Genomic DNA, 115343 nt, shown 5'->3' on the forward strand with positions numbered 1-115343 from the left:
TTCTGCCGGCGCAAAGCCGCGATTTTCGACAACGCGGGCGAAATAGTAGAGATCGTTCAGGTCATCCATGGCGTTCCTTGCTGGCAGGTCATTGTTCTGTTTATAGAACACTGAGGGCCAATTTTGCCGTCTTCCCGTACTTTCGTCTCACGCCTAAAGTGACATCACGCACTACGAACCACCCGCAAGGAGACGAACATGAAGCGAGTTCAAGGCATTTACAGCGCACCCCGCGGCCATTGGGTCGGTGACGGCTTCCCGGTGCGTTCGCTGTTCGAATACCGCAGCCAGGGCAAGGCGCTCAGCCCCTTCCTGCTGCTCGACCACGCCGGCCCGGCGCATTTCGACGCCACCGAGACGCGTCATGGCGTGGGCCAGCATCCGCACCGCGGCTTCGAGACGGTGACCATCGTGTATGCCGGCGAAGTGGCCCACCGCGATTCCACCGGTCAGGGCGGCTTGATCGGCCCCGGCGACGTGCAGTGGATGACCGCGGGTGCGGGCATCCTGCACGAGGAATTCCACGGAGAAGGCTTTGCCCGCAAGGGCGGCGAGCTGGAGATGGTGCAGTTGTGGGTGAACCTGCCGGCGCGCGACAAGATGACCGCGCCGGGCTATCAGGCGATCCGCTCGGCCGACATTCCGGTGGTGACGCTGCCGGATGGCGCCGGCACGGCCCGCGTCATTGCCGGTGAGCTTGCCGGCAAGCGTGGTCCGGCCAGCACCTTCACGCCGATCAACGTGTGGGATCTGCGCCTGGGTGCCGGCGGGGCGGCGGATTTGCCATTGCCCGATGGCTGGACCACCGGCGTGGTGGTGCTGCGCGGCACGGTGCTGATCAACGGCCAGACGGTGGCGCGCGACGACCAGGTGGTGGTGCTCGACCGTGAAGGCACGGGCGTCACCATCGAGGCCAACAATGAAGCGGTCGTGCTGTTGCTGGCCGGCGAGCCGATCAACGAACCCATCGTCGGCTACGGCCCCTTCGTGATGAACAGCGATGCCGAGATCCGTCAGGCCATCGACGACTTCAACAGCGGGCGCTTCGGCGACATCCCCCGTGCCGAGTCCGCAGAAGTCGTGAGTTGAATCCGCTACCCGGCCCGCAAGGGTCGGGGGCATCCCCCGCCGCAGTGACGGCACCCCAAGCCCGAAGAGCATAGAGAGAAAGGAGAGCCACCATGAGCAAACCCTACGTGAAACTCGACAAGAACAACGCCGCCGTGTTGCTGGTGGATCACCAGGCCGGACTGCTGTCGCTGGTGCGTGACATCGAGCCCGACAAGTTCAACAACAACGTGCTGGCGCTGGCCGATGCCGCCAAGTATTTCGGCCTGCCGACCATTCTCACCACCAGCTTCGAAGACGGCCCCAACGGCCCGCTGATGCCCGAGCTCAAAGAGCTCTTCCCGGATGCGCCGTACATCGCCCGCCCCGGCCAGATCAACGCGTGGGACAACGAAGACTTCGTGAAAGCCGTGAAGGCTACCGGCAAGAAGCAGCTCATCATCGCTGGGGTGGTAACCGAGGTGTGCGTGGCCTTCCCCGCGCTGTCGGCCATCGAAGAGGGCTTCGAGGTCTTCGTGGTCACTGACGCATCGGGCACCTTCAATGCGCTCACGCGTGATTCGGCGCTGGATCGCGTGTCGGCCGCCGGCGCGCAGCTGATGACGTGGTTCGGCGTGGCCTGCGAGCTGCATCGCGACTGGCGCAACGACGTGGAAGGCCTCGGCACGCTGTTTGCCAACCACATCCCCGACTACAAGAACCTGATGACCAGCTACTTCACGCTCAAAGGCGGCAAGTAATCCGCATGGCGGGCGCCGAGCTTGATTGGCCGGCGCCCCGTGCCAGAATGCCCGGTCCCATCCAGGAGTGTTTCCGCATGAGCCTCAATACATCGGCCGACTCGCTCAATGACGAAACCGTCACCGGCATCATCGTGCATCACCCACGCGCCGACGCGCGCGAGGAGTACGAGCGCTGGCTGCTGGAGATTCGCGAAGTGTGCAGCGGCTTTCCCGGCTACCTCGCCACCGACGTGATCCGTCCGGCGGGCGGGCACTCGAGCTACACCGTGATCATTCGCTTCGCCGGTGTTGAAGCGCTCAAGACCTGGATGGAGTCGGACGCGCGGCGTGAGCAGTTGCAGCGCATCGAGCACGCCCTGGAGAAAGGCGACCGCTATGAAATCCGCACCGGGCTCGATTTCTGGTTCTCGCCTCCGGCCGTCAAACCGCCCAGGCGCTGGAAGCAGTTTCTGCTGACCTTGTCGGCCATCTTTCCGCTCACCGTGGTGGTGCCATGGGCAATGCTGCCGTGGTTGAACGGTGTGCCGATGCTGCTGACCAAACTGCTGATCGCGGCCGTCATCGTGGCGCTGATGGTGTACGCCATCATGCCGCGCTACACCCGCCTCGTTTCCAAATGGCTTTATCGTTGAACCGCTGCAGAACCGAAGGGAGCACCCCATGAGTACATTCACCCGAGATTTCGATGACGATTGCCCGACGGCTTCCGGCTGTGGCGCCATCACCCAGGTGCTGCAGCCACGCGTGAAGGACCTCGGCGGCTTCTCGGTGCGCCGCCTGTTTCCCACCGCCAGGCTCAAGATGGTCGGCCCGTGGATTTTCTTCGACCACATGGGCCCGGCGGACTTTCCGGCGGGCGAGGGCATCAACGTGCGCCCGCATCCGCACATCAACCTCGCCACCGTCACCTACCTGTTCGAAGGTGAAATCCTGCATCGTGATTCGCTCGGCAGTCTGCAGGCGATCCGCCCCGGCGACATCAACCTGATGGTCGCCGGCCGCGGCATCGTGCATTCAGAGCGCGAGCGTCCCGAAGTCACTGCCGTGCCGCATCGCCTGCACGGCTTGCAGCTGTGGTTCGCGCTGCCCGAAGAGGATGAAGAGGTGGCGCCGGCCTTCCATCACTACCCGTCGGCCGACATCCCGCGCGTAGACGTCGATGGCGTGTCGGTGCGCGTCATGATGGGCTCGGCCTATGGCGCGACCTCGCCGGTGCGCACCTTTTCCGAGACGGTCTATATCGAGGCGGATCTCAAGGCCGGCCAGAAGCTGATGTTGCCGGATACGCCGGAGCGCGGGTTGTATGTCGCGCTCGGCAAACTGCGGGCACGGGACGTCACTGTGGAACAGCACTCGATGGCGGTGCTGGACGGCACGCCGGGTGTAGAAGTGGTCGCGCTCGAGGATTCGCGCATTGCCCTCATCGGCGGCGCGCCGCTGGGGCAACGCTTCATCGACTGGAACTTCGTATCGAGCCGCAAGGAGCGCATCGAACAGGCCCGCGCCGACTGGCGCGAAGGGCATTTTCCGAAGGTGCCGGGCGACGAGGACGAATTCATCCCGCTGCCGGGCTGAGTCACTTCGGGGGGCGCCTACCGGGCGTGTGAATTCCAGGCAGTTGCGTTTGTGCAACGCCACCGCAAAGGGCCTGCTCATCGAGCAGGCCCTTTGCATTGCTGGGGAGGGAAGTGCACTGGCTCGCCGGTCTCATGCCAGCGGCACGTAGCGTGATTTTTTTAACGGTTATTTATGTTTGCAGCCATGAGTAATCAAATGTTACTTTTGGTGCCCGTTTGTAAGCCTAGGCGAGTCCGATGAATAAAACCGATTCCGGTAAGGAATGCCTGATCGTTGGCGAAGGCGTGGAGATCACGGGCAAGGTCAACGTACCCGGGTCGCTGGAGGTGCACGGAAAGATCGTCGGAGAGGTGCGTGCCGGCAAGATCGAGGTGGGGCCCACGGGGCGCATCGAAGGTCGCATGGAGGCCGAAGAGCTTGAACTGCACGGTTATGCCTCGGATTTCCTGAACGTCTCGCGCCGCTTGGCGGTGCGTTCCACCGCTACGGTGGTCGGCACGATTTCCTATCGCAACATCGAGATCGAGAGCGGCGCCAGCATTCGCGGCAAGCTTGAGCAGCAGGGCGCTGATGGCGAGCCGGTAGCGGCGAAGCCTGCACCTGCCGACGGGGCGGGCGGAGGCGACAAGCCGGGTGACGCCCCGCACGTGATCGACCCCGAGCTGAAGTAAGCCGGAGGGTGCGGCCGTGAAGCAACTATTCGGTGTGCCGGCGTGGGTCGAGGAGCTGCGTGCGAAGTTGCCGCACGACGACGATGCCACCCTCATCGTGGCCGGCCAGCGTGGTTCGCAGTATCTGCGCCTGCATCCGTCGGAGGTGCAACAGCATATCGCCACGGCTCATCGCCACCGCAAGTTGGCGTTCTCGGTCATCGGGGCGCTGCTGATGATCATCGTGCTGGCCGCCTGTGCCCATGTGTGGAGCACCGCCAGCCTGCGCGCCGAAGTCGAGCGCGCAGAGCTGTTCGCGCAGAGTCAGGCAGAGGAAGTCACGCGTCTGCACAAAGCGCTCGACGTCATCGCCGAAGCCGTGCCGCAGAGCGTGGCATTTGCGGTGGGCAGCGACGGCATCACGCAGGACGAAAAGATCGAAGCCGTCGTCGAGTTCCTGCAGCGCAAGGATTCGGTCTTCCGCTCGTACGTGGCGGCCACCGGCGAGATCATGAAAGACAAGGTCGGCAGCATGATGTCCGATCTGGTGGCCGCCGGTTTCGACCGTCGCCAGTTGCGTACCCTGATGGCTGCTGCGGGCGGTGCCGGCGGCCTGCCGATGGCCCCCGATGTGGCCGACCTCTTCAGCTACTACGTGGATGACAGTGCATTGACGCTGTATGACGAGCTGCAGAGCCTGGGCAACTTGATGACCTTCCTGCCCGCCGCCGACCCGATGCGCGGCGCCCGTCAGACCTCCGGCTTCGGAGTACGTCGCCACCCCATCACGCGCCGCCCCGACATGCATGCCGGCGTGGATTTCGTCTCCTACGCTGACACGCGCATCTACGCCTCCGGGCCCGGCGTGGTGAAGGTCGCGGGCGAAAACGGCGGCTACGGCAATATGGTTTCCATCGATCACGGTCACGGCATCGAAACGCTCTACGCTCACATGTCGCGCATCGACGTGAAGCCGGGGCAGCGCATGCGTTCAGGCGCCGTGCTCGGCAGGATGGGCAACACCGGTTTGTCCACCGGCCCGCACCTGCATTTCGAGGTCCGTTTCAACGGCCGTAACGTCAACCCCCTGAAGATGTTCGAGGTCGCAAGAAATGTTCAACATCAAGAAAACTGACCGCGCCGGCGCGAGCGACAACCTTGCCGATGCATCGCCTGCCGAAGCCGTCGCGCAAGCGGTCGCTCCGAGAGGGGCGGTGAGCAGCGACCCCGCGCCGGTCCGCGTGGACCCGCCTGCGCCGTCGGTGCTGGCTCCGGGGGCCGTGCTGCAAGGCTCCATCCGCGCTCCCGGGCCGCTGCATCTGCAGGGCACGGTCGAGGGCGATGTGCAGGCGCCCCATGTTTCGCTGGGGGAGCAGGGCACGCTGCGTGGGCGGCTCAAATGTGGCCACTTCGTGCTCGATGGGCAGATGGATGGTGAAGTGCTGTGTCGCGAATTCTCTGCCGGCCAAACCGCGCGCATCTCCGGCGTGGTACGTTGCAACGTACTGAATCTTAAGCTCGGAGCTTCGATCAACGCCGACGTGATGATCGGCGAGGAGCCCAAGTAAGGGCTTCGCCTTGCGGCCCGCGCAATGCGGGCCGTGTAGCGCCGGCCGCCGTGCGCAAGCGCGGCTCCCGCCCCCCAAGCGGTGCTTGGGGCCAGTGTGCTGCGAGGCTGGCGGTTCGGCCCCGGAGGCCTGTGTTCTCAAGCACATTCCCGCTTTTTCGATGTTGTCGTCATTCGATCCCATCTAATTGTTGTAAAAGACGTTTTTTGGTTTGCAGTGCCGCCGGGCATGGTGTTATTTTTGGGCGCCCCCAGAAACCCGAAGTGCTCGATGAACGTGTTTTTTGCGACTTTTCCTGATCTGTCTGCCGCGTGCGCGGATGTGCCTCTCCGCGTCCGCCGCCTGTTCCGGGGGGCGCACGGGTGAAGCGGTTTTTCAGCGTTCCGGCCTGGATCGAAGAGCTGCGCGCAAACCTGCCGCAGGACGATGACGCCACCCTGATCGTCGCCGCCGCGCAGGGCTCGCGCTTCCTGCGTCTGGACGCTGCCGAGATCGAACGCCACATCGCCGAGTCCCGCCGCCAGCGCATGATCGCGTTGTCGCTGATCGGCGGGCTGTTTGCAGTGGTCGCGCTGGTGGGCGCCATGTATTACCAGAGCACGGTCGGCTTGCGCGCTGCCGTGGCCGACGCGGTGGCTACGGCCGAGGGGCATGCCGCCGAGGTCGAGCGCCTCACCAGGGCGCTGGACGTGATCGTTGAAGCGGTGCCGCTTACGGCCACCATGGCTGAGTCGTCGGACGACGCCAGCAACGAGGAAAAGGTCGAGAAGGTCGTTGAATTCCTGCAGTACAAAGACCGCGTGTTCCGTTCATACGTCGCCGCCACCGGCCTGGTCATGAAGGGCAAGGTGGACAGTCTGGTGTCCGATCTCACCGCGGCGGGCTTCGACCGCCGTCAGGTACGCAGCTTGATGAACACCGCGCCGCCGGCCGGCGGCCTGCCCACCGATCCGACCACCAGCGATCTGTTCAGCCACTATGTGGATGACACCACCCTGTCGCGCTACGAAGAGCTGCAGCGCCTGGGCAACTTCGTGGCCGTGCTGCCGTCGGTTCAGCCGATGCGCGATGCGCGCACGACTTCGGGCTTCGGCGTGCGCCGCCACCCGATCACGCGCCGTGCCGACATGCACGCCGGAGTGGATTACGTTTCCTATGACGACACGCGCATCTTCTCGTCCGGTGCCGGCGTGGTGAGTTTCGCCGGTTACAACGGCGGCTACGGCAACATGGTCACCATCGATCACGGCAACGGCATCGAAACGCTGTATGCCCACATGTCGCGCGTGGACGTGAAAGTCGGCCAGCGCATCCGCGCCAACACCATGCTGGGGCGCATGGGCAATACCGGCTTCTCCACCGGCCCGCACCTGCATTTCGAGGTGCGCTTCAATGGCCGCCACATCAATCCGGCGAAAATGTTCGAAATTGCCGCCGAGGTTCAGAAGCAGTAAGCAAGACCGCCCGCCCAGGGCGGTTTTTCATGTTGAGGGCATGCGTGGTGCTGCACGGCCGTGCTGCGCCCGGCAGGCGCAAATCGGCCATGGGCAAGGCCTTGCGAGACGCAATTTGTTGCGTTCTGATTCGGGCGCGGCGTAGTAGTCTTCGCGGTATCCCGGATCTGAGGTCCTCATGTTGATTCCATTTGGTAGCCTTCGTTTCCGGCTGACCGTGTTCTTCGGTGCCTTGGTCCCGGCCGTAGCCCTGTGCGTCAGCCTGCTGGTCGGGCATTTCGCATCCGGCTACATGACCAACACCAGCGGCGAGGGGTTGCGCACCATCGGCAACTCCATCGTCAGCACCCTCAAGAGCAGTCTGGAAGAGCGCACCCGCGAAATCGAACTGCTGGCCGGCTCCCCGTTGCTGGTGTCCGGCGATTGGCAGGATCCGGCGCTGCGCCAGACCATGAACGAAATCACCCGTACCTACCGGCCTTACGCCTGGTTGGGGCTGGCCGATCTGAAGGGGACGGTCGAAGTGGCGGCAGAGGGCATGCGCGAAGGGGCGGATGTTTCGAGCCGCTCGTGGTTCATCACCGGGCGCGAGCGCGTGTTCATCGGTGACGTTCATGAAGACGTGGAGCTCGCCACCTTGCTGCAGCCCGACAGCGAGGAACCCATGCGCTTCGTCGATTTCGCCGCGCCGGTGCGCAACCGTGACGGGCAGTTGCGTGGCGTCGTGGCAACCCACCTGCATTGGAGCTGGATCAACAGCGTCGTGACGGCTGCCTTGCCTGAAGCGGCGCGCGAGCGCGGGGTGCAGGTGTTCGTGCGCGACCCCGACGGCAATGTGCTGTATCCCTACAACCGCGTCGGTGAGCTGCTCATCGGCAACGAATTGCTGCCCGAGCCGGGCACCACGGCACTGATGCGCTGGCCCGACGAGGTGATGTGGCTCACCACCGCAGTGCCGGTCGTTTCGCCCACGCCCGGTGATCTGGCATGGCAGGTGGTGCTGCGTCAGCCGGTCGAGTCGGCGCTGGCGGCGGTCAACGAATTGCAGCGCATCCTGTTGTGGCTGGCGGTACCGGTGACGCTGCTGAGCATGTTGCTGGCTGCGGTGCTGGCAGGGCGTTTCAGTCAGCCGGTGCGCGAACTGGCGGCTGTGGCCCGGCGCATCGACGAGGGCGACGAAACCGCTGACTTTCCCGACCGCAGCGATATCGACGAGGTGCGCCGCCTGGCCACCTCATTGCGTGGCATGACGTCCACGCTGATGCGCCGCCGTACCGAGCTGGTCAAGACCAACCTGTGGCTCGAGCAGAAGGTGGTGGCCCGCACCGCCGAACTGCAGGAGGCCAATCGCCAGCTTGAGGCGCTCGCGGTTACCGACCCGCTCACCGGCCTGGCCAACCGCCGACGCTTCGACGACACCTTGCACGCCGAATGGGCGCGCGAGGGGCGTGCCGGCAGCTCGCTGGCCATCCTGTTGCTCGATATCGATTACTTCAAGCAGTACAACGACACCCTCGGGCATCAGGCCGGCGATGAATGCTTGCGCCAGGTGGCCGCCGTGCTGCAGGCCAAGGTGCGCAGGGCGGGCGAACTGGTGGCGCGCTATGGCGGGGAGGAGTTCGTCGTGGTGGCGGGCGAGACCAACCTGGAGCAGGCGCGCATGCTGGCGGAAATCATTCGCGCCGGCATCGAGGAGGAAGCCATTCCGCACCCGGGCAACCCGGTGGGGGTGGTCACCGTCAGCGTCGGCGTGGCCGCCGGCGTGCCGTCGCGCACCGGCCAGGGCGAAGACTTCGTGGCGAAGGCCGACGAGGCGCTCTACCGAGCCAAGCAGGCCGGCCGCAACTGCGTCATCGAAACGGCCTGCTGAGCCGGCCCGCTGGCACAATGGCGGCCTGTGCCCGCCGTGAAGTGCCGATGCCCCGCGTTGTTCCGTTCCCCTTTCTTGCCTGCCCGCTCGATGGCGCCGCCTTGCAGCGCGAGGGCGGCAGTTGGCGTTGCCCTGCCGGCCACGCCTTCGACGTTGCTGCGCAGGGCTACACGCATCTGCTGCCGGTGCAGCACAAGCGCTCGCTCGACCCCGGCGACAGCAAGGACATGGTCGCGGCGCGTCGGCGCTTCCTCGAATCCGGCGCTTATGCGCCGATTGCCGACGCCGTGAATCGCGCGCTGCTGGTGCAGGCCCCGTCGGGCGGATCGCTGGCCTGTCTGGATGCCGGCTGTGGTGAGGGTTATTACCTGCGCAGCCTCGCCGCGGCAGCCGGTGGTCGTGAGCTGGATTTGCTCGGGCTGGATATCTCGAAATGGGCGGTGCAGGCCGCCGCCAAGCGAGAGCGCAACGCCGCCTGGGTGGTCGGCAGCAATGCGCGCCTGCCGGTGTTGCCGGCCACGCTCGACCGCGTGCTGTGCATGTTCGGCTTCCCGGTGTATGCGGAATTCGCGCGCGTGCTCAAGCCGGGGGGCGAGTTGCTGCAGGTCGATGCGGGGCCGCTGCATCTGCGTGAGTTGCGCGAGGTGATCTACCCGGTGCTCAAGCCCGAACGCGCGGCCGAGCCCGCCGTGCCCGAAGGCTTCGCCCACATCGCCACCGACACGCTGGGCTTCACGCTGCACATCGAGGGTGCCGAGCGCATTGCCGATTTGCTGGCGATGACTCCGCATCTATACCGCGCCAGCGCCGAGGGCCGCGCACGTGCCGCCGCGCTGACCGCCATCACGCTCACCGTCGACGTGCGCCTCGCGCGCTTCGCGCGCAACGCCCCCGCATGAGACAGTGCACGCCATGAACAGCCAGCCCAACAACCCCCTCCACGGTCTCACGCTGGAGAAGATACTCACCGAACTCGTGGCCCGCCACGGCTGGGACGGGCTCGCCCGGCGCGTCTCCATCCGCTGCTTCATCAACGAGCCCAGCATCCCGTCGAGCCTCAAGTTCCTGCGCCGCACGCCGTGGGCGCGCGAGCAGGTGGAGGCGCTGTACGTGGCGGATCTGGCCGCGCGCAAATGAGCCGCGGGCCCCACTTCACGGTTCCGCCCGAAGAGGTCGAGATCACCGCCATCCGTGCGCAAGGCGCGGGCGGGCAGAACGTCAACAAGGTGTCGAACGCCGTGCATCTGCGCTTCGACATCCGCGCCTCGTCATTGCCCGAAGAGGTGCGCGAGCGCTTGTTGGCGCATGAGGACCGGCGCATCAGCCGCGACGGCGTGGTGGTCATCAAGGCGCAGAAATTCCGCAGCCTCGAAAAGAACCGTGCCGAGGCGCTGCGCCGGCTCGAAGAGCTGATCCGCGCCGCCGCTTTCGTGGCGCGCACGCGTGTGCCCACACGCCCGACACGTGCTTCGGTGAAGCGCCGCCTCGAATCGAAAACCCGTCGTGCCAGCGTCAAGGCCGGGCGGCGCAGTGGTGGTGACGAAGGCTGATGACATGCCTCGCGGGGCCTACATGCGCAGGCTGAGACTCACGCCCACCAGACGCGGCTCACCAATCAGTGCGCCGTAGTCGCCACCGCCGTTGAGGGCGTAGGTGGCCGTTGCGTAGTCCCGGTCCGTCAGGTTGCGCACCCACAGCGTCACCTCCCAATGCCGGTCGCCCAGCCCCACGTGGGCGTCGACCAGCCCGCGCGGGGCGACGTAGCTGCCCCGGCCCCGTTCGGTGGCGCCGTAGTAGCCGCTGCGCCATTGATAGCCCACGCCGGCGCGAAACACCTGACCGCCGGCAAGGCCATGTTCGTGCTGCAATCCTGCGAAGGCTGTCCAGCGCGGCGCGTGCGCCATCTGCAGGCCACTGAAGTCGCAATACAAGGTGCCCGAGCCGGGAGGGCAGGGCGCGTTGTCGAAGTCGCTGTAGCGCGCGTCGTTGTAGCCTGCGCCCGCAGAAAGCCGCAGCGTGTTCGACAGTGCGATCTCGGTCTCGAGCTCCACGCCGCGTGAGCGCACGCGCTTGACGTTGATGAGGTTGTTCATCAGCGGGATCAGCGGCGACGACTCCGGGTCGTACGACAGGGTCTGATAGTCGCGGATGGTCGTCTGATAGACGCCCACACGCAGATGGCCGTCGTGCGGCAAATCCAGTGTGACGCCGACTTCCAGACTGACGCTGCGCTCGGAGGCGAAGCGCGGGGACACGGCGCGGCCCACCGGGTCGGAGTTGATGCCGCCAGGTTTGTAGCCGGTGCTCAGGCCGAACGCCCATTGCATGCCGTCACGCGGGCGCAGGCGCGCCAGCAGTGCGCCATCCAGGCTGTTGTCGCGGCGCGAGAAACGCCCTGAGCTTTCCGTCCCGATCAGCGCCTGCCGAAGCTGCGCGGCGACGGCCGCCTGGACGGGGTCGAGCGGCAAGGGGCGCAAGCCGCTGATGCGGCGCGCGTTGTCGGCGTCTTTCCGGTCGAGGCTGTAGCGTGCGCTGGCGGTCAGGTCGAGGTCGGGGCGCACGGCCCAGTCGAGTTGCCCGAAGAGCGCACGGGTGGTGGCTGTCTGGCTGCCCGGCAGACGAACGGTGCCGCCGTCCAGCATGTCGGCGAGAACGTCCGGCGGAATCGGAGGAAGCGCCATGCCCACGCTGAACCAGCGCGCGGCATCCGGCCCGTAGCGCAGGCTGCCGTTGCGTGTATGCGTCTGATGCAGGTAATAGGCGCCCACGCGGTAGCCCAGCGTGTCACTCATGGCGCCTTCGAGCTGGAGCTCCTGGCTCCATTGGCGGTGGTCCATGTTCCATCGCCCCTGCGGCGCGATGGCCAGGGCAATGCTGTCGAGGTCGTAGCGCGTGTCGTAGCGCCATGAGCGCCAGCCGGTGATGCTCGTCAGGCGTTGGCCGCCCGGCAGGTCGAAATCGAGATGCAGCGTGGCGGCGTCCTGTGCCATTTGTGCTCGATTGCGACCGTCCTGCGCGATGGCGCGCTGGCGCAGCTCGGCGGGCGGGAGCGTGTAGCCGAGCGCAGCGGCGCGCCCCAGCGTGGCGGCGCTGTAGTGGGTGGCGACGTAGGCACAGCAGTTCTCGTCCAGGCGACTGCGTTCGACGATCAGGCGCGCACGCAAGGCCTTGCCTGGCTGCCACAACAACTGGCCGCGCAGGCCGTCGTGGTGTTCGTCGTTCAGCCCCTGACCGGTCGCCAGATTGCGCACCTGCCCTGCGCGGCGCTGGGAGTAGCCGGAAAACCGTGCCGCCAGCGTGCCGTCGATGAGCGCGCCGCCCACAACTGCCTCGTGGCTCTCGAAACCGTCGCTGCCGCGACTCGTGCGGAGTTCGGCCTCGTCGTGCCACTGCGGGGCGCGCGTGCGCATGTGGATTGCGCCGACGCTGGTGGCCGGGCCGGGGCCGGTCAGCACAGGGGTGCGCTGGATGTCGAAGCTTTCGACGTCGAATGGTCGCTTCACGAACATGCCCTGACGGCCCAGCGCGACGCCGTCCGTGGTCGCTCCGACGCTACCCGACAGGCCGTCGTTGTACGAGGTGCTGCCCAGCCCGCGCACGAACAGCCCGGTGTTGCGGTTGTCCGGCCGCGTGAGCTGCAGCGAGACGGCCCGTGCAGCGAGGTCCGCGCCGGAGGGGGCTCCCTGCGGCAGTTTGTCGGCGGCAATGCGCGTGGTGAAGGCGGGCGGGCGCGGCTCTTCTTCGGACGTGTGCGCGGTGACGGGCGACAGGGTGACCTCTTCGATGGGCTCCGGGTTGGCGTGTGCCGGCGCCCCTGAAATCAGGCTCATCATGCACATTGCCGAGGCCGTGAATCTCATGCGCCGTGATCGCTTCGCTTGAGGGGCAGAGTCAGGCAGAACGTCGATCCGCCTCCTTCACGCGGGGCTTTGAGCCACACGTCGCCGCCGTGGCGGCGCGCAATTTCGCGGCTGAGGTACAGGCCCAGGCCGGTGCCGTCCTGCTGCGCCTCGGCGTCGACGCGAAAGTAGCGCTCGAACAGTTGTCCGCGTGCAGCTTCCGGAATGCCGGGGCCGCGGTCGCTGACCTCGATGGTGGCCGTGTCGCCGGCGCTGATCAGCCGCACATCCACCGCGTGGTCGGGCGGCGAGTACTTGAGGGCGTTGCCCACGAGGTTGGAGAGGGCGATGTCGATCAACTCCGGGTCGATCACCACCGGCACCGGGGAGCCGGGCACATCGGTGCGCACGCGATGCGCTTCGCTCGGTGCGAAGCGGTCAAGCAGGGTTGCGCGCAGATCGTGTGCCTTCAGATGCAGGCGCGACGGCGCCGAAAGCCGGTCGCTGGTGAGCATGTTGTGCGCCAGACCGCTCAGGCGCGAAACGCTGCGCCGGATGCGTTCGATACGTTTGACGAACATCGGCGGTGCATCGGGCGTGCTGTTGGCCAGCGATTGCGCCGCGGTGTCGATGATGGTCAGCGGTGTGCGCAGCTCATGCGACAGCATGGCCAGCAACTGACGTTCGCGGTGCGCGATGCGGCGCTCGCTCTCCAGCGTCTCGCGCAGCCGCTGTTGGGCGGCAGTGCGCTCGTCGATCTCGTGCATCAACTGCAGATTGGCACTGCGCAGTTCCAGCGTGCGGTCTTCTATGCGTGCTTGCAGTTCGCGTTCGGACGCCTGCGATGCCCGCAGCGCGGCGGCCTGCGCACGTTGGCGCATGCGCTCGTTGCGCTGGGCGCGCCGCGCCAGCCCGATGTTCAGCAACACCAGATGCACCAGCGCGCCGATGTTGGGCAGCAGATCAATCACGAGCGGCGACAGCGCTTGCTGCCGGTGCGCGAAGGACGAAGCCGCCAACCCAGCCAGCAGGGGCAGCATGGCAATGGCGATCATGCGCACGCTGCGGTGGCGTACCAGAGCGTGCAGCGTCATGGCGCAGCCCAGCAAGGCGCATAGCAGTGACACGCGCAGTGCGATGATGTACGGATCAAAGCCGACATCGAGCGGTATGAGCGCACCCAGCCCCAGCGCGGCGAAGACTCCCGCCGCGAGCCGCCCGAGTTGATACAGCTTCGGGTAATACAGGCGCATGCGGAATGCATCGAGCAGGAACAGCGTGAGCAAGGCGCCACTGGCCGAAAAGGTCACTGCCGTGAGCGTTGCATGCGCCGACGCACCCAGCCCCGGCCACCACTGCGGCAGATAACCGCCGATGCACATGCTGTATGCCCCGACTGCCACCAATGCGCTGGCGTAACGCAGGTTGATGCGCTCGCGCTGATGCAGCCAGAACAGCAGATTCACCATGGCGGCCAGCAACAGCATGCCCAGATAAAGGCCGAACAAGCCGTAATCGCGCGCGATGAAGCGCGACCACTCTGACAGTTCCAGCAGCCGTATCTCAGGGGTAAGGGTGCGCGTGCTGTGTAATTCGACAAACCACTGCGCTGGCCGCGCATTGTCGGCGGACAGCAGATAGGCCGCCGTGCGGAAATTCAGATCGCTCGCCCCGTCTGCCCCGTAGCGCAGGCGGGCGCGCGATTCGAAGCCGTCGGGCCCGACGGCGTGCAATACACTGCGATGCAGGTAGGGTGGCAGCACGGTAAGTACATGGTCCGCGGCGCCTGCCGGCAAACAAACACGTAACCATACCGGCTGCTCCGCCGAGATGCGTAATCGCCGGGTTGCCAGCGGCACAAACGCCTCGGAGGGTAGGGCGGCCACCTCGCTGATCTGGTGCGCCTGAGGGTGCCCAGCGAGCACGAATACCCCGAACAGGGGCAAGTGTTCGGAGTCGGGTCCGGACAGACATGTCGCCCCCTGACTGGATGCCGGAAGGGCAAACAGAGCAAGCCACAGCGCAAGCAAAAAAAAAGTGGCATGTATCGTGCGAAGAGCGCGCCAGCGCGTTTTGCCGCCGTCGTTGTGGCTGTACTGAGTCATGTGGGCTGGAGCACGGATGGGCGGTTCCGGAATGGTACTGCATGGCACTCCATTGACCGCCTACAGCAGGCTTTCGGCGGTATTCTGCTGCTCCACGAAATCGCGCACGGTGAATGATCCGCTGCCGGGTGCGCGGTGGGCGGCGAATTCGCAGGCTTCCGGGTCGCCGAGGTGGCAGCCTGTCATCAGCGGGCAGTTGCCGAAAAGCTCGCTCACCCAATCCACGAACACCCGCACCTTGGGCGACAAGTGGCGGCTTTGCAGATACACCACCGACATGGGCATGGGCACTGGTTTCCACTGAGGCAGCACCTCTATCAATGCGCCGGATTTGAGGTGTTCCTGCACCATGAAGCTCGGCGCCTGCAGCATGCCGAAGCCCTGCAGCGCACACTCGAGGTAGGCATCGCTGTCATTCACCGCGACCGCGCCGGGCACTTTGACCGGCGTGCATTCGCCGTCAATGACGAAATCCCAGTCGAACACCTGCCCGTTGCGCGAGGCGAAGTACAGCACCGCTTTGTGATTGGCGAGATCTTCGATGGATTTCGGCGTGCCGTGACGCGCGATGTAATGCGGGGCGGCGCAGGTCACGAATTGCAGCGTGCCGATGCGCTTTGCCACCATGTTCGGGTCGCGCAGTTCGCCCACGCGGATCACGCAATCGACGGCTTCTTGCACCATGTCCACCGGCCGGTCGCTCATGCCGATCACCAGATCGATGCCCGGATAACGTGTGTGGAAGTCGCACAGCATCGGCACCAGGATCAGCCGCCCGATGGAGGTGGGCACGTCGATGCGCAAGCGTCCGCTCGGGCCGCCCGCCGCTTCGACGAAACTCGTTTCAGCCTCGTCCACGTCGGCCAGGATGCGTGTGCAGCGCTCGTAGTACGCCGCGCCATCCGGGGTGAGGCTGATCTTGCGCGTCGTGCGGTTGAGCAAGCGCGTTTTCAGGCGTTTTTCAAGAGACTGAATGGTGGTGGTGACAGTGGCGCGCGGCATGCCCAGCATGTCGGCCGCCTGCGTGAAGCTGTTGGCCTCGACGACGCGTGTGAACACCTGCATTGCCTGAAAGCGGTCCATGGTCGGGACTCCGAAGACTGTTCCGAATAGACGAACGGATCATTCAAGGACTCTGATTCCATTCGATAAATTGACGTCGTGCGGATCGTTCTGCGCGAGCGTGCAGACCGCATTCTGCGCTAATTGTTCGCTTATTGCGAACAGTGTTACCGAATTATCGATATTTATTTAGTCGACTAAAAGAGTCAGGATTCGCCTCGACCCCGCCGTCATGAGCGGCGTGTATCCATTCAAATCGTTCGAGGACCCATCGAAATGTCATTCTCTCGCAAGCGCCTTGTCGTCGCGCTCGCGGCGGCCAGCATTGTGGCCGTTGCGGCGATCGGCACCTTCAGTGTCCATGCCGAAGCCGAGCCTGCAGCCGCAGCCGCGCCGCAGGCCACACCCGTGGATGTGGCCACCGTCGTGCATCGCGGCATCGTCGATTGGCAGAGCTACTCGGGCCGGCTCGAAGCCATCGACCACATCGAGATCCGCCCCCAGGTGTCGGGCACCATTACCGAAGTGCATTTCCGCGACGGCGCACTGGTCGAGGCCGGTGCGCCGCTGTTCACCATCGACCCACGCCCGTATCAGGCCGCCGTGGAGCGAGCCGAAGCACGCGTGGCCTCGGCCGAGGCGCGCGCCGCCTACACCGCCGCCGAGCTGGAGCGCAGCAAGCGCCTGATGGCCGACAACGCCATTGCCAAGCGTGATCATGATCAGCGTGACAACGCTGCCCGCGAGGCCGCCGCCGAGCTGCAGGCCGCGCGGGCCGAGCGCACCAGCGCCCGCCTTGATCTGTCGCACACGCGCATCACCGCGCCGGTGGCGGGGCGTGTGTCGCGCGCCGAAATCACGGTCGGCAACCTGGTGTCGGCCGGCACCGCTTCGCGCCCGCTTACCACGCTTGTGTCGGTGGCCAGCCTGTACGCCTCGTTCGAGGTGGACGAGCGCAGCTATCTGCGCCACATCCAGGGCGCGCAGGTGCGCGGCCAGAAGATTCCCGTGCTGCTTGGGCTGGCCGGTGAAGACGGCTACCCGCGTGTCGGCATCGTCGATTCCGTGGATAACCGCCTCGACCCAGCCTCGGGCACCATCCGAGTGCGCGCCGTGTTCGACAACGCCGACGGCGGGCTGCTGCCCGGCCTGTACGCTCGCGTGCGGCTGGGCGGGGCGGAAGAGCGCATGGCCACGCTGATCGACGAGCGCGCCATCGGCACCGACCAGAACAAGCGCTTCGTGCTGGTGCTCGACGAGGCCGGCCGCGTGCAATACCGCGAAGTGCAGCCCGGCCCGTCCATCGACGGCCTGCGCGTCATCGAGCAGGGACTGCAAGAGGGCGATCGCATCGTCGTCAATGGCCTGCACCGCGTGCGGCCGGGTGACATGGTCACGCCGCTGGATGTGCCGATGGGTGGCACCGCTGCCGCACCCGCGCCCGGCAAGGCCGTCGCCGCGCCGACTATCCCCGTGGCGGGCTCCGGTGAGGAGCGTATCCGCACATGAACATCTCCAAATTCTTCATCGACCGCCCGATCTTCGCGGGCGTGCTGTCGGTGCTGATCGTGCTCGCAGGCGCGATCTCGATGTTCCAGTTGCCGATTTCGGAGTACCCCGAAGTCGTGCCGCCGTCGGTCGTGGTGCGCGCCCAGTTCCCCGGCGCCAACCCGCACGTGATCGCCGAAACCGTGGCCGCGCCGCTGGAGGAATCCATCAACGGCGTCGAAAACATGCTGTACATGCAGTCGCAGGCCAACAGCGACGGCAACCTCACCATCACCGTGCACTTCAACCTCGGCATGGATGCCGACAAGGCCCAGCAGCTGGTGCAGAACCGCGTCTCGCAGGCCATGCCGCGCCTGCCTGAAGACGTGCAGCGATTGGGTGTGACCACGCTGAAAAGCTCGCCCACCATGACCATGGTGGTGCACCTCACGTCGCCCGACGACCGCTACGACATGACCTACCTGCGCAACTACGCGGTGATCAACGTCAAAGACCGCCTTGCGCGACTCGAAGGCGTCGGCGAAGTGGCGCTGTTCGGCTCGGGCAACTACGCCATGCGCGTGTGGCTCGACCCGCAGAAGGTCGCGCAGCGCGAGATGACCGCCAGCGAAGTGGTGGCCGCCATCCGCGAGCAGAACGTGCAGGTGGCGGCCGGCGTCATCGGCGCCTCGCCCACCGGGCCGGACGTGCCGCTGCAGTTGTCGGTGAACGCCCGCGGGCGTCTGCAGACCGAGCAGGAATTCGCCGACATCATCCTCAAGACCTCGCCCACCGGCGCCGTCACGCGGCTTGCCGACGTGGCGCGCATCGAGCTGGCCGCCTCGGAATACGGCCTGCGCTCGCTGCTCGACAACAAGCCCGCCGTGGCCATGCCGATCTTCCAGACGCCGGACGCCAACGCGCTGGCGGTGTCGGACCGCGTGCGCGCCACCATGGCCGAGCTGGCGGAGGATTTCCCCGGCTCCATCGAATACCGCATCGTTTACGACCCCACGCAGTTCGTGCGCGCCAGCATCAAGGCCGTGGTGCTGACGCTGCTCGAGGCGGTGGCGCTGGTGGTGCTGGTGGTGATCATCTTCCTGCAGACCTGGCGCGCGTCGATCATTCCGCTGCTGGCCGTGCCGGTGTCGATCATCGGCACCTTCTCACTGATGCACATGTTCGGCTACTCGATCAACGCGCTGTCGCTGTTCGGCATGGTGCTGGCCATCGGCATCGTGGTGGATGACGCCATCGTCGTGGTCGAGAACGTCGAGCGCAATATCGAGGCCGGGCTGAGTCCGCGCGACGCCACCTATCGCGCCATGCGCGAGGTCAGCGGGCCGATCATCGCGATCAGCCTGACGTTGGTGGCGGTGTTCGTGCCGCTGGCCTTCATGACCGGCCTGTCGGGCCAGTTCTACAAGCAGTTCGCCATGACCATCGCCATCTCGACGGTGATCTCGGCGTTCAACTCGCTGACCTTGTCACCCGCGCTGTCGGCGCTTCTGCTGCGCGGCCACGACGCGCCGCCCGATGCCCTCACGCGTGGCATGAACCGTGTGTTCGGCGGCTTCTTCGCGCGCTTCAACCGCTTCTTTGCCCGCGCCTCCGACGGCTACGGCCGTGGTGTCACGCGCGTCATTGCTCACAAGGGCCGCAGCATGCTGGTGTATGTGGTGCTGCTGGCGGCCACTGCCGGTTTTGCCTACATCCTGCCGGGTGGCTTCGTGCCGGCGCAGGACAAGCAATACCTGATCGGCTTCGCGCAGCTGCCGCCGGGCGCCTCGCTCGACCGTACCGAAGAAGTCATCCGCCACATGGGCGACATCACGCTGGAGCATCCGGGCGTTGAAAGCGCCGTGGCCTTCCCCGGCCTGTCGATCAACGGCTTCACCAACAGCTCCAGCGCGGGCATCGTGTTCGCCACGCTCAAGCCGTTCTCCGAGCGCAAAGGCGAGGGCATGTCGGCCAACGAGATTGCCGCCGCGCTCAACGCGCAGTACGCCAGCATCCAGGAGGCGTTCATCGCCGTGTTCCCGCCGCCGCCGGTGATGGGGTTGGGCACCATGGGCGGCTTCAAGCTGCAGATTCAGGATCGCAGCGCGCTCGGCTACGCCGAACTCGAAGCGGCCACCAAGGCCTTCCTGGCGGCGGCGCAGCAAGCTCCGGAACTGGGCCCGATGTTCACCAACTATCAGGTGAACGTGCCGCAGCTCGATGTCGATCTGGATCGCGTCAAGGCGCGTCAGCTCGGCGTGCCGGTGACCGAGGTGTTCGACACCATGCAGATCTACCTCGGCTCGCTGTACGTGAACGACTTCAACCGCTTCGGCCGCGTGTATCAGGTGCGTGCGCAGGCGGACGCCGAGTTCCGCGACCGTCCCGAGGCCATCGGCCAGCTCAAGACGCGCAACGTCCATGGCGACATGGTGCCGCTGTCGTCGCTGGTCGAGGTGCGCCAGAGCTTCGGGCCGGAGATGGTGGTGCGCTACAACGGTTACACCTCGGCCGACATCAACGGCGGGCCGGCGCCGGGCTATTCGTCCAGCCAGGCCGAAGCCGCGGTCGAGCGCATTGCCAACGAGACGCTGCCGCGTGGCATCCGTTTTGAATGGACCGACCTCACGTACCAGAAGATTCTGGCCGGCAATGCGGGCATCTGGATCTTCCCGCTGTCGGTGCTGCTGGTGTTCCTGGTGCTCGCCGCGCAGTACGAGAGCATGCGCCTGCCGCTGGCGGTGATCCTGATCGTGCCGATGGGCATCCTCTCGGCGCTGGCCGGGGTGTGGGCCACGGGTGGCGACAACAACCTGTTCACCCAGATCGGCTTGATGGTGCTGGTGGGGCTGGCGTGCAAGAACGCCATCCTGATTGTCGAGTTCGCCCGCGAGCTGGAGCTGCAGGGCATGAAGCCGGTGCCCGCCGCGATCGAGGCCAGCCGCCTGCGTCTGCGTCCGATCCTGATGACCTCCATCGCCTTCATCATGGGCGTGGTGCCGCTGGTGCTGTCGTCCGGCGCCGGCTCCGAGATGCGTCAGGCCATGGGCATCGCGGTGTTCTTCGGCATGATCGGCGTGACCTTCTTCGGCCTGTTCCTCACGCCGGTGTTCTACGCCTTGCTGCGCACGCTCGCCGGTGCCCGTCCGCTGCATTCGGCGGCGGTGCATGAGGCTCCGCTGATTGCGCACGACGCTGTGCCGCCGGCCGCGCCGCACTCTGCGAACTGATAGGAATCCGAATCATGATGTTTGAATCCAGGCTTCCCGTTCTGCTTGCCAGCGCCCTGGTGCTGGCCGGCTGCTCGCTGGCGCCGAAATACGAAGTGCCCGACGTGGCCACGCCCACTGCCTTCCGCCACGCCGAGCCGCTTCCGGCCGGCGAGGCCGGCTCGTGGAAAACCGCCGAGCCCGCCGAAGCCGCCATGCGCGGCGAATGGTGGAAGGTCTTCAACGACTCCGTGCTCAACGACCTGCAGGCCGCCGCGCTCGACGCCAACCAGGATCTGCGCGCCGCGGCTGCCCGCCTGCAGCAATCGCGCGCGGTGCAGCGTACGGCCCGTGCCGACCGCTTCCCCACGGTGGATGCAGGCGTCGGCCCCACGCGCCAGCGCCCGTCAGCGGCTTCGCTCGGTCTGCCCGAGAATGCCGACGTTGACCCCACCACGTTGTGGCGTGCGCAGCTTGGCCTGTCGTACGAGGTCGATCTGTTCGGCCGCGTGGCCAACAACGTGTCGGCCGCCACGGCCAGCCTGCAGCGTGACGAGGCGCTGTTCCGTTCGGTGTTGCTGGCCTTGCAGGCCGACGTGGCGCACACCTACTTCCTGCTGCGCGAGCTTGATGCCGAACAGGCCATCTTCACCAACACGGTGGAGCTGCGTGCCGAAGGCCTGCGCCTGATGGAGCGCCGCTTTGCCGAGGGCTTCATCGGCGAGCTGGATGTGGCGCGCAGCCGCACCGAACTGGCCACCGCGCAGTCGGAGTCGCTTGGCGTACAGCGCCAGCGTGCCGCGGCTGAGCACGCATTGGCACTGCTGCTGGGCCGCACACCGGCGGATTTCCGCTTCTCGCCGCTGCCGCTGCAACGCATTGAGGTGAGCGTGCCGGCCGGTCTGCCGTCGGACCTTCTTGAACGCCGCCCCGACATAGCGGCTGCCGAGCGCGCCATGGCTGCGGCCAACGCGCGCATCGGCGTGGCGCGTGCCGCCTTCTTCCCCAGCCTCACGCTGACCGGCGCGGCCGGCTTCGAGTCGGGCGAATTGGGCGACCTGTTCCAGTGGAGCAGCCGTACCTTCCTGCTCGGGCCGGTGGCCGGCACCATTCTGTCGATGCCGATCTTCGACGGGGGCCGCCGCCGTGCCGATGTGGATCGCGCGCTGGCGGTGTGGGAAGAAGACGTCGCCACCTATCGCCAGACCGTGCTCAACGCCTTCCGCGAAGTCGAAGACGGTCTGGCCGGCCTGCGTATCCTCGCCGAGCAGACACGCGCGCAAGACACCGCCGTGACGGCTGCCGAGCGCGCCGTGCAACTGTCGCGCGTGCAATACCGCGAAGGCGCGGTGAGCTACCTCGACGTCATCGAGGCCGACCGCAGCGCGCTCACCCAGCAGCGCGCCCGCGTGCGCATCGATGCCGAGCGGGCTCGCACCGTGGTGTCCCTCATCCGCGCCCTGGGCGGCGGCTGGGACGCCCCGACCGCCAACCCCATCGCGCTCAACGCGGCCGAACGCACGGCGCACTGAGCATCGGCCGGAAAAGCTCCGGCACAACGAAAAACGGCGGCAACCCGGTCTCCCGGATTGCCGCCGTTTTTCGTGAGGTCGCGGGCGGGGCCGCTTACACGGCGTCGGCGAGTGCCTTCATCTGTTTGCCGATGAGGCTGATCAGCTTCTCGTCGGTGAGCTTGCCGTCGTCATCGAAGGCGCCGGCAAAGGCGTTGGCGAACACCTCGGGCTTGTTCAGCGGGCGCAGATCGACGAACACGCACACCTGACGCAGGTGGTACTGCGAGCGCGACGTGCCCATGCCGCCGCCCGCGCCCATCAACGCCACCGGCTTGCCGGCGAGCAGGGCGTTGTCCTTCTCGCGCGAGGCCCAGTCGATGATGTTCTTCAGCGCCGGCGCCATCGAGTAGTTGTATTCGGTGCAGGCGAAGACCAGTGCATCGGCCTCCTTGATCTGCTTCAACACGCGATTCACCGAGGCCGGCCATTCGGCGATGTCCTGGCTGTAGAAGGGGATGTCGCCCAACTCGGCGATCTCCATGCTCACGCCGTCGGGCAGGTTCGCTGCGGCTGCGCGCAGCATGCCCTTGTTGGTGGATTTCTGACGGAGACTGCCTGCAATGCCGAGAAACTTCATGTGCCTGGTCCTCCAGAGATGTGGGTCGTACCAACCGGGCGGCGACGCGTGATGCTGCGGGCGCCAGCCCATGCGAACCCGCATTCTGCGCCTGTTGGCAGCCAAGTGTATTTACGGGTTGTTGCGGCGTCGCCTTCCCCCGCAGGTGAAGGCGAGGTGTCGGCTCCGCCGAGCCGCATTCGCACTTCAAGCCCGCTTGAGATACTATTCAAATTTCTATTCAAATAGTTATTCATAAAGCTATTCAAATTCATGTCTGCACACGCTGACACCCTTCGTCTCGCCCTTGGTCGGGAGCCGCTGACGGCACGCCAACTCGTCGACAGGCTGGGTCTCAGCCAGCCGACGGTGTCACGCGCCCTGTCCGCGCTGGGCGACGACATCGTGCGCATTGCCTGTGGGCGCAGCGTGCGTTATGCCCTGCGCGATGCAGGGCGGGGCGTGGGCGATATTCCGGTGTATCGCGTGCGCGCCGACGGCACGCTACGCCGCTTGGGAAGGCTGCTTGCGGTACGCCCGCACGGTTTCGTCATGCGTCAGGAAGACGGTGAAACGCTGCACAGCGACGGCCTGCCGTGGTGGCTGTGCGACATGCGCCCCCAAGGTTTTCTCGGTCGTGCCTATGCGGAACATCATGCCGATCGGCTCGGCTTGCCTGCGCGTTTGAACGAGTGGTCGGATACGCATGTGCTGCGCGCATTGGTGGCCCATGGGCACGATGTGGTGGGCAACATCTTGCTCGGCGATACCGCGCGTGAGCTATTCATCGAAGCCCCCGCACCCACGGTCGTGGATGAAAGTCGTTACCCTGATCTTGCCGCAGCGGCAGAGCGGGGCGATGTGTCGGGCTCGTCGGCGGGGGGCGAGCAGCCCAAGTTCGTGGCGTATGCCGGGCGTCATGTGCTGGTGAAGTTCTCGGCGGCGGCGGGCAACCCCGTTGCGGCTCGCTGGCGTGATCTGCTCGCTGCCGAGCATCTTGCGGCCGAAGTGCTGCGGGATGCCGGAATCGAAGCCGTCGTGTCGCGCGTGCTGGATCGTGACGGCCGGCGTTTTCTCGAGGTCGAGCGCTTCGACCGGGTGGGCGAGCGGGGGCGGCGCGCCCTGCATTCGCTCACCGCCGTCGAAGCCGAGTTCGTCGGAGGCGTCAACGCGCCGTGGCCGGTGCTGACCAATCGGCTCGCGGAGCAGGGCGTGATTACCCCCGAGGCCGCTGCCGGGGCTGCGCTGCTGTATGCATTCGGCACGCTGATCGGCAATACCGACATGCACAACGGCAACCTCTCGTTTGTGGCCGAGCATGGCCGGCCCTACGCGCTGGCGCCAGCTTACGACATGCTGCCGATGGCACTTTCGCCGCGCAGCGGTGGGGTCTTGCCGGATTACGTGCCGCCAGCGCGCTTGATCCCCGAGGTGCCCGCCGATGTCTGGCAGCAGGCCTGCGTGCTGGCGGATGCATGGATTGCAGCAATGCGCATGGATGAACGCTTCTCAGACGACTGGCGCACGCACTGCGTGCCGGCTCTGGCTCGCCATCTGGGCGAGGCGCGTGCGAAGATTGCGCGCTTGGCGTAAGCGTGCTTCCCAGCCGGCACGCGCGGCCTCACAATCCCGTTGTATTGAATCGCATGCCCGCCTGCGTTGCGGGCATGCCTCTCCCAACCCTCGGAGTTCCCAATGAAGAGTGCTTTGCGCGTTATCGCCGCCATCGTCGTGCTGGCCATGGCGTATCTGATTGCCACGTTCGCGGTCGGGCGGGTGATGGTGAGCGAGACCAAGCGCTTTGCCGAAGAGCTGGCGCAGCGTGACGGCGTAGTGGTGCATCGCCTCGACTACGAGGCCGGCCTGTTCGACGGCATGTTGCGCTACGACCTCGAATACCTCGTGCCGCCGGGCAGCCTGTTGGCCGAGGTGGCGACTGAAGTGCCGCGCATCAACGGCGAGATGAAGATGCGTCACGGTCCGTGGGTGGGCGATGGCTTTGCGTTGGCAGCCGGTGACGGCGCGGTGGCCGTACCCGAATACCTGCGCGGCATGCTGCCCGAGCTCGCGCCCAGCGCAGTTTTGCTGGATACGCGTCTGCGTGCCGGGTTTGATCGCACTTCGCGCTTCGAATTCGAAGGCATGGACTACGCCGGCAAGGTGGTGTCGCCGGGCGAGCCTGACGGCACCTTGAAACTCGCCGGCACCAAGGGTTGGGTCGAGTTCGACGCCGAGCTGAGCGTGCTGCGCTTCGACGTGAATATCGACGAATGGCGTCTGTCGGCTCCCGAGCCCGATCCGGTGGCCATCGTCGTGGATGGACTCACCGCGCGTGCCGACCTTGAGCGTGTCGGCAACGACTGGGTGGGCGACATGGAAACGGGCTTCCGTGAAATCGCCACCGGCGACGGCGAGGCCGACGCGCGCTTCGGCGAATTCGCCCTGCGCGCCGACGCGGCGATGCGCCCGAGCGCGGCCTCGGGGCAGCGCGTGGGCCTGCGCATGGAGTTCGATCTGGCTTCCGCCACCGTCCAGGGCCGTGGCGACTGGAACGGCAAGCTCAGCACTGGCGCGCTGAGTGGCGAGGCCGATATCGTCGAGGAGTGGCCGCAGGTGTGGACGGGCCGCTCCGAAATGACGCTGAGCGACGTGCACTTCGGCGAGCCCGATGCGCTGATCGGCGTGGCCAGCATCCGCATCGATGCCGACGGCACGCGCAAGGGCGAGGTGTATGACCAGACCTCGACGCTCACGCTCGGCCCCATGAGCTTCAAGCAGACCAAACTCAGTGGTGGCGAAGTGGTGCTGACGCTGCAGGGCATCAACGGTCAGGCGCTCAGTGATGTCACGCTGCTGCAGGGTGCGGATGACCCGCACGCCATGGCCATGCTCGAACAAGCGGCCCGCGCCATCCTGGCTGGCCAGCCGCGCATCGCCATCGACCGCGCAGGCCTCAACGTGCTCAAGGACAACGACGTCAGCGCACACGCCGCCTTCTCGTTCAACGGCGAACCGGGTGTCGACCCGACCGACGCCAACGCCTGGATCGAACGCAGCGCCCTCAAGGCCGGCCTCACCGCGCGTCTCGATGCTGTGCAGGAGCTGGTCCGTCTCGTCACGGAGGCTGAAGCCGTGGCGCAGTCGCCCGAGGGCGTAACGCCCGATGCAGACGAGATCTCGCGTCAGGCCAACGCACGTTACTTCGACTTCGTCAGCGCACTGCGCCAGTCGCCCTACGTCGTGCTCACCGCCGATGCCCTGCAGACCGAAGTTGCCTACGCGGCGGGCAAGCTCACCATCAACGGTGTCGAGTCCGATCCGCTGGCGCTGTTCGGCCTGGCCGCCAGCATCGCGCTGCCGTCGCTCGGCGGCGAAGACGATGAAGGCGCCTCGCTGGTGCCCGACATCAGCGCACCGGCGCAATTCGCGCGTCTGTCGCTGACCTCCGGCTTCACGCCGGCTCCGCGCACCATCGACCTCGTGGCCGGCGGCGGCGACTTGGCCGACGGCATGCTCGGACCCGACTGCATCGGCTACATCGACGCCACCCGCCCCGACGTGATGTTCGACTACGCCGGCGGCGAAGCCGGGCTCGCCCTGTCGGCCACCTCCGAAGGCGACCTCGCGCTCATCGTGCACGGCCCCGACGGCACTTGGCAGTGCAACGACGACCGCGACATGGACACCCTCGACCCCGAGGTGAGCTTCCCCGCCCCGGCCGCCGGCACCTACCGCATCTGGGTTGCCAACCTCGACCCGGAGCAGGTCGAGGCAGAGTTGAGCATTGAGGAAGTGCGCTGAGGGTGTGACGCTCTGACCACGACGCAATGCAAAAGGGGCGGACTTCCCGGTGGAGTCCGCCCCTTTTCTTGGCAGCCGCCCGATCGACGGCTCTTGCTCCGTTCTTCAGGCAGCCGCAGCCAGATGCATGTCGACGTGAATGTCTGCAAACGGGCAGAGCAGGGCGCCGGCTGCGTTGCGCTCGATCATCCCCAATTCGACCAGCGTGGCGGCATCTTCATGCACACGTTTGACGTCACGTCCCAGACGGCGCGCCAACTCGCGTACGCCGACCACTCCGCCGTCCTGTTGCAGCGCATGCACCAGCGCCCAGCGCCGCTCTGTCAGCCGGCCAAAGAACGCGGCCGGGGTTTCGAAGTTGAGCGTCTCGCCCTGATATTCGCCCGCAGTGGCGCGCTTGCCGGCTTTGCGCAGGGCGCTGCGCCAATCGGCGCCCAGTGTGATGGTCAGTGTTCGTTGGTTCATGGCGCCCTCCGTTTATCGACCTCTGCAATGAAGTCTTCGATCAATTGATCCACCCCGGAAAACCGGTAGGGGTGTTCGCGTCCATCCAGATGGCAATGGTCGCCTTTGCCCCGTTCGTTGTCGAAGCCCACCACCCGCAGCCCGTCCACCACGTACACCAAGCGGTACTTGAAGCCGTGATCGGTTGGCGGTACGGGCTGCGGGACTTGCCAGATCACCATCTGGATCAAGCTGCCGTCTTCGGCAACGCTCTTGAAGTCAGTGATCAGGGCGGCTTTCATGTTGGCAATTTTGACATCACGGTGAGGTGAGGTGTCAACTTTGATATCACACGCACGCCACAAAAAAGGCGCGAACTTCATCACGAAGTCCGCGCCTTTCGCTTCAGGCCGTCAAGGCCGTAGCGTTGTCAGTCCAGCAGCTTCAGCAGATCCGCATGGAAGCGCTCGGGGTCTTGCACCTGCGGGGAGTGCGCCAGCTCGGGGTAGAGGTGCAGCGTCACGTCGGGAATGCGGTCGGCCACGTCGCGCGCCATGGCGCGGTAGTCGCCCACCTTGTCTTGCTGCGCCTTGGGCAGCAGGTGTTTGCCGATGGCGGTGTTGTCGTGCTCGCCGATGATCAGCACGGTGGGCACCTTGAGCATGTGGAATTCGTGGAACACCGGCTGCGTCACGATCATGTCGAAGGTCAGTGCCGAGTGCCACGCCACCGTCTCCTTGCCCGGCCCGTTGAACATGCCCGCCGACATGTCCACCCAGCGGTCGAACTCCGGCCGCCACTCGCCGTTGTAGTAGGTGGTGAGCTGGTAGTTCTTGATGCCCTCGCGTGTGGTCTTGAGCTGGCCCTTGTACCACTCGTTCACGGTGATGTACGGCACGCCCTTGGCCAGCCAGTCTTCCAGCCCGATGGGGTTCACCATCACCAGCCGATCCACGCGGTTGGGGTAGAGCAGCGCATAGCGTGTGGCCAGCATGCCGCCCATCGAATGGCCCATCACCACGTGTTCCTGCACGCCCAGATGGTCGAGCAGCGCAGCGGTGTTGGAGGCGAGCTGATGGAAGCTGTATTGATAGCCGTCCGGCTTGGTCGACTTGCAGAAGCCGATCTGGTCCGGCGCCACCACGCGGTAGCCGGCCTTGGTCAGCGCCTCGATGCTGCCCTCCCAGCTTGCGCCGCAGAAGTTCTTGCCGTGCATCAGTACCACGGTGCGGCCATTCGGCGTGCCGGTGGGTTTGACGTCCATGTAAGCCATCTCCACCGGCTTGCGCTGTGAGATGAACTTGAAGGTGCCCACCTCGTGCGGGTAGTCGAACCCTTCCAGGTTGGGGCCGTAGCTCGGGGTGTTGGCCAGTGCCACGGCCGGGGCGCAGAGCAGCGCCGGGAGAATGCCTTTAAGCCATCGTTGCATGGGTGAGTCTCCGTCTTGTTATGTGTGCGCCGCGCCACTACACGCGGCGGGTCTGAGGCAGCGCGCTGGCGGGTTTGTTCCCGTGGGTGACTACTCTCGACCGGGCAGAAGAATACCTGCCCGCGCGTCACACACATTGGCCGCTGAATCCGGCTGCATGGCGTTCAAGCATGTTTCAGCCTGCAGGGCGCACGCCTCACCACAATGCTTCACACGCGCGCCACCCCGGCGCCGCAATGGCGGGCTTCACATGAAGACATTGATTCTGGGTGCCGGTGGCATCGGCGGGTATTTCGGCGTGCGTTTGTTGCAGGCCGGTGCAGAGGTGGATTTTCTCGTGCGCCCCGCGCGTGCCGAGCGGCTGCGCAGTCACGGGCTGGTGCTTAAGAGCCCGCTGGGCGACGCGCGCTGCACCGTCAATGCCATCACGGAAGTCAGCGACACGCCCGGCGCCTACGGTCTGGTGCTGCTCTCGTGCAAGGCCTACGACCTGGACGCCGCCATGGATGCCATCGCCCCCGCCGTGGCCGGTGGCGCCATGGTGCTGCCGCTGCTCAACGGCTTCGCGCACCTCGCGCGGCTCGATGCCCGCTTCGGTCGAGCGGCCGTGCTCGGCGGCGTGGCGCACGTCTCCACCACGCTCACGCCCGAAGGCGAAATCCACCACCTCAACACCTTTCATCGCATCTTCGCCGGCCCGCGTGATGCGGCCACCGCCGCCCAGGCGCACGAGCGCCTGCAGGTGCTCGCCCACGGCGGCGTGGGTTTCATCGAGTCCGACGACATCGAAGCCCGCATGTGGGACAAATGGATCTTCCTCGCCAGCCTGGCCGCCGCTACCTGCACCGTGCGCGCCAGCATCGGCACCATTCTCGAAACGCGGCACGGCAAGCGCACGGTGCTCGCCCTGCTGGACGAGTGCCTCGCCGTGGCCGCGAGCACCGGCCACCGCCCCGACGACGCCCAGCTCACCACCTACCGCAACACCCTTACCGAAGCCGGCTCCACCCTCAAAGCCTCGATGCTGCGCGACCTCGAAAGCGGCAATCGCACCGAGGGCGAGCATGTCATCGGCGAGTTGGTGAATCGTGCGGAAGAGGGCGGCGTGGAGGTACCCCTGCTGCGCCTCGCGCAGGCACATCTGCAGGCCTATGCCCTGCAGCGCCGAGCGTGACGCGGGCGTTTGAGCGGCTCTGACCTGGGCGTTGGTCCGCCCCCGCAATGACAGGCGATGCGGCCCCCGTGTGTCGTGATGAGCGCAGCGAATTGCGACAGCAGCGCCGGACACAACCGCCCACGTCGCATTTCGCCTTCGGCTCAACGGCGACCTACCCCTCCAGTGGCGTTCGTGCAGGGTGATGTTGCAGGTCGTGATGAGCGTGGCGAATTGCGACCGCAGCGCCTGCACATGCGCGGCTGTAGCCGCTGTGAGATTGCTTCGTTGCTGCGCGCCTTGCACTGACAGTTTCCGGTGTCGATGCGGGCACCCACGCAACGGCGCAGCACTTCCCCGAAAAAGGCGGCGGATGGATTCCGGCTGTGCCACCACCACCGGCACGACCCCAGTTTCCGCCATTGCGAGCGCAGCGCGGCAATCTGCTGAGTTATCCGCAGGCACGTGTCACACAAACGTCCGCGGCCCCGACACGAGCTCCCGGCGTTCCAGTTCGCCAAATGAAAGCGCATGTGTAGCCACACCTAAACGTTCCAGCAGCATGCCGCTGCGCCCGTGCGCCAAGCTGTACCGCCTGAGCATTTGGCGTGCCCGTGGAGGCGACTGGGCCTCTGGCGGCGCTTGAAAAAATGACCGGATTCGCCCTGCATACGCTCACCCCGAATCTTCGCCGCCTCGCATCTGAAGCTTTGTTTCATCTCCTAATACCCCTCTTACCGGAGTTGCTGCGCCGCCGTGATTGAATGAATCCCGGCGCTCAAGCATTGGTCGGCCGGCAACGGCAAACCATGCTGAGCGAGCCGAAGAGCAATCGAATCGAAAGATTGGTCGGCGGTCGGGAATCCAGATCGGATACCCGAGCGTCAGCAGCCGGGCTTGGCCACGCTGCGGCGCAGTCCGCCATATCCATCCACCAGAAGGAGAAGCTCAATGGACGCGAAAGACACCATCAAGGTACTCAACGACCTGATCGAAACCAGCAAGGACGGCGAAGCCGGCTTTGCCCAGTGCGGCAAGGACGCCAACAGCCCCGCGCTGAAAACGCTCATGGCCGACCGCTCGCGTGAATGCGCCGCCGCCGCTGCCGAGCTGCAGCACCTGGTTTCCGCCATGGGTGGCCAGCCCGAGACGGACACCAGTGTGGGCGGTGATCTGCACCGCCGCTGGATCGGCTTGAAAGAGCTGGTCACCGGCAAGGACGACACCACCATCCTCAACGAGTGCGAGCGCGGCGAAGACGTCGCCAAGAAGAAGTACAAGGAAGCGCTCGAAAAAGACCTGGCGCCGAACATCCGTTCGGTGGTCGAGAAGCAGTACCAGGGCGTGCTGCGCAACCATGATCAGGTCAAGGCCCTGCGCGACGCCGCGCGCGCCATGAACTGAGACCCACGCTTTCCCTCGCGCGCCGCATGGCGCATTGAGGGGCACACGTAAAAGGGGCGGGCTTCGTGAAGAAGCCTGCCCCTTTTTTATTCGTGGCCTGAAAACGCACCTCCGCCAAACATCCGTCAGTGCGAGCGCAGCGCGGCAATCAGCGGACTGTGCAGTCTGCACCCGCTGCGAGATTGCCGCGTCGCTGCGCTCCTCGCAATGACAGACGTTTGGGCGCCTCGCTCTGGCAGATGCCACGCTCGAAAATGGAACCGTGCCAAAAGAAAAAGGCCGGCTGACCCGCCAGCCTTCCCGAATCAGCACCTCCGCCAAAAAACCGTCATTGCGAGCGCAGCGCGGCAATCTACTGACTATCTAGTCAGCACCGCTGCGAGATTATTTCGTCGCTTTCACCGAGTCGCCCGCCCCGAGGCCGGGCACGTCATCGGAGATATGGTGAGGCCGACAGAGTCGGGCGGGGTGCTGCTGCGGTGCTTTGCGCTTACGTATCTGCAGGCGTATGAACTGCAGTGGGAGCAGGGCCGACGCCGCGCCGTGCTCAACGGGCAGGGGGGCTGTGGTTTTGCTCGCGCAGTTCCCGCGTGATCCAGTCGATGAAGGCACGCGTGCGCGCCGGCAACAGGCGCGCATGCGGATACACCACATGCACCGGCAGCGGCGGCTGCTCGAAGTCTTCGAGCAGCACGCGCAGTTCGCCACGCGCAAGCGCATCCGCCACCTGATACGAGATGAACATGCCCGGCCCGTGGCCGGCCACGCAGGCGTCCACCGCCGGGGCGATCTGGTTGAACTCCAGGCGCCCGGACACCGGCACCGAAAAGGGCTCGCCGCCCTCGGTGAAATACCACCACGACGCCTTGCTGCGCGTGAAGCACACGCAGGAATGCTCGAGCAGATCGCGCGGATGGGTGGGCGTGCCGTGGCGCTGCAGCCAGTCGGGCGAGGCCACCACCGTGCGGCGCAGGCTGCCGACCTCGCGCGCGACGAGTGACTGGTCTTCCAGCGTGCCGATGCGCACGCCCACGTCGATGTGCTCGTCGAGCAGGTTCACCACCCGGTCGTGCAATTGCAGGCTGACCCGCATTTTCTCGAACTGCTGCACGAAGCGCGTGACCGCCGGTGCAACGTGCAGCGTGCCGAACATCACCGGCGCCGTCACGGTGATCGAGCCGCTCGGCTCGACCGCGCCGCTCACCAGCAGGGTTTCGACATCGGCGATGTCGGCCAGGATGCGCCGGCCGTTCTCCACGTATTGCCGGCCCTCGTCGGTCATCCACAGGCGGCGCGTCGTGCGGTTGAACAGGCGCACGCCCAGCTGCGCTTCCAGTGCGGCCAGCGTGCGCACCACCGCCGGCAGCGACAGATTCAGGCGTTCGGCCGCTGCGGTGAGGCTGCCGCCGTCGGCAATCGCCACTGCAATCTGCATGGCTTTGAGCTTGTCCACGTGCCGGCCCTCGCGATTAATCCACTAATAGCAATAGTTTAGTGATTTGAAGTCATTTATTTGCATGCGTAGATCGAAAAGAATGGGTCACCTCAACCAGGGAGCACCCCATGACCGCCTCGACCTCCAACCCCGATCACCCCGCTTCGGCCCTTACGCTGCACGGTTTTGCGCTGTCCGGCCACGCCCACCGCGTGGAGCTGTTCCTGTCGCTGCTCGGCCTGCCGTATGAACGGGTGGATGTCGACCTTCGCGGCGGCGCCCAGAAGCGGCCGGAGTTCCTCGCGATGAATGCCTTCGGACAGGTGCCGGTGCTGCAGGACGGCCCGCTCGTCATTGCCGACGCAAATGCCATCCTCGTCTATCTCGCCCGCAAGTACGGCGCCGGCCAGGCCATCGACTGGCTGCCCGAGGCGCCGCAAGCCATGGCCGAGGTGCAACGCTGGCTGTCGGTTGCGGCAGGCTTGCTCGCCTTCGGTCCGGCGCGTGCGCGCCTCAAGGTGGTGTTCAACGCTGATGTCGATGCCGACGACGCCCGCAAGCGTGCCGACCAATTGCTGACGGTGATGGACAGCGAACTGGCCCGCCGCCCGTGGCTCGTGGGCGACACGCCGACGCTCGCCGACATCGCCAACTACAGCTATGTCGCCCATGCGCCGGACGGACACGTGTCGCTGAAGCCCTATCCCAACGTGCGCGCTTGGCTGGCACGCATCGAAGCGCTGCCCGGCTTCGTGCCGATGCGCAGCAAGGCCTGAGGAGAACCGCGATGAGCTCGACACCCGACACTTCCACCTCTGCCGGCATCGCACGCGGCTTTCATGCCGGCGAAGTCGCGGTGCAAGCCCGCGCAGGCGCGGCCGAGCGGATGGCCGAACTGGGCTCGCGCCTGATCCGCGACCACATGCCCGACCAGCACCGGGAGCTCTTTGCGCAACTGCCCTACATGCTGGCGGGCGGGCTGGATGCAGCCCGTCAGCCCTGGGCCACGCTGCTGGCCGGCCCGCCCGGTTTCGTCGACACGCCGGACGCGCAGACCCTGCGCATCGCCGCGCAACCCGGCCCGCACGATGCGCTGGCCGCTGCCTTCACGCCCGGCGCGCCGGTCGGCCTGCTTGGCCTGCAGGCGCACACCCGCCGCCGCAACCGGGTGAACGGCGTGGTAACGCAGGCTGGTGAGTCGGGCCTCGAAATCGGGGTGCTGGAGAGCTTCGGCAACTGCCCCAAGTACATCCAGGCACGTGAAGCGCAGCACGTTGCGCAAGCGCAGCCGCAGGGCAGCGTCGTCGAGTCCGCGCGGCTTGATGCCGATGCCCGCCGCATCGTGGCCGGCGCGGATACCTTCTTCATCGCCACCGCCCACCCCGACGCCGGCACCGACACCTCCATCGCCTACGGCGTGGACGTCTCGCACCGTGGCGGCAAACCCGGCTTCGTCCGCATCTCGCTGGATTCCGAGGCCGATCTGCTGACCGTTCCGGATTTCACCGGCAACACCTTCTTCAACACGTTGGGCAACATCCAGCTCAACCCACGCGTGGGTTTGCTGTTCGTGGATTTCGAGGGTGGGGGGCTGCTGCAGATCGCCGGTACCGCGACCATCGACCACGACAGCCCGGAGCTTGCGCACTACGCCGGGGCCTTGCGCCTGTTGCGTATCCGCATCCATGCCGTGCGCCGGATCATTGGCGCAATGCCGCTGCGCTGGAGTGCGCAGGCCGAGCAATCGCCGCATCTGGCAGCAACGGGGGAATGGCCGGTTTGATGCCGGATAGGTGATAGGCCCGGTGGCTGTGGTGCCACTTCAGCGCGACGCACGGTGACCGCCACAGATGCTTGTCATTGCAATCGCAGTGCGGCAACCCGGTGACTGTGCAGCTTGCATTCGCTGCGAGATTGCCGCGTCGCTGCGCTCCTCGCAATGACAGACTTTTGGGCGCCTCGCGCGGGCTCATGCAAGGCGCACTAAGGGGCCGTGCCAAAGGAAAAAGGCCGGCTGATCCGCCGGCCTCCCCGAAGCAGCACCTCCGCCAAACCCCCGTCATTGCGAGCGTAGCGCGGCAATCTGCTGACTGTGCAGCCTGCACCGCTGCGAGATTGCTTCGTCGCTACGCTTCTCGCAATGACAGGCCCTTGCGGCGCCCTGGGCGAGGCGCCACTGTCCAACTCACGCAAGGTCCCCATAGGGCGCAGCGAATTGCGACAGTGGCGCCTATACCCCAGCCGCCTTGGCCCGCGCAGCATGCAGCTTCTTGTAGCTGTCGATGCGGCGCTGGTGGCGGTCCAGGCCTTCGAGCTTCATGCTGGTTGGCGTGAGGCCGAAGAAGCGCACGCTGCCGTCCACCGAGCCGATGGCGGCGTCCATCTTCTCGTTGCCGAACATGCGGCGGAAGTTGGGCTCGAAATCGGCCAGCTCCAGTTCGTCGTCCAGCACCACTTCCAGCACCACGTTAAGCGCCTGGTAAAACAGCCCGCGTTCCAGCGTGTTCTCGTTGTACTGCAGGTAGGCTTCCACCAGATACTTGGCGTCTTCAAGCTGCCCCAGCGCGAGGTGAATGAGCAGCTTCAGCTCCAGAATGGTCAGCTGGCCCCACACCGTGTTCTCGTCAAAGTCGATGCCGATGAGCGTGATGATGTCGGTGTAATCGTCCAGCTCGGCCTCTTCCAGCCGCGCCAGCAGCGCGGCCAGCGCGTCGTCATCCAGGCGGTGCAGGTTGAGGATGTCTTCGCGGAAGGCCAGCGCCTTGTTGGTGTTGTCCCAGATCAGGTCTTCCACTGGATACACCTCGGAGTAGCCCGGCACCAGAATGCGGCAGGCCGTGGCGCCCAGCGTGTCGTACACCGCCATGTACACCTCGTGGCCCAGCGCTTCGAGAATGCCCAGCAGCGTGGCGGCTTCCTGCGCGTTGCTTTCCTCGCCGTGCCCGGAGAAATCCCACTCCACAAACTCGTAATCGGCCCGCGCGCTGAAAAAGCGCCACGACACCACGCCGCTGGAATCAATGAAGTGCTCGACGAAGTTGTTGGGCTCGGTCACCGCGTTGCTCTCGAAGGTCGGGCGCGGCAGATCGTTCAGGCCCTCGAAGCTGCGGCCCTGCAGCAGTTCGGTGAGGCTGCGTTCCAGCGCCACCTGCAGGCTCGGGTGCGCGCCGAAGGACGCAAACACGCCGCCCGTGCGCGGGTTCATCAGCGTCACGCACATCACCGGGTATTGCCCGCCCAGCGACGCGTCCTTCACCAGCACCGGAAAGCCTTGCTCTTCCAGCCCGCGAATGCCCGCCACGATGCCGGGGTACTTGGCCAGCACCTCGTTCGGCACGTCCGGCAGCGCAATCTCCCCCTCCAGAATCTCGCGCTTCACCGCCCGCTCGAAAATCTCCGACAGGCACTGCACCTGCGCCTCGGCCAGCGTGTTGCCGGCGCTCATGCCGTTGCTCAGGTAGAGGTTGTCGATCAGGTTGGTGGGGAAGTACACCACCTCGCCGTCGCTCTGGCGCACATACGGCAGCGCGCAGATGCCGCGCGCCGTGTTGCCGGAGTTGGTGTCGTACAGGTGCGAGCCGCGCAGCTCGCCGTCGGGGTCGAACTCGCTCAGGCTGTGTTCGTCCAGCAAGCCCTCGGGGAGAGCGTCGTCCGCGCCGGGCTTGAACCAGCGCTCCTCCGGGTAATGCACGAAGGCTGCGTTGGCAATTTCCTCGCCCCAGTACTGGTCGTTGTAGAAGTGGTTGCAGTTGGCACGCTCGATGAACTCGCCCAGGGCGGATGCCAGCGCGCTCTCCTTGGTGGCGCCCTTGCCGTTGGTGAAGCACATCGGCGAGTGCGCATCGCGAATGTGCAGCGACCACACGTTGGGCACGATGTTGCGCCACGACGCAATCTCGATCTTCATGCCCAGCGCCGCCAGGTTGGCCGACATGTTGGCAATGGTCTGCTCCAGCGGCAGATCCTTGCCCTCGATCCAGGTGCTGGCATCCGTATCCGGCGTGAGCGTGAGCAGCGCCTGGGCATCGGCGTCGAGGTTTTCCACCTCTTCGATGATGAAGTCCGGCCCCACCTGCACCGCCCGCTTCACCGTGCAACGATCGATGGATCGCAGGATGCCCTGGCGATCCTTCTCCGACACATCCGCCGGCAGCTCCACCTGAATCTTGATGGTCTGCTTGTAGCGGTTCTCGGGGTCGACGATGTTGTTCTGCGACAGGCGGATGTGCTCGGTCGGGATGTCGCGCGCGTCGCAATACAGCTTCACGAAGTAGGCCGCGCACAAGGCCGACGACGCCAGAAAGTAGTCGAACGGCCCCGGCGCCGAGCCATCGCCCTTGTAGCGGATGGGTTGGTCGGCGATTACGGTGAAGTCGTCGAACCTGGCTTCGAGGCGAAGCTTGTCGAGGAAGTTGACCTTGATTTCCATGCGGGGAGTCCGGAGAGGCGGGTGGGGCGAAGAGGGCCATTATCCGGGTTTTCGTGGCTCCGCCTGCGCCTCCCTGAAAACCGCCGTGCCTGCTGGCCTGCGTTTGCGGCCCGGATAAGCGGAAAGGATTGCGCCGGATGATCCAGCGAAGCCCGAGTGCTTCGCTGCGAAATCGGACGAATATCGAGTGGCGCAGAGTGGTTTGGTCATGCGCCTTGGATGCGGCGAAATGCGCATTGCTTGCTGCGCTCAGCGCGGGTTATAACCCTCACACATAACGCAACCGCGTAACGCATCAATCCCCGGCCTCGCCAGCGGAATCGGATGGAGCGCTTATGACCGCACAAGGAGATTGCGCCGTGAAATGCCCAGACAAAGCCTCCCCGCTGCGCCACCCGCTGATTCTGTCGGCCGCGATTGCCGTCTGCATCTGGGGGGCAGACAGCACCCGAGCACTTCATGCGCAATCCGTGACCTTCACGGGTGACGTCACCCCACCACCGCCTCCTGGTGCCGACTGGGTCGTGGGTGGCGATCTTGTCGTGGGAGATGGAGCTCCCGGAACCTTGCTGATCGACGCTGGTGGAAGCGTCAGTGGCACCGTAGATGCCTACGTCGGCAACTTCGACAGCGGCACGGTGACCGTCCAGGGGGCGGACGGTGCAGGCAATGCGTCCACCTGGACGATAGACGGTGAGACCTATATCGGCGTCGAGACGGGTAGCACTGGCCGGCTGGACATCCTCAATGGCGGCGTGGTGAATAGCTCGGACAGCGTTGCTGTCGGCCGAGAGGACGGCAGCACCGGCAACGTCACGGTCTCGGGGGCTGGCTCCTTGTGGAACGCCAGATCGGTCACGAATCCCAGCCCGGGTTTTCAGGTCGGTTCCGGTGGCGTGGGCACGCTGGATATCAACGATGGTGGCGTGGTGCGCAGCGGGCAAGGGTTGATAGGTTTCAGTGCCGGTAGCGATGGCCGTGTCACCGTCAACGGCCCTGGGTCGAGCTGGGCTCCGCTCGACAACATCTATGTCGGTTTCGGGGGCACGGGCCTGCTGCAGGTCGAGGACGGTGCCGCAGTCAGTACCGAACAGGGCGGTGGTGGCGCCGCAACCGTCTACATCGGCTATGGCGCAGGCAGTGACGGCGCGGTCACCGTATCGAGCACCACCGGCGACGTCTCGACCTTGAGCATGACCGATGACTTGCGGGTGGGCGTCCAGGGCAGCGGAACGCTCTTCATCGAAAACGGCGCGCTGGTGCAGGTGAGCGACAACGTGCATATCGCCGACACCGCCACCGCCACCGGCACGCTCCATCTCAATGGCAGCGCCGCTGGTCGCGGTGTACTCGAAACCAGGGCGGTGATCGCCGAGCTGGGCACGGCCAACCTCGATCTCAATGGCGGCATTCTGCGCGCCAACCGCAACGAGGGCGACTTCCTGAGAAACTTCACGGCGGGGCTGGCCGTGGGCGCGGAGGGCGCCTGGATCGACAGCGACGGCTACAACATCGGCGTCAGCACGGCCTTCTCCGGCAACTCCACCTTCAACAAGCTGGGCTTGGGCACGCTGACCCTCACCGGCAACAGCGCCGCCTTCACCGGTGACGCTCTGGCGCAGGCAGGCACCCTGCAGGTGGACGGCACCCTGGGCGGCACCATGGACGTGCTGGCAGGCGCGCGCCTTACCGGCATCGGCCAGGTCGGTGTCACCACCAACCGCGGGGTGATCGCACCGGGGCAGCCGGGCAGCCTGGGCACACTGACCATTGCCGGGGATTACACCCCAGCCGGCGGCACCATCGAAATCCGCACCGCGCTGGGTGACGACAGCTCATCAACCGACCGCCTGGTCATCACCGGCGCCACCTCCGGCTCCACCGCCGTTTCGGTCACCAACTTTGGTGGTGCCGGCGCACAGACCACCGAGGGCATCAAGATCATCGAAGTCGGCGGGGCGTCCAACGGCACCTTCACCCTGGCCAGCACCACCACCTACCAAGGTGACCCCGCGGTGGTGGCCGGCGCGTATGCCTATCGCCTGTATCAGGGGGGCACCTCCACCCCGCTGGATGGTGATTGGTACCTGCGTTCGGTGCTGCAGAACACCGGCACGCAGCTTTATCAACCCGGCGTGCCCAGCTACGAGGCGTATCCGCAGATACTGCTCGGGCTCAACACCGTGCCCACCCTGTACCAACGTGTGGGCAACCGTCTATGGGCGGACGACGGCAGCCACTTCGCCACCCCGAACGGGTTCTGGATGCGGGTGGAAGGCGGGCACAATCGCGCCGACCCCAAGCACTCCACCTCCGGCACCACCTACCGCTACGACACCACCAAAACCCAGGCCGGCATCGATGCACTGCTGTCGCAGAGCGCCCACGGCAACCTGGTTGGCGGCGTCTCGGCGCATTACGTCGAGGGCGATGCCGACACCCGTTGGCAACACGGCGTGGATGACTACGGCTCCGGCGATATCTCCACCACCGGCTACGGCCTGGGTGCCACCCTGACCTGGTATGGCGACAACGGCTTCTATGTGGATGGCACGGCGCAGGCAACTTGGTACGACAGTGATCTCTCCGCCCAGCCGCTGGGCCGCCTCGCCAGCGACAACAACGCCTTCGGCCACGCCATCTCGCTGGAAAGCGGCAAACGCGTAGCCCTGATCGGCGGTTGGGCCGTCACACCGCAGGCTCAATTGACCTATTCGAAGGTGCGCTTCGATGCCTTCCGCGACGTATCCGACGCCTCGGTTCGGCCGGGCCGTGACGACAGCCTTGAGGCCCGCCTCGGCATCAGCCTCGAGCGCCAGCTCGACGGCACCCGTCTCTACACCGTCGCCAACCTGTACAACGAATTCCGAAACGGCACATCCGTGCGCGTGGCGGACGAAGTGTTCCTCAGCCGTAACGACCGCATCCGCGCTGGCGTCGGCTTTGGCGCCTCACACGATTGGGGCGGCGGCAAGTACTCCGTGTATGGAGAAGGCAACTTCACCACCAGCCTTGCGAATAGTGAGGCTTACGGTTACGGCGCGACGGTGGGGGTTCGGGTGAAGTGGTGAAGGTGCCACCACCTTCACCCCAACGCTCAGAACTTAGTCTGAAGTGCTCCGCCTGCGGTGGCGGGGTGCGAAATCAACGACTCTGATTCTATTGATTACGAGCGCGCCGAAAAGAAATCCCCTATCGATTTAATCAAGAACTTCGCAGAAACGTAACTACCGTAGAGGTGGAGGTCGTCGCACTTCGCATTGTCGCCAAGATCGACAACTGTCTTTGCACAAATGCACGGCGGTTTGTGAGGCGATAGTTCCGTCGCACGATGTATTGCGAATACTTCCATGTCTAGGGCGCCGACGCGCCTGTGATGGGAATCAATCTGCTCCATGTGTGCTTTGTCCGCAATAACAGCGGACCCGCTCGTAAAAACAGCGGTAGCAGGACAGTGTCTTTCTTTGGGCCGAACTCCTTGAAAGTCAGCCTCTAGCGACTCCAAAAGTCCAGGCTGTGCAGTAAGGGCCCGCAGCGATGTGAGAAGCTGATGGTCGGTCGGTACTTGGTAAGGTTCAAGTTTGAATCCGTCGGAGGCCCACTTTCCAGACTGATACTCATAAGCCATGCTGGATACAAGCAGCTGGCCAAGATGCGCACGGCCGTTAAATCCACCGCAAATACCACTCATGCCGACGACTGACGGTCGATACCGGTCTATGCATAGACTGGCTGTAATCGCCGCGTTAACTAGCCCCATCTGTGGCAATAGAGCGACACTTCCATGTCTTCCACCGATAGAAATATCGCAGAACTCAATTCCACTCCGACAGACTATTTTCCCCTCCGATAGCAGCATGTAGGGATCGCGTTCCTTTTGAAGAGCGCAAAAAACTAGAAAGTCAAAACGTACCGATCTGCTCGCCTTGCGTAGCAAATGGTCAAGCGATGACTTCCAGTTCTGAGTTTTCGAAAAGTCGGCAAGAATGCAACCGTGGGATTCATAAATCTCCCTCAACGCAGGAAAGTCGTCGGGGTAAGAGCTAATTGCGATCATTTGGGCGTCGTGCTTTCCTGCCTTTACTATCGACTCGATGATCGCCCGACCGTTCATCGTGGGGGGGGCGTCATCGAAGTTGGGAAGCTTAAAGTCAATAACAAAAATATCGATTTCAGAGCTGAGCTGAGCGGTAAAGTCAGTCATATTGCGGGCTACAATTACGTCTTCTTGCCGAATTCCTTTCGCGCAGACGTGATCAACGATGGCTCGAATTTTTGTCGGACAATCTTCGATCAACATTATGGTCATCGACTTGCCCTCAAGATCGAGGTTATACGCTGTAAGGTTGCTTTGGACTTATACTGATAGAGGACAGCGCCGATAATTTCTTGTTGGTACTTTTCTTTAAGAACGTGAGGTGCGTTTTTTAGTTTTACCTTCAAGCTGCCAATATTAAAATCAGGGTATTGAGTGACAATCAAAATTTTTGCATGTTTATCTGCTTTTTTTAGAGCTCGAAGCACTTCAATTCCGCCTTGCGCTTGATCGTGGCCTTTGTTCTTGTCCGTTGCACTCTCCCCAAATGTGGCAAGTGCCATATCAAGAATTATCAAATCATATTCCCGCTGTATGACGGCTAGTACGGCGTCGCTAACCCCGTCGACGACTTCAGGCGCGGGTCCGAATGCATCCCGAACGCACTGTTCTATTTCAATACGTTTGTGCGATTCGTCTTCAACTAACAAGATTTTCATGGATTTCTCGTTGCGCTTGGCGAATCGGTTGCCAGTTCTGCTCTCATTGAAAATCCTAATGTGAGAGTGCGCAACTCGTCATTCGCTTGGCAGCTGATTGTGCTGTAGCCCTCGCTTTGTCTAGTAATAAACTTGACCTTCTTTATGCCTGTGTAGCCTTCAGTAACCATGTCAATTCCTCCTTCGGTCTGCAGGATTGCATCCTCAATGCGAAGCTTGCAGCCAGGGTAGTTTGTTTCATCAACAGTGGACGTAACCGTTACATGGACGTTTTCTAAGACCGCGTCTGGCAGGGGGTCTATCGCCGAGCCAAGAACTGTTATTGGGGTGTCGTGTTTGCCGTGCTTATGTGCGTTTGTAAGCAAAACGGCGAGGCAGTCATAAAGTCGATGTACGCTAATTCCAGTATGCCGAGTGTCTAAAGATTCGCCTTCGAATTGAACGGAGTTTTGCCTGTTCAAGTCCAGTAGAATAATTTCGCAAAGCTCTCGTATGGACGCGGATACGAATCCCGTCTGCGGCACTTGAAACCAGTCAGCTACTTTCCGAAAAACCTCGTTGACGGCGTCATGTAATTCCGATTTGAGTTGAGCCTCAGCGGCGCCGTGTTGGCTGGAGAAATATCTGTCAATTGAAAAGTTGGCTTCTTGCAGAAGTTTAGTGCGTATAAAGCGCGCGGCGTTCTCAAGTTGCGGCGTGATTTGCTTCCAGCAGAAAGCAATAACTAGATCATTGAGAAGCTCGCTGCCCCCTGTCGTGCGAAGTGCATTGAAAACGAAACGAATATTGTCTTGAGTAATCGGATCGCTCAAATTCAAGGTTGAATTAAAAAGCGAGTTAGGTGTTTTAAACTGAAGGTGTTCGCGCCTGAGTTTGTCGATGATCGTCTTGTATGTCGTCATCCAGGTATCAATAGTGCGGCGCATGTTGCCACTTGTCACGACCACTCCGTGCTCGGGCTTTCGGAAGACTGCATCAACTGTGTCGGTAGTGACTCCGTCGAGTGTGTTGTGCCGAATCCTACGGCCCAAGTACGACTCAATTCCAAATTCAGCATTGAGACAAAACTGCTCGAAAGCATCCTTGACGATCTGTCCAAGTAGATGCTCCCCTTGACCTACTAGCCGAATAAACAGAATTTGGCTGTCATCGCCTGCTTGGCTTTCCAGTGACGAGATTCGAGCTTCTATTCTCGGGTAAAGAGAGCGGTACTGCTCAGTAGCGACAGTTGGGTTCCCGTCTAGCCATCGCTTCATCGATACGCTGTCCACGTACATTCGACTGCTATCAAAATACTGCTGCAGTTTTGATAATTTTGAGCGGGTGTTGATCGCTTCTGCTTCGACGATGTACTCGATTCTATTTAATTTTCGGCCTATAGCCAATAGGATGTCTCTCCGAACTTGAGATGCTTCGGATGCATTTCGTATAAGGGTGTACAGTTTTTCGAGAGTAGGCTCGTCTAGTGATTGAACTAGATATGCAGCTATTTGTGGCGAGTCGTTCAGAAGGTCTTCGATGAAGGCAACAATTGAGCCGTTATAGGTTGTCCGAACGTGCGTGATAAAGTCCGCGCGGAACTCGAAGTCTACATCGGGATCAACCGATTTCTTTCGAAATAGAGCGAGGGCTAGGACAGCTGCAAGGCTCCTGGTTTCTGGCGGAGCTGTCGTATAAATTAGGCGAATTTCACGTTCTGAAAGTAGTTGTTCTAAGCTGGTCGTGTTCTCGAAAATATACCGAATATCAGAATCGGTGAGGTACAGCAGGTTGGGCTCGTAAGAGACGTATCGAAGGAATAGATGGGTTCGGTAAAATAAATCTATTTTTAACGGAATTTTCTCGTCCGTAGGTGCGCCGTCTGGGGCTGTTAAAAGAGCCTTGGTTTCAACTGAAGAAGTAAAGGTTTCCTTGTGTTCATCCCCGGCGACTTCCGCTAGCAGTCTCCTGCCGATGACGCGATCAATTTTGCTTCGATATGCTGCAAGGCGACCGCATTCTAGAAAGGCAGATGCTAGGCGGTACGTGCGGAGTGAGTCGCCGTCGTCACGGTTCTGAGATCGATAGTGCTCCGTGATAAGGTTGCGTTGAGATATAGAGGAGGCGTTCTCGATTGTTTCCCTTAAGGCTGTATATAAATTACTTTCTAATCTATTTTCGATTTCATGGTTTATTTGAGGGAATTCATCCGGTAAATTAAGTACTGTTATTAGTACGTATAAGGTGTCTAGTAGGGAGGATTCGGTGGCACGCAAAAGTAAGCGCGGAAAATCGTCATCGTCGAGCGGTGTGGGTACGAGGTTGCTCAGCGAGATGGCCCGCCGGAAGTCTCCGTGAACGCGCGCTACAAGACCGCTTGTTCTCCGCTGTGCTACATAGAATAGAGATACCCTAGAACTAATATTTTCTAGCGCACTGAAATGCAATCCGGCGTTTTGTCTGTGACACATTTCGTCTTCAATCTGAGAAATTGTGTCTATCATTGAGTCTGTGAGGTGTTGGCTTTCTCGGAGATACGCAAGTTTGTAAGAGAGGTAGTTTGATGCGCCGGTTAGTTTTGCTAGCCGAAGCAAAGTTTCAATTGTTTCTGCAGGGTCTGTAAGGTCAATCGTTGAGAGATGCCGCATCTCTGGGATAAGAGTTAGTGCGGTTTCGGCCATTGAATTTATATAGCCAACTGTGTAGCAAAGCTCATTTCTCCAGTTCAGCGGAGATATAGAAGAGATCATCGTGTAGATGTCATTGCTCGTGGGCCGCGCTGCGCCCCTTGCTGAGTTTAAAAGGCCGTTTGGGCCTCTTAGTAATGCTCCAATGATCGTGCTGTCATGTAGGCAGTTGCCTTGTCGAATAATATCTGCATCTTTTTTTGAGAACAGAGTTTTGGTGCAGTAGCCCCGTATTTGATTTCTCTTTTTGATGTTTCGAATTGATCCGACTAATTTGTAGAAGTCACTAGTACGATGGGCCTTTTGGTCGGGGTGAATAAATGTCACTGATGAAGTCCTTTATTGGAAAGTCTTATGTGGCTTCAGTCGTGCTGGATACGTGTCTATATGAAGCCGTTTTTCGGTTGTAACCGGATATCAAGTCACCCTTGAGGTTCAGTCTAGTAAGACCAAATTGCCTCACAGCAACTTCAACCACCCCACGGTCTCTTTCCCATTTCGATCTGGCGGAAACACCGGATAAAAAACCTTCACGATCTTCCAGCCTTCAATCACCAGCGTCAGCCGCTTGTACAACTCCACGCCTTCGACCTCAAACGTCGGCAATCCCAACGCCGCTTTCAGCTTCAACCCCTCATCCGACAGCAACTGAAACGGCAGATGCAGCCGCTCACGGGCTTCCTGCTGGTAGTCGGTGCTTTGCGTGCTGAGGCCGAACACGCCGGTGTTGAGTGCCTGGAGTTCGGCGTAGTGGTCGCGGAAGCTGCAGGACTGCGGGGTGCAGCCGCGGGCGCCGGGGATTTCGTTCCAGCCGTCCGGCAGCTTGCGGTCGGGGCGGCCCGTCATGGGGTAGATGTAGATCACGTGCCGGCCGGGGAGGCGGGCGAGGTTCACCTGTGTGCCATCGGTGGCGGGCAGGGTGAGGTCGGGCATGGCCATGCCGGTGAGGTGCGCGGCGGCGCCGTCGTCTAGCGGCACGGGCAGGTCGTCGGGCAGGGTGGTGAGGCCGCTGGTCATGGCGCGCTCCGCATAGTGAGTGCTGAACTTTAGCGCAGCTTTCCGAATGCGTCAGGCATGCGAATGCTTGCCAGTGACATTTTTGGCGTTATGGCGGGTGGTTGAGGTGCAGTTGCAGGTGCTTGAATTGAGGCGGGGTGTGGTGGGTGGGGCGGTAGACATGACGAGGCCGGATTTCGCGTGCGAGACGAAATCCGGCCTCGGGGTGCTGCGGGTCAGAGAGGGGGCTGACCCGCGGCGGGCGGCTTACAGCGTGCGGACGAGTTTGTCGCTGTTGCTCTCGAGCACGCGGACGGCCTCGTGGGTTTGGTCGGCGTTCACCGGGTGAACGATGACGGCCCACTGGCCTTCTTTCAGGCCCTGGCGCACCACGCTGACGACGTGGCCGTGGTCGGGGCGCATCGACAGCGCACCGCCTACCAGCAGGCCGAACACCAAGCCGAAGCCTGCGAACGACACCAAGCTGAGGAACAGCGAGCTCACCACGGCCTGGTTGCCGGCAACGATGAAGATGCCCAGCAGCACCAGACCCGCGAAGATGCCTGCCAAGCCGGCGGCCAGGTGCGACTTGATCAGGGTGTGCATGATGCCTTGGGTTTCAGGCTCGATGGCGCGACTGATGCCGGTGTTGTAGGTAGGCACCGTGTCGGCCGGGCCGACCACGCGAACTTGCGCCGGGCTGAGCGGCGAGTTCTCGACCAGGTTCTGCGCGGCAATGCGCGCTGCTTCGTTGGAGTTGTAAAGGCCGGCGACTTTGGTCACCGAGCGTTCGCCGAAAATCACGTGCTTGAGATTGAACATGATGGTCCCCCGTTCAGTGTCTGACAGATAGGGCCGGCGGACATGCAGTGTGCGCCGCGTGTGTAACGTGCCCTTGGAATCGGGCCGGTGTGCATCGGGCGCTCCGCCATGGGTACACCTTGGGCGCCGAAACCGCTCGGGGCAAGGCTGGTGGCCGGTCTAACCGTTACGTAGTGTGTTTGTGATACGCCGCTTTCACATGGCGCGGGCCGTGGCGATTGTCAGTGCTGGCAAGGGGTGGGGCGGATTTAGGCGGTAGGGACGGATGGTTTTTTGGATACGTGCTCGGGTCGGGCGGGGCGCTGTCATGGGCGTTTTGAAACGAGCTGGGGTTGCGTATTCCCAAGTGAAGCGCTCAGCAGTCTGTCATTGCGAGGAGCGGAAGCGACGCGGCAATCTCGCAGCGTGTGCGGGTTGCATAGTCAGCGGATTGCCGCGCTGCGCTCGCAATGATGGGGAATTGGGGTGGGTGCCAATTTGGGGAAAGGGTACGGGCTCGTCGGCTTGGTTGTGGTGGGGCTGCTCATGTGTCGGCATTGCTCCCGCCCTAGTGACGCGCCCAAAAGTCTGTCATTGCGAGGAGCGCAAGCGACGCGGCAATCTCGCAGCGTGTGCGGGTTGCATAGTCAATGGATTGCCGCGCTGCGCTCGAAATGACGTGGAAGTGGGGTGGGTACTTCTATTGCGCCGCGGCGTATTCGCGGGACAGCGCCAGCAGGTGGTCGAGGGTGCGGCGGGCGAGGGGTTTGAGTTGGCCGCGGGGGGTGAGCTCGATGGTGTAGGTGCCGGCGTCGAGGCGGCCGGGGTGGGCGGGTTGCAGCAGGCCGGCTTCGACGTAGGCGCGGGCGGCGAGGGAGCCGACCAGCACGGGGCCTTCGCCGGCCAGGCAGGCTTCGACGGCGCTCACGGGGTCGTCAAACGTGGCGGCGTAGTGGTGGTCGGGCACTTGGCCGAACACGGCCTGCATCCAGTTGGGCCAGTTGGCGGACGTGTGGCGCACCAGCGGGCGGCGGCTGAGTTCGTCCAGCGTGAGGTCGCCGCTGCGCTGTTCGCTGGCGCACACGAAGGCGCCGACGGTGCCACGGTGCAGAAGGTGGGTGCTGCGGTCGGGCGGGGCGGCGCCGAAGTCGATGAGCAGGTCGACATCCGGGTTGGGCGCCACGCCGGGCACGCGGCTGGTGCTGAGTTCGAAGCGCAGGCCGGGCACGCCCAGGCGGGCGCGCAGCAACGGCAGCAGCGGGGTGATCCAGGTGGTGCCGAAGACGGGCGGCACGTCGAGGTGAACACGCTCCTGGCTGGTGGCGCGCAGTGCGGCGGTGCTGTCGCGGAAGCTGCCGATCAGGCGCGCCAGTTCCGCATGGCAGGCGAGGCCGGTGGCGGTGGCGGCAATGCCACGCCCGCGCCGCTCGATGAGCGGGGCGCCCAAGGCGCGTTCGATCTGCCGCAGGCGGTGGCTGATGGCCGACGGCGTGACGGAAAGCTCTTCGGCAGCCGCAGCCACGCTGCCGAGCCGGATGGTGGCTTCGACCGCGATGAGTTCGAGCAGGGGCAGTTCGCGTAATAATGAGTGCTTCATAGAGTCAGGCTCTCCGAATGACGAATGTACCTCTTCCGCCCCTGCATGCGTTGGTCGCGTTCGAGGCGCTGGTGCGTCACGGCACGGTGGTCCAGGCGCTGGGCGAGCTGGGCGTATCGCGCGCGGCGCTGGCCAGCTCGATTGCGCTGCTCGAAGAGCGCACCGGCCTGCGCCTGATCGTGCGCCACACGCCGGTGGTGGAGCTCACCGCCGAGGGCATGGCGTATTACCAGGCGGTGTCAGTGTTTGCGCGCGGTGCGGCGGATGCGCTGCACGCGCTGGATTGCGGGCGCGAGACGGAGATCCGCATTGCCGCCAGCCCTGGTGTGGCGCGGCTGTGGCTGGCGCCGCAGTTGCGTCGGCTGCGCGAGGCCTGTCCGGGCGTGAGCTTTTCGTTCGACGTGAGCGAGACGCTGTCGGACCTTGACCGCAACCAGTGCGACATTGCCATTCGCTACTGCTACCGCGACGACGCGGCGCCGGGCGCGCACGAGCTGTGGGCCGAAGAGCTGGTGGTGGTGGCGCCGTCCGCGCGCGCCGCGGCGGTGTCGATGGCCACGCCAGAAGAGTTGCTGAGTGAGTATCCGTTGCTCGAACATCCGTCTTTTTCATGGCAGCGCGTGGTTGAACGCAGTGGTTCGATGCGCCGCATGCGGGAACCCGATTTGCTGTGCCACGACATGTACGCCATCTTGATGGCCTGTGGCCGCGGCGAAGGGCTGGCGTTGCTGCCGCACCGCCTCACCCAGGGCATGCGCACGCGGCTGGGGCTGGCGGTGGCGCACCCGCTGCGCGTGCCGGCCAAGAGCTACATGCTGCTGTTGTCGTCCACCGGGCGCGAACGCGCCGTGGTGCGCGCCTGTGCCGACGTGCTGGTGGGCATGGCCGCCGCCGAGAGTTAAGGCGAACTGAATGCGGCTGGTTATGCTGCCCGCTACCTTTCAACCCCGCAGCCGTGGCCGGCGTATAGCCTGCAGCGTGTTGCCAACGGACCTTCCTCTGCCATGACGGCCTCAATGCTTGCGGCCTTGTTTGCCACCCTGTTTGCGCTGGCCATCGTGCCGAGCACCAGCGTGCTCACGGTGGTGGCGCGCGCGGCCGACGGCGGCATGCAGCACGGGGCGCTGGCGGCGCTGGGTGTGGTGGCGGGTGATGTGGTCTACATCTGCGTGGCCTTGTTCGGCGTGAATGCCCTGTTTGCGCTTTCTGATGTGTGGCTGGACGTGTTGCGGCTGATTGCCACCGGCCTGCTCGGCTGGCTGGCATGGTCGCTGTGGCACGCCGGCACCGTGGCCGAGGTGAAGCCGGGCGGGCCGCGCTCGGCGCGGGCCAGCTTTGCCGCCGGCTTGGGCGTGACGCTGGTGGACTACAAAGTCATCGGCTTTTACCTGGTGTTGCTACCGGCGTTCATCGACATGACGGCGCTTTCGGCAAACGGTGCGGCCGGTGTGTTGCTGGTGGCCGTGGCGGCGGTGTTCTCGGCCAAGTTTGCCTGGGTACTGGCGCTGCGGCCGGCCATGAACTGGCTGCAAGGCGGGCGCACGCGCCTGATCAACCACGCGGCGGCCGTAGTGCTTGCCGTCGTGGCGCTGGGGATGTTGCTCTCGGTGGTGGCGCGGGGCTGAGGCGCCCGCCGGGCAAACTGCCGGCAGGCGCAAGGGAATTACGGCTGTGCTTTACAGGTACACGCCGCCCGAGGCTTCGATGCGCTGCCCGTTCACCCAGCGGTTGCCGTTGGCCAGCAGCGAGGCCACCACGCCGCCGATGTCGTCCGGCAGGCCGACGCGGCCCAGCGCGGTCTCGTTGGCGATGGCTTCATTCACCGCCGGGGTGTCGCGCACCAGACCACCGCCGAAGTCGGTTTCGATGGCGCCCGGTGCCAGCGTATTCACCGTGATGCCGCGCGTGCCAAGCTCTTTGGCCATGTAGCGGGTCATCACCTCCACACCGCCTTTCATCATCGCGTAGGCCGCAAAGCCCGGCATCGAGAAGCGCGCCAGCCCCGACGACACGTTGAGAATGCGCCCGCCGTCGCTCATCAGCGGCAGCAGCGTTTGCGTGAGGAAGAACGGCCCCTTGAGATGCACGCGCATCAGCTCGTCGAACTGCGCCTCGGTGGTGTCGGCAAAGCTCGCGTAGATGCCCATGCCGGCGTTATTCACCAGAAAGTCGAAGTGCTCGCGCTGCCAGTGTTGCTGCAGCGTCTGGTGCAGTTCGAGTGCAAAGCGCCCGAAGCGGGCGCTGTCGCCGGTGTCGAGTTGCAGCACGGCGGCGCGTGCGCCCAGCGCTTCCACCTCGGCGGCGGTGGCCTCGGCCTCGGCGCGGTTGCTGCGGTAGGTGATGATCGAGTGGATGCCGCGGCGGGCAAGGTGCAGCGCCATGTTGCGGCCCAGGCCGCGGCTGCTTCCGGTGATGAGGGCGATGTGCGTCATATGAGTCTCCTGAAGTCATTGAGCGGTGGGCACTGCGGCGAAGCAGAGAAGCTTCGTCCAGCCACGAGGCCAGTGTATTGATGTGGTTTGTGTGGATAAACTGCGCACGGGTTGAAGGACTGTGCGATTAAATTGGACAATTGCACGCATCTCACAGGAAGGAGGCGGCGGATGGACCAGATCGAATCCATGCGCATCTATGTACGGGTGGCCGAGCTGGGCGGCTTCACCGCCGCGGCCGATGACCTTGGCCTGCTCAAGACTTCGGTTTCGAATGCCATCCGCCAACTGGAGGCCAAGGTGGGCACGCGCCTGCTGCACCGCACGACGCGCAAGGTGCGCATGACGCAGGACGGCCAGACCTACTACGAGCGCTGCAAGGATCTGCTGGCCGACCTCGACGAGCTGCACGCTTTGGTGGGCGCCAGCGGCCCAGCCGACGTGCGCGGGCGCCTGCGGGTAGACCTGCCGCTGGCGGCGGCGCGCGAAATCGTCATCCCCAAGCTGCCCGACTTCCTGCAGCGTCACCCCGGTGTGGAGATCGAACTGAGCAGCACCGACCGCCGCGTGGACATTGTGCGTGAGGGCTTCGACTGCGTGCTGCGTGTGGGCGCCATCGGCGAGCAAAACGTGGTGGCCGTGCCGCTGGGCGAGCTGCGCCAGATCAATTGCGCCAGCCGCGATTACCTGGCCCGCTACGGCGTGCCGCAAACGCCCGATGACCTTGCCGAGCATCGCCTGATTGAATACGCACAGTCGCTGGGCAGCCGCGCGACCGGCTTCGAATACGTGCCGGCGCCGGAGGCGGCCCCGGTGTTCGTGCCGGTGCCCAGTGTGGTCACGGTGAATAACTCCGACGCTTATCACCAGGCGTGCCGGGCCGGACTGGGCATCGTGCAATTGCCCGACTACGGCGTGCGCCCGCTGCTGGCCGACGGCACGCTGGTGGAGATACTGCCCGAGCATCGGCCACCGCCCTTGCCGGTGACCTTGATCTATGCCCACCGCCGCCACCTGCCGCTGCGCGTGCGCGCCTTCATCGACTGGCTGCGCCCGGTGCTGGCCGAAGGCCTGGAGATGCGCGCGGCCTGAAACGGCGTGTGCCCGCGCGTTGGCCGTTAGAATCAAACGCAAGGGGCCGGCGCTGCTGTACCGGCCCGCAGCTGAACAGGAATCTGCCCATGTTGATCAACTGCATTGCCTACCAGAGCGGTCGCAAGCTGGCCGATGTGCCGGTGGCGGAAATCGGCACCTATCTGAAAATGCCGGGCGTCTTCGTGTGGGTGGCGCTGAAAGATGCCACGCCGGAAGAAATGGCCACCATGAAGGCCACCTTCAACCTGCACGAGCTGGCGGTGGAAGATGCCAACCACGGTGACCAGCGCCCGAAGCTGGAGGAGTACGGCGACGAGATCTTCGTGGTGATGCACCTCATCGAGGAGCACAACCACGACCTTGACGTGGGCGAGCTGCACATCTTCACCGGCGCCAACTACATCCTGTCGGTGCGCAACCGCAGCCAGCATGATCTGCTGGGCGTGCGGGCCCGCTGCGAGCGCGAGCCGAAGATGCTGGCGAAAGGGCCGGGCTACGTGCTGTACGCGCTGATGGACGCGGTGGTGGACCGCTATTTTCCGGTCATCGACAAGCTCGAGGCCGAGCTGGAAACGCTCGAAGAGCACATCTTCACCAAGGGCGCGGCGCGCTCGAACATCCGCCGCCTGTACCGTCTGAAGCGCAAGATCACCACGCTCAAGCACGCGGTCACGCCGGTAATGGAGGCGGCCGGCAAGATGCACGGCGGCCGCGTGCCGGCGCCGTGCGTGGGCACGCAGCACTATTTCCGCGATGTGTATGACCACCTGACGCGCTTGAATGCCTCGCTCGACAGCGTGCGCGAGATGATCGCCACTGCCATCCAGGTGAATCTGTCGATGGTCACCATCGACCAGACCGAAGTCAGCAAGCGGCTGGCGGCGTGGGCAGCCATCTTTGCGGTGGCCACCTCGTTCGCCGGCATCTGGGGCATGAACTTCAAGTACATGCCCGAGCTGGAGTGGCGCTACGGCTACCTCTTCGGGCTGGGCATCATCGTGGCGTCCACGTCCGTGCTGTATTGGCGCTTCAAGAAGGCGCGCTGGTTGTAGCGGGGCGCCTCACTGCGCCCACGGCGCGGGCTGCGTGCGGCGGAAGCTGTAGAAGAGATTCGGCTCCGACATCACGTACAGCGTGCCGTCCGGCCCCACGGCGAGGCCCTCGGCCTGCGGCACGCGACGCGAGAGGCCGTGATGGCCTTTCCACAGCGGCATGATGCTCACCGGGTTGCCGTTGGGGTCGTACTCGATCACCAGCGCTGATTCGTCGCTCAGCAGCAGCAGGTTGCCGGTGGCTTCGTGGAAGGTGAGCGACGACAGGTCGGTGACGAACAGCCCGCTGGCATTGGCCGGGCGCCATTCGTCGATCTGCAGGTTGAAGGCCGAGCCGTCGAGGATCTCGGGCAGGCCGGAGATGGCCAGCACGCGCATCGGCGCCTTCTCCTGACTGACGAACAGGCGATTGCCGACCGAATCCCACGACACGCCCTCGAAGCCGAGGTTGTTGCGCGAGTCGAACGACAGGCCCAGGCGTGGCGCGCTGGCCACGTCGATGACGGTGTCTTCGGGCTGGATCTCGATGCGGTACACGCGCTGGTCGCGTTCGTCGGTGATGGCAAACACGTTGTCGCGCACATGCGTGATGCCCTCGGGGTCGCGCACGCCCTTCAGCTCGATACGGCGCAGCAGGCGGCCTTCGGTGTCGATCTCGAAGATGCCCATGGGGTGCTTGTTGGTGACCGAGAACAGTGTGCCGGTGTGGTTGCTGAAGGTCAGGCCGGATGCGTTCTCCTCAACGCCATCGACCACGCGCCCGTCGATGAGCACCTCGTAGTGCGGCAGCCACACGCCGGCAGTCGACCACTCGTCGGCGTTGGACTGCATCTTCACCCAGTACCACGCAAGCGCCGGCAGCTTGTAATGCCAGGCGGCCACCAGCGAGCCGGCCACGATCACCACGGCCATCAGGCCGCCAAGTTTCTTCCAGGTCTTGCGTTGCATCCCGTGTGCTTCTCCGCTGAGTCATGTGCTGTTGCTTGGTCAGGCGGCATGTTGGGACAGCATTCATCAAGCAAAGATCAGGCGCGACTCATGATTTTGTCAGGGGCATGCCCTGCAGGCCGTTGCGGCGGCTTTCGTGGCGATGCCTGAATTCCGCTGCGGATGGCGCCAACAGGCTTCACGCGGCATGGCGCGTGGGCGTGGAAGATGTCGTTCAATTGTTCCCCAACTGGTTGCGCTCACGCTGATGCACCCCACCTCCGCACACTCCGACCGCCTTGCCGTGATGGCCGCACTGGCCGGCCTGGCCGCGCTGATCGTGCTGACGGGCATCGGGCGCTTCGCTTTTACGCCGCTGCTGCCGCTGATGCAGGCGGAGACCGGGCTGAGCATGGCCGACGGTGGCTGGCTGGCGGGGTCGAACTACCTGGGTTATTTCGTCGGCGCACTGGCTACCATGCGTTCGCGCTCGACGCCGGCCAGCATGCTGCGTGTGGGGCTGATTGGCGTGGTGCTGTCGACGGCGGCCATGGCGCCGGTGTCTTCATATGCGGTGTGGATGGTGATGCGTTTCATCGCCGGCATGGCCGGTGCGTGGGCGATGGTGGGCGCCGCGTCACTGTGTCTGGGGCGCTTGCGCGAGGCCGGGCGGCCGCGGCTGGGCGGCGTGATGTTCGCCGGCGTGGGTGTGGGCATCACGCTTACCGGGCTAGCCTGTCAGACCGTGGTGTATGCCGGCGGCAATGCCGCCACCGGCTGGTGGGTGTTGTCGGCGCTGGCCGCGTTGATCGGCGTGCCGGCGGCGCTGGGCTTGTCGCGCAACGGCTTCGTGCCGCGCGAGCAGGCGGTGCAGGTCAGCGCCCAGCCGGTGGACGTGGCTGACGAGCGTCGGCTGGTGTGGAGCTACACCGCGCTGGGTTTCGGCTACATCTTGCCGGCCACCTTCTTGCCGGCGCAGGCGCGCCTGCTGGTGGATGACCCCGCCATTTTCGGTTGGGTGTGGCCGGTGTTCGGCGTGGCGGCTGCAGCGTCGATGTGGCTTGCCGCCGGGCGCCGCAGTGGCGGGGCCTCGCGGCGCGTGCGCTGGGCGATTGCGCAGGCGGTGATGGCCGTGGGCCTGGTGTTGCCGGTGCTGCAGCCTTCGCTCGGCATGCTGGCCGTGTCGGCGCTGTGTGTGGGCGGCACCTTCATGGTGGTGACCATGCTCGCGTTGCAGGAAGGTGCGGCGGTGGGCGGCGCGCGTGCGCAGCCACTGATTGCCGCGATGACGGCTGCCACTGCTGCCGGGCAAGTGCTCGGGCCGCTGGCCGGCGCTGCATCCGAGGCGCTGGGTTGGGGCATGGAGCCGGCGTTGCTGGTGGCCGCGCTGAGCCTTGCCGTGGGGGCCGTGTTGCCCGTGATGGGCCGGAGTCGTCCGGCCGGACAAAAGGAGAAGAACGGATGACGCAACCCGTGCCGCAGGGCTTCGGCCCGAACATCGACGAACGCCTGCCGCTGCCGCCGATGGAAGCCTTGAATGCCGCCCAGCGTGCGGCGGCCGAAGCGCTGATTGCCGGCCCGCGCAAGGGCGTGAAGGGGCCGTTCATTCCGCTGCTGCGCAGCCCGAAGCTGCTCGACGGGCTGGCCGCCACCGGCGCCACGCTGCGTTTTGATTCGGTGCTGCCGCGCCGCGTCACCGAGTTCGTCACGCTGGTGGTGGCACGCCACACCACCAACCAGTTCGAGTGGTCCATCCACCATGCGCTGGCGCAGGACGCGGGCACGGCGCGTGAGGCGCTGGACGATCTGGCGCAGGGCCGCAGGCCGCGCGCCGTGTCCGACGATGAAGATGCGGCGTGGCAGTTCACTCGAGAAGTGCTTGAGCACCACGGCGTGAGCGACGCCACCTACGCCGATGCATGCCACCGTTGGGGCGAGCAGGGCGTAGTCGAACTGAGCGCGTTGATCGGCTATTTCACCTGCGTGTGCTGGGTGATGAACGTGGCGCGCACGCCTGCGCCGCAGGCACCCGAAGGTGGGCCGTTGCTTCCGTTGGCAGGCTGACTTCCCACGTAACAACGGCGCCGTGGTGCGCCGCTGTTACGTCTCCGCATGGCCAAAAGTCTTGTAGATAATGCCGATCGGCACGTATGCTCGGTTGCATTTTTTACAGCGCACTACGGTCATGCTGCACTATCTCGCGAGTTTGCGCGTTCGTCTCGCCGCGTTTTTCGGCGCCCTGGTGTTGCTGCTGGCATTGGGTGTGAGCTTCCATGTGGAGCATCTGGCATCCGATCAAATCACCCGCACCAGCGGGGATCGCCTCGACACCGTGGCGCGCGGCATGGCCCGCACGTTGTCCGGCAACCTTAACGAGCGCGTGCGTGAAATCGAGCTGCTGAGCCGCTCTCCGTCGATCCGCTACGGCGACTGGACTTCCGCCAACACGCAGCAGCGCTTCAACGAAATCTCCGACAGCTTCTCGCCGTATGCCTGGCTCGGCCTGACCGACAGCAAGGGCACGGTGATCGTGGCGGCCAACAAACTGCTCGAAGGTGCCGACGTTTCCGCGCGTCCGTGGTTTCTCGGCGGGAGCGAGCGCACCTTCATCGGTGACGTGCACGAGGCGGTTCTGCTGGCACGCATTCTGGGTTCGCCGGACGAAGAAGATCCCCTGCGTTTCGTCGATTTCGCTGCGCCAGTCTATGACGCCGAGGGCGCGCTGCGCGGCGTGGTGGCCTCGCACCTTTACTGGGACTGGGTGCAGGCCGTGGTCGAACGTGGCCTGCCCGAGGCAGATGCCAAGTCGGGGGTAGAGGTGTTCATCTTCGACGGCGTGGGCAATCTCCTGCATCCGATGCAGAAGATCGGAGAGGTCGAACTGCCGCCTGAGCTCAGCACCGGGCGCGCAGACCGAGTACTGGAGTGGTCTGACAGCGCACGCTGGCTGACGGCCCGCGCGTTCGTCGAATCACCTACGAATGACGATATTGCCTGGCAGGTGGTGTTGCGACAGCCCATCGACATCGCCTTGGCGCCGGTGATCGACTTGCGGCGTACCTTGCAACTCACGGCCTTGCCGGTGGCGCTGGTGTGCATGCTGCTGGCCTACCTGCTGGCGGTGGGCTTCAGTCGCCCCGTGGAGGCTCTGGTGGCAACAGCCAGACGCATCGCCGGGGGCGACGAGTCGGCCGATTTTCCCAAGCGCAGCAACATCCTTGAGCTGCGCAGGCTGGGTGCGGCATTGCAGACCATGTTGGCCACGCTGCTGCAGCGCAAGCACGAGCTTGAAGCCTCCAACATGCAACTCGAACAGAAGGTCGAAGAGCGCACGGCAGAACTGCAGGCGGCCAATCGCAAGTTGGAGGCGCTTTCATCCACTGATGCACTGACCGGGCTCGCCAACCGCCGTCGCTTCGATGAAGTGCTGGCGCAGGAGTGGGCGCGCGCGCAGCGCGGCGGTACGCCGCTGGCGGTGCTGCTGATCGACCTCGATCACTTCAAGCAATACAACGATCACCTGGGCCACCCGGCGGGCGACGGTTGCCTGCGCGGCATGGGCAGTCTGTTGCAGCAACAGGTGCGACGCGCCGGTGAACTGGCTGCGCGCTACGGCGGGGAGGAGTTCGTGGTGGTGCTGTCGGATGCCACGCTGGAGCATGCGCTGACGCTGGCGGAGTCCATTCGCGCGGCGCTCGAAAGCGAGGCCTGGCCGCACCCCACTGCGGCATCCGGGCAGGTGTCGGCGAGCATCGGCGTGGCCAGTTGCGTGCCTTCTTCCGACCTCACGCCCGCAGGCCTGCTGGAGGCAGCAGACCAGGCGCTCTATCGCGCCAAGGCGGCAGGGCGCAATCGCGTGGAAAGCTGAGGCGGATTCTCTACGGCGCCTCTTCGGGGTTGGCGTCACGTTTGGCGCGCTGTGCCAGCGTTTCGGCGTACAGGCCGCGAATGCGCACGGCAAAGGCTTCGATGGAGTATTCGGCGGCGAAGGCTTGGGCGTTGGCCGACAGCTCTTCCCGCAGGGCATCGTCGGTGAGCAGTTTGGCCACGCGCTGGCTCCAGCGTGCGTGATCTTCCGGCGTCTTGAAGCCGTTGTGGCCGTCGCGCACGACGTCATCAATGCCGCTGGAGCGCACTGCCACCACCGGCATGCCGGCCGCCATGGCTTCCAGAATGACCATGCCTTGGGTCTCGGATTTCGACGCGAACACGAAGAGGTCGCCCAGTGCATACCACTTGGGCATGTCTTCGGGCGGCACCGAGCCCACCAGCGTGAAGCAGTCGCGCAGGCCCAGTTGCTTGATGCGCGCCTGCAGGCGGCGGCGTTCATGACCGTCGCCGATCATCAGCACGCGGAAGGGCTGCTTGCACTCTTTGCGCAGCCGGTCGACCGCGTCGATGAGGAAGTCGATGTTCTTCTCGTCCGACAGGCGCGACACGCTGATCAGCACGCGCTCGTCGCCCAGACCGAGTTCCTTGCGCAGGCGGGCCACCTCTTTAGGGTCGGCGTCGCGCAGAAGCTCGTACTCGATGCCGGTGGGCTGCACCAGCGTGGGCGTGGTGACGCCGATGATGCGCAGGTATTCCTCGGTCGAGTAGGTTGGCACCACGATGCCATCACAACGGTTGGCAAAGCGCCGGATCAGCGCATGCGAGATCAGGTTGCGGAACAGCGCGCCGGGCAGCGGCACGAAGTGCGCGTAGTGCTCGAGCCGCGTGTGATAGGTGTAGATCACCGGAATCTTCAGACGGCGCGCCACGAACACCCCCAGCGAGCCGAGCCAGAAGGGGTGATGCACGTGAATGATGTCGGGCGCGAAGTCGCGCACGCGACGCCGGATGAAGGGCAGGAAAGGGTTGGCGAGGCGGAATTCGCGCTTCTCGCCCATCGTCAGCAGCGAGGGCACGCGCAGCACGTCGGCCTCGCGGTGAGGCTGCTTGCGGTAGCGCGGCGCAACCACCATGACGGCGTCGCCCAGGGCGCTCAGCCCGGTTTTCAGGCGTGCGATGGAGATCGGCACGCCGCCGATGAAGGGCAGGTAGTTGTTGGTGAACATCGCCACCCGCAAGGGGCGTGACAGCCAAGGCGTGGCGTCGACGTCGTAGTCGGGGTAGTAATTGCGCCCGACGAAGATCACGTGGTGCAGCTTGAGGGCCACCACGGCAAAGGCTGCAACGATCAGGAAGAAATTGACGAAGCCCACGTAGAACAGCGAATACACGAAGAACCACAGGCTCTCGAGCTGCTTGAGCACCGGGTGCTGCCCGACTTCGAGGCGCTCGACGCTATGCGTGAGCGAGCCGTCTTCGTGGGTGTCCACGCGCACGAAGTGGTAGAAGCTCTCGTCGTCGTTGAGCACCAGCCCGCCGGCACCGCCGGTGGTGATGAACAGCGTGTCGCCGCGGCGCTGCTCGTCGTACAGCGCAAGGTTGGCCGAGAACACCATGTCTACGCGGTGGCGTTCGAAGGCCGCGAGCAGGGCGTCACGGAAGTCATCCTCCAGGTAGTCGCTGCTGCTGGCGAGCAGCGGCTCGTCGGCTGGGCGCAGCGGCGGCTTGCCGACGAAGGCAATGCGTGCGCTGCTGGTGTCGTTGGCGAGCAGGTCGTCGAGCCAGCGCATCTGCCAGCGCCACGGCGTCTTGCCGGTGCCGTCGAGGAAGATCAGCCGCGTGTCACCGAAGCGCAGCGAATAGAAGTGCGGGCCGAAGTGCTCGTAGAAGCGGAAGCTGCCGAAGTTGCTGAACTCGTGTTCGCCGAAGGTCAGCAGCCACGGTATGGACAGGTGCCCCAGCGTGCCTTCGAGCGCGCGGTATTTGTCTTCGCTGCCGTCGCCCACGGCATTGCCGGCCGACACCATGAAGTCCACGCCGGAGCCGTTGAGCATGGGTATGAAGCGTCGTTCGAAAATGCCCACCGAGTTCTCGATGTTGCCGACCACGGCAAAGCTGAACGCCTTGCGCCCGTCCAGCCGCTCACGGATGTCTTCGACTTCCTGTGTGTGCAGGGCCGCGAGATTGGGCAGCACGAAGTTGAGGTACGCCTTGTAGCCGAGCATCAGGGCGATGATCAAGAGGCAGGCGTAGTACGTCAGCCGACGTTGCAGCAGGCGGCTCATGGTTTCTCTGTGGCGCTGTGCGCAAGGTGGCGGCCGAGCAGCACGAGGCCGATCAGCATGCCGAGGTGAATGGTCAGGAAGCGCCAGGACAGGGTGACCAGCACCAGCTCACTTGGCCCCAGCACGCTCGAAAAAAAGCCGCCGAAAACGCCTTCTGAAATGCCCGCAGCACCCGGCGTGGGGGCGAAGTACATGACGAAGGTCGTGACCAGCGCCAGCCCGGCGGTGGTGAGCCATGGCACGTCGTGTCCGAAGGCGTTCACCAGCAGTGCCGGAAAGCTGAACAGGCAGGCCAGGAACAGCAGCGAGCTGCCTATCGTGAGTGCGATCAGGTGCAGCGGCGCGGAGATGAATTCGCCGAAGCTGGCGGCGAAGCGGCGCATCTCACGCCGCAGCGCGCGCTGCAGCCGCCAGTGACGCCGCGTGCCCAGCAGGCCGGCACGGCGCACGCCGCCGAGCGCACGGCCGAGCGGCGTGATCAGCCAGCGTGTGCGCAACACCACTACCGCGAAGAACAGCACGTAGGCCGTGACCAGCACCGCAAGGATCGGCGCGATGCGCGCCAGCAGCGCTTGCCCGTCGCTGGGCGCGCCGAAGGTCAGGAACAGCGGCGTGGCGATGAAGATGGTGAGCGTGGCCAGCACGGTGCGCAGCGTGGTGGCAGCGGTGGCGTGACCTACCGGCACGCCGTGCTCACGCAGGAACCACACCTGCGCAAAGCCGCCGCCGGTGGCCATCGGCGTGACGTTGGAGAAAAAGATGTTCATGAACACCAGGCGCGCCATTGCCAGCGGCGGAATGCTGTGGCCGAGGGCTCGCAGCGCGTAATGCAGGCGCAGACCGTCGGCCAGAAAATACACGGCCAGCAGCGCGGCCGCGGCGGCCAGTACGTGCGGGGCGAGCAGCCGGTGGTCGAAGCGTACTTCGCGCCCGGCGAACTGGTCGAACACCGCCCAGGCGCCCAAGGCCGTGAACACGACGAACAGAAGCCCGAACAGCACGAGACGGCGTCGTGAGGACGTGGCGGGCGAAGAGGGGGCGGGTGTCGGCATCGCGCACATCATACCGGCGTCGGCGCTGCGCGCATTCGGGTTAGAGTGCGCAACACCCTGCCATTGCATTGCCAGAGAGGAATTCCATGAGTCAGTTGTTCACTCCGCTGCGCCTGGATGGTCTGCAGCTTGCCAACCGCATCGTTGTCGCGCCGATGTGCCAGTACTCCGCCGAAGACGGCTGCGCCAGCGATTGGCACTTGATGCACCTCGGCCAGCTGGCCATGTCGGGCGCCGGGCTGTTGATTCTGGAGGCCACGGCGGTACTGCCCGAAGGGCGCATTTCGCCCGATGACCTGGGGTTGTATTCCGACGCCAACGAGGCTGCTCTGGCGCGCGTGCTGGGCGCGGTGCGCAAGTACGCAGACCTGCCCATCTGCGTCCAGTTGGCCCACGCCGGGCGCAAGGCGTCGAGTGCGGCGCCGTGGCAGGGCGGCGCACTGGTGCCGCCCGCGCAAGGCGGCTGGCGGCCGCGCGCACCGTCGCCGCTGGCACATGGCAAGGACGAGCCGCCGCCCGAGGCCATCGACGCCGCCGGGCTGGTGGCGATACGCGAGGCGTTCGTGACCGCTGCGCAGCGCGCCGCTCGTCTGGGGCTCGACGCCATCGAGCTGCATGGTGCGCACGGCTATCTGCTGCACCAGTTCCTGTCGCCCATCTCGAACCGCCGCAGCGATGCCTATGGCGGCTCGCTGGAAAACCGCATGCGCTTTCCGCTTGAGGTGTTCGACGCGGTGCGCGCGGTGTTCCCGGTGGGCAAGCCGGTGGGCATGCGCATCTCCGCCACCGACTGGGTGGAGGGCGGCTGGGACGTGACGCAGAGTCTGGAATTCGCCGCTGCGCTCGAAGCGCGTGGCTGCGCTTTCATTCACGTGTCGAGCGGCGGTTTGTCGCCCGAGCAGAAGATCCCGCTCGGGCCGGGTTATCAGGTGCCGTTCGCCAAGCAGATGCGCAGCCGCGTGAAGATGCCGGTGATTGCGGTGGGGCTGCTGACCGAGCCGGAGCAGGCCGAGGCCATCCTCACCAACGGCGAGGCCGATCTGGTGGCGCTGGCGCGCGGCATGCTGTGGAATCCGCGCTGGCCGTGGCATGCGGCTGCGAAGCTGGGCGGCACGGTGAAGGCTCCTCCGCAGTATTGGCGCTGCGAGCCGCGCGAGTTCAAGGGCGTATTCGGCGACACCACCACCGGGCAACGCTGAGAGGCTGCGGCGGGCGCATTGATGGTGTCTGCGTACTTTGCGCTGTTCTTCGCCGCCTTTGGCGCGGCCACGCTGCTGCCGATGCAGTCGGAGGCCGTGCTGGTCGGCCTGCTGGTGCTGGGCGATTACCCGGCGGCGTGGCTGGTGGCGGTGGCCACGCTCGGCAATGTGCTCGGCTCGTTGGTGAATTGGCTGCTGGGGCGCTACATCGAGCGCTGGCGAGGCCGCCGCTGGTTTCCGGTAAGCGACGCGGCGTTGTCGCGTGCGCAAAAGGGTTATCACCGCTATGGCCGTTGGTCGCTGCTGCTGAGCTGGGTGCCGATCATCGGAGACCCGCTCACCGTGGTGGCGGGCGTGATGCGCGAGCCGCTGTGGAGCTTCCTGCTCATCGTCACCGCGGCAAAGCTGGGACGTTACGTGGTGCTGGCGGCGGCGACGCTCGGCATCATCGGTTGAGCGCCGCCGCGTTCAGCGAGTGACGCTCAGCCACGCAGGCTTGCGGCGATCTGTTTGAGATCGACGGTGCGGGCCTTTTCGGCAATCTGCCCGGCGTATTGGCTTTGCAGCGTGCGTCCCTGACCCACCCAGTCCGAGAATTCTGCCTTCAACGCCGCCGTGTCGAGCTTTCGGCCGCCGCCGTAATAGCTCATCGCTACCTTGCCGATGGCGTAGGTGGTGGCGAACGAGAAGGCCGCGCCGGTTGCGGTGCTGCCCACGGCGCGACCCATGCCGCCCATGACCTTGCCGAGCAATCCGCCGACCAGTTTGCGGCCGATCTGCTCGACGTACTGGCCGGTCATGCCGACACCGGCCGCCGCCAGAAAGTCGGTGATGTGACCGCGATCGAGCTCGTAGCCGTACTGCTTGCCGATGCGATACACCAGACGCAGCTGCAACGGGATGATGGCCATCGAGGCCATTGACTGCGGCAGCAGTTCGAGTGCGCCGTTGAGGATCGATGCATTGAGGATGCTGCGGTCGAGTTCGGTTCGGTCGGGGGGCGTGGTTGCTGCCGTACCTGCGTTACTGCCGGCCGCGATGACCTCGGCCGGCAGGGGGCCGGTGACCGGGCCTTCGGTGACGTCTTCGGCCTGATGAACGGTGGCTTCGGCCTGATCGTGCTCGAGTGCCAGTGCGGTTTCCAGGCGGTGCAGGAACGCGGTTTCGGCTGCATCGTGACGCCCGTCCGCTTCGACCACGCCGACTGCCATTTCGAAGGCGAGCTGACGCAGCTCTCGCGAATCGAGCGCAGCCGCGGCGGTGTCGAGCTTGGCTCGGCCCAGCAATACGTCCTGATACAGCGCCATGAAATCGAGTTCGGCCGGCTCGCCAAGCGACTCGGCCACGCGGCGTACGTGTTCGCGTTCGGTGTTGTCCTTGCGGCCGTCGGCAAAGGCAGCCATGAGGCAGATGGTCATGATGGCGCGGGTGTGTTCGGGGTTCATCGGCACTCCTCCTAGTCTTCGAATGGCTACAGCCTACCCCGGTGAACATCAGGAATATGTTTGCCTGTGCAACGGGGTGAGCGGCGCGCGCAAGGGCGCGCATTCGTGACTTGAGGCGGTGTTAGGTGGGGTCGAAAGCCGGTGTTGACGTGCCGCCCACTGTTCTGTCGATACTTCAGGTACCGGATCAAGCGATATTTTGTGTTCTTATCAAAGCCGTGCTTTGCCTTTAACATGCACCCGACACAATTCCACGCACTGGCTTTTGCGAGTACGCTGCAGAGTTGTCGCATGCGGCACTGTCCGTGATGCGGTCCCCCGGAATGCGCAGCGCCACGCCGCGCGCTCCGGCAAGGTCAGGGTGGTGTTCGCCGCCCCGGTGAGCTGTCTGGCACACCGTGGGCAGATTCGGCGGCGCTGTGGCTTGCCGGATCCGGTATTGAACTGAACGTTTATGGAGATAGACATGGCTAAAGTTGGATTCATTGGTCTCGGCATCATGGGCGCCCCGATGGCGGGTCACCTGCAGGCAGGTGGTCATCAGCTGTTCGTGCACGACGTCAAGGCTCCGCCGGCTGAGCTGACGAACGGCGGCGCAACCGTTTGCGCCACCGGCGCCGAAGTGGCCAAGAACGCCGACATCATCATCACCATGGTGCCGGATACCCCCCATGTCGAAGCCGTGCTGTTCGGCGATAACGGCGTTGCCGCTGGCCTCTCGAAAGGCAAGATCGTGGTCGACATGAGCTCGATCTCCCCGATCGCCACCAAGGATTTCGCCAAGCGAATCGTCGAGCTGGGCTGCGACTACCTCGACGCTCCGGTTTCGGGCGGTGAAGTCGGTGCCAAGGCTGCCAGCCTGACCATCATGGTCGGCGCTTCGTCCGAGGCCGCCTTCGACAAGGTCAAGCCGCTGTTCGAGCAGATGGGCAAGAACATCACCCTCGTCGGTGGTAGCGGTGACGGCCAGACCACCAAGGTCGCCAACCAGATCATCGTTGCGCTGAACATCCAGGCCGTCGCCGAAGCGCTGCTGTTCGCCTCCAAGGCCGGTGCCGACCCCGCGAAAGTGCGTCAGGCCCTGATGGGTGGCTTCGCCAACTCGCGCATCCTCGAAGTGCATGGCGAGCGCATGGTGAAGCGCACCTTCAACCCGGGCTTCCGCATCGAACTGCACCAGAAAGACCTGAACCTGGCCCTGCAAGGCGCCAAGTCGATGGGCGTGTCGCTGCCGAACACCGCCATGGCTCAAGAGCTGATGAACACCTGCGCCGCCAACGGCCTGTCGGCGTCCGATCACTCTGCACTGTGCCGTGCCATCGAGATCATGTCGAACCACCAAATCGCCCAAGGCTGATTGGTGACCTCGGGGCGGGCAGCATCTGCCGCCCGCCCCGACGGCCGCATTCGGTGAATGCGGCCGTTTGCATTACGGGGCCCGATACGCGCGGGTTCCGAGTCGCTCCGGCAGCTTGCGGGGCGCTGAAGCAGGGGGTAGTGGAGGGTCAAAGGCATCGCGTGCCGCGACCAGGGTTTCATCCGGTGGCGCAAGCCCGACGCAACGGCTACATCCATCTGTCACACGACGGGGATATGTTGCGCACGGCAGCGCGGCTGGATTCAGTAATACACAACAACGTTTCAACAGGACAATAAAATGCGACGCGAACGTAATGCCCGAATCATCGCCACGCTGGGCCCGGCGAGCTCGAGCCCGGAAACCATTCTGGCGCTGTTCGAAGCTGGGGCGGATGTCTTCCGTTTCAACTTCAGCCACGGCACCCATGAAGATCACAAGACGCGCTACGACGTAGTGCGCGAGATCGAGCGCAAGGTCGGCCGTCCGATCGGCATCCTCGCCGACCTGCAGGGCCCCAAGCTGCGCATCGGCACCTTCGCCGCTGGTCGCATCGTGCTGCAGGCCGGTGCCGAATTCACCCTTGACCGTGACACCACCCCCGGCGATGAAACCCGCGTGTGCCTGCCGCACCCGGAGCTGTTCGAAGCCGTGGAAGCCGGTCAGTCGCTGCTGTTGGACGACGGCAAGCTGCGTCTGCAGGTGCTCGACAGCAACGGCACGCAGATCCGTACCCGCATCGTCACCGGTGGCCCGCTGTCCGACCGCAAGGGCGTGAACGTGCCCGACGCCGTGCTGCCGATTCCGGTACTGACCGAGAAGGATCGCCGCGACCTCGATTTCGCGCTGTCGCTCGGCGTGGAATTCGTGGCCCTGTCCTTCGTGCAGCGTCCGGAAGATCTGCACGAAGCACGCGAGATCATCAACGGCCGTGCGCTGCTGATGACCAAGCTCGAGAAGCCGCAGGCGCTGGATCATCTCGATGAAATCGTGCGTCTGTCGGACTCCGTGATGGTTGCCCGTGGTGACCTGGGTGTCGAACTGCCGCCGGAGCAGGTGCCGAGCGCTTCCAAGCGCATCCTGCGTTCGTGCCGCGAACACGGCAAGCCGAGCATCGTCGCCACGCAGATGCTGGAGTCGATGATCTCCGCTCCGACTCCGACGCGTGCCGAAGCCTCCGACGTTGCCGGTGCGGTGTACGACGGTGCCGACTCGGTGATGCTGTCTGCCGAATCCGCCAGCGGCGCCTTCCCGGTGCAGGCTGTCGCCATGATGGACCGCATCATTCGTCAGGTCGAAGGCGATCCGCTGTATCGCACGCTGGTCGATGCCCAGCACCTCGAACCGCAAGTGACCGCTGCTGACGCCATCTGCTCGGCGCTGCGCAGCGTCACCAAGATCGTCGGTGCCAAAGCCATCGTGACCTACACCACCTCGGGCGCAACGGCCATGCGTGCTGCTCGTGAGCGTCCGACCGCGCCGATCCTGGGTATGACCCCCAGCCTCGATACGGCTCGCCGTCTCGCCTTCGTGTGGGGCGTGCATGCCAAGGTGGTGGAAGACATCGATTCCGTCACCCAGATGGTCGGCATCGCCAACGACGTTGCGAAGAACGAAAGCTTCGCCAAAGTCGGCGATACCATCACCATCGCAGCCGGCATGCCGTTCGGTATCTCGGGCAGCACCAACCTGCTGCGCATCGCCACCATCGACTGATCGATGGCAGGCTGAAACGACAAAGGGGCCGCAAGGCCCCTTTGTCATTCAAGTCGGGTTTTTGTCGCGCCCGCTGCGCGGGGTGCTGCTCTTCGAAGGGTGCTCAGATCTTGCCCTGATGCTTCAGCCGGCTCAGCGTCTCGGAGGAGATGTTGAGGTAGGAGGCGAGCTCTTTCTTGGGGATGCGGTCGAACAATTCGGGCTGCTTGCGCAGGAAGCGATGCACGCGTCCCGGCGCGTCCAGCAAGTGCAGCGTGATGGTGTGCGCCATGATTTCGCTCATCAGGCGCATGACCTCGTATTCGAAGTGCTGCTTGAGGTGCGGGATGTTCTCGATCAGGCCGACCCATTGCTGCATCGGCAATTTGGCGACGCGAGCCTTCGTGACAGAGACTATGCTGTACGGAGTGGGCGTTTTGAGACGCCAGGCGGCGTAGCTGGTTTCCATGCTGCGCTCTTCGGTGAAGCGCAGGATCATGCGTTTGCCCTGCTGGTTGGTGACAACCCGCTTGAGCACTCCGTCGAGCACGAAATACTGTTCCATCTCGTGCACGCCTTGGTGCAGAAGGAAGTCGCCCTTCTGGCAGTCCACTACGGTGAGGTGTGGTTCGAGCAGCGCCACGTCAGCGTCGCTCAGTTCGCGCAGGACGCTGTTCTGGCGGAGCTGGACGCGGATGATGTTCTTTTCCGGGTGCTTATCGACTGACGACATAAATGAAGCGCGGCCTGTACCCGTGGCTGATACGACGAACGGCGTATTCTCCCGTTAAAGTTGACCGGGGTCAATGATGGCCGAACAGCCCCCTCGCTATGATTCGCCCGCTCGATAGGTCAGGGGTTTCAACAACCTATCGTCGGAGGTAGCTGGCATCTGGCGCCACTTTTCCGGCAGGCGGTTTTCCGCCCCAAGCCGCTGAATGGCCGCCCGGCAATCCAAGGGCTCGGGGAATCCGAACCGCCGTTGCCAGCCGCATTGCTCAACCTTATTAGACGTTTCAACGAGAGAGCATTCACATGAATACGACTACCGACACTCAATCCGAGGGTTTCCACATGCAATCCCAGGAACTGACCGACGGCTTTAACCTGCTGATCGACGCCCTGAAAGCCAACGACCTGAACACCATCTACGGTCTGGTCGGCATTCCCGTTACCGATCTGGCCCGTCTGGCCCAGTCCCGCGGCATGAAGTTCATCGGCTTCCGTCACGAAGCCAACGCAGTGAACGCCGCTGCCATCGCCGGTTACATGACCCAGAAGCCGGGTGTTGCCCTGACCGTTTCCGCTCCGGGCTTCCTGAACGGCCTCGTCGCGCTGGCCAACGCCACCGTGAACTGCTTCCCGATGATCATGATCTCGGGTTCCTCCGAGCGTGAAATCGTCGACCTCCAGCAGGGCGACTACGAAGAGCTGGACCAGCTCAACGCTGCCAAGCCGTACGTGAAGGCCGCTTACCGTATCAACCACGCTGAAGACATCGGCATCGCCGTTGCCCGCTCGATCCGCGCTGCCGTTTCCGGCCGCCCGGGCGGTGTGTACCTCGACGTTCCGGCTCAGCTGCTGGGTCAGACCATCGACGCCGTGCGTGGCGCCGAGTCCATCGTCAAAGTCGTTGATGCAGCCCCGGCTCACCTGCCGTCGCCGGCCGCCATCGACCGCGCCCTGGAAGTGCTGAAGTCCGCCAAGAAGCCGATCATCATGCTGGGTAAAGGCGCTGCTTACGCTCGCGCTGAAGGCCAGATCAAAGAGTTCGTCGAGAAGACCGGCATCCCCTACCTCGCCATGTCGATGGCCAAAGGCATCCTGCCGGACAATCATCCGCAGTCCGCCATGGCCGCTCGTTCGCTGGCCCTGAAAGAAGCCGACACCGTGCTGCTGATCGGTGCTCGTCTGAACTGGCTGCTGGCCCACGGTAAGGGCGGCACCTGGGGTGGCGTGCCGGGCCGTGAATTCCCGGCCAAGAAGTTCATCCAGATCGACATTTCCGCCATGGAAATGGACAGCAACGTGCCCATCGATGCTCCGATCGTCGGCGACATCGTCAGCTCGATGGAGCTGCTCAACGCCAAGATCGACTCCAAGTTCCCGAAAGCACCTTCGGACTGGGTCAACCTGCTGATGAGCAAGCGTGAGCAGAACGTTGCCAAGATGGCCACGATGCTGACCAAAGAAACCAACCCGATGAACTTCCACAACGCGCTGGGCACCATCGGCGCTGCGATCAAGGGTCGTGACATCCATCTGGTCAACGAAGGCGCCAACGCCCTCGACTACGCTCGTGCCATCATCGACATGGAAAAACCGCGTCGTCGTTTCGACACCGGCACCTGGGGTGTGATGGGCGTCGGCATGGGCTACGCCATCGGCGCGGCTGTCGAGTCCGGCGGTCAGGTTGTTGCCATCGAAGGTGACTCGGCGTTCGGCTTCAGCGGCATGGAACTCGAGACCATCTGCCGTTACAACCTGCCGGTCTGCACCATCATCATGAACAACAGCGGTGTGTACCGTGGTTGCGACCCCAACCTCAACCCCGACAACGCCAACGACGTGCCGGTGACCTCGTTCGTCAAGAACGCTCGTTACGACATGCTGATCGAGGCGTTCGGCGGCAAGGGTTACAACGTGACCACCGTTGGCGAACTGAAGGCTGCCCTGGAAGAGGCTCTGGCTTCCGGCAAGCCGACGGTCATCAACGCCATCATCGACGAAACTGCAGGTACCGAGTCCGGTCGTCTGACCAGCCTCAACCCGCAGAGTGGTGTCAAGAAGTAATCATCGCGCTGCGCGGTGAAGTCCGCGCGGCATGATGATTCTGCGAATTCGGGCGGTTCGGGGTAACCCGGCCGCCCGGTTTGCGGAGGCTTTCAGGTCGTTTCGTTCAAAGTGCCGTCAGGGGTTGTCTTGACTTCCCCGCGACCGACCCCATAGTATCTAAGGTCGAAATGAACGCCCGCTTGCGGTGGGTGCGTTTCATCGAACGATCAAGCGATCGCAATTCCTGCGTCCATTCCGGCGCAGTCCAAAAAGCCCGCAAGGCAACTACCAACTATTGATGAGGAAGATATCCGTCATGAGCAAGCCGCTTGAAGGAATCAAGATTATCGACTTCACCCACGTTCAGGCAGGTCCGGCGTGCACCCAGCTGCTCGCATGGTTCGGTGCCGACGTGATCAAGGTCGAGCGCCCGGGCGCTGGCGACGTTACGCGTAGCCAGCTGCGTCACGTCAAGGACGCCGACGCGCTGTACTTCACGATGCTGAACAGCAACAAGCGCTCCCTGACGCTGGATACCAAGACTCCGGCCGGCAAGGAAGTCCTCGAGAAGATGATCAAAGAGGCTGACGTTCTCGTCGAGAACTTCGGTCCGGGCGCTCTCGATCGCATGGGCTTCTCCTGGGCACGCATGCAGGAACTGAACCCGAAGATCATCATGGCTTCGGTCAAAGGTTTCAGCGAAGGTCACCACTACGAAGACCTGAAGGTCTACGAGAACGTCGCTCAGTGCGCTGGCGGTGCCGCTTCGACCACCGGTTTCTGGGACGGCCCTCCGACCGTTTCGGCCGCTGCTCTGGGTGACTCCAACACCGGTATGCACCTGGCCATCGGCATCCTGACGGCTCTGATGGGTCGTGAGAAAACCGGCAAGGGCCAGAAAGTCGCTTGCTCGATGCAAGACGCCGTGCTGAACCTGTGCCGCGTCAAGCTGCGCGACCAGCAGCGTCTGGACGCTCTGGGCTACCTGGAAGAGTATCCCCAGTACCCGCACGGCGAGTTCTCCGACGTCGTGCCGCGTGGCGGCAACGCCGGCGGTGGCGGTCAGCCGGGTTGGGTTCTGAAGTGTAAAGGTTGGGAAAACGACCCCAACGCGTACATCTACTTCACCATCCAGGGTCATGCCTGGGCCCCGATCTGCAAGGCTCTGGGCAAGGAAGAGTGGATCGACGATCCGGCCTACAACACGGCTGAAGCCCGTCAGGACAAGATCTTCGACATCTTCGGGTTCATCGAAGATTGGCTGAAGGACAAGACCAAGTACGAAGCGGTCGACATCCTGCGCAAGTTCGACATCCCGTGCGCTCCGGTGCTCTCGATGAAAGAAATCGCCGAAGACAAGTCGCTGCGCGCCAGCGGCTCGATCGTCGAAGTCGATCATCCGAAGCTCGGCAAGTACCTCACCGTCGGCAGCCCGATCAAGTTCTCCGACCTCAAGGTCGAGATCAAGGCTTCGCCGCTGCTGGGTGAGCACACGGACGAGATCCTGGCCGAGCTGGGTTACTCCGCTGACCAGATCAAGCAGATGCGTGAGTCGAAAGTCGTCGCGCTCTGATTGTCGCTGCAGTTGCATGATTGAAACGGCGCCCGCAAGGGCGCCGTTTTTGTTTGTACGTCCGCCTTATGGTTCAGCCTATGAACTCGAATGCTATAGTTGACGACCCCGATAGCGTTTTATTGGATGCTGCGGGAGTGTCGCTTCAGCGCGAGAGCATTTTTGACGGTCGTTGACTGCCGTCAATTCGTTGGCGCGTGGCGATGTGTCACAATGTGATCGTTTATTCGGTGACTGGAGTGCGCTCCGAGCGCCGATAAGGTTTCAGGGTTGGGGTTCCTTTGCTCGCTACGAGCTTTTTTTGGCGATGTGGCTATGCAAAGAATCACCTATGGCAACCAGCCATCCGCATCCTGTGTTCCGTCAGCTGATTAGGAAAACATATGAACCAGAAAGTCATCCCGATTGCGGTGCAAGGGGCTACGAAACAGCGTAAGCGCCAGGCTCCGAAAGGCCGCCGCGTTGATCCGAAGGTCTTGGTTGAGGTTCAGGCCTTGCTGGGTCATGAATCCCGCCAGCGTGATCTGCTGATCGAGCACTTGCACAAGCTGCAGGACCATTTCGGCCACGTGTCGTCTCAGCACCTCGCCGCGCTCGCGCAGGAAATGAAGCTGTCGCAGACCGAGGTGTATGAGGTTGCGACCTTCTATCACCACTTCGACGTCGTGCGCGACGGTGAAGATACTCCTGCTGCACTGACCGTGCGCGTGTGCGATGGCCTGTCCTGTGAGATGGCCGGCGCGCAGGATCTGCTCGCCAAGCTGCCGTCGATTCTGGGTAAAGATGTGCGCGTGATTCACGCCCCGTGTGTCGGCCGTTGCGAGCAGGCTCCGGTGGCCGTGGTGCACCAGAACCCGGTGCAGTTTGCCACCGTCGAATCGGTCAAGGCCAAGGTTGAAGCCAAGGACATCTGGGATCGTCCGGATGCCTATGCCGACTTCGAATCCTACAAAGAGCAGGACGGCTACAAGCTGGCGCAGGAATGCTACGGCGGTTTGCGCGATGTCGAGGACATCATCAAGACCATGGAACACTCTGGCCTGCGCGGTCTGGGTGGTGCCGGCTTCCCGACGGGCCGCAAGTGGCGCATCGTGAAGGGCTACGAAGGCCCGCGCCTGATGGCCATCAACATCGACGAAGGCGAGCCCGGTACTTTCAAGGATCGCTATTACCTCGAGCGTGACCCGCACCGCTTCCTGGAAGGCGCGCTGATCGCCGCTTGGGCTGTCGGCATCGAAGACATCTACGTCTATCTGCGCGACGAGTATCACGGCATTCGCGCCATTCTGCAGGCCGAGATCGAGAAGCTGGTTGCGGAGCCGCCGGTGGCAAACATGCCGCGCTTCCACCTGCGTCGTGGTGCCGGCGCCTACATCTGCGGCGAAGAGTCCGCGATGATCGAATCCATCGAAGGCAAGCGTGGCATGCCGCGTCTGCGTCCGCCGTACGTCGCGCAGGTCGGTCTTTTCGGCCGCCCGACGCTCGAGCACAACTTCGAGACGCTGCACTGGGTGCGCGACATCGTGGTGAAAGGTGCCGACTGGTTCAGCTCGCACGGCGCCAATGGCCGCAAGGGTCTTCGCTCGTACTCCGTTTCGGGTCGCGTCAAGAACCCGGGCGTCAAGCTGGCTCCGGCCGGCACCTCGCTGCGCGAACTGGTCGAAAACTACTGCGGCGGCATGCTCGACGGCCACAAGCTGTACGGCTATCTGCCGGGTGGCGCTTCGGGCGGCATCCTGCCGGAGTCGCTGGCCGACGTGCCGCTCGACTTCGACACGCTGCAGGACTACGGCTGCTTCATCGGTTCGGCCGCTGTCATCGTGCTGTCCGACAAAGACACCGCGGTGGATGCCGCGCGCAACATGATGCGCTTCTTCGAAGACGAGTCCTGCGGCCAATGCACGCCGTGCCGCGTGGGCACCTCGAAGACCGTGAAGCTCATCGAACAGGACAACAAGTGGGACGTCGACGCCCTGGCTGATCTGTCGCTCGTGATGCGCGACGCGTCGATCTGCGGTCTGGGTCAGGCTGCGCCGAACCCGGTCGACTGCGTGATCAAGTATTTCCCGCAGGAACTGGCCTGACTTCGGTCGGGTGAGTTCCGGAACTGATGAGGAATAAAGAATGAACGCCATTACCAAGAACGAAGTGCTGCAGTCCGACGCGCCGATGGTCACCTTTTCGCTGAACGGGCGTGAAGTCAGCGGCCGGGCCGACGAGACCATCCTCGACGTCGCCAAGCGCGAGGGCATTCCCGTCCCGCACCTGTGCTACATGGATGGCCTGGAAGCGGCCGGCAACTGCCGCGCCTGTGTGGTCGAGATCGACGGCGAGCGTGTGCTGGCCCCGTCGTGCTGTCGCCACCCGTCGAACAACATGAAGGTCACCACCAACAGCGAGCGCGCCGTGAAGTCGCAGAAGCTGGTGCTGGAGCTGCTGCAGTCGGACATGCCGGAGACGGAATACACCCGTCACAACGAAGTCGATTTCTGGTCCGAGAAGCTGGGCGTCGGCAAGCCGCGCTTTGCTCCGCGCGAGCAGCCGGAGTTCGACCTTTCGCACCCGGCCATCGCGGTCAACCTGGATGCTTGCATTCAGTGCACGCGCTGCCTGCGTGCCTGCCGTGACGAGCAGGTCAACGACGTCATCGGCCTGGCTTTCCGCGGCGCGCACGCCAAGATCGTGTTCGACATGGACGACCCGATGGGTGCGTCGACGTGTGTGGCTTGCGGCGAATGCGTTCAGGCATGCCCGACCGGCGCCCTGATGCCGGCGCGCGACGTGGCGCTGACCACCCCGGATCGTCAGATCGAATCGGTCTGCCCGTTCTGCGGCATCGGTTGCCAGCTCACCTACAACGTCAAAGACAACAAGATCCTCTACGTCGAAGGCCGTGATGGCCCGGCCAACGAGAAGCGTCTGTGCGTGAAAGGCCGCTACGGCTTCGACTATGCGCATCACCCGCATCGTCTGACCAAGCCGCTGGTCCGTCGTGACGACGCGCCGAAGAGCGGCGACTTCACCATGGACCCGGACAAGGTCATGGATGTCTTCCGCGAAGCCACGTGGGAAGAAGCGCTCGAGATCGCCGGCGGCGGTCTGCGCAAGATCCGCGACGAGCACGGCAAGAAGGCGCTCGCCGGTTTCGGCTCGGCCAAGGGCTCGAACGAAGAGGCTTACCTGTTCCAGAAGCTGGTGCGTGTCGGCTTCGGCAACAACAACGTCGACCACTGCACCCGTCTGTGCCACGCCTCGTCGGTGGTGGCGCTGCTCGAAGGCATCGGTTCGGGCGCCGTGTCGAACCCGGTGATGGACGTGGCCAAGGCCGAAGTCGTCATCCTGATCGGTGCCAACCCGACGGTGAACCACCCGGTTGGCGCGAGCTGGATCAAGAACGCCGTGAAGAACGGCACCAAGCTGATCGTGCTCGACCCGCGTCGTACCGACATCGCTCGTCATGCGCACCGCGTTCTGCAGTTCAAGCCGGACATGGACGTGCCGCTGCTCAACGCGCTGATGAACGTCATCGTGACCGAGGGCTTGGTCGACAAGGACTTCATCGCCAGCCGTACCATCGGCTACGAAGAGCTCGAGAAGAACGTTGCCCAGTACACGCCCGAGAAGATGGCTCCGATCTGCGGCATTGATGCCGAGACCATCCGCTACGTGGCGCGTCTGTACGCCACCTCGAAGGCTTCCATGATTCTGTGGGGCATGGGTGTGTCGCAGCACGTGCATGGCACCGATAACGCTCGCTGCCTGATCGCCCTGTCGCTGATGACCGGTCAGATCGGCAAGCCGGGTTCGGGTCTGCACCCGCTGCGTGGTCAGAACAACGTGCAGGGTGCTTCTGACGCCGGTCTGATCCCGATGGTGTATCCGGACTATCAGAGCGTGGCCGATCAGGCTGTGCGCAGCAAGTTCGCCAGCGCCTGGAACGTGTCGGAAGAGTCGCTTGATCCCAAGCCCGGCCTGACCGTGGTCGAGATCATGCACGCCATCGACCGCGGCGAAATCCGCGGCATGTACGTGCAGGGCGAAAACCCGGCGATGTCCGATCCGGACGCCAACCACGCCCGTCACAGCCTTGCATCGCTCGATCTGTTGGTGGTTCAGGACATCTTCCTGACCGAAACCGCTTATCTGGCCGACGTGATCCTGCCGGCAAGTGCTTTCCCCGAGAAGGACGGCACCTTCACCAACACCGACCGTCTGGTGCAGATGGGTCGTGCGGCCGTCACGCCGCCGGGTGAGGCACGTCAGGATCTGTGGGTGATCCAGGACATGGCCAACAAGCTTGGCTGCGGCTGGAACTACACGCACGTCTCGCAGGTGTTCGACGAGATGCGCAAGACCATGCCGAGCATTGGCGGCATCACCTGGGATCGTCTGGAGCGTGAGAACTCCGTGGTCTACCCGTGCGAGAAGGAAGGCGACGCGGGTGATCCGGTGGTGTTCATCGACAGCTTCCCGACGAAGACCGGCCGTGCGCGCTTCGTGCCTGCAGACATCATTCCTGCTGCCGAGCAGCCCGATGCCGAGTTCCCGATGGTGCTGATCACTGGTCGTCAGCTGGAGCACTGGCACACGGGTTCGATGACGCGTCGCGCATCGATGCTGGACGCCATCGAGCCGGATCCGACCGCGCTGATCCACCCGCTGGATCTGGCCGCTCTGGAAGTCGAGCCGGGCGAACTGGTGACGCTCGAGTCGCGTCGTGGCAAGGTCTCGCTGTACGCCCGTGCCGACGAAGGTACGCCGCGCGGCGCAGTGTTCGTGCCGTTCTGCTACTACGAAGCGGCTATCAACACGCTGACCAACGCTGCACTTGATCCGGCTGCCAAGATTCCGGAATTCAAGTACTGCGCCATCCGCATCTCGGCCGGCGGCACCCCGCCTGTGCAGTCGAGCTACGGTGGTGGCAAGGCGCTGGAACTCGTTACTGCGTGATGTCGTCCAGCGGGCCGGCCTCGGTCGGCCCGTGCAGCAAATAAAAAAAGCCCGGAGAGTTCTCCGGGCTTTTTCTTTGTCCGCCGCGGGGCGGAGGAGACTCAGGCGACGCTGAGCACGATCTTGCCGATGTGCTGGCTCGATTCCATCAGTGCGTGTGCCTTGCCGGCTTCTTCGAGCGGGAAGGTCTGATATACCACCGGCTTGATCTTGCCTGAATCCATCAGCGGCCAGATGCGCTCGCGCAGCTTGGCGGCAATTGCGGCCTTGAACTCGTTGGAGCGCGGGCGCAGCGTCGAGCCGGTGACGGTGAGGCGGCGGATCAGGATCTGGCCCAGCGGTACTTCGGCTTTTCCGCCGCCGAGCAGGGCGATGAACACCAGTCGGCCGTCGTTGGCGAGCGCCTTGATTTCGCGCGGCACGTAGTCACCGCCGACCATGTCGAGAATGACATCCACACCCTTGCCTTTGGTGGCTTCCTTCACGACTTCGACGAAGTCTTGTGTCTTGTAGTTGATACCGATCTCCGCGCCGATCACTTCGCAGGCGCGGCTCTTTTCGTCGGAGCCAGCGGTAGCGAACACGCGGTGACCCAGGGCCGTGGCCATCTGGATGGCGGTCACGCCGATGCCGGAGGTGCCGCCCTGCACCAGCAGGGTTTCGCCCTCGCTCAGCTCGCCGCGGTCGAACACGTTGCTCCACACGGTGAAGCAGGTTTCCGGCAGCGAGGCCGCGTCGATGGCGCTGTAGCCTTTGGGGATCGGCAGGCATTGGCCCGCGTCGGCAACGCAGTACTCGGCATAGCCGCCGCCATGCACCAGCGCGCAGACCATGTCACCCTTTTTGAAGGTGGTGTTGCTGAAATCGCCATCGACGATCTCGCCGGCCACTTCCAGGCCGGGCAGGTCGGAGGCGCCGGGAGGCACCGGGTAGCTGCCGGTGCGCTGCAGTACGTCGGGGCGGTTCACGCCGGCGGCCAAGACCCGGATGAGCACTTCACCCGGCTTGCAGGTCGGAATCGGGCGCTCGCACAGTTGGAGTACTTCGGGGCCGCCGGGTTGGGTGATTTCGATTGCGCGCATGATGCGGACTTCCTCTTTGCTGGTTTGTCGTTGCGGCACGGCGGTAACAGTGCGCTGCGCGCCACGATAAGCCGGCATTATATCCGGTCGGCCGAAACCGGCTCCGAGGGCCTTCAGTAATATCCCTACTTGTCAGGGCTGATGCGGGGCGATCCGGAAAACTTGACCGGCGTCATTGAAGGGGATTTCAGCGCGTGACTAAGATGCGCGCTCAAAAAATTTCCCCGACCGTCCGTTTCATTAAGGCGGTCGATCCGGCCAATTTGGCCCAGAACAGATATTTGTGATCCGCAGTCTGGATCTTGAGGAGAGATTCGATGACGAAAGCGCTTGAAGGCGTTCGTGTTCTTGATTTCACCCACGTGCAATCCGGCCCGAGCTGCACCCAGCTCCTGGCCTGGTTCGGCGCTGACGTGATCAAGGTTGAGCGGCCCGGTGTCGGCGATGCCACCCGTGCCCAGCTGCGCGACATCCCCGGTGTCGACAGCCTGTACTTCACCATGCTCAACCACAACAAGCGCTCGGTCACGCTCGACACCAAGAACGCCAAGGGCAAGGAAGTGCTTGAGCGTCTGATCAAGCAGTGCGACATCATGGTCGAGAACTTCGCCCCGGGCGCGCTCGATCGCATGGGCTTCACCTGGGAACGCATCCAGGAACTGAACCCCAAGATGATCCTGGCTTCGGTCAAAGGCTTCGGCCCCGGCCCCTACGAAGACTGCAAGGTCTATGAAAACGTGGCCCAGTGCACCGGCGGCTCGGCTTCCACCACCGGCTTCGAAGACGGCCCCCCGATGGTGACCGGCGCGCAGATCGGCGACAGCGGCACAGGCCTGCACCTGGCCCTCGGCGTGGTCACTGCGCTGTATCAGGCCAAGGTCACCGGTAAAGGCCAGAAAGTGCTGGCTCCGATGCAGGATGCCGTGCTGAACCTGTGCCGCGTCAAGCTGCGCGACCAGCAGCGCCTTGAGCGCACCGGCGTGATGAAGGAGTACCCGCAGTACCCGAACGGCGAGTTCGGCGATGCGGTGCCGCGCGCCGGCAACGCTTCGGGTGGCGGTCAGCCGGGCTGGATCCTGAAGTGCAAGGGCTGGGAAGAAGACAACAACGCGTACATCTACTTCATCACCCAGGCTGCGGTGTGGGGCTCGGTGTGCAAGGTGATCGGCAAGGAAGAGTGGATCGACGATCCCGAGTACGCCACGCCGGAAGCCCGTCTGCCCAAGCTCGTGTCGATCTTCGCGACCATCGAAGAATGGACCAAGACCAAGACCAAGTTCGAGGCCATGGACATTCTCAACAAGTACGACATCCCGTGCGGCCCGATCCTTTCGATGAAGGAAATCGCCTACGAGCCGTCGCTGCGTGCCACCGGCACCATCGTCGAGATCGATCACCCCGAGCGTGGCAAGTACCTGACCGTCGGCAACCCGATCAAGCTGTCGGCCAGCCCGACCGAAGTGACGCGTTCGCCGCTGCTGGGTGAGCATACGGACGAAGTGCTGGCGCTGCTCGGTTACGGCGCCGAAGACATCGCCGCCATGCGCAGCGAGAAGGTGGTCTGACCTTCACGCTTCGCGTTGCAGTGCGATAACACACGACCCGGAGTGCGGCTTGGCTGCGCTCCGGGTCGTTTGCGTTTAGGGCCTGCATGGGCCGCTATCGCCAAGAAGAGCATGCCATAATCGGCGGATTATTCCGGGAGAGGGCCAGCGCCTGACGCTTGGCGTCCCGCTCCACGCTTGTGTGATTCAAATGAACGGGTAAGTCATGAACCATCAAGAATTTGTTGAAGCCTACAAGGCCGGCACCGCCAATTTCTACATGGCGCAACCGATCGCAGCCAATGAGATCAACCGCCGCCTGTGGTTGCCGCTGATCAAGTTGCCGATTATCGGCATCGGTGTCGCGCTGGCCCTGGTTTCGATCCAGTATGGCTCCAACCTGTTGCTGTTTTCGGGTGTGCTGATTTTTCTGCTGGGTATCGGTGCGCCGATCCTGATCAAGAAGAACGCCATCCCCACGCTGTTGTACATGGCGCTGCACGACCCCCAGGTCTATGAAGATCTGCGCCAATCCGGCGTGCTGGAAGTCTATGACGGTGCGGAGTAAAGGCGTGCGTTGACATGCCGAAAGCATTGTCATGAGTGTGCGCACCGAGTTCGCCGACTGTCCCCCGCAAGGTGAAGAGTTCGGCCCGTGGAATCCGGGCCTGGGGCCCGAGTTGCCGCGGCATTTGTTGCCGTTGTCGACCATCTTCCGGCCGGAGAACGCTTTCACCAGCGTCGAGCATGCGCACGAGCGGCGGGATTTCACCGGGCTCGAGTTGCAGGAACTGGTGGTTTTCCGCCCCGAGCGCCTGATCGTGCACGAGCTGCTCATCCGCATCACCGCCGACCTTTCGGTGCCGGCGGGCAGCCGGGTAGAGGATCTGGGCATCAACTTTCGCCAGATGGCGGACCGCATCTTTCATCATTACGTGGCCCCGCATATGGAGGCCATTGTCGAGCACTACGACACGCTGAGCGACGAGATTGCGCTCTGTATCGAGAAAGAGCTCGACTCCACCCTGTTCGCGCCGGATCGCGACGCCCGGCAAAGCAATGATTCGGGGTGGGCGGCGCGCATCGGCCGACTTTTCCAGCGCCGTGCCGAGCCCGACAAGGCTGCTGAAAGCGCTTCGGATCGCGAAGAGCGCGTGCGCCGCGAGTGGGGCCGCAAGGCGCTTTCCGAAACGGATACCTTGCGTCAGGCGGTGTACCGCGCCCTGAGCCGCACCGTCTCGGCCATGCACATCAAGCACGGGCGCGTTTGGGCCGATCGCGATGTGCTGGCCAGCATCGCGACCGACATGGCGCGCAATGATCATTGCAGCAGCGCAATCGGACGGCAGATCGATCCTTTGATCCGCGAGGCTGCAAGCAAGGAAGGCTATGTGCTGCTGCCACGCCAGACGCACCCGGTAGTGCTCAATACCAAGGGAGCGTCGGCATCGGGCAAGAGCACGCTGCGCTCCATGCAGGAACGCCTCGTGCAGCGCATTGGCGCGGAGTGGGGTGAGTTCGCGCTGATCAGCCCGGACATCTGGCGAAAGTATCTGCTCGACTATGCCTCGCTGGGCCCCTCAACGAAGTACGCGGGTGCTTTGACCGGCATCGAGTTGGAGATCATCGATCACAAGCTCGACCGTTACATGGCGGGGAAGGCGGAGCGGGGCGACACTTCCCACCTGCTGATCGACCGCTTCCGCTTCGACAGTTTCGCGCTCGATTCCGATCAGGCCGGCAGCAATCTGCTGACACGCTTCGGGCACCTGATCTACATGTACTTCATGGTCACGCCGCCGCATCAGACCGTCGAGCGAGCGTGGCTGCGCGGTTTGGAATTCGGTCGCTTCAAGGCCGTGGAAGACCTGCTTGCGCACAACGTCGAAGCCTATTCGGGCATGGCCGAGATCTTTTTCACGTGGGCGTTGCGCACCACCAAATCGGTGCATTACGAGTTCCTCGACAACAGCGTTCCCAAGAGCGAGACGCCGCGCACGGTGGCGTTTGGCTGGAACGGCGACATGAACATTCTCGACGTGAAAGCCATTCTGGATGTCGAGCGTTTCCGCAAGATCAACGTGCATGCGAACTGCCCGGAGGCGGTTTACCCTACTGGCGACGCCATGGCGGCCGAGCATAATGCGCTGTTTTTGCTGCAGTGCATCCGGCGATTGCCAAGCGTCAATCTGGTGCACTGGGAAAGCGGGCGCGTCTATGCCCGTTTCGAGGCCTCGAAGCTCGCGTGGATTGATCCGCAGGCGCTGGAGTTGGCGTTTGCAGAAGAGGACGCGCGCGCTGCATTACTCGCCGTTGCGCCCGAGATTGCGGGCGCACCACGCCACGATGCCGAGGCAGCAGAGCGTCAGCGTGTAGCCCTGGAGTCCGCTCGCTTCCATACTTTGGGGCGCTGGGGTGGCAGCGTCTGACTCGGGAACCTTTTTTCAGACCCACGTGCCAGAGCCGTCTTTGCGCGTGCCGGAGAATCCATGAAGCCTGAAGCACCCAAGTCGTTCAAGGTCGAGATCTATTCCGACATCGTTTGCCCGTGGTGTTACGTCGGCAAGCGCTACATCGAGTCCGCTCTCGAGTATTACCGTCAGACGTATCCGAACGAGATCCAGCCCGAGGTGCATTGGCTGCCGTATCAGCTTCACTCGGCTCTGCCGCGCGAGGGGGTGGATCGTCATGAGTACCTCAAGCGTCGCTATCCAGGGCAGGCCAACTCCCTCGAGATGTTCTCAAAGGTGATCAAGGCAGGCCAAAAAATGGGCATCACCTACAACTTCGATCAGATCAAGGTGCAGCCCAACACCGTTGACGCGCACCGCCTGGTGCGCTTTGCCGAGCGTCATGGCGTGCGTGAGAGGGCGGTGGAGCTGCTTTTCCGGGCGTATTTCGTCGAGGGGCGCAACGTATCCGACGCGGACGAGTTGATCGCGATTGCCGAGAGTTGCGGTCTCAGTCGGGAAGAGTTTGCCCCTTATCTCGCGAGTGATGTGGATGTCGAATGGGTCAAGCGCGCGGACGCCCACGCCAAGGCCCTGGGCATCACCACCGTGCCGTTCGCTGTGTTGAACGGCCGCAAGGGCATGTCTGCCAACATGCCTGCAGACCGCATTTTCGAGGCGTTCCGGTGGGCCAGAAAGGATTTTGCCCGGCCTAAATGGCTTCCGAGGTTTCTTTGAAATGAGTGGCTTACGGTTCGGGTGTGCCCGAATCCAGTGCAAATGAATATCGCCGGGCTTGCCCGGCGATATTCATTTGGGGCAATGAATTTTGCATGAATCCGTTCGTGACGACATGCACACCCGCTTAGCGTATACCCCGATTTCCTTTGAATGCGTTGCCTGCGATTCTGAGCTCGCGTCGCCGCCAGGTTGTTTCAAAAGGCTTCCGGATTGTTGACCACCGTCAATAATTTCCTTACGAAAACCTTGCGGCGTCCGAAACATCATTTATCCTTGCATCAACTTGGCTTATGAAAGCCATGGATAAGAATGAAGAGACAAGCCGCACGTCACCAGGTTCCCTCAGGTGCGTCGGCGACTGAATCGGAAGCACCGGATCTCTTCCGGAATGTCCGGTAACCACCTAAGGAGGATCAACGCATGAAGTCAGTCTTTGCTCGTAACAAGACCGCTCCCGTTCTGACCGCCATCGCAGCCGCGGTTGCATTCGGCAGCCCGCTTGCCGCCAGTGCGGCATGGGAGCCGACCAAGCCGGTCGAGTGGATCATCCCCGCCGGCAGTGGCGGTGGTGCTGACCAGATGGCTCGTTTCATTCAGGGCGTTATCGTCAAGCATGACCTGATGAAGCAGCCGCTCGTCGTGGTGAACAAGTCCGGTGGTGCCGGGGCCGAAGGCTTCCTGTACATGAAGAACGCCAAGAACGATCCGCACAAGATCGTCATCACGCTTTCCAACCTCTTCACCACCCCGCTGGCAACCGGCATTCCGTTCAACTGGAAAGACCTGACGCCGGTTTCCATGCTGGCTCTGGACCAGTTCATGCTGTGGGTGCACGCCGATACGCCCTACAAGACGGCTGAAGAGTACGTCAAGGCCGTGAAAGAAGCAGGCCCGGGCAAGTACCGCATGGGCGGCACGGGTTCCAAGCAGGAAGACCAGATCATCACCGTCGCGCTGCAAAAAGCCACCGGTGCCCAATGGACCTACGTGCCTTACAAGGGCGGTGGCGAAATTGCGACCCAGCTGGTCGGCAAGCACATCAACTCGTCGGTGAACAACCCGATCGAAGCCGTCGCTCAGTGGCGCGGCGGGGCACTGCGCCCGCTGTGCGTGTTTGACAGCGAACGCAGCGTCTACACCACCAAGGTGGTTGATTCCATGGCGTGGTCTGACGTGCCGACTTGCAAAGAAGCGGGCGTCGATGTCGAGTATCAGATGCTGCGCGGCATCTTCACCACCCCCGGTGCAAAGCCTGAAGTGGTCGATTACTACGTCGATCTGTTCAAGCGCGTTCGCGAAACGGAAGACTGGAAGAACTTCATGGAAACCGGTGCCTTCAACCAGCGCTCGATGTCGGGCGACGAGTTCAAGGCATGGCTGACCAAATCCGAAGCCACGCACCGTGCGCTGATGGAAGAGGCCGGCTTCCTGGCGAAGTAACCCGGAGCAGCCCCGGCTTTCGGGTCGGGGCTGTCTTGTAGTCAGGTAAAAAAATAAGCGTGCGTACCGGTAACTGACGGACGCACGCAATTACGTGGCGGCCAGCACGGCCGATTTTGCAAGTAAAACGAGGGAACGTGGAATGAATCACGATCAAAACACAGCAAGCGAAGACAAGCCGCTTGTATCTACCCGCGTGATGGAGGTGGTGACCGGCTTGGTCATCGCGGCCCTCGGCGTGTTGGTTGTCTGGGATTCGAACCGTATGGGTTCAGGCTGGGGCGAAATGGGCCCTGAGCCGGGTTACTTTCCTTTCTACATTGGCTGCTTCCTGATTCTGGCGGGTGTGATGAACACCATCGCAGCCTTCCTGCCGGGCAACAAAGCCAGCGGCGACGTACCGTTCGTTACGCGTCAGCGTTTCAAGTCGGTGCTCGCGGTGTACATCCCCACCGTGCTCTACGTCGTGGCCATGCAGTACATCGGCCTGTACGTGGCGGCTGCGCTGTACATCATCGGCTTCATGATGCTCAACGGTAAATACCCGATCATCAAGACCTTGCCGTATGCCATCGGTGTGCCGATTTTCCTGTTCTTGATGTTCGAAGTGTGGTTCCTGATCGCTCTGCCGAAAGGCCCGATCGAAGCCATGCTCGGCTTCTGACAGACAGATTCGAATTCAGTCCGCAAGGACCGGACGACCGAATCTCGTCCGATAAGATCAACAGGAGAAAGTTGTGGAAGAGCTTAACTTACTGCTGGGTGGTATGGCCGTTGCGCTGACCCCCATGAACGTGGTGCTGATGTTCGTCGGGGTATTCCTCGGCGTGCTGATGGGCGTGCTGCCAGGCCTGGGCGGCGCGAACGGCATCGCAATTCTGCTGCCGCTGACGTTCAACATGGACCCGGTCGGCGCCATCATCATGCTGTCGTGCATCTACTGGGGCTCGCTGTTCGGCGGCGCGATCACCTCGATCGTGTTCAACATCCCGGGCTGCTCGTACTCCGTGGCAACCACCTTCGACGGCTATCCGATGGCTAAGAAGGGTCTGGCCGGCGAAGCGCTGACGACCTCGTTCACTGCATCGTTCATCGGTGCCGTGTTCGCGATCATGCTGATCACCTTCGTCGCTCCGATCATCGCCGAGTACGCTCTGCGCTTCGGTCCGCCGGAATTCTTCGCGATCATGGTGCTGACCTTCACCGCGTTCATGTCGATCGGTAAAGAAAAGCCGATGAAGACCGTGGCCGCGATGATGATCGGTTTCGCCCTGGCCTGCGTCGGTATCGACGTTGTGACCGGCTCGCTGCGCCTGACCTTCGGCACCATGGAACTGCTGCGTGGTTTCGAGTTCCTGATCGCGGTTATCGGTATGTTCGGCCTGGGTGAGATCCTCGTTTCGATGGAAGAGGGCCTCGAGTTCAAAGGCGTGCAGGCAAAGATCGACGTCAAGGTCGTGCTGCGTACGTGGAAGATGCTCGGCAAACACTGGGCCAACTTCGCCCGTTCGATGGTCTTCGGTGCTTGCCTGGGTATCGCCCCGGCCGGTGCTACGCCTGCGTCCTTCCTGGGCTACGGCATGGCCAAGCGTTTCTCGAAGAACGGTGACAAGTTCGGTACGGGTGAAATCGACGGCCTGATCGGCCCCGAAACCGCCAACAACGCTGCCGGTACTTCGGCCCTGCTGCCGATGCTGACCTTGGGCATCCCGGGTTCGCCGACCGCTGCCGTGCTGCTGGGTGGCCTGATGATCTGGGGTCTGCAGCCTGGTCCGCTGCTCTTCACTGAGCAGAAAGACTTCGTGTGGGGCCTGATCGCTTCGATGTACCTCGGCAACCTTGCCGCGCTCATCGTGTGCCTGACCACCGTGCCGCTGTTTGCTTCGATCATGCGCGTGCCGTTCGCCATCATCGCTCCGATCATCCTGACCGCGTGCTCGATCGGTGCCTACACCGTGGCCAACGCCATGGGCGACGTCTGGTACATGCTGATCTTCGGTATCGTTGGCTATGTCCTCAAGAAACTGAAGTATCCGATTGCTCCGCTGGTGCTGGCACTGGTTCTGGGTGGTGGTGCAGAAAACGCCTTCCGTCAGGCCATGCTGATGTCCAACGGCGAACTGGGTATCTTCTTCTCGAACGGCATCGTCAGCACCATCATGACCCTCGGTATCTTCATGGCAATCCTGCCGTTTGCTACCGCGCTGTACGAGAAGTTCTACGTTTCGAAGAAAATGGCCTCCGATTCGGCTAACTAAACGATCGGTAGTCTGAAATGAGAATGCGGCCCGCGTTGAGCGGGCCGCATTTGCTTTTGTGTCACGAAATCATGCAGGCCACAGGGTTTGCACTTCTGGTTCGAGTGATTAGAAGTGGCGCAGCTTGGTACTGGCGAATGCCAGGGTTGGTCGAGCGCAGGAACGACGTAGGCAGTTCAGCGCCGGGTTTCCAGCGAGGGCACTGATCATGCGTTAAGCAATGCGGCGTGCGACGGGATGCCGCCCGCAGCTCGCTTGTGCTTGTTGTGTCAACGGAAGGGCTTGCTGCCGCACCGCGCTAACTGTTGGCGTGACCGAGTTTGAGGAACCGCAGCCCGTACGCAGGTCGAGCCATGGGGAGTGGGGCGCTACGCGCAGGAAATGATTGAGGGCTGTCCTGCCGTGCTCGCCGTTGCGATGGGGGCGGCGGCGGAGCGGCCCCGCAGTGGAGATGTCTAGCGATACAACGTTGGGTCAGGCAGCTCGGCGTTTTCGAAACCCTCGCGGCGCAGGCGGCAAGCTGCACAGGCTCCGCAGGCGTGGCCGTCCTCACTGGCTTGATAGCACGAGACGGTCATTGAATAGTCGACACCCAGAGCCGAGCCTCGTCGAACGATTTCTGCTTTGGACAGATGCATCAGAGGGGTGTGGATACGCAGCCGTGCGCCTTCGACCGCGCTGCGGGTCGCAAGGTTGGCCATGGCTTCGAAGGCCGTGATGTACTCGGGGCGACAATCCGGGTAGCCCGAATAGTCCACCGCATTGACGCCAATGAAGATGTCGTTGGCGCCAACCACTTCAGCCCAGGCCAGCGCCATCGACAGCATGACCGTGTTGCGCGCGGGCACATAGGTGACCGGGATTCCCGGGCCTGCCGTGTCGTTGACCGGGACCTTGATGGTCGGATCGGTCAGTGCCGATCCCCCGAACTGCCCAAGGCTCACATTGGCCAGACGGTACTCGCGAACATTGAAGTGCTGGGCAATTCGGCGCGATGCCGAAAGCTCTGCAGCATGACGTTGTCCATAGGCAACCGAGAGCGCATAGCACTCGTAGCCGGCATCACGCGCGATGGCCAGGCAGGTGGTCGAGTCGAGGCCGCCGGAGAGCAGGATGACGGCAGAGCGAGTGCGATCGGTCATGAGGAAAAGCGGTTGTCAGCGTCCTCGGGCATCGTGCCAGAGGAGTTTATGGAGTTGCAGCTGGAAGCGAACCGGCAAACGGTCGCGCACGATCCAGTCCGCAAGTTGTTGAGCCGGCAAAGAGCCGTGGACCGGTGAGAAGAGTACATCGCAACGCTCGGCCAGCGAGTGCTCCGTTACCAGCGAGCGAGCCCAATCGTAATCCAGTTGGTCGGCCAGCACGAATTTGATTTCGTCCTTGCCCGTGAGCTGGACGAGGTTGTCCATGCGGTTCTTGGAAACCTCACCGGACCCCGGAGCCTTGAGATCCATGATGCGTGAAACACGCGGATCAACAGCGGAGATGTCGAGCGCACCACTGGTCTCTAGCGAGACGGAAAGGCCCGCGTCACACAATCTGGCAAGCAGCGCCAGGCACGATTTCTGTGCGAGTGGTTCCCCACCTGTTACGCAGACGTTGCGCACATTCGCCGCCACGGCCTCTGCGACGATGTCATCTATCTGTCGAGAAGTGCCGCCGTGAAAGGCATACTCGGTATCACACCAGGTGCACCGCAAGGGGCAGCCTGTGAGACGAATGAATACCGTGGGGAGTCCGACGCGCGACGATTCACCCTGCAGGGAGGTGAAGATTTCGGTGATGCGGACCGATTCGTCGCGGTCAGAGGCGCTACGACCGCTCATGTTGTCTGACCGGGCTCACTGCTGCGCGCGCTGACGCGCCACCTGAGCGGCGGAGCTGTTCGGGTGGCGGGCAATGATCTGCGCAAGGGTATCCTGTGCGGCGCGGCGCTCACCCAGCAGCATCTGGCTGTTGGCCAGGCCAAGCATGGCGTCCGGGACCATGGTGTCCTCGGGCCAGCTGTTGATCAGGTTGGCGAACAGGTCGCGTGCAGTGGCGATTTCCTTGGCCTGCAAAGCAGCATTGCCGGCCCAGAAATGGGCGTTTGGCTGCGAAGCGCTTTGAGGATAGGTGGTGATGAAGCTGCGGAAGGCGGCCAATGCTTCCGTATGCTGGCCGTTCTTGAGCAGTTCGAGGGCAGATTCGTAGGCAGCGGATTCTTCCGCCGGATTGGATGCCGCGCCCGGAGAAGAAGCACCCGGCGCGCCTGCGCCGGGGAGCTGTGCGCCGCCTGTTTCCAGGCGAAGAATGCGTGCGTCCAGATCAACATAGAAATCTTGCTGTCGAGCACGCAGCGATTCGATTTCGTGGGTCAAGACTTCGAGCTGGCCGCGAAGCCTGGCCACCTCTTCTTGCAGTGCGGCATTCTGGTTGAGCAGATCAAACTGCGCCCGGTTCGTCGTGCCGAACCGGGAGTTCATCTCTTCGCGCAGCGTGCTGACCTGTCTCGACTCGGAAGATCCGAATTGCGCCTGCACGGAGCCCGCGCACGCGAGCGTGAGCAGCAGCGCGGTCGTGAGGCGCCCAATCATCAGTATTCGCCGGAGTAGAGGATGTCAGTGCGGCGATTCTCGCCCCAGCAGCTCTCGGCCTGGTCGGTGCAGCGCGGCTTTTCTTCACCGAGGCTGACGGATTCGACCTGAGCTTCGTTCACACCCAGCAGAACCAGAGCACGTTTGACGGCCTCGGCACGCTTCTGACCGAGGGCCAGGTTGTACTCGCGGCTGCCGCGTTCATCGGTGTTGCCCTGAACCATCATGCGCATCTGGCCGTTGGCCTTCAGGAAGGCGGCGTGGGCTTCAACCAGCGGGGCGAACTCGGACTTGATGACAAAGCTGTCGAAGTCGAAGTACACCGTGCGGTCGGACAGAATGTGGTTGGGGTCGGTGAGTGCAGCAACACCGCCGGTGCGGCCAGCGGTAGCCGGATCGACACCGCTACCGAGCGCGCCGATCTTGACGCGCGAAACGCCGGCATCGGAAACGCCTGCGCTGGAGACGCCTGCGCCAGCACCGGCCGAGCTCGTCGGAGCCTTGTCGCCGGTCCCGCTACAAGCGATCAGCATGGATGAGAGAAGCACCGGCAGAAGAACTTTTTTCATGTCAATTCCCTTGTGTTTGGAGAACCGAAGACAACATTGTCATCGGGAGATGGGGCCCCAGGCTGGCTCACGGATTTGAGCCTCCTGCATGGTCAGCCGCTGTCGCACGCGACCGTCCGAAGATACTGCCGATAGAACTCCGCGGCGGGCGTTCCCGGAAACGTACAGAATCATCCTGCCGTTCGGGGAGAAGCTCGGAGATTCTACACCTTCCTCGCTTGTAAGTATCACAGTGCGATTTGTTCCAAATTCCATAAAACCAATCTGGAAGCGGCCGTCACGCCTAGTAGTGTAGGCAAGGTTGCGGCCGTCTGGCGAAACCCTAGGCGTAACGTTATATGTTCCGTCAAAGGTCACACGTTGCACGCCGCTGCCATCGACATTGACGCGGTAGATCTGCGGGCTGCCGCCGCGATCGGACGTGAAATAAATCGATTTGCCATCGGGTGCCCAGGCCGGTTCGGTGTCGATGTTCTGGGACGTCATCAGGCGGCGCAAACCGGAGCCGTCGGCGTTGATGATGTAGATCTGCGACGGACCGTCCTTGGTCAGCACGACGGCCAGCCGGTTGCCGTCCGGCGACCAGGCGGGGGCGGAGTTCGAGCCGCGGAAGTTGGCGATCTGCTGACGCTGCCCGGTGGGCAGATCGTGCACATAGATGACCGGCTTCTTGGCCTCGAACGATACGTAGGCGAGGCGCTTGCCATCAGGCGACCAAGCCGGCGAGATGATCGGTTCGCGCGAAATCAATGCCGGTTGCGGGTTGGCCCCGTCGGCGTCGGCAATCTGCAATTCGTGGCGATCGCCCTTGATGACGACATAGGCAATGCGGGTGGAGAAATACCCGGGTTGGCCCAGCAGGGTTTCGTGGACGAAGTCCGCGATGCGGTGGGCAGTGATGCGATTCTGGCGTGGGCTCATGTTGAGCGACAGCGCGCCCAGCTCGGTACGGCGGTTGGTGTCGAAGAGGCGAACGCGCACGTTGTAGCGACCGTCTCCGGCGGGGGAGACGGAGCCGGTGAGCACGGCGTCGGCACCACGACCACGCAATGCCGGCAGATCCGGGATGACCGATTCGGGGAATGTGGTCAGGCCGGTGTCCACCAAGCCGAACAGGCCGCTTCGCTCAAGATCGGCACGCACGACATCGCTGACGCTGTCGGGCAGGGAGCCTTCGTTTTCCAGCAGCGGGATGGCGACCGGGTAGCGCGTGGAGCTCGAGCCGGTGATTTCGATGGAAAGCTGGGCATGCGCCAGAGCAGCCGTGAGGAGCATGGCAGCAGCGAGCAATGAGCGGATGGCGAACATCTTCGTCCTGGCGGGCAGCGATTTTGAAAAAGTGTAGTCAAGCATGCGTATTCCCCTTCGTTTCAACGGAGCGTTACGCCCAGTCGTGTCTTCAAGCCCTGCTTACTCTGCCAAAGGCTTGAAGGTCAGATTCAGTTCGCGGTTGAACAGCGCCTTGTTTTTCGGTTGAGGCAACGGGCTGGCATTGCGGATGGCCCGCTCGATGGCGGCATCCAGTGCCGGGTTGCCAGAGGTTCTGGTCAGTTCGATCGACGCTACCGAGCCATCCGGTCTTTGGGTGACTTTGAACAGCGCCTCGGGGTTCCCTTCCAGTCCGGGTGGAATCACGAGCTGGCTGCGCACGTGCAAGCGGATGGTATGAACGTACTCGCTCATCTCGCTGCTCGAGCGGGCGGTGGCGGCCTGGGCGCGCCGCATCTCCTGATCCAGCATGCTGGACATGTCCGGCATCATGGGCTCGGGCGTCGGCGCAGGTTTGGGCGTCGGCTTGGGCTCCGGTTTCGGGGCAGGCTTGGGTTCGGGCTTGGGCTCCGGTTTTGGCTCGGGCTTAGGTTCGGGCTTCGGCTCCGGCTTTGGTTCGGGTTTGGGCTCCGGTTTCGGGGCCGGTTTGGGCGCAGGTTCGGGCTTCGGCGGCGGAGGCGGCTCGGGCTTAGGCTCAGGCTTCGGTGCCGGCTTGGGCGGCTCAGGTTCGGGCTTCGGCTCGGGCTTGGGTGCAGGTTGGGGCTCGGGCTTGGGCGTCGGTGCGGGAGCCGTTGCAGGACGGCTTTCCGTCTGCGGTTCGCCGACCAGTTCCACTTCCAGCATCGGAGGCGGCTTGGTCTCCCAGCTGACGCCGATGAACAGGAACGCAGCCAGTGCCGCGTGCACCAGAATGGCCAGCACGATGGACCACAGCTTGTGTGCCGTGGCCGCCGGTGCGGAGGGCGACCAGTCCGAATTCATCTGGCGGAACCGAATTGAGTTTGAAGGCTGGCGCGCGTGAAGCCGATGGTGCGGAGGCTGTCGAGCGTGGTGATGACGCGGTCGTACTCGACGTTGCGTTCGGCCGCCACGATGACGGGCTGTTCCGGGTTCTCCCCGTACAGCTCGGCCAAGGCGCGCTGCAATTCGCTCATGCCGAGTTGCTCGAAGGTGCCACCCGGCGCGCGTTGTAACTCAAGGCCTTCGCGCGTGACCTTTACCGTGGCGGCTTCGGGCGGCGGGGTGGAAACGTTCGAGGCGTTCGGTACGTCGATCGACCCGGTCTGGATCATCGGTGCGGTGACCATGAAGATCACGAGCAGTACCAGCATCACGTCGATGTACGGCACGACGTTGATCTGGTTCATTAGGCGACGCTGGCGCATGGGCTGACTCCTTGCCGTGCTCAGCGCAGGTGGCGTTGCAGGATGTTCGAGAACTCTTCCATGAAGCTCTCGAAGCGAATGCCGAGACGGTCGATGTCGTGGGTGAAGCGGTTGTAGGCGACGACAGCCGGAATGGCGGCGAACAGGCCGATGGCGGTGGCTACCAGCGCCTCGGCAATACCCGGCGCGACCAGTGCCAGGGAGGCCGAGCTGACGTTTGCCAGCCCGCGGAAGGCGTTCATGATGCCCCACACCGTGCCGAGCAGGCCGATGTACGGCGCGACCGAGCCGACCGTGGCGAGGAAGGCGAGGTGCGCTTCGAGGTCATCCATCTCGCGCTGCTGGGTGGCACGCATGGCGCGGCGTGAGCCATCGATGATGGCGGCGTGATCATGGCTCTTGGCACGCAGTTTGGTGAACTCGCGATAGCCGGATTCGAAGATGCGCTCCATGCCGGCCGTGGAGTGGCGCGCGGAAGAAGCTGACTGGAACAGGGTATTGAGATCCCCGCCGCTCCAGAAGCTGCGCTCGAACTCGCTGGTGCTCGCCCGCATGGCGCGAATCTGGAACCACTTGCGGAAGATCCAGTACCAGGAGATCACCGACAGCAGTGCCAGCAGGGCCATGACCAACTGGACCAGCAGGCTGGCCTCACCGATCAGGTACAGGATTGAGAGGTTCTCGTTAGGGGTCATTTTGTCGGGTCGGTAATGTCGGGCAACAAGGCACGAAGGGCCGCTGGGATTGCAATCGGGCGGCCGCGCACAAGGTCTACACAGGCCACAGAGATACGTGAGTCAAACAGAAGTTCCTCGTTGCGCAGCACGCTTTGCGCGAACACGATGCTGGCGCGGCCGACGCTGGCGACATGCGTGGACACCGTGACGAGGTCATCCAGACGGGCCGGCGAGAGATAATCCGCGGCCACCGAGCGCACGACGAACGCAACCTTGTCGGTGCTCAGTAGACCGTTCTGCTCAAAGCCGAGCTGACGCAGCCACTCCGTGCGGGCACGTTCACAGAAACGCAGGTAGTTCGCGTAATAAACGACGCCTGCGGCATCGGTGTCTTCGTAATAGACCCGGACGGTGAGAGTGAATGCACCGTCCGCGGGGACGGGCTGAAGCCTTGCTTTGGAGCGCATGCGCGCATTCTATCTGGCCGCAACAGCGCCGTGTGAGGCCCATTCGCACATTCCGTTTCGAACGGTAACCGATCCCGCTGCAAGCGCCCCCGGCGGCTATCAAAGTGCTATTCTTTGGCACTTTTTTACAAAAAGCCTGTTCATTTGCGACAGAGCCAAGCGTGCCCGTTACTCCCAAGCAAAAGACCACTCGTTCCGTGATCGATTCGGAAGCGCCGTCCAGCATTCTGGCTGAGGACGAACTGTCCCTGAATGAATGCGCCGGGCTTGTCGAGGTACAGGAAGTCAGCACCGGCATCGGGTCGGTGTGTGAAGAGGTTGCCGTGTTGTACGCCAACGGCAACATCCGCGAGGCTGAGGCCTTGCTCGATGCATTGCTGCGCGACAGCACCCATGGCGGCAACGAGTGGCCGTGGATGATGCTGCTCGATCTGTACCGGCTCACCGGGCAGCGCGAGCGTTTCGAGGCTCGCGTCATCGAGTTTGCGACCCGTTTCGAACGATCTCCCCCTCCTTGGGCCGACCTGTCGGCCGCCGGGCCGAAGTCCAAAACCGGTGCGGCGACAGCCGTCAATCTGACCGGCACGCTGACCGCCGGCGTCTCGAAGCAGCTGGCCCCGTATGTGGTGCTGGGGCAGCGCAACGGCACGGTGCGCATCGATTTGCAGACGGTGCGTGGCGCCGATGACGCCGGCTGTCAGGAGATGATCCAGGCGATTGCGCAGATGCGCCGCGATCGAATCACGGTTTCTCTGGTCAACTTCGGCAAGCTGCTGGATGCCTTGGTCGCCCGCGTCGTGGTCGGCACGCCCGATCAGCGGCCGGCGTGGCAGCTGTTGCTTGAGTTGCTGCAGCATGGCGATGATCAGGAGCGTTTCGAGCAATACGCGGTGGACTACGCAATCACTTTCGAAGAGTCGCCTCCCTCCTGGGCGCCGGTCGCGGCACTGCCATCAGCAGCGCACAAGGCGGAAGCCGAGGTGCCGACTCCGGTCGGTGCCGAGTTGAGTTTCGAGGGTGAAATGCTGGGCGGCAACAGTGCCGTGTTCGGCCGCCTGGTCGAACTGGCGGACAGGCAGAGCGAACTGGTGGTCGAGTGCGGGGTGCTGCGCCGCATGGATTTCGTCAGCGCTGGCACCCTCTTCAACGTGCTGTCCACACTGCAAGGCAAGGGCCGCCATGTGACCTTGCGCAACGTCAATGCCATGGTCTTGGCGCTCATGCACGTCATGGGCGTCGGGCAAGTGGCCAAGATCATTCCGCGCTGCTGAGCGCGTTCGAGTTTTTCAGGACGGTCTATGGAGCAATATCACGGTACAACCATCCTGTCGGTGCGACGTGGGCGCCATGTGGCGCTGGGCGGCGACGGACAGGTCACCTTGGGCAACATCGTCATCAAGGCCAGCGCACGCAAGGTGCGCCCGATCTACAACGGCAAGATTCTCGTGGGTTTCGCTGGTGGAACGGCCGATGCCTTCACGCTCGTGGAGCGGTTTGAGGCCAAGCTTGAAAAGCACCAGGGGCATTTGCTGCGTAGCGCTGTCGAGCTGGCCAAGGATTGGCGTACCGATCGCATGCTGCGCCGGCTTGAAGCCATGCTGGCCGTGGCCGATGCAGATCATTCACTGGTGATTACCGGCAACGGCGACGTGCTCGAGCCGGAGCAGGGCATCGTCGCCATCGGCAGTGGCGGGGCGTATGCCCAATCCGCCGCGCGGGCCCTGTACGAGAACACCGACCTGCCGCCCGACGAGATCGTGCGCCGCTCGCTGGCCATCGCCGGTGACCTGTGCATCTACACCAATCAGAACCACATCGTGGAGGAGCTGAAGCCATGAACGCCGCCGCACGGCCGCCCGAAGGCGGCGCTGCCCTCCCTTGTGGAGGTGGTCACGAAGTGGCCGGAGGGCAGTGAAATGACGTGGATGACACCCCCCGAAATCGTTTCGGAGCTCGACAAGCACATCGTCGGGCAGGACAAGGCCAAACGCGCCGTGGCGATTGCGCTGCGCAACCGCTGGCGCCGCGCGCAGGTCGCCGACCCGCTGCGTGGTGAGATCACGCCCAAGAACATTCTGATGATCGGCCCCACCGGCGTCGGCAAGACAGAGATCGCACGGCGTCTGGCACGCCTCGCCAATGCGCCGTTCATCAAGATCGAAGCTACCAAGTTCACGGAAGTCGGTTACGTCGGCCGTGACGTCGAGACGATCATTCGTGATCTTGTCGAGATCGCCATCAAGGATGCGCGCGAGCACGCCATGCGCCATGTGCGCACGCGCGCCGAAGACGCCGCCGAAGATCGTGTGCTCGACGCGCTGTTGCCACCGGCACGCCCCACCGGCTACGGCGACCCGGAGCCGGTCGATACGGCCACCCGTCAGAAATTCCGCAAGCGGCTGCGCGAGGGTGAGCTCGACGACAAGGAAATCGATATCGAAGTTGCTCTGCAGCCAATGGGCACGGAGATCTTCGCGCCGCCGGGCATGGAAGACCTGACGCAGCAGATCCAGGGCATGTTCCAGAACCTCGGCCAGGGGCGCCGCAAGCAGCGCCGCATGAAAATTTCCGAAGCGCTCAAGGTGCTGACGGACGAAGAAGCTGCGCGCCTGATCAACGACGAAGAGGTCAAGACCGAAGCCGTGCAGGCCGTCGAACAGAACGGCATCGTGTTTCTCGACGAGATCGACAAGGTTGCCGCGCGCTCCGATGCCAGCGGTGCTGATGTGTCCCGCCAAGGTGTGCAGCGTGATTTGCTGCCGCTGGTGGAGGGCACGACGGTGTCGACCAAGTACGGCATGATCCGTACCGACCACATCCTGTTCATCGCCAGCGGGGCCTTTCACCTCTCCAAGCCGAGCGATCTCATCCCTGAGCTGCAAGGGCGTTTGCCGATTCGTGTCGAGCTCGAAAGCCTGTCGGTGGAAGACTTCGAGCGAATCCTCACGCAGACCGATGCATGCCTCACGCGGCAGTACGAAGCCTTGTTGGCGACCGATGGCATGAAACTGTCGTTTTCTCGCGACGGAATCCGGCGCTTGGCCGAGATTGCCTTCCGCGTGAACGAGAAAACCGAAAACATCGGCGCACGCCGTCTATACACTGTGATGGAGAAGCTGCTCGAAGAGGTCTCCTTCGATGCGGGCAAGCCCGGCTTCGATACCCTTGAGGTTGATGCCGCCTACGTGGATGCCCGCCTGGAGCCGCTTTCACAGCGTGAGGATTTGGCCAGATACGTCTTGTGATGAGGTGATGAATGCGTGCAGCGATAGCGGTTTTGGCAGGTGCAACGATGCTGGCCGGGCCGGCATTCGGTGAGACCGGAGTCGATTTCCGCTACGGCGAGCGCGGCAACATCACCCAGTACGCGGCCAGTCTGCGATTTGGCGAATTGTGGGTGCGCGAAGGTTCATCCTGGACCATGCGCCTGCAGCCGGTCGTCGAGGGTGGGCGCTTTCGGTACAACGGTTCGCGCCCGGGCAATGACAGCCTGAGTTACGGCAGCGTCGGCCTTGGCTTCCGCGTTTCCGGGGCAAACAAGTCGTTGAGCCCGTATTTTGAAGCCGGCCTGGGTGGCGCATTGTTCAGCAAGACTTCACTGGGCGAGCGCAATTTCTCGACCAGCTTCCAGTTCACCGAGTGGATCGGCGTAGGTCTCGATTTCGGTGAGCGCTTCAGCATCGGCTGGCGCTATGCGCATTTCTCCAACGCGGGCATCAAAAAGCCCAACGACGGAGTCGATATGCAGCAGTTCGTGTTGGGCGCGCGCTTCTGAGGGCGCAAACGTTTCACTGATTCAGCGGGGCCGGTGGCAAACCGGCCCCTTTCTATTGAGGCGCGCTCAACGCGCGCTTGTTGGCCAGGTGCTCCATGGACATTGCCGTTCGCATCGTTGAGATCCTTTTCCCGCTGTTTTCCATCGCGGTGCTGGGGTATTTCGTCGGGCGGCGCATGAAGCCGGACCTGTCGCAGGCCAACAAGCTCAACATGGACGTGTTCGTGCCGGCGCTGGTGTTCGCCGCGCTGGCCAATCGCGAGTTCGAAATCGGCGGTTTCGTGCCGCTGGGAGTCGCGACGCTGGTGGTGGTGATCGGCTCCGGCCTGGCGGCATGGGCGCTGGCGCGTGCGATGAAGATCGATCTGCGCACGCTGGTGCCGCCGATCATGTTCAACAACTGCGGCAACCTCGGCCTGCCCTTGGCCGTGCTGGCGTTTGGGGAAGCTGCGTTGGCGCCCGCCGTGGTGATGTTCATGATCTCCAACCTGCTGCATTTTTCCTACGGAGCCTGGTTGCTCGACAACCGCATCCGTTTATGGACGGTATGGCGGGTGCCTTCGGTGCTGGCGACCTTTGCGGGTCTGGCGGTGGCCATCGCAGGCATCGAAATCTGGCCGCCTTTGCTGACCTCCATCCGCTTGCTCGGCGAGATTTCGATTCCGCTGATGCTTTTCGCGCTGGGCGTTCGTCTCGCGGATTCCACCATTGATGCCGTGGGGCAAGGTGTGCTGGTGGCCGTGGCGCGGCCGTTGATCGGCGTGGCGCTGGCCTTCGGTGTGATGCTGTTCGTTGATCTGCCGCCGCAGGAGCGCGCGCTGTTGATTGTTTTTGGCGCACTGCCGCCGGCGGTGCTCAACTACATCTTCGCCGAGCGCTATGGGCAGGAGCCGGCAACGGTGGCCTCAATGGTGCTGGTCGGCAACCTTGCCGCGCTGATCACCTTGCCTGTGGCCCTGGCCGTGGCGCTGCCCTGAGAGCTTTCGAAGCGTCTTCCCCGTTGCATGGGGTCATGCCGGATGGTCTACTGAGAACGCTTCCCGACCGCTTCGGGCCAGGAGACCGCAATGAAAACCGCTGTTCGAATCATCGCCATCATCGTGGCTGTCGTCGTCGTCCTGTTCGGCGCACTCGCAGCCTATATTGCATTCATATTCGATCCCAACGATTACCGTGACCGCATCGCCGCCGAGGTCGAGAAGGCCACCGGACGGTCGCTGGCGATCAATGGCGACATCGGTTTGTCGGTGTTTCCGTGGATCGGGGTCGAGATCGAGCAGGTCAGCCTGGGCAACGCGCCGGGCTTCGGCGATCAGCCTTTCGCCAGTGCCGGGCTGGTCGAGGTGCGCGCCCGTCTGTTGCCGTTGCTGCGCTCGGAGCTTGAAGTGGCACGCGTGGTGTTGCGTGATCTCGATGCCGGGCTGGTGATCGATGCGCAAGGCAATAGCAACTGGGCTGATCTGGCGGGGGATGCGGGCGACGTGCCTTCCGCACGCGATGGCGGGGCGGCGCTGGCCGGTCTGGTGATTGCCGGCGTGCAGATCGATTCGGCTCGCGTGTCTTACTCTGACCTCCAGACCAACACCCGGTACGTCGTCGAAAATCTCGATCTCAAGACCGGCGAGGTGCGCGCTGGCAGCCGCTTCCCGCTGGAGCTCGGGTTCGACGTCACGAGCAGCGCCCCCGAGGTGTCCGGCCGCGTGGACATCACGGGCGATGTCCTCTTCGATCTGGCTGGCCCCTCGGCTGACATCGAAGGGTTCCGCTTCACCTTCAAGGGCGAGGGCGCGGGGCTGCCGGGTGGTCAGGCTGATCTGTCGCTGACCAGCAAGCTCGCGCTGGACATGGCGGCCGGTACGGCGTCGATCAACGGCATGGAGTTCAACGGCTACGGCGTGAAGGCGCTGGGGACGTTCGCGGCAAAGGGTTTGAAGGACAAGCTGGCCGTCAGCGGCACCTTCGAGGTGCCGACGCTGGACCCGATGGCCGTCATGAAAGCCATGGACATCGAAGCGCCGGAAGTGTCGGATTCGTCCGTGCTCAAGCGCGCCAGCATGAACGCGCGGGTAGAGGCGACCGCTTCGTCGGTGGCGCTGCGCGACTTCGTGGCCGTGCTTGATGACAGCAATCTGACGGGTGAAGTGGCGCTGACCGACCTTGCCAGAAAGGCGCTGCGCTTCGACCTGCAGCTCGACGGCATCAACCTTGACCGCTACCTGCCGCCGAGCGAGAAAACCGCCAAGCCGGCGTCCTCCGGCAAACCGTCTTCTTCTGAGAAGCCCGCTGGCACGGCCAAGCCGGCGACGGAGGCTGAGGCTCTCATCGATCCGGCGATGCTGCTCGGGCTCGACATCACGGGCAAGATGCGTGTCGGCACCCTGGTTGTGGCCGGTGCGACCCTGAGCGACATCAGCCTGGATGTGCGTGCCCAGAATGGCGTGGTGCGCCTGTCGTCGTTGTCGGCCACATTGTACGAAGGTCGCTATGCCGGGAACATCGTGCTGGACGGCCGCGGCCAAGCGCTGGCCGTCTCGCTCGACGAGACGCTCAAGGGCGTTCGCGTGGCTCCCTTGCTGCGCGACCTGACCGGCGCGGAAGAGCGTCTCACCGGCAATGCCAATCTCACGGCCAAGCTGCAGATGCGCGGCAACGATGTCGAGGCCATGAAGCGCACGTTGAGTGGCAATGTCGATTTCGGTTTTCTCAACGGCGCGGTCAAGGGTGTGAACATTGCGCACTTCGTTCGACAGGCTCAGGCGCGCATCAGCGGCCAGCCCGCCCCGCCGCTCAACGAGCCCAATCAGACCGACTTTTCGCAGCTGACCGGAACGCTGCAGATCGCCAACGGGGTGGCCCGCAACGACGATCTCGACGTGCGCTCACCGTTGCTGCGGGTGGGCGGTAGCGGCAGCGTGAACATTCCGGCGGAAACCATCGATTACGGCGTGCGCGCGAGCGTGGTGGCGACGCTGACCGGGCAGGGTGGGCAGGGCCTTGAGAACCTGAAGGGTGTGACGGTGCCGATCAAAGTGTCCGGCACCTTCTCGAACCCGAGCTATGGTCTGGATGTGCAGGCGCTGATGAGCGGTGCGCTCAAGCAGCAGACGCAGCAGGCGCAGGAGCGGCTGAAGGGTGAATTGCAGGAACGAGTTACGCCGGACGTCCAGGAGAAGCTGCGCGGACTGGGCGGTTTGCTGAATCGCTGAGGCTTGAAAAGGCCCGCCGCGCAGGGTGCGCGGCGGGCCTTTGTGCGTTTACGGCAGGGCGATCTGGTTGTCGATGCTGAACTGGTAATCCTTGAACACGTGTTCGGCGCTCAGCAACTGATATTTGCCGTCTTCGCCTTTTCGGCTGGTGTCTTTCAGCCGGTAGGTGTAGTGGCCGCAGGTCCAGCAGTCGAAGTTGCGCATGTGGGTGCACAGACAGGTCTTGTCCATCACCTTGAGCTTCTTCTCTTCGGGGTGCAGCGCCACTTCACGGTTGTAGGCGTCGATGTACGAACAGCCGCCGTTGGCGTCGAGCAGGTAGCCGTAGGCCTCGCAGTTGGGGCGAATGCCCGCGCCGATGGCCGGGCTGCTGGTGAGCATGCGCATCGGATAGCCGGTGGGCGAGACCTGATTGACCTCGATCTCTTCCTCTTGCGCCTCGAAATAATGCTGTTTGACGTCTTCCGGCAGCCCGCACTCGTGGGTCACCGTGAAGCGCGTGGCCACCTGCACACCGGCAGCGCCATTTTCGATGTGGGCCACGGCGTCGGAGCCGGTGAAGACGCCGCCGGCGGCGATCAGCGGGATGTCGAGCTCTTCGGCTTTCATCCAGTCGCGGATTTCGGCAACGATGGCGAACAGGTCGTACTGCGCCCAATCCTGGCCGAAGCCCAGGTGGCCGCCGGCCAGCGGGCCCTCGACCACGATGTAGTCGGGCAGGCGCTGGGTGCGCGACGACTTCTTCAGGAACAGCTGCAGCGCGCGCAGCGACGACACGATGATGCCGAGTTTTGCGTCGCGGAAGCGCGGGTGATCTTCGATCAGGGCGAACGAGCCCAGGTGCAGGCCGGCGGCCAGCGTGATGCCGTCGATGCCGGCGTCCAGCGCCGAGCGCAGGCGCACGCGCAGCGTGTCCTTGGGCCCGTTCATCGTCAGCTTTTCCATGCAGTTGATGAAGATCAGGCCGTCACCCTGTTTGCGCTCCATGGTGCGGCGCACGTGGGTTTCGGTGGCTTCGGCAAGCACGGCGAGGTCGAACTGGACGGCCGACTTGTCCATGTTGGCGACGTTGAATTTGTACAGTTTCTGTTTGTCGCGGACGTACTTGGTGTCGTAGCGGCGGTCGCTGACGGTCGGAACCATTGCATCCGAGATGTGGCCGATGCCGCCGAGGCGGGCGGCGACCAGCGACAGGTCTGAAGTGGAGATGTCCACGCCCATGCCACCGATCATGATCGGCACGTATTCGCGGGCTCCCAGCTTCAGGCGGTAATCGTCAAGGCGCTTCATGTGCTCTTTCTATCTTTTAGGTATGGCGGCGTCGCCGCGTTGTCTCCGGTGCTGCTTGGTGGCCCGAGCTTCGTCAGCGGGCGCAGTGAACGCAAGCGGGGGGCCTTCCGGCCCCCCGCGATTATCGCACTGCGCACCCTATATCAGCGAATCATTCCGGCGCCGACGGTGTTGTTGGTGCTTTCGTCGATGACGATGAAGGCGCCGGTGGCACGGTTCTGCGAGTAGGGGTCGACGAACACGGGTTGGGCGAGTTTGAGCGTGAGCCGGGCGATATCGTTCATTTCCAGCGCTGCGGTGTCGACGTTGTCGAGCGAGTTCAGGTCGAGCCGGTAGTCGATTTTCGCGACCTTGGCCTTCACCTCGCGCGCGGTGTGGCGCAGCAGATAAGTACGCGCCGGCGACAGCGGCGTTTCGGACAGCCAGCAGATGTCGGCTTCGAGTTGCTTCACCACCTGCGGTTGTTCAGCGCTCTTGACGATCATGTCGCCGCGCGAGATGTCGATCTCGTCTTCAAGCAGGATCGTCACCGATTGCTCGTGAATGGCGCTGGGCTGCTTCACGCCGCCGATCTCGATGGCCTTGACGCGGCTGGCGCGGCCGGACGGCAGCACCGTCACGGCGTCGCCGACGGCGATCTCGCCCGACTCCACACGGCCCATGAAGCCGCGGTAGTCGTGCAACTCTGCGTTGGCCGAATCCTGCGGGCGGCACACGTACTGCACCGGGAAGCGGAAGTCTTCGGCCACTTCGGTGTGCGCCGTCGGCGTGGCTTCGAGCACCTGCAGCAACGTCGGGCCGTCGTACCAGCCGAGTTGCTCGCCACGGTCGACGATCATGTCGCCGTTGAGTGCCGACATCGGGATGAAGCGCACGTCGGGAATGCCCAGGCGCTTGGCAAAGGCGGTGTACTCGGCGCGGATGCGCTCGAAGGTGGTCTGGTCGTAGTCGACCAGGTCCATCTTGTTCACCGCCACCACCAGATGCGGAATGCCGACCAGGTGGGCGAGGTAGGAGTGGCGGCGCGTCTGCGTCTGCACGCCCTTGCGCGCGTCGATCAGGATGATGGCCAGATGCGCGGTGGACGCGGCGGTGACCATGTTGCGCGTGTACTGCTCGTGCCCCGGCGCGTCGGCGATGATGTATTTGCGCGTGCCGGTGGTGAAGTAGCGGTAGGCCACGTCGATGGTGATGCCTTGCTCGCGCTCGGCCTGCAGGCCGTCGGTGAGCAGCGACAGGTCGACGGCGCTCATGCCGCGCTTGGCCGAGGTCTTCTCGATGGCGCTCAGCGTGTCGACGAGAATGGTCTTGGTGTCGAACAGCAGGCGGCCGATCAGCGTGCTCTTGCCGTCATCGACGCTGCCGCAGGTCAGAAAGCGCAGCAGGCCGGTGTCGATGCCGGGGAGGTTTTCGTTGGCGGACATGTTCAGGTTTCCTTCGATATTCGGTGGGGTCTCGGGCGCGCGGATCAGAAATAACCTTCTTTCTTGCGCTGCTCCATCGAGGCTTCCGAGGTCTGGTCGTCCATGCGCGTGGCGCCGCGCTCGGTGATCGTGGTGGTGGCGGTTTCGATCAGGATCTTGGCCACGCTGTCGGCGTCGGAGAGTACCGGCGCGGTGCAGGTCACGTCGCCTACCGTGCGGTAGCGCACCTGCAACTCTTCGATCTTGTCGCCCGGTTGCGCGGGGGTCAGCTCGGTGATCGGATACAGCAGATCACCCTTGCGCACCACCGGACGCACGTGGGCAAAGTAGATCGACGGCAGTTCGAGGTTTTCACGCTCGATGTACTGCCACACGTCCAGCTCGGTCCAGTTGCTGATCGGGAAGGCGCGGATGTTTTCGCCCTTGTGCGAACGTGCGTTGTACAGGTTCCACAACTCGGGGCGCTGGTTCTTCGGGTCCCACTGACCGAACTCGTCGCGGAAGCTCATGATGCGCTCCTTGGCGCGCGCCTTTTCTTCGTCGCGGCGTGCACCGCCGATGCAGGCATCGAAGCTGAATTCCTCGATGGCTTCGAGCAGGGTCACCGACTGGTGCTTGTTGCGCGATTCGGTCGGGGTCTTGAGCACCACGGTGCCGCGCGCCATGGAGTCTTCCACCGAGCGCACGATCAGGCGCTCGCCCAGTTCGGCGGCGCGGCGGTCGCGGAATTCGATCACTTCCGGATAGTTGTGGCCAGTATCGACGTGCAGCAGCGGGAACGGGAAACGACCCGGGCGGAATGCCTTTTCGGCCAGACGCAGCAGGCAGATCGAATCCTTGCCGCCGGAGAACAGCAGCGCCGGGTTGGCGCACTGGCCCGCGACTTCACGCAGGATGTGGATGGCTTCGGCTTCCAGCCAGTCGAGGTGGCTGAGGGTCTGTTTGGTCAGCGTGGACATTCGTGTCTCTTCTTCAGCGTTTCGGGTGGCTGCGCAGCGCGCGAATGGCGGCGCGCAGACCGGCCTTGAATGCGGCAATGCGGCCGCAGCGGGTGGTGTCTTGCATGGTGTTTATCCTCTCAAGCCTTGCGGAGTACGTGCAGCCCGCATTCCTTGCTTTCCGGGTTTTCCCACCACCAGCGGCCGGCGCGGACGTCTTCGCCGATGGCCACCGGGCGGGTACAGGGCGCACAGCCGATGCTCGGGTAGAACTTGTCGTGCAGGGCGTTGTAGGGCACATCGTTGAGGCGGATGTAGGCCCACACTTCCTTCTCGGTCCAGTCGCTGAGCGGGTTGAATTTCTCAAGCCCATTGTCGGCGTCGAACAGCTGCACGGGCAGTTCGGCGCGGGTGGCCGATTGCTGTGCGCGCATGCCGGTGATCCAGGCCTTTTTGCCCTTGAGCGCGCGCTGCAGCGGCTCGACCTTGCGGGCGTGGCAACAGGCTTTGCGTGCTTCGACCGAGTCGTAGAAACCGTTGATGCCGTGCTCGCGCGTGAAGGCTTCGACGCCTTCGTGTTGCGGGTAGTACAGCGTCAGCTTGAGGCCGTAGTGCTGTTGCAGCTTGGCCATCAACTCATAGGTTTCGAGCGGCAGGCGGCCGGTGTCGAGCGAGAAGTTGTCGATGGCGAAGCCGCCCTTGGCGATCAGGTCGGTGAGCACCATGTCTTCGGCGCCGAGGCTGTTGGCCAGGCCGACCGGCGTGTAATCGCGCGCGATGCGGCCGAGCAGCTCGCTCGCTGCCGCGGCTTTGGCCGAGACCGATTCGCGCAGCGCGCTGTCGGCCAGGTTTGGGTTCATGTTCGGATGCATGGTGCGTACTCAGGCAGCGCGCGCGACGCGGCGAAACAGCGGGCTGGTGGGCTCTACCGACGCCTGATACGGCTCGCTGAAGTCACTGATGCTCGCTACGGCGGCTTCGAGCTGTGCGTCGGTATAGCGGCCTTCGCGCGGTTGCAGGGCGTCGAAGCCGCAGCGCGTGTAGTAATTGAACTGGTCGCGCAGAACGTCACCGATGGCGCGCAATTCGCCGGTGTAGCCGTAGCGCGTGCGCAGCAGCACGGCGATGGAGCTGCCGCGGCCGTCGGTGAACTGCGGGAAGTCCAGGCCGATCACCGCGAGGCTGGCGAGGTCGTCGGCCAGTTCGGTCGGGTCTTCGTTGCCGGCCAGCCATACGCCGGCATCACGGCCGGCAAGTTCGTCGCGGCGCGCTTTCCACACCGCGAGCGGCACCAGCAGCGCGCCTGCGGGCAAGGTGACGGTTGCGGGCGTGTCGCCCTCGGCGAGGGTGACGATGATGCGCGCGTCGTCTTCAACGCGGCCATTGCGGATCAGCTTAGCCATTGGCGACTTTCCTTTGCGCTTCACGGGCGCCATAAACGTCGGCCTTGAACGGGTCGATGCCGGTGCGGCGCACGGTGTCGATGAAGAGCTCGTCTTCGTGACGTTGCGCCAGATAGGTCTTGATCAGCTGATCCACCACGTCGGGCATTTCAGCCGCGGCGAACGAGGGGCCGATGACCTTGCCGAGCGAGGTGTCGTTGCCCTGGCTGCCGCCGACCGTGACCTGATACCACTCCTCGCCGTTCTTATCGACGCCGAGCACGCCGATGTGGCCGACGTGGTGGTGGCCGCAGGCGTTCATGCAGCCCGAGATGTTGATCTCGATGTCGCCGATGTCGTACAGGTAGTCGAGGTTGTCGAAGCGCGCCTGAATGGCGTTGGCGATGGGGATCGACTTGGCGTTGGCGAGGCCGCAGAAGTCGCCGCCGGGACAGGCGATGATGTCGGTCAGCAGGCCGATGTTGGGGCTTGCCAGACCGGCGTCGCGCGCTTCGCTCCACAGCGAGAAGAGGTCGGACTGCTTGACGTCGGCCAGCACCACGTTCTGCTCGTGGCTGATACGCAGCTCGCCGAAGCTGTAGCGGTCGGCCCAGTCGGCGGCGTGGTCCATCTGCTCGGCGGTGATGTCGCCGGGGGCCACGTCCTTGTGCTTGGTGGACAGCGTCACGATGGCGTAGCCGGGTTGCTTGTGGGCGCGCACGTTGCGCTTGGCCCAGGCTGCGAACGGCTTGTTTTCTTTCAGCAGTGCCTGGTAGCCAGCGTCGTCGGCCGGCAGCGCTTCATACGCCGGATCGACGAAGTGGGCGGCAACGCGTGACACCTCGGCCTCGGTCAGCGTCGAGGGGCCGTCTTTCAGGTGCGCCCACTCGGCCTCTACCAGTTCGCGGAAGCCGTCGATGCCCATGGCTTTCACCAGAATCTTGATGCGAGCCTTGTACTTGTTGTCGCGGCGGCCGAAGCGGTTGTACACCCGCAGGATGGCTTCGCAGTAGGTGAGGATGTGCTGCCACGGCACGAAGGCGGCAATCTCTTCGCCGATGATCGGGGTGCGGCCCAGGCCGCCGCCGACCAGCACGCGGAAGCCCACATGGCCGCTTGCGTCGCGCTTGAGGTCAAGGCCGATGTCGTGGGCCTGAATCACCGCACGGTCGTCCTCGGCACCGTTCACCGCGAACTTGAATTTGCGCGGCAGGAAGGCGAATTCAGGGTGAAAAGTGCTCCACTGGCGCAGTACCTCGCACCACGGGCGCGGGTCCACCAACTCGTCACCGGCCACGCCGGCGAAGGGGTCGGAGGTGATGTTGCGGATGCAGTTGCCCGAGGTCTGGATGGCGTGCATCTCGACCGTCGCCAGTTCGGCGAGGATCTGCGGCACGTCCTTGATCTCCGGCCAGTTGAACTGGATGTTCTGGCGCGTGGTGAAGTGGCCGTAGCCGCGGTCGTAGGTTCGGGCGACATGCGCCAGCATGCGCAGCTGGCGGCTGGCCAGCAGGCCGTAGGGGATGGCCACGCGCAGCATCGGCGCGTAGCGCTGTGTGTACAGGCCGTTCTGCAGGCGCAGCGGGCGGAATTCGTCTTCGGTCATCTCGCCTGCAAGATAGCGGCGCGTTTGCTCGCGAAACTGCGCGACGCGTTCATCCACAAGGCGTTGGTCGTATTCGTCGTATCGGTACATCCGTTCTCTCCGTGGGCGGAGGCCGGCGCGTACCGGCACTCCTGCTCGATGGGAACGAATGCTAGAGGTTTCTCATAGTTGAAAGAAGAAGGTGTGCGTTAAACTGAAATAACCATTAGTTATTTGATGCGGACGTGTTCCGACGGGGTGACGCATGAATATCCAGCAACTGCGCTATGTGCATGAGGTCGCGCGCTGCGGCCTGAACGTGTCGGAAGCGGCCGAGGCGCTGTTCACCTCGCAGCCCGGCGTGTCCAAGCAGATCCGTCAGTTTGAGTCTGAGCTGGGCATCGACATCTTCGTGCGACACGGCAAGCGGCTGGTCGGTGTGACCGAGCCGGGGCGGCACATTCTGGCGATCGCCGAGCGCATGCTGCGCGACGTCGAGAACCTGCGCCAGGTCGGCGACGAATTCAGCAATGAATCCGAGGGCAGTCTGTCCATCGCCACCACGCACACCCAGGCGCGCTACGTGCTTCCGGCGGTGACGCGGGCCTTTCTCGAGCGTTATCCGCGCGTGAAACTGTCGCTGCATCAAGGCAACCCACGGCAGGTGTCGGAGATGGTGCTGAACGGCGAGGCCGACATCGCCATCGCCACCGAGCTGCTGCCCGACGAGTCCGACCTGGTGACGCTGCCGTGCCAGCAGTGGAACCGCTGCGTGGTGGCGGTGCCGCGTCACCCCATCCTGAATGAAGCGCCGCTGACGCTGGAAGCCATCGCGCGTTATCCGCTGATCACCTACGACGATGCCTTCACCGGCCGCAGCAAGGTCAACAAGGCTTTCCTCGGCCGCGGGCTCAAACCCAATGTGGTGCTCACCGCGCTCGATTCCGACGTGATCAAGACCTACGTGGGCATGGATCTGGGCATCGGCATCCTGGCGCGCATGGCCTTCGATGCGGCCGAGGATCGCAAGCTGGGCATGGTCGATGCGTCGCATCTGTTCGAATCAAGCACCACGCGCCTGGGCCTGCGTCGCAACGCCTTCTTGCGCGGCTACGTGTATGCCTTCATCGAACTCTTCGCACCGCATCTGACGCGGCGCATGGTCGATGCCGCTTTGAGCGGCAGCGACGCCGACGACTACGAGCTGTGAGCTGTCAGCGCCACGCGGCTGAAGGCCTGCGGGTCGCCCGCCGCGAGCGCCAGCATCAGCGCGGTGCGCGCCTGAGCCGGTGACAGACGCCCGGCCGCGAACGTGCCCAACTCGACATCCAGCCGGCGGTTGGCAATGAAGCCGCTGCTGCAGCGTGAGGCGCGCACCACCGGAATGCCGTCGCGCGTGAGCTGACGCACGGTGTCCGTCCAGGCGTCGGGCACGCTGCCATTGCCGGTCAGCGCCAGCACGATGCCGCGCGCGCCAAGCTCTATGGCCGCCTTGAGCCACTGCGGCGAGGTGCCTGCGGCCATGTGCAGGATGGGCACCTGCGGCAAGGCGCCGTCGGGCCACGGCAGCATCTCGGGCCGCGGTGCCGGCGGGCGGAAGAAACGCACCTGCGGGCGCGTGGAGCCCACCGGGCCGTCCAGCGCGACGAAGCCATCCATGCCGGTGGCGTGCGCCTTGCGCAGCCCGCGAGCCGGCAGGATGTGCTCCGCAAACACCACCAGCGTGCCGCGTCCGTGCGCGGCGGGGTCGATGGCCACCCGCAGCGCGTCGAGCAAGTTGGCAGGGCCGTCGTTGGACACCGCGTCGCTCGGGCGCATTGCGCCGGTGACCACCACCGGCTTGGCAGCAGGCAACAGCAATTCCAGCACCAGCGCGGTTTCTTCCAGCGTGTCGGTGCCGTGCGTGACCACCACGCCGGCCACATCTTCACGTTCGAGTACGCCGCGTACGCTGCGCACGATGTACAGCCAGTCGTCGGGCGTCATGTTCTTGCTGTCGAGCGCGAGGCAGGGCTCGACGATGATGTCGGCACGCTCGCGTGCGCCCGGCACCGCAGCCAGCAAGGCTTCGCCGGCAATCGTCCCGGCGGTGTAGCTGTCGGGGCCGGAGGCGGCGTCGGATGCGCCGGCGATGGTGCCACCGGTGGTCAGCAGGACGATTTTAGGTAGCGGCATGGTCGGTCTCCTTGGTTGCGCAGTGGGACGGTTTCAGGCTTCAGGAGGCGCCTGATCCGTCTCGATGGCTTCCTGCTGTTGCAGCGTCCACATGCGCGCGTAGTCGCCGCCCTTGGCCAGCAGTTGCGCGTGTCGGCCGCGCTCCACGATGTGACCCTGGTCGAGCACGATGATTTCATTGGCATCCATCACGGTGGACAGCCGGTGCGCGATGACCAGCGCCGTGCGCCCGCTGGCGGCGCGCTCGATCTGCGCCTGAATGGCCTTCTCGGTGCGTGAGTCGAGCGCCGAGGTGGCCTCATCGAAGATCAGGATGGCCGGGTTCTTCAGCAGTGCGCGGGCAATCGCCACACGCTGCTTCTCGCCGCCCGACAGCTTCAGCCCGCGCTCGCCCACCCTTGTGTCGAAACCGTCGGGCAGGCGCGCGACGAAATCGGTGAGCTGCGCGGCGCGCGCGGCGGCTTCGACCTCTTCGCGCGTGGCCTCGGGGCGGCCGTACTGGATGTTGTAGAACAGCGTGTCATTGAACAGCACGGTGTCCTGCGGGACGATGCCGATGGCGCTGCGCAGGCTGTGCTGCGTGAGCGTACGCAGATCATGTCCGTTGATGCGGATGGCGCCGGACTGCACGTCATAGAAGCGGTACAGCAGTCGCGCCAGCGTCGACTTGCCCGAGCCGGAGTGGCCCACCACCGCCACCGTGTGGCCGGCCGGCACGTCGAAACTCACGTCCATCAGAATCTGGCGATTGGCCTCGTAGGCGAAGCCGACGTTCTCGAAACGCACCGAGGCCTGGCCGGGTTCCAGCGCGATGGCGCCGGGTGCGTCGGCAATCTCGCGGTTCTGGTGCATCAGGTCGAACATGCGTTCGATGTCGGTCAGCGCCTGACGCAGCTCGCGGTAGATCACGCCGAGAAAGTTGAGCGGGATGTAGAGCTGGATCAGGAAGGCATTGACCAGCACGATGTCGCCGATGGTCATCTCGCCGGTGGCGACGCGGCTGGCGGCCTGCCACATCATCAGCGTCACGCCCACTGCCACGATCACCGCCTGACCGATGTTGAGGCCCGACAGCGAGTATTGGTTCTTCATCTGCGCGCGGGTCCATTTATCGACTTGCTCGTCGTAGCGGCGCGCCTCAAATTCCTCGTTGTTGAAGTACTTCACCGTCTCGAAATTGAGCAGGCTGTCGATGGCGCGCGCGTTGGCGGCGGAATCGAGTTCGTTGGCGTGACGGCGCAGCGCCGTGCGCCAGTTGGTGACCTGCACCGTGAACACGATGTAGAGCACCAGCGTCACGGCGGTGATGATGGCGAAAATGGCGTCGTAGTTGAGCAGCAGGATGCCGATCACCAGCCCGATTTCGACCAGCGTCGGCAGGATCGAATACAGCGTGTAGCTGATCAGCGAGTTGATCGAACGCGTGCCGCGCTCGATGTCGCGCGTCAGGCCGCCGGTCTGGCGCTCAAGGTGAAAGCGCAGGCTCAGCGCATGCAAGTGGCGGAACACCTGCAGCGAGATGCGTCGCACCGCCTGCTGCGTGACGCGCGCAAAAACGATTTCGCGCAGTTCGGTGAGCAGTGAGCTGGAAAAGCGCAGCACGCCATAGGCCAGCAGCAGCGCGGCAGGCACCACGATGAAGGCTTGTTCCTGCGTGATGGTGAGTGCGTCGATGACGCCCTTGAACACCATCGGTACGGCGACGTTGGCGCCCTTGGCGGCGATCAGGCAGGCCAGGGCGAACACCACGCGCCATTTGTAGGCCCACAGGTAGGGAATCAGGCTCTTGAGGGTTTGCCAGTCACGGCGTTCAAGAGGTTCGGGGCCGGGCAGGGCAGAAGTGGCTGAGCGTCTCATGGCGAGATTCTATCCGCTGCGCTCGCACCTGAACGGCGCGGGCGCAGCGGATTCGCTCCCGGTGCGCGGGAGCGCACCGGTGAATGGCTTCAGAAGCCCATCGGACGATGCGAGAACACCCAGGTTTCAGTCAGTGCGCCGTCCTTGGTGCGCAGGAAGGCGCGCATGTCCACCGGCTTGTCGCCTTCCGGGTAGAGGTCGAAGATCAGGCGCCAGTTTTCGGTGCCGACCACGCGGATGGCGTAGGGGTTGTCTATGCGTGCGTTGGTGCCTTCGACCTCGGGCAGCACGATGCCTTGCTCCGAGGTGTAACGGGCAAGCTCGCCGCCGGTGAAGTCGATGGCGTATTTGACGCCGCCTTCCGGGCGCGGCTGGCCGGGGATACCGGCGCGACCAAGGCGCGTGGCAATGACGTGACCGACCGGCTGGTCGCCGAATACCGGAGCCTTCATCCAGTGCAGGCGGTATTCGAAGCTCGGCGTGGAGCCGGCCGGCACGGGTTTGTCGGTGGTCCAGTAGGCAACGATGTTGTCGTAGATCTCGTCGTCGGTGGGGATCTCGACCAGTTGCACGTTGCCTTGGCCCCAGTCGCCCTTGGGTTCGATCCACACGGCCGGGCGGCGGTCGTAGAACACGCCGTCGTCTTCGTAGTTGGCGAAATCGCGATCACGCTGCATCAGGCCGAAACCGCGCGTGTTGTTGTCGACGAAGCTGCTGGTGCGCACCGTCGGCGGGTTGTCGAGCGGGCGCCAGATGCGCTCGCCTGCACCGGTCCACACCGCCAGGCCGTCGTTGTCGTGCACTTCCGGGCGCCAGTCGCTGGCCTCGTGGCGGTTGGTCTCCGAGTACCAGAACATGCTGGTCAGCGGCGCCACGCCCAGACGGCGCACTTCCTTGCGCAGGAACAGGCGCACCGACACGTCCATGACGATGGCTTCGGCGTTGGGGGTGGCACAGTCGATGCGCACGGCGCCGGTCAGGCTGGGGCTTTCCATCAGCGCGTGGATGACGATGCCGCCATCGTCTTGCGGTTGCAGCCAGAAACGCGTGAACTCGGGGAATTCTTCCGGGCCGTCGGGGAGCGCGGTGTCGATCGCGAGGCCGCGTGCCGAGAGGCCATACTGGTCTTTCGGGCCCGAGGTGCGGAAATACGAGGCACCCATGAACGCCAGCCAGTCGCGGCTGTGGTCACCCGCATGCAGCACGCGAAACCCGGCCCAGCCGGCGTCGTCGGGCAGATCGTCGGCTTTCAGGTCGCCGGTGTAGGTGAAGACGCTGGGGTCGTATTCCAACTCACGCGCGAGGCCGCTCTCTACAACGTCGATGCGCACCGGAACCGGCGTGCCCGCGTGCTGGTGGAACAAGGCCACCGGCGCGACGCCCACCTGGTCGTCCCATAGTGCGCGCTGGGTGTTGAAACGGATCTTCTGGTAAGCGTCATAGTCGATCTTGGCAAGGGCTTTCGTCAGTGCTGCCGAGGCTTTGCGCGTTCGATGCGGGCGAGAAGCAAGATCGCGTGCAAGTTCGGCAACCGATTCGAATGAGAAGGCCTCACCCGCTGCAGCGGGGTTGCCTGCGCTGGCCAGCGCAGCGGACAGGCCGCCCGGCACGAGGCCGGCAGCGGTTGCTGCGCCGATCAGATGGAAAAAGCGCCTGCGCTGAAGGTCGTGCATCGTCTTGAATCCTGAGTGTTTGGGTTGGGCGGAACTATCCATGTTTGCCTCGTGCCTCGTCAAACGGGGTGTGTTGCAACCCGCAACACCGGCAAAGCAAGCGTGGGCGTAATCGTACCGACTTGGACGTGCCGCGGATGGCAATTGCGCGTGAATGCATCACGGTGCGCTAAGCTGATGTCAGGTACATGCATTCGGACGGAGAAGACAATGCTGTGGTGGATTCTGTTCCTGACCGTGGCCGGGTGTGTGTTCGCGGTGTGGCACGATGCCACGCGCAGGCGTCTGATCAGTGACCCGGCCTTTCGCGCCTTTCGCAAGGCCTTGCCGCCAATGTCGCAGACCGAGCGCGACGCGCTTGAAGCGGGCACGGTGTGGTGGGAGGGCGAATTGTTTTCCGGTCGCCCGGACTGGAACCGCCTGCTTGACATCCCCTGGCCCAAGCTCTCCGACGAAGAGCAGGCCTTTCTCGATGGCGACACCGAAGAGCTGTGTCGCCTGATCGACGACTGGAACTTCACGCGCCGGCTCGACATGTCGCCGGAAGTTTGGGAATTCATTCGACGCAAGGGCTTCTTTGCGCTGATCATCCCGAAGCAGTATGGCGGCAAAGGCTTTTCCGCTTACGCCCACTCCCAGGTCGTTACCAAGCTGGCCACGCGTTCTTCGGCGCCAGCCGTGTCGGTGATGGTGCCCAACTCGCTCGGTCCGGCGGAATTGTTGCTGGCCTACGGCACCGAAGAGCAGAAGCAACACTGGCTGCCGCGTCTGGCCGCGGGCGATGAGGTGCCGGCCTTCGCGCTCACCAGCCCATGGGCCGGCTCGGATGCGGCCTCGATTCCCGATGTCGGCGTGGTGTGTCGCGGTGAGTGGAACGGCCAGCAGGTGCTGGGCATGCGCGTGTCTTTCGACAAGCGCTACATCACGCTGGCGCCGGTGTGTACGGTGTTCGGCCTGGCCTTCCGCCTGCACGACCCCGAGCATCTGCTGGGTGAGCAGGTCGATCTGGGCATCACCGTGGCGCTGGTGCCGCGCGAGCATCCGGGCGTGGACATCGGCCGTCGTCACTTGCCGCTCGACGCCGTGTGGATGAACGGGCCGATCCGCGGCAAGGATGTCTTCATGCCGCTCGATTTCATCATCGGCGGCCCGCAGATGGCCGGCCACGGTTGGCGCATGTTGATGGAGTGCCTCGCCGCCGGGCGCAGCATCTCGCTGCCGGCGGCGAACACCGGCACGCAGAAGCTCACGGCGCGTGCGGTGGGTGCCTATGCACGGGTACGGCGTCAATTCCGCACGCCCATCGGGCAATTCGAAGGGGTCGAAGAGGTGTTGGCGCGCATCGCCGCCAATACCTGGCTGAGCGATGCGGGGCGGGTGTTCACCGCGGGCGCGCTGGACCTCGGCGAAAAGCCGTCGGTGGTGTCGGCCATCGTCAAGTACCACGTCACCGAGCGGGCGCGGCAGACCATCAACGATGGCATGGACGTGATCGGCGGCAAGGGCATCTGCCTCGGGCCGCAGAATTTTCTCGGCCGTACCTATCAGCAACTGCCCATCGGCATCACCGTCGAGGGTGCCAACATCCTCACGCGCAGCCTGATCCTGTACGGGCAGGGGGCCATTCGCTGCCATCCGCATTTGCGTGCAGAAATGGACGCTGTGGCTGCTGACAACGGCGACGCCTTCCACCGCGCCTTCTCGGCCCACCTGAAGGGCTTTGGCGTGAATGCGCTACGCGCGCTGGGCATGGGGCTGACGGGCTCGCACTTCGTGACGGTGCCCGAGCGCGTCGGCCCCGAAACGCGCCGTTATTACCAGCAGTTGTCGCGTCTGTCGGCGGCTTTTGCGGTGGTGTCCGATGCCTGCCTGGCCTCGCTCGGCGGGCAGCTCAAGCGCCGCGAAAAGCTCTCGGCACGTCTCGGCGACATCCTCTCGCTGCTGTATCTGATGAGTGCCTGCCTGCGCCGTCATGAGGCAGAAGGGCGGCAGGCGGAAGATGCGGCCTTGCTGCGCGCGGCCATCTGGGATGCCACCTTCCGCACGCAACTGGCGTTCGAGGGCGTGCTGGCGAATCTGCCCAACCGACCGTTGGCGTGGGTGCTCAAATGCATCGTGTTTCCGCTCGGCCGGCCGTATGTGGTGGCCTCGGATCAGGCGGGCGCAGCCGCGGCAGCGACCTTGCTGGCGCCTTCCGCAACGCGTGAGCGGCTGACCCAGCCGATCTTTCTGGCGCAAGATGAAGAGGACCCGCTCGCCGCGTTGGAGGCGGCGCTGGAGGCCACGATTGCCGCCGAGCCGATCGAGAGCAAACTCAACCGCGCCGTGCGCGAGGGGAGCTTCGTGCCCGGCCCGATGTCGAGCGGTTCGGTGGATGAAGTCTGGGCACATGCATTGCAAGCCGGAGTCATCGAGCCGGCTGAACATGCCTTGATCGAGCGCCGCAACCGATTGCGCGACAAGGTGATCCGGGTGGACGACTTCCCCGTCGACTTCGATTTGCGCGCCAGCCTGTGTGAAGCGCCGAATCCCGGCGGCCTACAATGAATGATCTGAACGACGATTACTGCGCATGGTCCCTCACAAGGTGAATGAAGCCGTCTATATCGTTGATGCCGCACGCACTCCCTTTTTGAAGGCGCACGGCCGGCCGGGCCCGTTTTCGGCGGCCGATCTTGCCACGGCCAGCGGAACCCAGTTGCTGGCACGCCAGCCGTTTGCGCCGGATGCGCTGGATGCAGTGATTCTGGGCTGCGCCAGCCCCGCCGCAGACGAAGCCAATATCGCGCGCATTGCCGCGCTGCGCATGGGCTGCGGCCACAAGGTGCCGGGCTGGACGCCACAGCGCAATTGCGCTTCCGGCTTGCAGGCGCTGGATTCGGCGTGCGCCGAGCTGCGTCTCGGGCGGGCCGATCTGGTGTTGGCCGGCGGTGTGGACGCGCTGTCGCGCGCACCGCTGCTGCTGTCCGATGACTTCGTGACGTGGCTGGCCGAGTGGCGCAAGGCCGGGTTCGTCCAACGCCTGCGCCTGTTGCGCACGTTCCGCCTGGCCAGCCTGTCGCCGATCATCGGCCTGGAGCGCGGGCTGACGGACCCTGTAGTGGGGTTGCTGATGGGCCAGACGGCCGAAGTGCTGGCCAGTCGCTTCGACATTTCGCGCGAGGAGATGGACACCTACGCACAGCACAGCCACGAGCGCGCCGCACAGGGCTGGCAGGCCGGGCATTTCGGTGAGGTCGTGCCGCTGATCGCACCGGACGGCAGCTTGCTTGACCGTGATGACGGCATCCGCCCGGACTCCAACGTCGCCGATCTGGCGCGCTTGAAACCCTTCTTCGACCGCAAGTACGGCAACATCACCGCCGGCAACAGCTCGCAGGTCAGCGATGGCGCCGGCTGGTTGCTGCTGGCCTCCGAGCGCGCGGTAGAGCGCCTCGGCCTGCAGCCACTCGGGCGCATCGTCGATTGCGCCTGGGCTGCGCTCGACCCTGCCGCAATGGGCCTGGGCCCGGTGCATGCGGTTGCGCCACTGCTCGCACGCAACGGCCTGAACATGGCGGACATCGGTTTGTGGGAGCTCAACGAAGCTTTCGCCGCGCAGGTGCTGGCATGTCTGCGCGCGTGGGACGACCCGGATTATTGCCGCACGGAGCTTGGCATCGATTGCGGCGGCGCACCGCCGATGAGCCGCATCAACGTCGATGGCGGGGCCATCGCGCTGGGCCACCCGGTGGGTGCAAGTGGTGCGCGCATCGTCATGCATCTGCTGGCCGCCATGCGGCGCGAAGGCGTCGAGCGCGGCGTCGCCACGCTTTGCGTGGGCGGCGGACAGGGCGGCGCAATGCTGATCGAGGCGGTCCAATGACACACCAAGGCGTGCATCTGCGGCTCGAGCGTGACTGGGAGGGTGTGGCCTGGCTGGTGCTCGACCGTGCCGGCGAGCGCGTGAACACCTTGTCGGCCGCCGTGCTCGACGAGTTGGCCGAGGTTGTTGGCATGCTCGAGAACGATCCGCCGACTGGGCTGGTGATCACCTCGGCCAAGCGCGAGGGTTTTTGCGCCGGCGCCGATCTCGATGAAGTGGCCGCGACCGATTCTCCGCAGGCTGCGCGCGAGCTGGTGTCGCGTGGTTGGGACGTGTTCGAGCGCATCGCGCGTCTGCCGTTTCCCACGCTGGCGCTGATTCGCGGACATTGCCTCGGCGGCGGGCTGGAGTTGGCGCTGGCGTGCACCTACCG

95 protein-coding genes (2 of these 95 running past the window's edge) are annotated in these 115343 nt (G+C 63.8%); 54 read left to right on the forward strand and 41 right to left on the reverse strand.

Annotation, left to right across the window (positions count from 1 at the left end; genetic code table 11):
* On the reverse strand, positions 1 to 69 hold the start of the coding sequence (locus AC6H0W_RS04670) for a LysR family transcriptional regulator (protein ID WP_497575960.1). It extends 837 nt beyond the left edge of the window; only the first 69 of its 906 coding nucleotides appear in the window; it begins with the start codon at positions 67 to 69; its stop codon lies off the left edge, out of view.
* A gap of 129 nt (positions 70 to 198) precedes the next feature.
* On the opposite strand from AC6H0W_RS04670, the gene AC6H0W_RS04675 reads away from it, so the two are divergent.
* The 12 genes from AC6H0W_RS04675 (at position 199) to arfB (ending at position 10481) form a co-directional block, all read left to right on the forward strand.
* Positions 199 to 1089 carry a pirin family protein gene (locus AC6H0W_RS04675; protein WP_497575961.1) on the forward strand — a complete coding sequence of 297 codons (891 nt, stop codon included), beginning with the start codon at positions 199 to 201 and terminating at the stop codon, positions 1087 to 1089.
* 92 nt (positions 1090 to 1181) lie between these two features.
* Positions 1182 to 1808: an isochorismate family cysteine hydrolase YcaC gene (gene ycaC, locus AC6H0W_RS04680; protein WP_497575962.1), complete on the forward strand. Its 627-nt coding sequence runs from the start codon at positions 1182 to 1184 to the stop codon at positions 1806 to 1808.
* A 77-nt stretch (positions 1809 to 1885) separates the two neighbouring features.
* A complete protein-coding gene (locus AC6H0W_RS04685) occupies positions 1886 to 2443 on the forward strand; it encodes an antibiotic biosynthesis monooxygenase (RefSeq protein WP_497575963.1) in 558 nt (185 codons plus the stop codon).
* A 28-nt stretch (positions 2444 to 2471) separates the two neighbouring features.
* Entirely contained in the window at positions 2472 to 3386 is a 915-nt protein-coding gene (locus AC6H0W_RS04690; protein ID WP_497575964.1) for a pirin family protein, read from the forward strand.
* 239 nt (positions 3387 to 3625) lie between these two features.
* A complete protein-coding gene (locus tag AC6H0W_RS04695) occupies positions 3626 to 4060 on the forward strand; it encodes a bactofilin family protein (RefSeq protein ID WP_497575965.1) in 435 nt (144 codons plus the stop codon).
* 16 nt (positions 4061 to 4076) lie between these two features.
* The gene (locus tag AC6H0W_RS04700) at positions 4077 to 5174 is read left to right on the forward strand and encodes a M23 family metallopeptidase (protein WP_497575966.1); all 1098 of its coding nucleotides are present in this window, start codon (positions 4077 to 4079) and stop codon (positions 5172 to 5174) included.
* Positions 5152 to 5607, forward strand: a complete 456-nt coding sequence (locus AC6H0W_RS04705) for a bactofilin family protein (protein ID WP_497575967.1) — start codon at positions 5152 to 5154, stop codon at positions 5605 to 5607. Before AC6H0W_RS04700 ends, AC6H0W_RS04705 begins: the two co-directional genes overlap by 23 nt.
* Before the next feature lie 362 nt (positions 5608 to 5969).
* Entirely contained in the window at positions 5970 to 7061 is a 1092-nt protein-coding gene (locus AC6H0W_RS04710; RefSeq protein ID WP_497575968.1) for a M23 family metallopeptidase, read from the forward strand.
* Between the two features lie 178 nt (positions 7062 to 7239).
* Positions 7240 to 8931, forward strand: coding sequence for a sensor domain-containing diguanylate cyclase (locus tag AC6H0W_RS04715; RefSeq protein WP_497575970.1), 1692 nt, complete (start codon positions 7240 to 7242; stop codon positions 8929 to 8931).
* Between the two features lie 47 nt (positions 8932 to 8978).
* Positions 8979 to 9830 (forward strand): putative RNA methyltransferase, encoded by an 852-nt coding sequence (locus AC6H0W_RS04720; RefSeq protein WP_497575971.1) that lies wholly within the window; start codon positions 8979 to 8981, stop codon positions 9828 to 9830.
* A 13-nt stretch (positions 9831 to 9843) separates the two neighbouring features.
* A complete protein-coding gene (locus AC6H0W_RS04725; RefSeq protein WP_497575972.1) occupies positions 9844 to 10068 on the forward strand; it encodes a VF530 family protein in 225 nt (74 codons plus the stop codon).
* Positions 10065 to 10481 carry an alternative ribosome rescue aminoacyl-tRNA hydrolase ArfB gene (gene arfB / locus AC6H0W_RS04730; protein ID WP_497575973.1) on the forward strand — a complete coding sequence of 139 codons (417 nt, stop codon included), beginning with the start codon at positions 10065 to 10067 and terminating at the stop codon, positions 10479 to 10481. Before AC6H0W_RS04725 ends, arfB begins: the two co-directional genes overlap by 4 nt.
* 18 nt (positions 10482 to 10499) lie before the next feature.
* On the opposite strand, the gene AC6H0W_RS04735 is transcribed toward arfB, so the two are convergent.
* The 3 genes from AC6H0W_RS04735 to AC6H0W_RS04745 form a co-directional block, all read right to left on the reverse strand.
* Positions 10500 to 12764 (reverse strand): TonB-dependent receptor, encoded by a 2265-nt coding sequence (locus AC6H0W_RS04735; RefSeq protein ID WP_497575975.1) that lies wholly within the window; start codon positions 12762 to 12764, stop codon positions 10500 to 10502.
* Positions 12765 to 12787: 23 nt separating this feature from the next.
* Positions 12788 to 14533 (reverse strand): sensor histidine kinase, encoded by a 1746-nt coding sequence (locus AC6H0W_RS04740; protein ID WP_497575976.1) that lies wholly within the window; start codon positions 14531 to 14533, stop codon positions 12788 to 12790.
* A gap of 402 nt (positions 14534 to 14935) precedes the next feature.
* Complete coding sequence (locus tag AC6H0W_RS04745) at positions 14936 to 15958, reverse strand: LysR family transcriptional regulator (RefSeq protein WP_497575977.1); 1023 nt, start codon at positions 15956 to 15958, stop codon at positions 14936 to 14938.
* Between the two features lie 255 nt (positions 15959 to 16213).
* Here AC6H0W_RS04745 and AC6H0W_RS04750 point away from each other — a divergent pair, with 255 nt between their 5' ends.
* Genes AC6H0W_RS04750 through AC6H0W_RS04760 form a run of 3 tightly spaced genes read left to right on the forward strand, consistent with a single transcriptional unit; the run spans position 16214 to position 22166 of the window.
* Positions 16214 to 17446: an efflux RND transporter periplasmic adaptor subunit gene (locus tag AC6H0W_RS04750; RefSeq protein ID WP_497575978.1), complete on the forward strand. Its 1233-nt coding sequence runs from the start codon at positions 16214 to 16216 to the stop codon at positions 17444 to 17446.
* On the forward strand, positions 17443 to 20655 hold the full coding sequence (locus AC6H0W_RS04755) for an efflux RND transporter permease subunit (protein WP_497575980.1): 3213 nt from the start codon (positions 17443 to 17445) through the stop codon (positions 20653 to 20655). The genes AC6H0W_RS04750 and AC6H0W_RS04755 overlap by 4 nt, the downstream gene beginning before the upstream one ends.
* A gap of 14 nt (positions 20656 to 20669) precedes the next feature.
* The gene (locus AC6H0W_RS04760) at positions 20670 to 22166 is read left to right on the forward strand and encodes an efflux transporter outer membrane subunit (RefSeq protein ID WP_497575981.1); all 1497 of its coding nucleotides are present in this window, start codon (positions 20670 to 20672) and stop codon (positions 22164 to 22166) included.
* Between the two features lie 94 nt (positions 22167 to 22260).
* Here the strand turns inward: AC6H0W_RS04760 and AC6H0W_RS04765 are convergent, their stop codons facing one another.
* Complete coding sequence (locus AC6H0W_RS04765; RefSeq protein WP_497575982.1) at positions 22261 to 22785, reverse strand: NADPH-dependent FMN reductase; 525 nt, start codon at positions 22783 to 22785, stop codon at positions 22261 to 22263.
* 252 nt (positions 22786 to 23037) lie between these two features.
* On the opposite strand from AC6H0W_RS04765, the gene yjjJ reads away from it, so the two are divergent.
* Both yjjJ and AC6H0W_RS04775 read left to right on the forward strand, forming a co-directional pair.
* Positions 23038 to 24357, forward strand: coding sequence for a type II toxin-antitoxin system HipA family toxin YjjJ (yjjJ, locus tag AC6H0W_RS04770; protein WP_497575984.1), 1320 nt, complete (start codon positions 23038 to 23040; stop codon positions 24355 to 24357).
* Positions 24358 to 24459: 102 nt separating this feature from the next.
* Entirely contained in the window at positions 24460 to 26565 is a 2106-nt protein-coding gene (locus tag AC6H0W_RS04775; RefSeq protein WP_497575985.1) for a DUF945 family protein, read from the forward strand.
* Positions 26566 to 26670: 105 nt separating this feature from the next.
* On the opposite strand, the gene AC6H0W_RS04780 is transcribed toward AC6H0W_RS04775, so the two are convergent.
* The 3 genes from AC6H0W_RS04780 to AC6H0W_RS04790 are packed head-to-tail and all read right to left on the reverse strand — an operon-like array spanning position 26671 to position 28438.
* Positions 26671 to 27030, reverse strand: a complete 360-nt coding sequence (locus tag AC6H0W_RS04780; RefSeq protein WP_497575986.1) for an HVO_A0114 family putative DNA-binding protein — start codon at positions 27028 to 27030, stop codon at positions 26671 to 26673.
* A complete protein-coding gene (locus AC6H0W_RS04785; RefSeq protein WP_497575988.1) occupies positions 27027 to 27392 on the reverse strand; it encodes a toxin-antitoxin system TumE family protein in 366 nt (121 codons plus the stop codon). The genes AC6H0W_RS04780 and AC6H0W_RS04785 overlap by 4 nt, the downstream gene beginning before the upstream one ends.
* Before the next feature lie 47 nt (positions 27393 to 27439).
* A complete protein-coding gene (locus AC6H0W_RS04790) occupies positions 27440 to 28438 on the reverse strand; it encodes an alpha/beta fold hydrolase (protein WP_497575989.1) in 999 nt (332 codons plus the stop codon).
* 250 nt (positions 28439 to 28688) lie between these two features.
* Here AC6H0W_RS04790 and AC6H0W_RS04795 point away from each other — a divergent pair, with 250 nt between their 5' ends.
* Positions 28689 to 29612, forward strand: coding sequence for a ketopantoate reductase family protein (locus AC6H0W_RS04795; protein WP_497575990.1), 924 nt, complete (start codon positions 28689 to 28691; stop codon positions 29610 to 29612).
* Between the two features lie 930 nt (positions 29613 to 30542).
* Positions 30543 to 30995, forward strand: a complete 453-nt coding sequence (locus AC6H0W_RS04800; RefSeq protein WP_497575991.1) for a PA2169 family four-helix-bundle protein — start codon at positions 30543 to 30545, stop codon at positions 30993 to 30995.
* A 547-nt stretch (positions 30996 to 31542) separates the two neighbouring features.
* Here AC6H0W_RS04800 and AC6H0W_RS04805 read toward each other — a convergent pair.
* Positions 31543 to 32448 carry a LysR family transcriptional regulator gene (locus AC6H0W_RS04805; protein WP_497575992.1) on the reverse strand — a complete coding sequence of 302 codons (906 nt, stop codon included), beginning with the start codon at positions 32446 to 32448 and terminating at the stop codon, positions 31543 to 31545.
* A gap of 110 nt (positions 32449 to 32558) precedes the next feature.
* Here AC6H0W_RS04805 and AC6H0W_RS04810 point away from each other — a divergent pair, with 110 nt between their 5' ends.
* Together AC6H0W_RS04810 and AC6H0W_RS04815 are read left to right on the forward strand one after the other, a co-directional pair.
* Entirely contained in the window at positions 32559 to 33206 is a 648-nt protein-coding gene (locus AC6H0W_RS04810; protein ID WP_497575993.1) for a glutathione S-transferase family protein, read from the forward strand.
* A gap of 11 nt (positions 33207 to 33217) precedes the next feature.
* Complete coding sequence (locus tag AC6H0W_RS04815) at positions 33218 to 34213, forward strand: flavin-nucleotide-binding protein (protein ID WP_497575994.1); 996 nt, start codon at positions 33218 to 33220, stop codon at positions 34211 to 34213.
* 447 nt (positions 34214 to 34660) lie between these two features.
* Here AC6H0W_RS04815 and AC6H0W_RS04820 read toward each other — a convergent pair whose 3' ends face one another.
* Positions 34661 to 36859, reverse strand: coding sequence for an OsmC domain/YcaO domain-containing protein (locus AC6H0W_RS04820; RefSeq protein WP_497575995.1), 2199 nt, complete (start codon positions 36857 to 36859; stop codon positions 34661 to 34663).
* 359 nt (positions 36860 to 37218) lie between these two features.
* Here AC6H0W_RS04820 and AC6H0W_RS04825 point away from each other — a divergent pair, with 359 nt between their 5' ends.
* Positions 37219 to 39930, forward strand: coding sequence for an autotransporter family protein (locus AC6H0W_RS04825; protein WP_497575996.1), 2712 nt, complete (start codon positions 37219 to 37221; stop codon positions 39928 to 39930).
* Between the two features lie 95 nt (positions 39931 to 40025).
* Here the strand turns inward: AC6H0W_RS04825 and AC6H0W_RS04830 are convergent, their stop codons facing one another.
* The 6 genes from AC6H0W_RS04830 to AC6H0W_RS04855 form a co-directional block, all read right to left on the reverse strand.
* The gene (locus AC6H0W_RS04830) at positions 40026 to 41159 is read right to left on the reverse strand and encodes a phosphorylase family protein (protein WP_497575997.1); all 1134 of its coding nucleotides are present in this window, start codon (positions 41157 to 41159) and stop codon (positions 40026 to 40028) included.
* Between the two features lie 5 nt (positions 41160 to 41164).
* Complete coding sequence (locus tag AC6H0W_RS04835) at positions 41165 to 41614, reverse strand: hypothetical protein (protein WP_497575998.1); 450 nt, start codon at positions 41612 to 41614, stop codon at positions 41165 to 41167.
* Positions 41611 to 44607 (reverse strand): hypothetical protein, encoded by a 2997-nt coding sequence (locus AC6H0W_RS04840; RefSeq protein WP_497575999.1) that lies wholly within the window; start codon positions 44605 to 44607, stop codon positions 41611 to 41613. Before AC6H0W_RS04840 ends, AC6H0W_RS04835 begins: the two co-directional genes overlap by 4 nt.
* A gap of 132 nt (positions 44608 to 44739) precedes the next feature.
* Positions 44740 to 45297 carry a peroxiredoxin gene (locus AC6H0W_RS04845; protein WP_497576000.1) on the reverse strand — a complete coding sequence of 186 codons (558 nt, stop codon included), beginning with the start codon at positions 45295 to 45297 and terminating at the stop codon, positions 44740 to 44742.
* 246 nt (positions 45298 to 45543) lie between these two features.
* Positions 45544 to 46098, reverse strand: coding sequence for a hypothetical protein (locus AC6H0W_RS04850; protein WP_497576001.1), 555 nt, complete (start codon positions 46096 to 46098; stop codon positions 45544 to 45546).
* Positions 46099 to 46777: 679 nt separating this feature from the next.
* Positions 46778 to 47674, reverse strand: a complete 897-nt coding sequence (locus AC6H0W_RS04855) for a LysR family transcriptional regulator (RefSeq protein WP_497576002.1) — start codon at positions 47672 to 47674, stop codon at positions 46778 to 46780.
* Between the two features lie 17 nt (positions 47675 to 47691).
* Here AC6H0W_RS04855 and AC6H0W_RS04860 point away from each other — a divergent pair, with 17 nt between their 5' ends.
* Positions 47692 to 48576: a LysR family transcriptional regulator gene (locus AC6H0W_RS04860; RefSeq protein WP_497576003.1), complete on the forward strand. Its 885-nt coding sequence runs from the start codon at positions 47692 to 47694 to the stop codon at positions 48574 to 48576.
* Positions 48577 to 48678: 102 nt separating this feature from the next.
* Positions 48679 to 49299, forward strand: coding sequence for a LysE family translocator (locus tag AC6H0W_RS04865; protein ID WP_497576004.1), 621 nt, complete (start codon positions 48679 to 48681; stop codon positions 49297 to 49299).
* A 51-nt stretch (positions 49300 to 49350) separates the two neighbouring features.
* On the opposite strand, the gene AC6H0W_RS04870 is transcribed toward AC6H0W_RS04865, so the two are convergent.
* Positions 49351 to 50106, reverse strand: coding sequence for an SDR family oxidoreductase (locus tag AC6H0W_RS04870; RefSeq protein ID WP_497576005.1), 756 nt, complete (start codon positions 50104 to 50106; stop codon positions 49351 to 49353).
* Positions 50107 to 50277: 171 nt separating this feature from the next.
* Here AC6H0W_RS04870 and AC6H0W_RS04875 point away from each other — a divergent pair, with 171 nt between their 5' ends.
* Both AC6H0W_RS04875 and corA read left to right on the forward strand, forming a co-directional pair.
* A complete protein-coding gene (locus tag AC6H0W_RS04875; RefSeq protein ID WP_497576006.1) occupies positions 50278 to 51198 on the forward strand; it encodes a LysR family transcriptional regulator in 921 nt (306 codons plus the stop codon).
* 89 nt (positions 51199 to 51287) lie between these two features.
* Complete coding sequence (corA, locus tag AC6H0W_RS04880) at positions 51288 to 52253, forward strand: magnesium/cobalt transporter CorA (RefSeq protein WP_497576007.1); 966 nt, start codon at positions 51288 to 51290, stop codon at positions 52251 to 52253.
* 9 nt (positions 52254 to 52262) lie between these two features.
* On the opposite strand, the gene AC6H0W_RS04885 is transcribed toward corA, so the two are convergent.
* A complete protein-coding gene (locus AC6H0W_RS04885) occupies positions 52263 to 53201 on the reverse strand; it encodes an SdiA-regulated domain-containing protein (protein ID WP_497576008.1) in 939 nt (312 codons plus the stop codon).
* A gap of 247 nt (positions 53202 to 53448) precedes the next feature.
* Here AC6H0W_RS04885 and AC6H0W_RS04890 point away from each other — a divergent pair, with 247 nt between their 5' ends.
* The 3 genes from AC6H0W_RS04890 (at position 53449) to AC6H0W_RS04900 (ending at position 57048) form a co-directional block, all read left to right on the forward strand.
* Positions 53449 to 54645: a YbfB/YjiJ family MFS transporter gene (locus AC6H0W_RS04890; RefSeq protein ID WP_497576009.1), complete on the forward strand. Its 1197-nt coding sequence runs from the start codon at positions 53449 to 53451 to the stop codon at positions 54643 to 54645.
* Positions 54642 to 55244 carry a carboxymuconolactone decarboxylase family protein gene (locus AC6H0W_RS04895; RefSeq protein ID WP_497576010.1) on the forward strand — a complete coding sequence of 201 codons (603 nt, stop codon included), beginning with the start codon at positions 54642 to 54644 and terminating at the stop codon, positions 55242 to 55244. Before AC6H0W_RS04890 ends, AC6H0W_RS04895 begins: the two co-directional genes overlap by 4 nt.
* Positions 55245 to 55365: 121 nt before the next feature.
* Entirely contained in the window at positions 55366 to 57048 is a 1683-nt protein-coding gene (locus AC6H0W_RS04900) for a sensor domain-containing diguanylate cyclase (RefSeq protein WP_497576011.1), read from the forward strand.
* Between the two features lie 10 nt (positions 57049 to 57058).
* On the opposite strand, the gene AC6H0W_RS04905 is transcribed toward AC6H0W_RS04900, so the two are convergent.
* Positions 57059 to 59296, reverse strand: coding sequence for a glycosyltransferase (locus AC6H0W_RS04905; RefSeq protein WP_497576012.1), 2238 nt, complete (start codon positions 59294 to 59296; stop codon positions 57059 to 57061).
* Entirely contained in the window at positions 59293 to 60348 is a 1056-nt protein-coding gene (locus AC6H0W_RS04910) for a lysylphosphatidylglycerol synthase transmembrane domain-containing protein (RefSeq protein WP_497576013.1), read from the reverse strand. The genes AC6H0W_RS04905 and AC6H0W_RS04910 overlap by 4 nt, the downstream gene beginning before the upstream one ends.
* Before the next feature lie 86 nt (positions 60349 to 60434).
* On the opposite strand from AC6H0W_RS04910, the gene AC6H0W_RS04915 reads away from it, so the two are divergent.
* Complete coding sequence (locus AC6H0W_RS04915) at positions 60435 to 61547, forward strand: NADH:flavin oxidoreductase/NADH oxidase (protein ID WP_497576014.1); 1113 nt, start codon at positions 60435 to 60437, stop codon at positions 61545 to 61547.
* 21 nt (positions 61548 to 61568) lie between these two features.
* Complete coding sequence (locus AC6H0W_RS04920) at positions 61569 to 62003, forward strand: YqaA family protein (RefSeq protein ID WP_497576015.1); 435 nt, start codon at positions 61569 to 61571, stop codon at positions 62001 to 62003.
* 26 nt (positions 62004 to 62029) lie between these two features.
* On the opposite strand, the gene AC6H0W_RS04925 is transcribed toward AC6H0W_RS04920, so the two are convergent.
* On the reverse strand, positions 62030 to 62992 hold the full coding sequence (locus AC6H0W_RS04925; protein ID WP_497576016.1) for a YcjF family protein: 963 nt from the start codon (positions 62990 to 62992) through the stop codon (positions 62030 to 62032).
* 466 nt (positions 62993 to 63458) lie between these two features.
* Between AC6H0W_RS04925 and AC6H0W_RS04930 the strand changes: the two genes are divergently transcribed.
* Together AC6H0W_RS04930 and pyk are read left to right on the forward strand one after the other, a co-directional pair.
* Positions 63459 to 64349: a 2-hydroxy-3-oxopropionate reductase gene (locus AC6H0W_RS04930; RefSeq protein ID WP_497576017.1), complete on the forward strand. Its 891-nt coding sequence runs from the start codon at positions 63459 to 63461 to the stop codon at positions 64347 to 64349.
* Positions 64350 to 64649: 300 nt separating this feature from the next.
* Positions 64650 to 66065, forward strand: a complete 1416-nt coding sequence (gene pyk / locus AC6H0W_RS04935) for a pyruvate kinase (RefSeq protein ID WP_497576018.1) — start codon at positions 64650 to 64652, stop codon at positions 66063 to 66065.
* Between the two features lie 103 nt (positions 66066 to 66168).
* Here the strand turns inward: pyk and AC6H0W_RS04940 are convergent, their stop codons facing one another.
* Complete coding sequence (locus tag AC6H0W_RS04940; RefSeq protein WP_497576019.1) at positions 66169 to 66777, reverse strand: Crp/Fnr family transcriptional regulator; 609 nt, start codon at positions 66775 to 66777, stop codon at positions 66169 to 66171.
* A gap of 302 nt (positions 66778 to 67079) precedes the next feature.
* Here AC6H0W_RS04940 and oxc point away from each other — a divergent pair, with 302 nt between their 5' ends.
* The 4 genes from oxc (at position 67080) to fdhF (ending at position 75342) form a co-directional block, all read left to right on the forward strand.
* Complete coding sequence (gene oxc / locus AC6H0W_RS04945) at positions 67080 to 68837, forward strand: oxalyl-CoA decarboxylase (RefSeq protein ID WP_497576020.1); 1758 nt, start codon at positions 67080 to 67082, stop codon at positions 68835 to 68837.
* A 298-nt stretch (positions 68838 to 69135) separates the two neighbouring features.
* Positions 69136 to 70392 (forward strand): formyl-CoA transferase, encoded by a 1257-nt coding sequence (gene frc, locus AC6H0W_RS04950; protein WP_497576021.1) that lies wholly within the window; start codon positions 69136 to 69138, stop codon positions 70390 to 70392.
* Positions 70393 to 70775: 383 nt separating this feature from the next.
* Positions 70776 to 72476 carry an NAD(P)H-dependent oxidoreductase subunit E gene (locus tag AC6H0W_RS04955; protein WP_497576022.1) on the forward strand — a complete coding sequence of 567 codons (1701 nt, stop codon included), beginning with the start codon at positions 70776 to 70778 and terminating at the stop codon, positions 72474 to 72476.
* Between the two features lie 40 nt (positions 72477 to 72516).
* A complete protein-coding gene (gene fdhF, locus AC6H0W_RS04960; protein WP_497576023.1) occupies positions 72517 to 75342 on the forward strand; it encodes a formate dehydrogenase subunit alpha in 2826 nt (941 codons plus the stop codon).
* A gap of 101 nt (positions 75343 to 75443) precedes the next feature.
* On the opposite strand, the gene AC6H0W_RS04965 is transcribed toward fdhF, so the two are convergent.
* Positions 75444 to 76424: an NAD(P)H-quinone oxidoreductase gene (locus AC6H0W_RS04965; protein ID WP_497576024.1), complete on the reverse strand. Its 981-nt coding sequence runs from the start codon at positions 76422 to 76424 to the stop codon at positions 75444 to 75446.
* A 317-nt stretch (positions 76425 to 76741) separates the two neighbouring features.
* Between AC6H0W_RS04965 and frc (AC6H0W_RS04970) the strand changes: the two genes are divergently transcribed.
* The 7 genes from frc (AC6H0W_RS04970) (at position 76742) to AC6H0W_RS05000 (ending at position 84857) form a co-directional block, all read left to right on the forward strand.
* Complete coding sequence (gene frc, locus AC6H0W_RS04970; RefSeq protein ID WP_497576025.1) at positions 76742 to 77989, forward strand: formyl-CoA transferase; 1248 nt, start codon at positions 76742 to 76744, stop codon at positions 77987 to 77989.
* A 205-nt stretch (positions 77990 to 78194) separates the two neighbouring features.
* A complete protein-coding gene (locus tag AC6H0W_RS04975) occupies positions 78195 to 78536 on the forward strand; it encodes a hypothetical protein (RefSeq protein WP_497576026.1) in 342 nt (113 codons plus the stop codon).
* 31 nt (positions 78537 to 78567) lie between these two features.
* Positions 78568 to 80397, forward strand: a complete 1830-nt coding sequence (locus tag AC6H0W_RS04980; protein WP_497576027.1) for a DEAD/DEAH box helicase family protein — start codon at positions 78568 to 78570, stop codon at positions 80395 to 80397.
* A gap of 60 nt (positions 80398 to 80457) precedes the next feature.
* Positions 80458 to 81156, forward strand: coding sequence for a DsbA family oxidoreductase (locus tag AC6H0W_RS04985; RefSeq protein ID WP_497576028.1), 699 nt, complete (start codon positions 80458 to 80460; stop codon positions 81154 to 81156).
* A 423-nt stretch (positions 81157 to 81579) separates the two neighbouring features.
* A complete protein-coding gene (locus tag AC6H0W_RS04990; protein ID WP_497576029.1) occupies positions 81580 to 82599 on the forward strand; it encodes a Bug family tripartite tricarboxylate transporter substrate binding protein in 1020 nt (339 codons plus the stop codon).
* Between the two features lie 142 nt (positions 82600 to 82741).
* Entirely contained in the window at positions 82742 to 83263 is a 522-nt protein-coding gene (locus AC6H0W_RS04995) for a tripartite tricarboxylate transporter TctB family protein (protein ID WP_497576030.1), read from the forward strand.
* A gap of 73 nt (positions 83264 to 83336) precedes the next feature.
* A complete protein-coding gene (locus AC6H0W_RS05000; RefSeq protein ID WP_497576031.1) occupies positions 83337 to 84857 on the forward strand; it encodes a tripartite tricarboxylate transporter permease in 1521 nt (506 codons plus the stop codon).
* A gap of 455 nt (positions 84858 to 85312) precedes the next feature.
* Here the strand turns inward: AC6H0W_RS05000 and queC are convergent, their stop codons facing one another.
* From queC to ybgC, 9 genes are all read right to left on the reverse strand, one after another.
* Positions 85313 to 85999, reverse strand: a complete 687-nt coding sequence (queC, locus tag AC6H0W_RS05005) for a 7-cyano-7-deazaguanine synthase QueC (RefSeq protein ID WP_497576032.1) — start codon at positions 85997 to 85999, stop codon at positions 85313 to 85315.
* 15 nt (positions 86000 to 86014) lie between these two features.
* Positions 86015 to 86683, reverse strand: a complete 669-nt coding sequence (gene queE, locus AC6H0W_RS05010) for a 7-carboxy-7-deazaguanine synthase QueE (protein ID WP_497576033.1) — start codon at positions 86681 to 86683, stop codon at positions 86015 to 86017.
* 15 nt (positions 86684 to 86698) lie between these two features.
* The gene (gene ybgF / locus AC6H0W_RS05015; RefSeq protein WP_497576034.1) at positions 86699 to 87433 is read right to left on the reverse strand and encodes a tol-pal system protein YbgF; all 735 of its coding nucleotides are present in this window, start codon (positions 87431 to 87433) and stop codon (positions 86699 to 86701) included.
* Positions 87433 to 88002 (reverse strand): peptidoglycan-associated lipoprotein Pal, encoded by a 570-nt coding sequence (gene pal, locus AC6H0W_RS05020; protein ID WP_497576035.1) that lies wholly within the window; start codon positions 88000 to 88002, stop codon positions 87433 to 87435. Before pal ends, ybgF begins: the two co-directional genes overlap by 1 nt.
* A 39-nt stretch (positions 88003 to 88041) precedes the next feature.
* On the reverse strand, positions 88042 to 89310 hold the full coding sequence (gene tolB, locus AC6H0W_RS05025; protein WP_497576036.1) for a Tol-Pal system beta propeller repeat protein TolB: 1269 nt from the start codon (positions 89308 to 89310) through the stop codon (positions 88042 to 88044).
* A gap of 102 nt (positions 89311 to 89412) precedes the next feature.
* Entirely contained in the window at positions 89413 to 90252 is an 840-nt protein-coding gene (locus AC6H0W_RS05030; RefSeq protein ID WP_497576037.1) for an energy transducer TonB, read from the reverse strand.
* Positions 90249 to 90656, reverse strand: coding sequence for an ExbD/TolR family protein (locus AC6H0W_RS05035; RefSeq protein WP_497576038.1), 408 nt, complete (start codon positions 90654 to 90656; stop codon positions 90249 to 90251). Before AC6H0W_RS05035 ends, AC6H0W_RS05030 begins: the two co-directional genes overlap by 4 nt.
* A gap of 20 nt (positions 90657 to 90676) precedes the next feature.
* Positions 90677 to 91351, reverse strand: coding sequence for a protein TolQ (gene tolQ, locus AC6H0W_RS05040; protein ID WP_497576039.1), 675 nt, complete (start codon positions 91349 to 91351; stop codon positions 90677 to 90679).
* Complete coding sequence (gene ybgC / locus AC6H0W_RS05045; RefSeq protein ID WP_497576040.1) at positions 91348 to 91800, reverse strand: tol-pal system-associated acyl-CoA thioesterase; 453 nt, start codon at positions 91798 to 91800, stop codon at positions 91348 to 91350. Before ybgC ends, tolQ begins: the two co-directional genes overlap by 4 nt.
* A gap of 197 nt (positions 91801 to 91997) precedes the next feature.
* On the opposite strand from ybgC, the gene AC6H0W_RS05050 reads away from it, so the two are divergent.
* From AC6H0W_RS05050 to AC6H0W_RS05075, 6 genes are all read left to right on the forward strand, one after another.
* Positions 91998 to 93071: an STAS domain-containing protein gene (locus AC6H0W_RS05050; RefSeq protein WP_497576041.1), complete on the forward strand. Its 1074-nt coding sequence runs from the start codon at positions 91998 to 92000 to the stop codon at positions 93069 to 93071.
* A 27-nt stretch (positions 93072 to 93098) separates the two neighbouring features.
* Positions 93099 to 93638 (forward strand): ATP-dependent protease subunit HslV, encoded by a 540-nt coding sequence (hslV, locus tag AC6H0W_RS05055; protein ID WP_497576042.1) that lies wholly within the window; start codon positions 93099 to 93101, stop codon positions 93636 to 93638.
* 78 nt (positions 93639 to 93716) lie between these two features.
* Entirely contained in the window at positions 93717 to 95045 is a 1329-nt protein-coding gene (hslU, locus tag AC6H0W_RS05060; RefSeq protein WP_497576043.1) for an ATP-dependent protease ATPase subunit HslU, read from the forward strand.
* Between the two features lie 11 nt (positions 95046 to 95056).
* Complete coding sequence (locus tag AC6H0W_RS05065) at positions 95057 to 95575, forward strand: acyloxyacyl hydrolase (RefSeq protein WP_497576044.1); 519 nt, start codon at positions 95057 to 95059, stop codon at positions 95573 to 95575.
* A gap of 101 nt (positions 95576 to 95676) precedes the next feature.
* Positions 95677 to 96552 carry an AEC family transporter gene (locus AC6H0W_RS05070; RefSeq protein WP_497576189.1) on the forward strand — a complete coding sequence of 292 codons (876 nt, stop codon included), beginning with the start codon at positions 95677 to 95679 and terminating at the stop codon, positions 96550 to 96552.
* A 90-nt stretch (positions 96553 to 96642) separates the two neighbouring features.
* Positions 96643 to 98781 carry an AsmA family protein gene (locus AC6H0W_RS05075; RefSeq protein ID WP_497576045.1) on the forward strand — a complete coding sequence of 713 codons (2139 nt, stop codon included), beginning with the start codon at positions 96643 to 96645 and terminating at the stop codon, positions 98779 to 98781.
* 48 nt (positions 98782 to 98829) lie between these two features.
* Here AC6H0W_RS05075 and AC6H0W_RS05080 read toward each other — a convergent pair whose 3' ends face one another.
* The 6 genes from AC6H0W_RS05080 to AC6H0W_RS05105 form a co-directional block, all read right to left on the reverse strand.
* Positions 98830 to 100071: a nitronate monooxygenase gene (locus AC6H0W_RS05080; RefSeq protein WP_497576046.1), complete on the reverse strand. Its 1242-nt coding sequence runs from the start codon at positions 100069 to 100071 to the stop codon at positions 98830 to 98832.
* A 143-nt stretch (positions 100072 to 100214) separates the two neighbouring features.
* Positions 100215 to 101495 (reverse strand): sulfate adenylyltransferase subunit CysN, encoded by a 1281-nt coding sequence (gene cysN / locus AC6H0W_RS05085; RefSeq protein WP_497576047.1) that lies wholly within the window; start codon positions 101493 to 101495, stop codon positions 100215 to 100217.
* A gap of 44 nt (positions 101496 to 101539) precedes the next feature.
* Positions 101540 to 102454 (reverse strand): sulfate adenylyltransferase subunit CysD, encoded by a 915-nt coding sequence (gene cysD, locus AC6H0W_RS05090; RefSeq protein ID WP_497576048.1) that lies wholly within the window; start codon positions 102452 to 102454, stop codon positions 101540 to 101542.
* 119 nt (positions 102455 to 102573) lie between these two features.
* A complete protein-coding gene (locus AC6H0W_RS05095) occupies positions 102574 to 103293 on the reverse strand; it encodes a phosphoadenylyl-sulfate reductase (RefSeq protein WP_497576049.1) in 720 nt (239 codons plus the stop codon).
* 21 nt (positions 103294 to 103314) lie between these two features.
* A complete protein-coding gene (locus tag AC6H0W_RS05100) occupies positions 103315 to 103836 on the reverse strand; it encodes a DUF934 domain-containing protein (RefSeq protein WP_497576050.1) in 522 nt (173 codons plus the stop codon).
* The gene (locus AC6H0W_RS05105; protein WP_497576051.1) at positions 103829 to 105511 is read right to left on the reverse strand and encodes a nitrite/sulfite reductase; all 1683 of its coding nucleotides are present in this window, start codon (positions 105509 to 105511) and stop codon (positions 103829 to 103831) included. Before AC6H0W_RS05105 ends, AC6H0W_RS05100 begins: the two co-directional genes overlap by 8 nt.
* Before the next feature lie 154 nt (positions 105512 to 105665).
* Between AC6H0W_RS05105 and AC6H0W_RS05110 the strand changes: the two genes are divergently transcribed.
* Complete coding sequence (locus AC6H0W_RS05110) at positions 105666 to 106610, forward strand: CysB family HTH-type transcriptional regulator (RefSeq protein ID WP_497576052.1); 945 nt, start codon at positions 105666 to 105668, stop codon at positions 106608 to 106610.
* Here the strand turns inward: AC6H0W_RS05110 and AC6H0W_RS05115 are convergent.
* From AC6H0W_RS05115 to AC6H0W_RS05125, 3 genes are all read right to left on the reverse strand, one after another.
* Positions 106598 to 107575: an asparaginase gene (locus tag AC6H0W_RS05115; protein WP_497576053.1), complete on the reverse strand. Its 978-nt coding sequence runs from the start codon at positions 107573 to 107575 to the stop codon at positions 106598 to 106600. The genes AC6H0W_RS05110 and AC6H0W_RS05115 overlap by 13 nt on opposite strands.
* A 33-nt stretch (positions 107576 to 107608) precedes the next feature.
* Complete coding sequence (locus tag AC6H0W_RS05120) at positions 107609 to 109432, reverse strand: ABCB family ABC transporter ATP-binding protein/permease (protein ID WP_497576054.1); 1824 nt, start codon at positions 109430 to 109432, stop codon at positions 107609 to 107611.
* Between the two features lie 89 nt (positions 109433 to 109521).
* On the reverse strand, positions 109522 to 111105 hold the full coding sequence (locus AC6H0W_RS05125) for an OpgD/OpgG family glucan biosynthesis protein (protein ID WP_497576055.1): 1584 nt from the start codon (positions 111103 to 111105) through the stop codon (positions 109522 to 109524).
* A gap of 210 nt (positions 111106 to 111315) precedes the next feature.
* Between AC6H0W_RS05125 and AC6H0W_RS05130 the strand changes: the two genes are divergently transcribed.
* The 3 genes in view from AC6H0W_RS05130 to AC6H0W_RS05140 are tightly spaced (at most 25 nt apart) and all read left to right on the forward strand, a layout consistent with a single transcriptional unit that may run on beyond the window.
* Positions 111316 to 113652, forward strand: a complete 2337-nt coding sequence (locus tag AC6H0W_RS05130; protein ID WP_497576056.1) for an acyl-CoA dehydrogenase — start codon at positions 111316 to 111318, stop codon at positions 113650 to 113652.
* A 25-nt stretch (positions 113653 to 113677) separates the two neighbouring features.
* Complete coding sequence (locus AC6H0W_RS05135; RefSeq protein ID WP_497576057.1) at positions 113678 to 114970, forward strand: acetyl-CoA C-acetyltransferase; 1293 nt, start codon at positions 113678 to 113680, stop codon at positions 114968 to 114970.
* Positions 114967 to 115343: the beginning of a 3-hydroxyacyl-CoA dehydrogenase NAD-binding domain-containing protein gene (locus tag AC6H0W_RS05140; protein WP_497576058.1), read on the forward strand. The gene runs 1564 nt beyond the window's last position; only the first 377 of its 1941 coding nucleotides appear in the window; the start codon lies at positions 114967 to 114969; the stop codon falls past the right edge of the window. The genes AC6H0W_RS05135 and AC6H0W_RS05140 overlap by 4 nt, the downstream gene beginning before the upstream one ends.

The sequence above is a fragment of the Pseudazoarcus sp. NS20 genome, from assembly GCF_059703745.1.

Excerpts from the sequence above, each read along its gene's own strand:
- AC6H0W_RS04675 (WP_497575961.1), top strand. The coding sequence starts at position 199 with ATGAAGCGAGTTCAAGGCATTTACAGCGCACCCCGCGGCCATTGGGTC.
- ycaC (WP_497575962.1), top strand. The coding sequence starts at position 1,182 with ATGAGCAAACCCTACGTGAAACTCGACAAGAACAACGCCGCCGTGTTG.
- AC6H0W_RS04685 (WP_497575963.1), top strand. The coding sequence starts at position 1,886 with ATGAGCCTCAATACATCGGCCGACTCGCTCAATGACGAAACCGTCACC.
- AC6H0W_RS04690 (WP_497575964.1), top strand. The coding sequence starts at position 2,472 with ATGAGTACATTCACCCGAGATTTCGATGACGATTGCCCGACGGCTTCC.
- AC6H0W_RS04695 (WP_497575965.1), top strand. The coding sequence starts at position 3,626 with ATGAATAAAACCGATTCCGGTAAGGAATGCCTGATCGTTGGCGAAGGC.
- AC6H0W_RS04705 (WP_497575967.1), top strand. The coding sequence starts at position 5,152 with ATGTTCAACATCAAGAAAACTGACCGCGCCGGCGCGAGCGACAACCTT.
- AC6H0W_RS04715 (WP_497575970.1), top strand. The coding sequence starts at position 7,240 with ATGTTGATTCCATTTGGTAGCCTTCGTTTCCGGCTGACCGTGTTCTTC.
- AC6H0W_RS04720 (WP_497575971.1), top strand. The coding sequence starts at position 8,979 with ATGCCCCGCGTTGTTCCGTTCCCCTTTCTTGCCTGCCCGCTCGATGGC.
- AC6H0W_RS04725 (WP_497575972.1), top strand. The coding sequence starts at position 9,844 with ATGAACAGCCAGCCCAACAACCCCCTCCACGGTCTCACGCTGGAGAAG.
- arfB (WP_497575973.1), top strand. The coding sequence starts at position 10,065 with ATGAGCCGCGGGCCCCACTTCACGGTTCCGCCCGAAGAGGTCGAGATC.
- AC6H0W_RS04735 (WP_497575975.1), bottom strand. The coding sequence starts at position 12,764 with ATGATGAGCCTGATTTCAGGGGCGCCGGCACACGCCAACCCGGAGCCC.
- AC6H0W_RS04745 (WP_497575977.1), bottom strand. The coding sequence starts at position 15,958 with ATGGACCGCTTTCAGGCAATGCAGGTGTTCACACGCGTCGTCGAGGCC.
- AC6H0W_RS04750 (WP_497575978.1), top strand. The coding sequence starts at position 16,214 with ATGTCATTCTCTCGCAAGCGCCTTGTCGTCGCGCTCGCGGCGGCCAGC.
- AC6H0W_RS04755 (WP_497575980.1), top strand. The coding sequence starts at position 17,443 with ATGAACATCTCCAAATTCTTCATCGACCGCCCGATCTTCGCGGGCGTG.
- AC6H0W_RS04760 (WP_497575981.1), top strand. The coding sequence starts at position 20,670 with ATGATGTTTGAATCCAGGCTTCCCGTTCTGCTTGCCAGCGCCCTGGTG.
- AC6H0W_RS04765 (WP_497575982.1), bottom strand. The coding sequence starts at position 22,785 with ATGAAGTTTCTCGGCATTGCAGGCAGTCTCCGTCAGAAATCCACCAAC.
- yjjJ (WP_497575984.1), top strand. The coding sequence starts at position 23,038 with ATGTCTGCACACGCTGACACCCTTCGTCTCGCCCTTGGTCGGGAGCCG.
- AC6H0W_RS04775 (WP_497575985.1), top strand. The coding sequence starts at position 24,460 with ATGAAGAGTGCTTTGCGCGTTATCGCCGCCATCGTCGTGCTGGCCATG.
- AC6H0W_RS04780 (WP_497575986.1), bottom strand. The coding sequence starts at position 27,030 with ATGAACCAACGAACACTGACCATCACACTGGGCGCCGATTGGCGCAGC.
- AC6H0W_RS04785 (WP_497575988.1), bottom strand. The coding sequence starts at position 27,392 with ATGAAGTTCGCGCCTTTTTTGTGGCGTGCGTGTGATATCAAAGTTGAC.
- AC6H0W_RS04790 (WP_497575989.1), bottom strand. The coding sequence starts at position 28,438 with ATGCAACGATGGCTTAAAGGCATTCTCCCGGCGCTGCTCTGCGCCCCG.
- AC6H0W_RS04795 (WP_497575990.1), top strand. The coding sequence starts at position 28,689 with ATGAAGACATTGATTCTGGGTGCCGGTGGCATCGGCGGGTATTTCGGC.
- AC6H0W_RS04800 (WP_497575991.1), top strand. The coding sequence starts at position 30,543 with ATGGACGCGAAAGACACCATCAAGGTACTCAACGACCTGATCGAAACC.
- AC6H0W_RS04810 (WP_497575993.1), top strand. The coding sequence starts at position 32,559 with ATGACCGCCTCGACCTCCAACCCCGATCACCCCGCTTCGGCCCTTACG.
- AC6H0W_RS04815 (WP_497575994.1), top strand. The coding sequence starts at position 33,218 with ATGAGCTCGACACCCGACACTTCCACCTCTGCCGGCATCGCACGCGGC.
- AC6H0W_RS04820 (WP_497575995.1), bottom strand. The coding sequence starts at position 36,859 with ATGGAAATCAAGGTCAACTTCCTCGACAAGCTTCGCCTCGAAGCCAGG.
- AC6H0W_RS04830 (WP_497575997.1), bottom strand. The coding sequence starts at position 41,159 with ATGTTGATCGAAGATTGTCCGACAAAAATTCGAGCCATCGTTGATCAC.
- AC6H0W_RS04835 (WP_497575998.1), bottom strand. The coding sequence starts at position 41,614 with ATGAAAATCTTGTTAGTTGAAGACGAATCGCACAAACGTATTGAAATA.
- AC6H0W_RS04845 (WP_497576000.1), bottom strand. The coding sequence starts at position 45,297 with ATGACCAGCGGCCTCACCACCCTGCCCGACGACCTGCCCGTGCCGCTA.
- AC6H0W_RS04850 (WP_497576001.1), bottom strand. The coding sequence starts at position 46,098 with ATGTTCAATCTCAAGCACGTGATTTTCGGCGAACGCTCGGTGACCAAA.
- AC6H0W_RS04855 (WP_497576002.1), bottom strand. The coding sequence starts at position 47,674 with ATGAAGCACTCATTATTACGCGAACTGCCCCTGCTCGAACTCATCGCG.
- AC6H0W_RS04860 (WP_497576003.1), top strand. The coding sequence starts at position 47,692 with ATGACGAATGTACCTCTTCCGCCCCTGCATGCGTTGGTCGCGTTCGAG.
- AC6H0W_RS04865 (WP_497576004.1), top strand. The coding sequence starts at position 48,679 with ATGACGGCCTCAATGCTTGCGGCCTTGTTTGCCACCCTGTTTGCGCTG.
- AC6H0W_RS04870 (WP_497576005.1), bottom strand. The coding sequence starts at position 50,106 with ATGACGCACATCGCCCTCATCACCGGAAGCAGCCGCGGCCTGGGCCGC.
- AC6H0W_RS04875 (WP_497576006.1), top strand. The coding sequence starts at position 50,278 with ATGGACCAGATCGAATCCATGCGCATCTATGTACGGGTGGCCGAGCTG.
- corA (WP_497576007.1), top strand. The coding sequence starts at position 51,288 with ATGTTGATCAACTGCATTGCCTACCAGAGCGGTCGCAAGCTGGCCGAT.
- AC6H0W_RS04885 (WP_497576008.1), bottom strand. The coding sequence starts at position 53,201 with ATGCAACGCAAGACCTGGAAGAAACTTGGCGGCCTGATGGCCGTGGTG.
- AC6H0W_RS04890 (WP_497576009.1), top strand. The coding sequence starts at position 53,449 with ATGCACCCCACCTCCGCACACTCCGACCGCCTTGCCGTGATGGCCGCA.
- AC6H0W_RS04895 (WP_497576010.1), top strand. The coding sequence starts at position 54,642 with ATGACGCAACCCGTGCCGCAGGGCTTCGGCCCGAACATCGACGAACGC.
- AC6H0W_RS04900 (WP_497576011.1), top strand. The coding sequence starts at position 55,366 with ATGCTGCACTATCTCGCGAGTTTGCGCGTTCGTCTCGCCGCGTTTTTC.
- AC6H0W_RS04905 (WP_497576012.1), bottom strand. The coding sequence starts at position 59,296 with ATGAGCCGCCTGCTGCAACGTCGGCTGACGTACTACGCCTGCCTCTTG.
- AC6H0W_RS04910 (WP_497576013.1), bottom strand. The coding sequence starts at position 60,348 with ATGCCGACACCCGCCCCCTCTTCGCCCGCCACGTCCTCACGACGCCGT.
- AC6H0W_RS04915 (WP_497576014.1), top strand. The coding sequence starts at position 60,435 with ATGAGTCAGTTGTTCACTCCGCTGCGCCTGGATGGTCTGCAGCTTGCC.
- AC6H0W_RS04920 (WP_497576015.1), top strand. The coding sequence starts at position 61,569 with ATGGTGTCTGCGTACTTTGCGCTGTTCTTCGCCGCCTTTGGCGCGGCC.
- AC6H0W_RS04925 (WP_497576016.1), bottom strand. The coding sequence starts at position 62,992 with ATGAACCCCGAACACACCCGCGCCATCATGACCATCTGCCTCATGGCT.
- AC6H0W_RS04930 (WP_497576017.1), top strand. The coding sequence starts at position 63,459 with ATGGCTAAAGTTGGATTCATTGGTCTCGGCATCATGGGCGCCCCGATG.
- pyk (WP_497576018.1), top strand. The coding sequence starts at position 64,650 with ATGCGACGCGAACGTAATGCCCGAATCATCGCCACGCTGGGCCCGGCG.
- AC6H0W_RS04940 (WP_497576019.1), bottom strand. The coding sequence starts at position 66,777 with ATGTCGTCAGTCGATAAGCACCCGGAAAAGAACATCATCCGCGTCCAG.
- oxc (WP_497576020.1), top strand. The coding sequence starts at position 67,080 with ATGAATACGACTACCGACACTCAATCCGAGGGTTTCCACATGCAATCC.
- frc (WP_497576021.1), top strand. The coding sequence starts at position 69,136 with ATGAGCAAGCCGCTTGAAGGAATCAAGATTATCGACTTCACCCACGTT.
- AC6H0W_RS04955 (WP_497576022.1), top strand. The coding sequence starts at position 70,776 with ATGAACCAGAAAGTCATCCCGATTGCGGTGCAAGGGGCTACGAAACAG.
- fdhF (WP_497576023.1), top strand. The coding sequence starts at position 72,517 with ATGAACGCCATTACCAAGAACGAAGTGCTGCAGTCCGACGCGCCGATG.
- AC6H0W_RS04965 (WP_497576024.1), bottom strand. The coding sequence starts at position 76,424 with ATGCGCGCAATCGAAATCACCCAACCCGGCGGCCCCGAAGTACTCCAA.
- frc (WP_497576025.1), top strand. The coding sequence starts at position 76,742 with ATGACGAAAGCGCTTGAAGGCGTTCGTGTTCTTGATTTCACCCACGTG.
- AC6H0W_RS04975 (WP_497576026.1), top strand. The coding sequence starts at position 78,195 with ATGAACCATCAAGAATTTGTTGAAGCCTACAAGGCCGGCACCGCCAAT.
- AC6H0W_RS04980 (WP_497576027.1), top strand. The coding sequence starts at position 78,568 with ATGAGTGTGCGCACCGAGTTCGCCGACTGTCCCCCGCAAGGTGAAGAG.
- AC6H0W_RS04985 (WP_497576028.1), top strand. The coding sequence starts at position 80,458 with ATGAAGCCTGAAGCACCCAAGTCGTTCAAGGTCGAGATCTATTCCGAC.
- AC6H0W_RS04990 (WP_497576029.1), top strand. The coding sequence starts at position 81,580 with ATGAAGTCAGTCTTTGCTCGTAACAAGACCGCTCCCGTTCTGACCGCC.
- AC6H0W_RS04995 (WP_497576030.1), top strand. The coding sequence starts at position 82,742 with ATGAATCACGATCAAAACACAGCAAGCGAAGACAAGCCGCTTGTATCT.
- queC (WP_497576032.1), bottom strand. The coding sequence starts at position 85,999 with ATGACCGATCGCACTCGCTCTGCCGTCATCCTGCTCTCCGGCGGCCTC.
- queE (WP_497576033.1), bottom strand. The coding sequence starts at position 86,683 with ATGAGCGGTCGTAGCGCCTCTGACCGCGACGAATCGGTCCGCATCACC.
- ybgF (WP_497576034.1), bottom strand. The coding sequence starts at position 87,433 with ATGATTGGGCGCCTCACGACCGCGCTGCTGCTCACGCTCGCGTGCGCG.
- pal (WP_497576035.1), bottom strand. The coding sequence starts at position 88,002 with ATGAAAAAAGTTCTTCTGCCGGTGCTTCTCTCATCCATGCTGATCGCT.
- tolB (WP_497576036.1), bottom strand. The coding sequence starts at position 89,310 with ATGTTCGCCATCCGCTCATTGCTCGCTGCTGCCATGCTCCTCACGGCT.
- AC6H0W_RS05030 (WP_497576037.1), bottom strand. The coding sequence starts at position 90,252 with ATGAATTCGGACTGGTCGCCCTCCGCACCGGCGGCCACGGCACACAAG.
- AC6H0W_RS05035 (WP_497576038.1), bottom strand. The coding sequence starts at position 90,656 with ATGCGCCAGCGTCGCCTAATGAACCAGATCAACGTCGTGCCGTACATC.
- tolQ (WP_497576039.1), bottom strand. The coding sequence starts at position 91,351 with ATGACCCCTAACGAGAACCTCTCAATCCTGTACCTGATCGGTGAGGCC.
- ybgC (WP_497576040.1), bottom strand. The coding sequence starts at position 91,800 with ATGCGCTCCAAAGCAAGGCTTCAGCCCGTCCCCGCGGACGGTGCATTC.
- hslV (WP_497576042.1), top strand. The coding sequence starts at position 93,099 with ATGGAGCAATATCACGGTACAACCATCCTGTCGGTGCGACGTGGGCGC.
- hslU (WP_497576043.1), top strand. The coding sequence starts at position 93,717 with ATGACGTGGATGACACCCCCCGAAATCGTTTCGGAGCTCGACAAGCAC.
- AC6H0W_RS05065 (WP_497576044.1), top strand. The coding sequence starts at position 95,057 with ATGCGTGCAGCGATAGCGGTTTTGGCAGGTGCAACGATGCTGGCCGGG.
- AC6H0W_RS05075 (WP_497576045.1), top strand. The coding sequence starts at position 96,643 with ATGAAAACCGCTGTTCGAATCATCGCCATCATCGTGGCTGTCGTCGTC.
- AC6H0W_RS05080 (WP_497576046.1), bottom strand. The coding sequence starts at position 100,071 with ATGAAGCGCCTTGACGATTACCGCCTGAAGCTGGGAGCCCGCGAATAC.
- cysN (WP_497576047.1), bottom strand. The coding sequence starts at position 101,495 with ATGTCCGCCAACGAAAACCTCCCCGGCATCGACACCGGCCTGCTGCGC.
- cysD (WP_497576048.1), bottom strand. The coding sequence starts at position 102,454 with ATGTCCACGCTGACCAAACAGACCCTCAGCCACCTCGACTGGCTGGAA.
- AC6H0W_RS05095 (WP_497576049.1), bottom strand. The coding sequence starts at position 103,293 with ATGAACCCAAACCTGGCCGACAGCGCGCTGCGCGAATCGGTCTCGGCC.
- AC6H0W_RS05100 (WP_497576050.1), bottom strand. The coding sequence starts at position 103,836 with ATGGCTAAGCTGATCCGCAATGGCCGCGTTGAAGACGACGCGCGCATC.
- AC6H0W_RS05105 (WP_497576051.1), bottom strand. The coding sequence starts at position 105,511 with ATGTACCGATACGACGAATACGACCAACGCCTTGTGGATGAACGCGTC.
- AC6H0W_RS05110 (WP_497576052.1), top strand. The coding sequence starts at position 105,666 with ATGAATATCCAGCAACTGCGCTATGTGCATGAGGTCGCGCGCTGCGGC.
- AC6H0W_RS05115 (WP_497576053.1), bottom strand. The coding sequence starts at position 107,575 with ATGCCGCTACCTAAAATCGTCCTGCTGACCACCGGTGGCACCATCGCC.
- AC6H0W_RS05120 (WP_497576054.1), bottom strand. The coding sequence starts at position 109,432 with ATGAGACGCTCAGCCACTTCTGCCCTGCCCGGCCCCGAACCTCTTGAA.
- AC6H0W_RS05125 (WP_497576055.1), bottom strand. The coding sequence starts at position 111,105 with ATGCACGACCTTCAGCGCAGGCGCTTTTTCCATCTGATCGGCGCAGCA.
- AC6H0W_RS05130 (WP_497576056.1), top strand. The coding sequence starts at position 111,316 with ATGCTGTGGTGGATTCTGTTCCTGACCGTGGCCGGGTGTGTGTTCGCG.
- AC6H0W_RS05135 (WP_497576057.1), top strand. The coding sequence starts at position 113,678 with ATGGTCCCTCACAAGGTGAATGAAGCCGTCTATATCGTTGATGCCGCA.